Below are 113,774 nucleotides of genomic sequence, written 5' to 3'. Positions count from 1 at the left end.
TGATACCACCTGTTAAAAATCCAATTCCAGTAAACTGAATTACTTTATTAACAATACAGTCAACATATGCAGAACGATATACCGCCGCATTGCCATCTAAAGCAACTTCACTAGGATTTTGTAAGTTTTTAATTTCTTCTACTGAAACAGCTTCTTCATTCATCATTTTAACAAAAACTTTAATAGCTGGTAAACTCTCTTTACCGTATTTATCTTCTATCATTCCTTCATTTAACACATATTTACCATTTTCTTTTGTAGAAGCAGTTTCAAAAATGAATTGTAAATCATTAGCAATTGCTTGCACATCTTGCTCAAATTCTTGATTAGTAACTGTTGCTACATTTTTATTATCTACCGCCGCATAAGAAGAGAATGGTGCCGCAACTGTTGCTAAAGTTGCACATGCCAATGTAGCTGGAATTACCTTTTTTAATTTAGAATTAATTTTTAACATAATATATTCCCCCTAGATTTTTAATGAATCTTAATACAAGGATAATTTTATATTAAGATTTTTCTAAAAAAAGACTTTTAATAAAATTTCTATTAAAGTAAAATAAAGTAAAGAGGGTAATAATTAACTATATTTAGTTTTAATTTCATGTAATTCTAAAATATGTAAAAACACCCAGAGATTAATCCTGGGTGTTTTCTATATTACTATTTATTTTTATAAAACAAGATGCTAGGAAGATTAACAAAAATGCCACTAAAGACATTAAAGGAATCGTTATAAAATCGAAATACTTCTCATATACAGTTGAGCAATTACTAGTAATACTGCAAAAAGCACTTTGTTTTTGATTAAACTGAATAAAATTATGATATCCAGCAATTATAATCCCTATTAAGGATAAACCACCTAAATAATATTTAATGTTTTTATCATCTTTTATTAAAGATATTAAAATTAAGAAAGGTAATGGATACATTAATATCCTTTGATACCAACATAGATTACAAGGAATAAAACCTTTAATTTCACTAAAATACAAACTACCAATAAGGGACACTACTGAAACAATAAAAGAAAAGTAAATCATAAGTACTCCTTTAAATTTTATTTATTAAGAAATTGAATTAAATCTTGTTTTGTTTGTACTCCTAATAATCTATCTACCTCTTCACCATTTTTAAAATGTAGTAATGTTGGAGTTCTAAATATTTTATTTTTATTTAAAAATGTAACATCAATATTCTCTTCTATATCCATATTAAGAGCAAAGATATTTAATTGATTTTCTGAAATTACCTGGTCTAAAATAGGTTTCAATTCCTGACAAGCTGCACAACTTGTTTTATATACATAAACCTTAATATCTTTTTCAGAATCCAATTTCATTTGAAGTTCTTTTAAACTTATATCTTTGTACGTTTGTGGCTTAGAATCTTTAAAATTAAATATTAAGAAAAAAGAAACTAAAAGTAGCGCTAATCCGCTAATAATAAAAAAGAACCTATTCTTAATACCTTTTTGCTTTAATTCCATAAATCTAATCACCTCTACTATTTTATTAGCATCAAATCTATTTCTCCAGAATGATACCATTTATTTAAAGCAAAGAAAATATAATTATGTAATATTTTAGAAAAAAGTATTTAATAGTTTCTTTAATAATAATTTTACATTAATGTAATTAAATTAATTCTACAGTATTATTATGAGATAAATTGTACGAAAAAAATGTAATTGTATTTGTGTGGTGAACTAAGTATATAATTAAACATTATAACGTTATATTTACTTTTTTTTTTTCATGTTACTCTAAATATGTGAAAGAGATATAAAATGAAATTTTAATGTAAGCGTATTCTTATGGCTTCTTATAGAAAAGGGTGGAAATACAATGACAGAACGATTCGTACTACGTAATGTGAAACGTGTGAACGGGGAAGAGATTGACATTGTAATTGAAAATAACAAAATCGCACAGGTGACGAAAGCTGGTGCTGGTGAGGGTGGAAAGGTTCTTGATTACTCTGGTACTTACGTATCGAGTGGTTGGATTGATTTACACGTTCACGCTTTTCCAGAGTTTGATCCGTATGGCGATGAGGTGGATGAAATTGGCGTTAAGCAAGGGGTAACGACAATTGTTGATGCGGGTAGCTGCGGAGCTGATCGTATTGCAGATTTAGTAAAAAGTAGAGAACAGGCGAAAACGAATTTATTTGCCTTTTTAAATATTTCTCGCATCGGTTTGAAACGAATTGATGAATTATCCAACATGGAATGGATAGATAAAGAGAAAGTAATAGAAGCAGTAGAAAAGTATAAAGATGTAATCGTTGGGTTAAAGGCGAGAATGAGTAAAAGTGTCGTTTGTGACAGCGGAATTGAACCGCTTCATGTTGCGCGCTCTTTATCTCGTGAAACATCATTACCGATTATGGTACATATCGGTTCAGCCCCTCCTCGCATTGAGGAAGTTGTACCTCTTTTAGAAAAAGATGATGTGATTACACATTACTTAAACGGGAAAGAAAATAATTTATTTAATGAAGAAGGCAAACCACTACCTGTGTTACTAGATGCAGTGAAGCGCGGTGTTCATTTAGATGTTGGGCATGGTAATGCTAGTTTTTCTTTTAAAGTAGCAGAAGCGGCGAAGCGTCACGATATTGCCTTTCATACAATTAGTACAGATATTTACCGAAAGAATCGTATACACGGTCCAGTATATAGTATGTCTCACGTTCTTTCGAAATTCCTTTACTTAGGTTATCCGCTAGAAGAAGTAATTGATGGGGTGACGAAAAATGCGGCAGAGTGGCTGAAAAAACCAGAGCTTGGCCGTATTCAAGAAGGCGATATTGCAAACTTAACTTTATTTACGGTGAAAGATGAGAAGGTTACGTTAATTGATTCAGAAGGGGATCAGCGCATTGCTGAAAGAAGAATTGATACGGAAGGGGTTGTAATCAATGGGTCATTCATTGAATGCTAAGTACGGATTAAAAAGAGTGATTAATGCGAGTGGTAGAATGAGTATTTTAGGTGTATCCGCTCCTACAGATACAGTTATGGATGCGATGAAACATGGTGGACAAAATTATGTGGAAATTGCTGATTTAGTAGATAAAGCGGGAGACCATATTGCGAGAATTCTAGATTCAGAGGCAGCGGTTGTTGTAAATTCAGCATCGAGCGGAATTGCACTTTCTATCGCTGGTATCGTTACAGAAGGAAATCGCCGTAAAAGTGAAAGACTTCATCAAGAGGTCATCGCGAAAAACGAAGTGATTATGTTAAAAGGTCATAACGTTCAGTACGGTGCTCCTGTTGAAACGATGATTTATTTAGGCGGCGGTAAACTTGTAGAAGTTGGCTACGCAAATGAAGGGAAAGCAGAGCATATTGAAGATGCGATTGGTGAAAATACAGCGGCGATTCTTTATGTGAAATCCCATCATGCCGTGCAAAAAAATATGATTTCTGTTGAAGAAGCATGGGAAGTTGCGCAGCGAAATAACGTACCACTTATCGTCGATGCGGCGGCTGAAGAGGACATTCAAAAATACGTGAAGTATGCAGACCTTGCCATTTATAGCGGTTCAAAGGCGATTGAAGGGCCGACTTCTGGTATTGTCGGCGGGAAACGAAAATATATTGAATGGCTGAAAGTGCAATTACATTGCATCGGAAGAAGTATGAAAGTTGGGAAAGAGACGACTTTCGGTTTACTTCAAGCGCTTGATGAGTACGGAGTAAAAGAAGATAAGAGTGAGCAAGAAAAAGAGTTATTACAAGTACTTATGCCGCTGAAAGAATTAAACGGTGTAAATGTAACGATCGTGCAAGATGAAGCAGGAAGAGCAATCTTTAGAGCACGTATTCACATTAATGAGAATGAGTTAACTAAATCAGCAAAAGACGTTGTAACAGCATTACGCGAAGGCGAAATTGCCATTTACACACGTGATTACGGCGTAAGACAAGGATTCTTTGATATTGATCCACGTCCACTTCAAGGTGATGACATACATGTAATTGAAGAAAAAATGAGAGAAATTGTAGGGGGAAACTAAAATGACAAACATTCAAAAACGTTTTTATAAAGGCCGTGTAGCATTAAATGTATTAGCGAACAATACCCGAAATGCGAAAGATATTTTTGAAGCAGCAGAAGGTTATGTAGTAGTAGGAGTGTTATCAAAAGACTACCCAACAGTAGAAGAAGCAGTTACAGCGATGAAAGCATACGGAAAAGAAATTGATGACGCGGTATCGATTGGACTAGGAGCAGGAGATAATCGCCAAGCAGCAGTTGTAGCTGAAATTGCGAAGCATTATCCTGGTAGTCATATTAACCAAGTGTTCCCTTCAGTTGGAGCGACACGTGCAAATCTTGGCGGAAAAGATAGCTGGATTAATAGTTTAGTATCACCAACAGGAAAAGTAGGGTACGTAAATATTTCTACTGGTCCAATTAGTGCAGCTGGAGAAGAAAAAGCAATCGTTCCAATTAAAACAGCGATCGCACTTGTACGTGATATGGGCGGAAATTCATTGAAATACTTCCCAATGAAAGGTTTAGCTCATGAAGAAGAATATCGCGCAGTTGCGAAAGCATGTGCAGAAGAAGGATTTGCATTAGAACCAACAGGTGGAATTGATAAAGAAAACTTTGAAATAATTGTGCGTATTGCATTAGAAGCAAACGTAGAGCAAGTTATCCCGCACGTGTACTCTTCTATTATTGATAAAGAAACTGGTAATACGAAAACAGAAGATGTTCGTGAATTATTAGCGGTAGTGAAGAAGTTAGTTGATCAATATGCGTAAGAAAATTGCAGCATTCGGCGAAGTAATGATGCGCCTGCAAGTACCAGGATATGAATTGTTATCGCAAGCAAATACGTTAAAATACTCATTTTCTGGTACAGGTGTGAACGTTGCAGCAGCACTTTCTCATCTCGGGCATGAAGGTTTTCTTATTTCAACTTTACCGGAAAACTCGGTTGGGGATGCTGCGATATCACATATTCAAAAGTTAGGCATTCGGGCGCCGTTTATTTCAAGAGCTGGTAAATATGTCGGCATGTACTTTTTAGAAAATGGATTTGGTGCATGTGCAAGCCGCGTTACATATTCAAATCGATTAGAAAGTAGCTTCAATACGGCATGTGAAGAGATGTACCAGTTTGAAGAAATCGCCAAGGAAATTGATATCGTTCATTTTTGCGGGATTACACTTGCAATGAATGATACGGTGCGCCATCATATGAAATCTTTAGCGAAAGCAGTTAAAGAAAACGGAGGCACTGTCGTTTTTGATTGCAATTATCGTCCATCACTTTGGGGAGAAGATGGATATGAGCAGGCGAAGCCGCATTATGAAGAAATGCTAGCTCTTGCTGATATCGTTATGATGAATGAAAAAGATGCAATGTTCGTTCTTGGAATGCAAACAGAAGAGAGGGAGCGAGAGGCGCAACTTGTTGATCTTATTCCGAAAGTGGCTGAAACATATCATATAGCTACAATTGCTGGTACACATCGCTCTATTAATAGCGATAATACACACTCGCTTCGAGGGTTTATATGTAAAGATGGTGCGTTCACTTTTGCAAAAACACTTACGTTTTCTGTATATGATAGAATAGGTGCTGGAGATGCTTATACGAGCGGGATTATTCATGGCGAGATAGAAGAGTTTGCACCAGAGAAAGCTGTTTCATTTGCGTCAGCAGCTGGAATGCTTGCACATACAATCGTCGGTGATACGCCAATGTCATCAGAGAAGGATATACTTCGGGCAATGACGGCATCAGTAGGTGATGTAGAAAGGTAGTGGGTGTAACGGTGAACGTAACGAGAAAAAAAGGACCATTATATTTACAAATAAAAAATATTATTCGTGATCGAATATTGCATGGTGTATATGCGATTCATACGAATATTCCTTCCGAACCGCAGTTAGAAGAAGAGTTCAAAGTAAGTAAAATTACAGTGCGTAATGCGATTAAAGAACTTGCTCAAGAAGGATATTTGGAAAAGAAAAGCGGTAAAGGAACGAAAGTCATCCGTAATACTTCTGCGACAAAGTTGTCAAAGGGTAAGAAATTTACAGAAGTGTTAGTGGAAGAAGGGTATAAAGTACAAAAGAAATTGCTAAAAGCAGAAATCGTTCATAATGAAGAAGGAACAGTGCCGTTTCGATTATTCGGTAAGGAGAGTTTCCGTATCGAACGTTTATATGCTTTAAATGATGCACCGTATATTCATTATACGCACTATTTCTCAGCACACATGGCAAGTACAGATTTATCGGACTTTGACTTGCAATCGCTTTACGATTTAGTGGAAGACCGAGGTATACATTTAGAAAACTTCAGAGATGAATTCGCTGTTGGACTTGCGCCTAGCTTCGTTGCAGAAGCGTTAGGTGAAAAAGAGGGGACAGCGCTATTAAAACGTATGCGCTATTCTTACGATGAAGTTGGCGAAGTAATTGAATATAGCGAAGGCTACTACAATACAGAAATGCAGCATTATGTAGTGAATTATGACGTATAAAAAGAGGGGATTGTCCCTCTTTTTTTATAAAGTAAAACATGAATTGGATGCATCCCACACCAATCGGATGTTTACTGTCCATAAATATGAGGGAAAAGTAAGGAGAATGCGAGATGGATATATATTTATTAATCGTCACGTTACTTGCGATCGCAATTGTTATTTTAGGGGTATCATGGTGGAAATGGCATGCATTTATTAGTTTAACAGTTGCGAGTTTATTTTTAGCTATCATGTCTGGACTGAATTTAACGAAGATAGTGACGGCCTATGAAACTGGTGTTGGTAGTGTACTAGGGCATTTAGTTGGTATTTTAGCTCTCGGAACCATTTTAGGGAAAATGATGTCCGATTCAGGGGCCGGCATGCAAGTGGCAGACTTCTTTATTCGATTTTTCGGTGTGAAGAAACTACCTTGGGCTATGTTATTTGCAGGATTTGTTATAGGGATTCCGGTATTTTTCGAAGTGGGGATCGTCATTTTATTACCACTTGTTATTTCAATTCGAAAAACGACGAAGCAAAATATATTATTAATTGCGTTACCTGTTATCGCTGGATTATCTATTGTTCACGGGCTCGTGCCACCACATCCAGGGGCGATGACAGCAATCGGTATTTATAACGCGAACTTAGGAAAGGTACTTTTATATTCATTAATTATCGCGTTACCAACAGCCATTATCGCAGGACCGATATTTGCAAAGTGGGTACATAAGAGAGTTATACCTGAAAATGAACCAGAGCTCGTTCGAGTTACGACTGTATCAACTGATTTACCAAGTCGTAAGGTTTCATTCTTTATTATTTTATTACCAGTTGTATTAATGATTTTATCAGTAGTTGCACCATATATTTCATTACCGAAAAAGATAACTGAATTTTTTGTGTTTATAGGGAGTCCAGTAATTGCTTTACTTATTTCATGTTTCGCAGCGTTCTATTTACTTGGAATAAGACAAGGAATTAATAAAAAGGTGATTAAAAAGTTAACGGATGAAAGTTTATTACCGGTTGGTTCCATTATTTTAATTATCGGTGCAGGCGGTGGGTTTAAACAAATATTAATTGAAAGCGGCGTTGGAACGGCGATTGCACAAATGGCAGAACATATATCGTTATCGCCGATCGTCTTAGCTTTCATGGTAGCTGGATTAATTCGAATTGCAACAGGTTCAGCGACAGTAGCATTAACGACAGCAGCAGGAATTGTTTCACCAGTTATTCAGCATATGTCAGGTGTAAATTTAGAACTGCTCGTTATTGCAACGGGTGCAGGATCATTAATGTTTTCTCACGTAAATGATGCAGGATTCTGGCTTGTAAAAGAGTATTTAGGATTAACGGTGAAGGAAACGTTTAAGACGTGGACGGTGCTCGAGACATTGTTATCATTTATTGCATTTGGCTTTGCGCTTTTATTAAATACTTTTATTTAGAAGATACCTTAATTGGTATCTTTTTTTGATGAAGCCCATTTCCGAAAACAAGCCCGTTTTTAGGTGAGCCAAGCTTCCTATTCGCCCTGAAAACATACTATAAATGGAATCCCCTCATTTAGAGCAAGGTGAACTTGTTATGAATGATACTAAAGGAGGAATATAGTAATGAGCGAAAAGTGTGAACACAGACATGATGATTGTAACCGCAGACATGGGTGCGGCGGCGGTTTTGCGCTTCTAATCGTATTGTTTATTTTATTAATTATCATTGGTGCTAGCTGCTTCGGCGGAGGCGGAGGCGGTTGTGGTTATGGTGGTTACGGCGGTTATGCTGGCGGCTATGGTGGATATTGCTGCTAATTATTAAAAACTATTGAAAATAGCCTTGTGCATACTGCACAAGGCTATTTTATTCATACTTTAATATGCTGTGATAATTTATTAATGTACAGAGAACGGATTAAGAAGAAGAAAATGATCTCGATAATCCCGAAAAAGGTAAGTATAATCAATAACTCTTTTAGTAACGAGAAAGAAAACATGCTTTGTAAAAACTTAACCGCAAATAATGTGTGAACACCAGCAACGATATACGGGACGAAAAATAAAATCCCTAGTTGAATCGTTGCAGAACGAAACATTTCTGATTCAGTTAATCCAAGCTTTGTAATCGTAATATACTTTTGCCTTTCGGTTGTTAAGTCATTATACATACGGAAGTATAAAACACTAGCCGCACCGATAAAGAAAATAAAGCCAAGAAATGCCCAAATAAAGAAGTGAGCAATTGCATTATCTTTACTGTTAATGAGTTCATCAGTAGCAGTGTGAATATAAAATGGCTTGAAAAAATTTTCTTCATCCTTATGTGCTTCATATAAGTTATTTGCATCTTGATCTAATATGTTTAATATATTTTTTGTCGGGATAATTGCATTTTCCCAATTTTCCACGAAATAGTTATAAATAGTAATTGTTTCAATATGAGGAATCATATTTTCAATTGCATTATCTTGCATAACAATGAGATGAGGTAATGCAAAGGAGGGTTCGATTCCTTTATTAATAAATCCTTTAATATGAAATTCCTTTTTATTAGAGCCAAGTGTAATTGTATTTTGTTTAGCAAATGGGTTTGATACAAGATTTAATAGTTCTGGCGCATAGCGAGAAATAATGTAAACTTGTGTAGAATCAAGAGTAACTGCTGGTCTATTTAATTGTTTGGCAATCGCGTTATAATCACTCATTTTCATTAGCGCAATGTCTTCTTTTAATGCTGTATCTTTTAATACTGTAAATTTATATTTTTTGTAATCGAAATTGTTATTTGTAAGCTCCGTTTCAATTGTAGTAATATGCTTTTGTTCAAGGGAATTGTCACCTTCTGATGTATAAGTGAAGGGAACGGGATATCGTTCTAGTACTGATGCTTTCGTATTATTATTAGCGGCAAATAACCCGATAATAATAGTAAATGCAAGTGCAGATAGCATAGAAACAATAAAGAGTACGTTAATATTACTACGGGTACGAGCAACTAAGTCTGAAATCCATAACATATTTATTTGTTTTAAATAAAACTTTCTGCGCCTTTTTAAAATATAGATAAAAAGAAGAAATGTTTGTGAAAAGAAAAAATATGTCCCGACTACTACGAGCGGCAAAATAGATAACATAATAAAGAAGACAGATCCGTTTTGTACATTTTTTTCTGTTACGTAGCCTTGTGGATAACCGGCGATGTAATAGCATAGCCCTAAACAAATTAAAGCGAATAAAGAGATGAGTATAGATGGCCTTTTTTCAGCTTTCATTTTTTTGTTACCTTTAATGAGCTGCGCTGTTTTACGAGTACGAATGAACATTGGCGTAAACGTAGAAACGATTAAAAATAAAATGATAAACGTTACAGTTGTAACGATGATCGCTTCTGTCGGCCAATATAAATAGAGACCTTTTGCACCTGTTAATTTCGAAGTGACTAATAAGAAAAAGTTAGAAAATACAAGACCACCTTGTATCCCGATAAAAATAGATAATATCCCGATTATCATGTTTTCTGTAAATAACAGTCTTTTTAATTGTTTCTGTGAGATTCCAAGAATAGTGAGTATCCCGAATTGCTGCTTCCGTACATTTAAAAATGTTCCAACTGAATATAAGAGAAAGAAGAACGAGAACATAACGATCACAAGCTGTGCCGTACTAGCTAAGTTCATTAGCGGATCACGTTCTTGAAAGCTTTGTGTATTTTGTAAGCGCGGATGGTACGCATATACAGTAAATGAAAAGAAAACCATGATAGAAAATGCACTACTTACAAAATAAGCGAAATATGCTTTAGAATTACGCGAGACATTTTTAAATGCAAATTGCCAAAATGTCATCCACGTCTTCCTCCTAATAATGCTAAAACATCTAATATTTCTTGATAAAACTTCTCGCGATATAGCCCGCGGTGTAGTTCATTGTAAAGCTCGCCATCTTTAATGAAAATGACGCGGTTACAATAACTTGCTGCGAATGGATCGTGTGTAACCATTAAAATTGTTGCATCTTCTTCTTTATTCAATTTCGTAAATAGCTCCATTACGTCAATTGCTGCTTTTGAATCTAAGTTTCCTGTTGGTTCATCAGCAAGTAGAAGTGACGGATGATGAATAACAGCACGTGCTACTGCGGTACGCTGTGCTTGTCCTCCAGAAACTTCAAAAATACGTTTGTCCAAAATATGATCAATGCCAAGCTTTTTTGAAATGTTATCAAGCTTTTCGTCCATTTCTTTTAATGGAACATTATCTAATGTTAAAGGTAGTACAATATTTTCACCGATTGTTAGTGTGTCTAGTAGGTTAAAGTTTTGGAAAACAAATCCTAACTCTTGTCGGCGGAAAATAGCTAGTTTCTCTCTACGAAATGTGTGCGGTTTTTTGCCGTTAATCACGACATCACCAGAAGTAGGAGAATCAATTGTAGAGATAACGTTTAAAAATGTAGATTTCCCACTACCAGATGGCCCCATGATAGCTACAAATTCACCTTTATCTACATGTAAATTTATATTTTTTAAAGCGGTATGAGGGACTTTTCCTTCATACACTTTTGAGACGTTTTTTATGTGTAAAACTTCTTCCATAGTAATCACCTTTCTATTCTTTAAAACTTAATGTGTTGTGATAATTTTTGCATATAAAAGGAACGAATTAAAAGGAAAAATAAAATTTCAACTGTTCCAAAAATCATAAGTACGACTGTAATCTCAGCGAAGAACGAGAGATGTAAAACTTCTTGCAGCATCTTTGTCGCAAACATCGTATGAATCGATGCCATAATGTATGGAACAAAGAACAGAATCGCGAGTTGAATTGTAGCAGATCGTTTCATCTCAGCTTCTGTTAAACCGATTTTTGTAATCGTTACATACTTTTCTTGCTCGTTTGTTAAATCGGTATACATCCTGAAATAAAGAACACTGCCAGCACCAATAAAGAAAATAACACCTAAGAAAGTACCAATTAAGAAGAATGAAGCGACATTTTGTTTTGTTGTGTATAGAGAATCGCTTGCTTCACTTGCATGGAAAGGCTTGTGATCTGCTTGAATGTTGTTCGCATCGGTATTCATTTTGTCTATGAATGACGAGCCGATGTTATTAGCCTTTTCCCAGTCTTTAACTTTAAAGCTATATACACTCATCTGTTTTGAAATGGGTGATAATGCCTCTACATTTTCATCAGATAATACGAGTAATTGTGAGATTAACCTATTTGGGAATGGGTTATAACTTTTATATTCTTTTATGTGTAATTGCAAAGAATTTTGGTTTAGCGTAAGAGTATTTCTCGTTTTTTGATCATGAAGTGTTTCAAAAACTTGATTATCTAAATCTTTAATAAGAACATAGGATTCATTATTCTTCACGTGGAGATTTTCCCAGTTTAATGCTTTAGCAAGTATATTGTAGTCGCTTTGTTTAATTGCATAATAGAGTTGCGGGGTTTCTTCCGCCGAAGATACTTCATATATATCCGTTTTGAATTGTGTATAAGCAAATTGCTCTTCGTTAAACTTTTGTTTTAACCAATTCAAATGTTCATCTGCTAACGTATTTTCAGTATGTGATAAATATGTAAAAGGAAAAGGATTTTCCCTTACCGCATCAAACTTTGTAAATTTCCCAAAACCGTATAAGAATGTAATCATAGTAAAAGCGAGTGTTGATAGCATCGCTACAATAAAGAGCATGTTAATGTTTGTCCGAATGCGCGCTGCTAAATCAGAAATCCAAAGCATATTCGTACGCTTCATATAAAATGTTCTTCGTGTTTTTAATATCCGAATGAGTAAAAAACTAATTTGTGAAAAGAAAAAGTATGTTCCAGCTGCAACAAGTGACGGAATGAGAAATATACAGGTGGCGGCGTAAAAAAGCCCAATTACGTCGCCAAGCGATATGAAATATATCGGATTTGCTGCTAGTACGTACCCAGATATTAAACATGTCGCACCAAATAGAGAGATGAGCACGGAGGCTTTTCTTTCTTTTTGTTTTGTTCCTTCTTTTAAAAGACGTACAGCCTTTCTTGTCCGAATGAGCATCGGTGTAAAAGATGAGACGAGAATGAAGAGTCCAAGAAAGATGACCATCGTTAAAATAATGGCACCCGTTGGCCAATATAAATATAAACCAGGTACATGCGTAATTTTTGCGGTAACTAGTAAAAAGAACTGCGAGAAGACGAGTCCAAGTTGAATGCCGAAAAATATGGAAAGAACACCAATTAGCATGTTTTCTAGAAATACGAGTCTCTTTAATTGTTTTTGAGATATACCAAGTACTGTTAAAATCCCAAATTGCTTCTTTCGTACTTTTAAGAAAGTACCGATTGAATATAGTAAAAAGAAAAACGAAAAGAATACAATGACAACTTCTGAAATTGTCATTAATATGTTCAGAGCAGCATTCACGCCTGTCATATGCAATTTAGGATGAAATAAATAAACTGCAAACGAGAAAAAAATTGCAATGGAAAACGCACTACTTACAAAATAGGCGAAATAAGCTCTGGCGTTCCGGGTTACGTTTTTAAATGCAAACTGCCAAAATGTCATTCACCTGAACCTCCTAGTAGAGTGAAGATAAAAAGAGTATGAGAGATACTCTTTTTATCAAGTTTGTTTTAAGTACTTTGTTCACTCGTGTACTGTGATAATTTTTGCATATAAAGTGAACGGATGAATAAGAAAAATATGATTTCAACGAATCCAAAAATAATAAGAACGGCTGAAACTTCTTTGAACAAAGATAAACCAATTACATCTTGTAGCATTTTCGTGGCGAACATTGTATGAATGGATGCCATAATGTAAGGAACGAAAAATAAAATACTAAGCTGAATGGTTGCAGATCGTTTCATTTCTGTATCTGTCACACCGATTTTAGAAATTGTTATATACTTCTCTTGCTCGTTCGTCAAATCGGTATACATTCTAAAGTAAAGAACGCTACCAGCTCCAATGAAGAAAATAACTCCTAAAAATGTTCCGATTAGGAAGAATGCGGCACTACCAGACGTTATTTTATATAATGTTCCTGCTGATTCAAAGAATCGAATAAGAGGTCCTTCATACTGGGAATTATTTAGATCTTTTTGCACTTTGTCTATAAAATCATCAGCAATTTTATATGTTTGTTCCCAGTTTTGAATTTTGTAATTGTATGCTGATATATGCTTTACCGTGTTGGGTAAGTTATTTACGTGAATATCAGGCAAAACTACCGTTTGATATGAAAAGTCAGATGGAATTGCATTTCCAGGCGCATAGCCTTTTACTAGTAATTTTGTATTTGTACTAGAGAGTGTAATGTAACCTCTTTTGTAGCTTTGCTCAAATTCGTTGAATATAGTGACATAAGATGTCCCTGTTAACACGTATGCTTCGTTATTATCCATAAATAGTTGTTTCATTCGCAAAGAACCCGCAAGTTTGTTATAGTCACTTTGCTTAATTGCGTATACATCTTTATCTTCTTTTAGTGGTGTTTCATATATATCCGCTTTTATTTTCTCATAAGGGAAATGCTCTTTTTCTAATTGTTGCTCAAGCCAATTTAAATGCTCTGCAACAAAAGGATTCGCATCATAAGAAAAATAAGAAATTGGGAAAGGCGAAGTTCTATTAACCTCTAGCTTAATAAATTTTCCGAATCCATATAGGAACGTAATCATTGTGAAAGCAATTGTAGAGAGCATTGCTACAATAAAAAGCATATTAATATTCGTTCGAATACGGCTTGCTAAATCAGAAATCCAAAGCATATTAACCCGTTTCATATAAAACTTTCTTCTCGTTTTTAAAATGTAAATAAGTAAAAAACTAATTTGTGAAAAGAAAAAATATGTCCCGATTGTAACAAGCGTTGGGATAATGAAAATACTCGAAAGCATATATATAACGCCTATTTGCGGACTTACTGATACAAAATATTTAGGATTTCCAGCTAAAGCATAACCACCTAATAAACAAATCGCACCAAATAAGGAAACAAGTATGGACGGTTTTTTTTCTCTCTGTTTTCCGCCATTTGTTTTTAAAAGTTGTATCGTTTTTTTTGTACGGATAAGCATTGGTGTGAATGTAGATACAATGATAAAAAGACTAAGGAAAACGATGGTCGTTAAAATAAACGCGTTAATAGGCAAGTATAAATATATACCTGGCACGTGCGTAATTTTTGCTGTGACTAATAAGAAAAATTGCGAGAAGACTAGCCCAAACTGCATGCCAAAAAAGATAGATAAAATACCGATTAACATATTCTCCATAAAAACGAGACGATGTAATTGCTTTCTCGATATTCCTAAAACGGTTAAAACTCCAAATTGCTTTTTGCGCACTTTTAAGAAGGTACCAATGGAATATAGTAAAAAGAAGAAAGAGAAAAATACAATTACTACTTCTGAAAATATCATCAATCCTGAAATCTCAGCGCCCATATTGAAGTTTTGTAATTTCGGATGGAATAAGTAGACCGCAAACGAAAAGAAAACAGCAATGGAAAAAGAACTGCTTAAAAAGTAAGCAAAATAAGCTCTAGAGTTGCGCGTTACATTTTTAAAGGCAAACTGCCAAAATGTCATAATATGTGCCCCCTGTTAGTAGGCCAATATGTAGTTTTATTGCAAAAAATGTATGAGAGTGCGTTCTCATACATTTTGCTAGCATATGTTAGGGTCATGCTTCGGTCACCTGCTCCGCATGTTCTGCTTGATTATTTGCAGCGTTGTGGAAGATGATTTTAATCGTCGTTCCTTTACCAACTGCAGAGTCTAGTTTGACAGAGTGACCTAAATAATCACAAATTTTACTTACAATATATAGTCCCATACCAGTAGATTCTCCGAATGCGCGACCGTTTTTCCCAGTGTAAAACGGTTCAAATACTCTTCGAATATCTTCTTGCGGAATACCAACACCTTCATCGCGAACTTCTAAAATAATATCTTTTCCGTTTCGGTAAGCAGATAAGAATACTTTCTTTCCGCGTTCACCAGAGTAACGAACTGCATTTGTCATTAACTGATAAATGATGAATTTTAGCCATTTCGCATCAGAAGCAACTTTTAAATCGGAATGAACTTCTAAAACAGGGAAGACCCCGTTTCGAATGAATAGTTCTTTTAATCCGTTAATATTTTTTGTTACCGCATCTTTTAATGAAATCGTCTCAACATGGAAATCTTCATGGAAGTTATTCAGCCTTGCCATATATAAAGTCATATCGAGTCCTTGATTTAATCGTTCTAATTCTTTTTTGAATTTCGGAATCAAATGCTCATCTTCCATTTCGAGCACCATAAGCTGCATAACAGATACAGGTGTCTTCATTTGATGCACCCAGTGGTTAATGAATAATTGATGTTCTTGTTGTTTTACTTCATACGATTGTAGTTCTTTTTGGAACAGACGATACTGCGTGCGCACGAGTTCATTTACACCGTGAGGCATCGGAGCAGTTGCTCTTTCAATAAACGCATCTTCCATTTTCTCTGGTTGCTCACTTAATCTATGATACATTCTACGATTTCGAACGTAACGATAAGCGAGGAAACAAATGAATAAATATAAACTTAAAACGACGAAGTAAAATTTATTATTTTGAAATCCATCTACTGCATCATAAAGAACGAAGATGATACCGAAATTTAATACGTATAGTAGAAAAAATGCAAAATGATCACGTAAAAATAGCTTCATGCTTATTCACTCCAAGTTGCGTTAAAACGATACCCAAGTCCACGTACTGTTTCAATAGCATTTTCAATACCAAGCTCATTGAACTTTTTACGAAGACGCGTAATGTTTACGTTTAATGTATTTTCTTCAACGAAGCTTTCGTCGTCCCATAGGGCAGCTAATAAATCTTCACGGCTCGCTGTACGAGGGAATTTAGATAATAACATTTCTGCTAAAATTGCCTCTTTCTTCGTTAAAAGAACTTGCTCAGCTCCGAAATGAATTTCTGGACGCTCTGGGAATAATTTTAGTCCTTCTACTTCAACGATACGTTCAGAAATATTTGGCGCATAATCACCGTAAATACGGCGTAATTGGCCCTTAATTTTCGCCATTACAACGTCATAGTGGAACGGTTTTGTAATATAATCATCCGCACCGCTTTCAATCGCCATAATTTGTTCCATCTCACCAGCACGTGCTGAAATGAAAATAATTGGACAAGTAGATTCATGACGAATTTGACGGCACCAGTAGAATCCATCGAATTTCGGTAAGTTTACATCAAGTAAAACAAGGTGTGGTTTCACTGCGTTAAACGATTCCATAATATCATCGAAGTTCTCTGCAACAACAGCTTCATAGCCGTATTTTTGAATGTGAGATTGTAGTAATGATGAAATATTTGGATCGTCTTCAACGATTAAAATTTTATACATATGTATATTCCTCCTAAAAAAACAATTGTAGCTATAGTGTATCATGTGTTTCAAGTCTTTTCATTATGTTGAAAGATAAGCTAGTAAACAGTATAGGTCAAAACTGAGAAAAGTAAAAAGTATTATATTTTTTTATGAAATTTGGAACTTTATTTTGCTTACTGTCCAATATATAGTGAGAACATCGTTAAGGAGGGGGCACTACTTGGTAAGTAATGAAGATATACATATTTGGATAGAGCGTTTACTAAAAGGTGACGAGGAGGCTTTTGAATTTATATTTGATTTAACGAGTCAGAGAATCTACGAAACCGTCTTTGCTATAGTTAAAAATCGACATGATACAAATGAAATCTACTTCCAACTTTGGAAATCTATTTCAACATATGATCAATCTAGACCGTTTCTATTTTGGTTGAATGGAATTGTTTACAAGCAGATTAGTCAGTGGAGAAAGCACATATGGAAAAGGATACGCTTATTTGAAAAACAACAATTAAATGATGAGAAGTTGTAGAGGTTCCGGAAAAAATATTAGTAAGAAAAGAAACAGAAGAGCAGTTAGTAACGGTGATACAAGAACTACCATTTAAGTTTAGAGTAGTGATCGTTTATCGCTTTTATCATGATTACACGTATGAAGAAATTGCAGAACTATTACAAATTCCTATAGGTACAGTAAGATCTAGAATTCACAGAGCGTTAGAAAAAATTCGGAATCAATCTAGTATAGAAATAGATGAGGAGGAATCTAATTCAAATGTCGTTTTCAAATGAATGTAAAAAAGCAATGAAACAAGAGGTTCCAAAAGAGGTTAAAGAGCGTGCTTATCAATCCTTTAGTCAAATGTATAAAAAAGATAACAAAAAGAAAACGAAAAAGAAATTATTAATAGCAGGTTTAATAGCGGCTGTCATTATACCAACGAGTACAATGGCATTAAACAATTCCTATTTTGCAAAGCCAGAGGTAAAGTTAAATGAAATGATTGGTGAAGAAGTTAAAAAGGATGCTGCGAATGGGAAGTCCATACAGTTAAACGAAAAAGTAGTAGATAATGGTATTACGCTTCATATAAAAGAAATGTTAATTCAAGACGCTAAAATACTTGTTTACTATCGGCTTGAGCAGCAAGATGGATCGCTTGTTCCTTATAAATTTAATACAACTGGGCTTGAGATTACAAACGATGGTAAAGAAGATGGGAAACAAATAGAGAGCCCGCATTATAAAAATAAGAAATTTAATGCTGTCCAATATTTGCATTTTCTTAGTAACACTCATACGGATAATTATCAAAAAGATCGTATTGGTAATCCCGATGCATTTGAGACAAGTATATTTTATTTAACGAATCAAGCGGGAGAAGCTTTTGAAACGGTGTTCGCTTCTCACGATAAACCAGAGGGAGTAATGGTTTTTGAACCGTTAGAAGGTGAAAGATTTCCAGACTTCTTATCTGTAAACATTAATATTAACAGAGTTGGAGGAACGGAAGGAACTTGGACATCGAAAATTCCTGTGGATATGGTGCATAAAACTATCCAAAAGGAATCTACAAAGAACGAATGATAATCCATACTAGGTGTGTGAAAGCATGAGTAGTTATTGGTTAGATGAATTCGGAACGATAGTAGGTATGTCCTTTATTATAAGCTTGCTAATCTTTTCGATTTCTTCGTTTGTTAATAAAATAATAAAGTTTAAATAAAGCAGCTTTTCTTATTAGAAGAGCTGCTTTACTTTTTAACCTGCGTAATCTATAGATTTTATTCAATATAGAGTAATTGACATAGGATAAAAAATAAAAAGGGGCGTATAGATAATTGACAATTAACTAAAAACATTTTAACATTTAGATAAATATCTAAATGTCTAATTAATGAAGGGAAGAAAGACATTGAATCAAGCATTTAAAGCATTAGCAGACCCAACAAGGCGAAAAATTTTAGATTTATTAAAAGAAGGCGATTTAACCGCTGGGGAAATTGCTGAACATTTCAATATGACAAAGCCAAGTATTTCACACCACTTAAACGCACTTAAAAATGCTGAACTTATCCAAGATGAAAAAAAGGGGCAATTCGTTATGTACTCTTTAAACACAACTGTATTTCAAGATTTGTTGACTTGGGTGTTTACATTTACGAATAAGGGGGAAGAGGGGAAATGAGGAAGCATCTTTTTGCAATTTTATTAATTGTTATAACTTGTTTAGCTTGGGCGTTTGCTTGGCCACATTTACCAGATACAATTGCAACGCATTGGAGCGGTGGTAAGGTAGATGGCTATTCTTCTAAACTGTATGGAATGATCTCGATGGTTGGAATTATGATTGGGCTATATATATTTCTAAATGTATTACCAAAGATTGATCCAAAGAAAGCAAACTACGAGAAATTTTCTAAAGCTTTTATGATGATGAATAACGGGATACTGCTACTACTATTTGTAGGGAATATAGATATTATTACAAGTGGGCTTGGATATAACTTATTCATTAATCGCGTGCCTGAATTATTAGTTGGTATTTTATTTATAGTCATCGGAAACTATTTACCACAATGTAAACCAAATTACTTTGTAGGTATAAAGACACCATGGACATTAAGTAACGAAGAGGTATGGAGAAAAACACACCGTTTTAGCGGAAAAGTTTTTGTTGCATTAGGAATTATTATGATTTTAAGTGTTTTTGCACCAGTAGCATGGAAAACTTTCGTAATGGTTGGCATTATTATCGGTGCAGTAGGACTAACGATGGGATATTCTTATGTCGCCTATAAAAAAGAACTAAAAGTGTAAATAAAAGCTGCTTTTCCTTCTAAGGAAGAGCGGCTTTATTTTTTATCCCGCTTTAATGGGCAGTAAGACCCCCACCTCAAAATTCAGCGAAAGCAAAGAATTTAGGTGGGGGATCAACTGCCCATAAAAGTCCGATTGGTTCAACTAATAATCAGTGGGGGATGAAGAAATCCCCCACTGATTAAAGTTTCACTTTATTTCTTCAAAACCGGTATCCAAATTTCACTTTTAAAGTTTGGGGAGGATATATCTTTCTGTTCATTCCACAATATTTCCGGTCCTTTTGCTAGTTCATAGTTTGAGGAAGGAAACCATTCGGAATAAATGCGCCCCCATACATTTTGTAATGTTTCAGGAAATGGACCGACAGCTTCAAAGATAGCCCACGTTGAAGCTGCGACTTCAAGTTGAGCGAATTGCTCTGGACAATCTTTCGTTGTTGCTACTCCAATGTAGTGATCAAGTTCTCCTTTTTCCTCCATCCTTCCTTCAGAAAAGTTAGTAGAGGCACTAATGATTCCATTCGGTTCCATGTTTGCAAGCATCTTTAATGTTTGAATGGACTCAGGATTTAAACTTTTCCACATAGAAGCAATTTCTTCATTTACACCGTTAAATACAATTGGTACGCGTTTTGTAATACCAATAATACGAAATGCTTCTTTTTCTTCAATTCGATAGTTCATTTCATTTCCTCCTTGAATCGATAACTGGAAGGTCATTGGTGAATAAGCTTTCAAAGAATGACTACTATTTCGGGCCTCTGAAGGTGTTATGCCGTGCAAGTTTTGAAAGGCACGTGCAAACGAATCTGGTGAGTTGTATCCATATTTTATAGCGACATCAATGACTTTTGCATCGCTAACTTTTAGTTCAAAAGCAGCAAGAGTAAGACGTCTACAGCGAATATATTCTGATAGGGATATGCCAGCTAGAAAAGAAAACATTCTTTTGAAATGATATTCAGAGCAGTACGCTATTTTTGCGACTTTTTTAAAATCAATTTCATCTGTTAGGTTGTTTTCAATATACTGCATTGCTGCATTCATATTTTTAAGTGAATCCATACGATGACCTCCTTGTTAAATAGAATAGCAGGAAAAAAATAAGTCCATCCGACATTTCATGCACAACTTTGTAGGGGACATTTTTAACCTTACAAAATTGTAATGTTCCTGTAAGGAGAATGAATGGATGGCATGATATCCCAATGTTATAGTAACAAAGTACTTTCGTTCAGTAGATTAAATTTTGATTTCTCTGCTTACCGGCCTTACATAACTGTCATGTTTGTGTAAGAAACATCGATAGTGGCAAGAGTAGAGAGTGTATATAGTTGAAAATAGAGAATAGAAGAAATGAGGGATGTCGAGATGAAAACAGTGTTAGAAGCAAAAAATATTGAAAAAGTGTATGACACGGGTGGTAATAAATTCGCAGCGTTAAAAGGTATTAACTTACAAGTAAAAGAAGGTGAGTTCGTTGGAATTATGGGACCTTCTGGTTCGGGTAAGACGACTTTACTAAACGTTCTTTCTACAATTGATAATGCGACGAACGGTGAAATTTTAATTGATGGAAAAGATATTGTGAAGATGAACGATGATAAGCTAGCGTTATTCCGCCGCGATCATTTAGGGTTCATTTTCCAAGATTATAATTTATTAGATACGTTAACGGTGAAAGAAAATATTGCCTTACCTCTTGCGTTATCAAAGGTGAAAGCAAGTGAGATTGATCGCCGTGTTCTTGAAATCTCAAAGAAATTCGGTATTGATCATATTTTAAGTCAGTTCCCATATCAAGTATCTGGTGGACAGAAGCAGCGCTGCGCAGCATCGCGTGCGATCGTTACAAATCCTAGTATGATTTTCGGAGATGAGCCGACAGGAGCGCTTGATTCTAAATCAGCAACAGATTTATTAGAAAGTATGAAGTCGTTAAACGAATATGATAACTCTACAATTTTAATGGTAACGCACGATGCGTTTGCGGCGAGTTATTGTAAACGAGTTATTTTCATTAAAGATGGTGAGTTATATAAAGAGTTGCACCGCGGGGAATCAACGCGTAAGCAGTTCTTCCAAAAAGTTGTTGACGTAATGTCTTCTATTTCCGGAGGTATGGCTGATGACCTTATCTAGCATTGCCCTCCGCAACATACAGCGGAACTTTAAAGACTACTTTGTATATTTTGCATCTATGATCTTTAGTATCGTCATTTATTTTACATTTAAGGCGTTACAGTATAATTCACAAATGGAAAAAGCCGCGGAGGGTTCAAAAAAAATTAGCGGTGCGTTTCAAGTATCAAGTGTCATGCTAATTATTTTCGTGGCCGTGTTCATTATATATTCAAACGGTTTCTTTACAAGGAAGCGTAAAAAAGAAGTTGGACTCTATTCCTTATTAGGTATTCGTAAAAGACAGATTGGTAAAATGCTGTTTTATGAAAATATGTTAATGGGATTAATGTCTTTAATTATCGGTATTGCGATTGGTAGTGTCCTTTCGAAACTATTCCTTGAACTGCTAGTAAGCATGATGGGATTAAACTTAAATGTTCATTTTGAAGTACCGATGGCTGCAATTGTTGATACAGCACTTATTTTCTTTGTGATTATTTTGTATACATCACTTCAAGGATATCGTTTAATTTATCGATTTAAGCTAATTGAACTTTTCCGAGCAGAACGCGAAGGAGAGGCAATGCCAAAAGGATCAGTTATTATGGCATTAATTTCAGTTTTCTTAATCGGTTCAGGTTATTTCTTAGCATTAATGTACGTGAAGGCACTTAAGTATGCAGACTTTATGGTAGTTGCACTTTACATTTTACTTGCGACAGTATTAGGTACGTACTTACTATTTATGTTCTTTACAGTATTCGTACTAAAGCGTGCAAGAAATAATAAATCATCGTTTTATAACGGTATGAACATGGTAACGACGTCACAGTTACTATACCGTATTAAAGGAAATGCAAAATCACTTGCGACAATTTCTATTTTAAGCGCGGTAACATTAACAGCTGTTGGTACGTCAGTTACGATGTATTACAACACATTTACACAATCAAAAGCAGTTGCACCATATAGCTATTCTTATGAGAAAAAAGATGCAGAGCTTGATAAGAAAGTGAATGCGATTTTTGCAGAAGAGAAGCAAAATCATCCAATCAAAGATCAATTTGAAATTGAGACAGTTCCTGTAAAAGGGAAGTTTGAAGGAAATAAAGTTGATTTCATTCTGAATATGAACTATACGATTTCAGAGAAATATCAGTTTATGTCTCAGTCAGAATTTAATAAACTGGCGAAAAAATATGATGTAGAACCAGTGAATGTAGCTACTGGCGAAGCATTTGTATATGATAGTTCATACATTGAGGGATATGAATTCAGTCCTCAATATAAAGGAAATAAAGCGGTATTCCAAATGGGAAATGAAACGAAGTCTTTAACGATTCAAGGTGTAAATAATACAGCAATTACGAATTTAGGTGAATTAGTTGTTGTCGTTTCAGACGAAATGTATGGGCAAGCGAAACAGACATTTGGAACACGCGCTGTAAAAAATATTGATGTAAAAGATGAAAGAAATAGTAAAGTACTTACAGAAAAGTTAACGAAAGTGATGCCAGCTGGTGAATCAGAAATGATACCACCATTTAGAGACTTCTATACTGGTTTCCAGATGGGGCTTGAAGGAACAGGATTAATGATGTTCATCGGAATGTTCTTAGGTCTTGTATTCTTACTAGCAACAGGCTCTATCATTTACTTCAAGCAATTAACAGAAGCAAATGCTGACCGTGAACGTTACATTGTACTTCGTAAAGTCGGTGTAACGAAACAAGAGATGAAAAAAGCTATCGCAAAACAAGTAAGCTTTATCTTTGCGATTCCGTTAGTCATCGGAATTCTACACAGCCTATTTGCACTAAAAGGCTTAGCGAACTTACTACCATTCGAAATTATGATTCCGCTCCTAATTAGTATTGGAGTATATGGCGTCATTTATATCGGATATTACTTCCTAACAGTTCGTTCTTATTATAAGATTGTGAGCGCGAAATAATAAGTGAAGCTGTGAGAAATTAAAAAAGCCATTTACCTAATTTTTTATGAGGTGAATGGCTTTTTTTCGTTCTAAATACTACCGCGCATCGATTATGTCGATGAAACTAAAAGTATGTTTACGGTCAAAGGCATCTATGCATACTAAAGAACGTTTTAAAGGATTTAATTCAATTACAGTCATATAACTTGTAGGGAAATAACGATCTTTATAATAAGTGATCAATATTTCTTTTTCTGAAATGTAAGAGCGTAATAAAGTATCTTCAATTCTGTCTCTATCATCATATGGTGACACTTTTCGCGATTCTTTCATGTCAGTCGATTTTGATATTTTGGTACTACTCATGCTTTCTATTCTCCTAACAATATATTTTCTATATAGGAAGGTTCATCACTATGGAAGTAGCTACTACTGATTTCGTTTTATTGTGTATGATTGGAAGCCGAATTTGCTTAGTACTAAAAAATTATCAAATTCATTCACTTATTTATAGTAATTATTTGTCATTCTTGTACTTTTTTGAATGGAATTAAAACTTTATTAAGGGGAATTTCGATGAGGGAGAATAAAGTGAAACTTTAATCAGTGGGGGTCTTACTGCCCGGCAAATAGCGGGATAAATGGATTTGATGAAGGTGAGCTAGTATGACAACTATCTCACCTCCTATTCAGAAAGAGCTTCTATATCACAGTATGATTTTCACGATATTGTTTAGGCGTCATACTCGTAATTTTTTTGAAGACTCTTGTGAAGTAACTTTGATCATTAAAATTAAGCCAGGTACAAATATCTGATAATGGATAGGTCGTTAATGTTAATAATTTTTTTGCTTCTTCTACTCGTTCTCTCTGGATGTATTCAATTAAAGGAATTCCCACTTCTTTTTTAAACAGTTTTGATAAATAAGTAGGGGAAATATGTAAAAGATTAGCAAGTTCATTCAGAGATATTTCATCGTAAATATGTTTGTGAATATGATTGAGGCACGTAGTAATGGAATTAGAATATGATTGATTACTATGTTCTTTCACACGTTCTGCAAAAGTGCATAATGCATCTTCAAGTAACCTATTTACGGAATACATGTTATCTAGTTTTTCAATCGTTTGTATATATAAAGTACCGAGTGAAAAAGCAATATGTGATGGAAGATTACCGTCTATCGCATATCGAATAGCTAGCGTAATGGCGATGATACCATTATTTTTTTGGTTTCTAAGTTGATCTCCTTTAGATGAAATTGCTGCATCTTCTTGTGGATATGAATACGCATATTGTATGACCTTTTCTTTATTGCCTTCTTTAATGGCTGAAAAAAATTTACGTTCCAACGATATGTCATAATTTTGCGGATCATGCCGGCGACGTTTTGAAATATATAAATCAGGATTTACAATTTTATAAGAAACATCTTCGAGTAATTTATTCTCTTTCCAGACAATATCTCTATCTAATTTTTCATTGAAAATTACGTAATGTAACCAAATACTTATATCAATTAGCGTGATTTTTTTAATCTCGGGTAGAAATTGATAGTAGTCTACTCCTTGTTGCATTTTATTATTACAGTTGAAATATTTCATAAGTTTAATTGCCATTTCATCTGATACTTTTGGGTAGGTAGTCGGGCCGATTATAATCGTTCCTTTTATATGTTCATGATCTGTTATATGGATGCTAATGAAATTCTCAAGATACTTATTCCCTTTGAAAATTGGAAAATTACAAGGAGCGTTTTCTTGATACATTTCATTAAGATGTTCTTCTTTAGAAGAATAAAACGGACTACCAATCATATGAGAAGTAGATTCATATACAATTTTTTTATCAGTAGATAGAAATTGAACAGGAACATGAAACGTTCTATGTACAAGATCACATAAGTGCTGTAGGTCGATGGAATTATTCATTAGCTTCTCCTTTTAAATAGTTTTGGAATACCACATATTAATTAAATCTACATTTGTTTCTATAAAATATAAATTTCTTATTATTTGCATTTTTTTGCTCACATGAAAAGAATTACATATATTAGATAGGGATGAAAGGTAATTTATAGATTAATTTCCGCAGATGTTGTATGAAAATAGACGTAGCGGTGGTACCTTCCATAAAAGTTCTTTTTATATCTATTATACCGAATTAATAAATATAAAAGAGGTATTTATATAGGGAATACGGAATGTTTCATTCTTCATAAAATCTTAAGAAATCTCCTCAATTTTTGTTAAGAAACGATAGTTATACTTAGAAACAAGTTACAAACTATTGAACGAATGGGGAGAGGGTTACGTGCAACTCATAACATTCTTACATGAATTTATTAAACATCCGAAACATACTGGCGCTATTGCGCCAAGTTCAAAAATATTAGCAAGGAAAATGGTAGATGTAATTGATTTTAATAAGGCGAAGTGCATCGTAGAGTTAGGGCCTGGTACAGGGGTGTTCACGAAAGAAATTATGAAGAGAAAGAAGAAGGAAACAATATTTCTTCTTATTGAAATTAATGAAGTGTTTTGCAAAGAGTTAAAGAGAAAGTTTAAAGATGAACAGAACGTCATTGTCGTACACGGTTCAGCTGAAAATATAAAGAAGTATATGGAAGAATTCAATATAGAATGCGTTGATTACGTCTTATCGGGATTACCTTTTGCTTCTTTACCAGAAGAAGTTTCAAAGCGTATTTTAAACAATGTAATGGCAGCGATACATGAGAATGGTGAATTTATTACATTTCAATATTCACTTGTGAAAAAAGGATTTATACAGCATTTCTTTCCTGAAATTAGGCTAGAGAAAGTGTGGCTCAATTTCCCGCCAGCTTACGTCTTTAGCTGTAAAAAAGAGTTTAGCAGAGCATATGCATAATGGAATTACATGAATTATTATCTTATATTGAACAGTACGGTTATTGGGCATTATTTTTCTGTTTATGGTTGGGGATTATCGGTATGCCAATTCCAGACGAAATGATCGTAATGAGCGGTGGTTTTGTCTCTTCACTCGGGATATTAAGTGTCATTCCTGCCTTTTTATTAACCTATTTCGGCGTTGTATCTGGGCTATCTTTAGGTTATATATTAGGGAAAATATTTGGTACGAAAGTACTTGATAAGCTAATGAAAAAGAAAAAGGCGAAATATCTTTTGAAATCTCAACAAATGATAGAGAAGTATGGTCATTATGCGTTAGTTACAAGTTATTTCATACCAGTTGTAAGACATATCGTACCGTATTTAGTTGGAATGAATAACATGTCATTTAAGACATATGCTCTGTATTCTTATACGACAGGGTTTGTTTGGACACTCGTTTACTTTGTGCTCGGTTCTTTATTCGGACAACATATTGAAAGGATTGTAGCAATTGCGATAGAGTATGGCGTGTATTTTGGCGGAATTGTTTTTGTTGTTGCGAGTGGTATTTATTTGTATAAGCAAAGAAGAAGTACAGTGATGAGTAAGTAAATAGAATGAAGGTTTACGCTTATTGAACGTAGTATAAAAGGGAGAGTTATTTTGTAAAATAACTCTCCCTTTTAATGTAATAGTTCCTTATTACTTTCATTAGGTGTTGTCTGAAATACAGTTATATAAATTGTTAATATGGTTGTATTGATTAGATTAGCTAATACAGTCATAAAATCACTTGATGGAGCGATAAGAACGAAGATTGAAAGTATGGCAGAAGCAAGTGGAATAAACTTTTGTAGTGTAGTTAACTTTCCATTTTTATGAAGCTTCGAAGATTGAAAGAAGCAAAGTAAGAAAATAAAGGATGTGAATACTAATCCTAGATAGCCCCAGCCGTCTTCAATATACCAAGGTAAAAAGCTCATTCTTGATGTGAAAATAAATAGATTGAATACTAACGTGCTAATGATTAGTGTATTTAAAACCGTGATATTTGTTTGTTTTTCCATTTGAATTACACTCCGTAATTTATTTTATACTGCTATTTATGGGCAGCAAAAAATACTGATTAAAATTTCACTTTATTGAGATGCTTTTGCCATTTCCATAAATCTTTGTTCAATTTCATCCAAATCGAATGAATGGCATATTCTGCGGTCTTCTTTATCTAAAATTCGATAGTGTTGCGATAAAATATTTTGTTGTATTTGATAGCCGTTTAATTCTTTTATTTGTCGCCACCATACTTTTCCTCCTAAAGTCTTCGGGAAGTTCGTATTGTAATGTGTAAAAGCGATTGTTTTAATAATTTCATTCACATCATCCCCAAATGTCATCTGGACTGTATCGCACTGTTCGAAGAGTGTTACGACACAAACTGCACCTGACCATGTTAGCGTGCGTCTTCCTTTTTCAATTTCCACTAATGTTTTCTTTGATAAACCGATAATTTCTGACATTTTATCTTGTGATAAATTATTTTCAACACGGATGAGTTTTAGTTTTGAATTAACGAGTTCAATAAATTCTTGTTTATTCATTATGCATCTCCTTTTTCTTTATAGTGTAAAATTACACTAAATGTGTAATTTTGTCAATTTAAGCGTGAAGAGTTTTTTGAGCTTACTAATTAATATTTCACTTTTCGTTTAAGAAAATGTTAAGAAACAGTACGAGTTTTTATTAAGAAATAGGCCCTATACTTAGAAACATCTTAAAGAAAGCATAATGAAAGGCGGCATATAGATGAAAAGATTTATTTTTGGATCACTACTTGTTATCGTCGCAGGAGCAGCATATTTATTAAATGGGAGTACTGCAATTGATAGAATGAATCCATTTCTGAATTTAGAATATCGTTACGCAATTATTGATACAGATGGAAAAGAGTTAGGTGGAAATAAAGGTTTTGAATACACAGTTAAAACTTATGATGAGAAGGGAGAAGAGAAAGAAGTAACAATTGATGGAGTAGATAAATTACAAAAAGGCTCATACTGGCATGTCATTACGAAAGGTAAGTTTTTGCATGATAAAGTAGAAATTGAGGTAGATAAAATTCCTGATGGAGCAAAGATGAAGTTAGGATTATAAGTATAAAACCGATTCTCAATGTGGGAATCGGTTTTGTTATTTTATGGTAAAATGTAGAAGGGAGGAGTGAGAGTTATGCTACTCATCGTGAGCCTTATATTAATTGGAATTATGTGTAGTATGAGAATCGTATCTTTACATATGATAGAGCGAGAAAAGATAGAAGAGAGATATGTATATTGTGCAAAATGTAATGCGAAAATTAGGAGAGGGAATTCTGCTCCTTTTTGCTCGAAATGCAATGTAATATTTTAACGAAAGGAAATCCGAAATCATTTTGTATGGTTTTGGATTTTCTTTTTAAGAAAATATTAAGAAACCCCGTGACTATTTGTTAAGAAAATCTATTTATACTGAGTTCTGTTGCTTAAAGAGAACATCAAGAATCATAACAGGAGGTTTAAATAGATGAAAACAATGTTAGAAGCGAAAGGGATTTCGAAAATATATAAGACAGGCGGTAATACATTTGAAGCGTTGAAAAATATTCATTTACAGGTGACAGAGGGAGAGTTTGTCGGCATTATGGGGCCGTCTGGTTCTGGGAAAACGACGCTTTTGAATGTTCTTTCTACTATTGATACAGCATCAAAGGGTGAAATTTTAATTGATGGAAAAGACATTGTGAAGATGAATGATGATGAACTAGCGTTATTCCGTCGTAATCATTTAGGATTCATTTTCCAAGACTATAATTTATTAGATACGTTAACAGTGCGAGAAAACATTGCATTGCCACTCGCTTTATCAAAAGTGAAGGCGAAAGAGGTAGAATCTCGAGTTGAGATGATTGCAAAGAAATTTGGAATAGATCATATTTTAAATCAATATCCGTATGAAATATCAGGTGGACAAAAGCAGCGCTGCGCAGCATCAAGAGCGATTGTAACAAATCCAAGTATGATTTTTGGAGATGAGCCAACTGGTGCGCTTGATTCTAAGTCAGCGACAGATTTATTAGAAAGTATGAAATCATTAAATGAAAAAGATCGTGCAACGATTTTAATGGTAACGCACGATGCATTCGCTACGAGTTATTGTAAGCGAGTTGTATTCATTAAAGATGGAGAATTATATAAAGAGTTATATCGCGGGGAGCTTACGCGAAAACAGTTCTTCCAACAAGTTGTTGACGTAATGTCTTCTATTTCTGGAGGTGCTATAAGTGAGCTTGTATAGCATTGCTCTTCGTAATATAAAACGAAATTTTAAAGATTATTTTATTTACTTTGCTTCTATGATTTTTAGTATCGTCATTTATTTTACGTTTAAATCATTGCAGTACAATTCACAAGTTGGAGAAGCCGGCGACCGAGTTAGTAACGGATTTCAACTTGCAAGTGTCATGCTTATTATATTTGTTGCGATATTTATTATATATTCGAATGGATTTTTCACACGAAAGCGTAAGAAAGAAATAGGTCTTTACTCTTTACTAGGTATTCGAAAAAAGGAAATAGGCAAAATGCTGTTTTATGAAAATATGTTAATGGGTTTACTATCATTAGTAATTGGTATTGTAATTGGTAGTTTACTTTCAAAATCATTTCTTCAATTGTTAGTAAGCATGATGGAATTAGGCGTAAATGTTCATTTTGAAGTACCGATTGGAGCGGTTATTGATACAGCAGTTATTTTTTGTTTCATTATTCTTTATACATCTTTCAAAGGATATCGCGTTATTTATCGTTTTAAATTAATTGAATTATTCCGAGCAGACAATGAAGGCGAGAAGATGCCAAAGGGTTCAAAACTAGTAGCTATCATTTCTGTTTTATTAATGGGGATCGGCTACACTTTATCTATAACAGGACTTAAGCATGCGAATCACGATAACTTTATGCCGCTTGCTCTTTCAATTTTATTAACAACAGTACTCGGTACGTATTTATTCTTTATGTTCTTTACTGTGTTTGTATTAAAAAGAGTACGGAACAAAAAATCTAAGTTTTATAACGGAATGCAAATTGTTACGACATCTCAGTTATTATACCGTATTAAAGGAAATGCAAAATCATTAGCAACGATTGCAGTATTAAGCGCAGTAACATTAACAGCGGTTGGAACTTCTGTAACAACGTACTACAACGCATATATGCAGGCGAAGAAATATAAGCCAATTAGTTATTCGTACAAAAAAACTGACGCTCATGTAAATCGTAAAGTAGATGAGGTTTTAAAAGAGGAAAGTGCAAAGAATGAAGTCATTCATCAATATGAGCTAGAAACAGTAAAAGTAATCGGTGAATTTGGTGATGATGTTTCAAATAAAGATGCCTTAAACTCAAGAACGACTGAACTTATGGCACAATCATCATTTAATAAAATCGCAAAATATTTAAATGAAGAAACCGTGGATTTAAAGAAGACAGAAGCGTATGCATTTGACGCAATGCATGGTGAGGGGAATAAAGATACTGGTGTATACAAAGGGAAGAAAGGAATATTTCCAATTGGTGAAGTCGAACCGATACAGGTAAAAGAAGTAAAAGCACGAAATATTACAAACTTATATGAACTTGTAGTTGTCGTTCCAGATGAAGTGTACGAACAGGCAAAAACGACAGTTGGTTCTCACACTGTACAAAACATTGATGTAAAAGATGAAAGAAATAGTAAAGTACTAACAGAGAAATTAAAACAAGTAATACCAAAAGAAGATGCAGAAGGACAAGGACAGTTCAGTGACTTCTATACTATTTTCCGGGATGGTATTGAAATGTCAGGATTAATTATGTTTAGTGGTATTTTCTTAGGATTAGTATTTTTACTTGCGACAGGTTCAATCATTTACTTCAAACAATTAACAGAAGCTCATGCAGATCGTGAACGTTACATTGTTCTTCGAAAGCTTGGAGTAACGAAAAAAGAAATGAAAAAGGCAATCGCAAAGCAAATGAGATTTATCTTCTTCATTCCTTTAGTAGTAGGCATATTGCACACTTTATTTGCGCTAAAAGGATTAGCGACAGTACTTCCATATGAAATTGCAGTACCGTTATTAATTAGTATTGGTGTGTATAGTATCATTTATATTGGTTATTATTTCTTAACGGTTCGTTCTTATTTTCGGATTGTTAGTAAATAAAAAAGGCGAAAGAGAACATCGTAAAAATGATGTTCTCTTTCGTTTTTTTAGTTAAAATAGGGTGTACATAACAAGGATTAAATGGAGTGTTATATTTGGGAATTCTTATCATAGTAGGATGCCTATTAATAGGCATCCTTTTTATCGGTCTAAGTATGTATAAGTTTGTAAAAGAAATAAAAGAAAAAAGTTCAAAAAAGGATAAATGGACAGTAGTGGCACAACATATTCTAGAGCTATTTTGTGATCCGCTGCACGGAGCACCGTTCTATTTTTTAGTTGGTGGGCTCTTTTTTGTAGTGGGGCTTTTATTTCTTACTATGTGAATAGACCTGGTTTGAAATTAATTAGTTAGTGCTAGAGAATTAATTATATATTCGTAGTATGAAGAAGGAGAGAGTAGATGCCAAGTATAAGGGATATCCGATTAAGTTTTCTAAAGAGAAAAGAGAATATAAGCAGTCTAGAGATATTACAATCAACATCCTCAAGTAACTATGAGGAAGAGATCTCTTTTTTAAAAGAAACGAGCTGTATTACTTCTTTATACGAGCGACATATGCCAAAGTTACGTACAGACTATGAAAAAGGTATCTTGATTCACTGTGTGGATGATATTTCATTATTAAATCAGTGGGAGAAAAAATATCGGACTTTTCCTGAATATATGAATGTGTTTGTAGAGTATGGGAGTGTAAAGGATTTTTCATCTTTATCAGATAGAGAGAAAAAAGAATTAGCCCTTCCAATCGTTCATACTGAAATGAAGAGTTTAGCTGTGAAATGTGATTGGGATATAGAGATGTTAGAAAAAGCATATAATAAGATACTGGATTTGGATTATAAAAATGAACTTGTATATATAAAGAAGAGTAGTCCAAATAAAAAATATGTATGCAGTATAATTTGGCAACATGAAGTGGATTATGCGGATATGTACTTAGAAATAAGAGAGTATAGAACGAGACGGTTAATCAAAAAGGAAAAGCTTATGAGAGAAGAAGATATGTATCAAATGTCTAATCATGTTAGTGACGTGGCTTGGAAGTTAAACCATAAAGTGATGCTGATGAACGATAAAGGAAAAACTGTATGGATGTTAACCTTTTTAGAGAAAAAGGATCCAGATAATTTAGTTTGGAAGATTGAAAGAATAGATTGGAAATAGAATAGAAGAAATAAAGAGCGGAAAAAAATTTGAACAAGGAATTGAGTATACGAATATTATTGAAGGATATCCCATTATTATGAAGTATTTCGTAGAGATTGATAGAGAAGTTTTGAGGGTTTTATTACCTGATGAAAGAGGGATTCTTCCTACTATGCTAGAGTGTGATGAATGTTATAAGACTCAATTGGACGATATTGAGGAAAGTTGATAAAAAAAGGCTTGGAATAATTCAAGCCTTTTTTAGTGCTATTTATGTCCTAAAATATGCTCAACCTCATGCACATTTAATTTACTTGCCTTAGCAATTGTTTCAAGTGGTATACCAAGATCATGCATACTTTTAATCATTTGAATTTTCCCTTGTTGAACCCCTTCTTCCAAGCCCTTTTTCAAGCCCTTTTTCAAGCCCTTTTTCAAGCCTTTTTCCAAGCCCTTTTCCATACCTCTTTTCATACCTTCTGTCTCTGCGTGGGCGAATTTTGCTGCTTCATCCATTAAAACTTTCTCCCTCGCGTCATAGGCTTGTCGGAAAGAGGAATCTTGACTCATACGTTCCCACTTGTTTATTGCTTTTTGTAAAATAGGATCTCGGTTCATAGCAATATCCTCCAATGTTTTAGTTAAGTGTTCATCCTCATTTGCTGAAAGCAATAAGAGCCAACGAACAAATGGATTTTTCCACGGATTTACTTTTTCTTCATGCCATTGTTTTGTTAACTTTGGAATTTCTACAATGTGAATTTCTATGTCATCACTCAAGAGTTTCTGTTGTTGTGAATTCCATAATGTGCCTGTTGTATGGAATTCTTTGTGGTCTGAGAACATTATAAAGTTCAATAAATTAATGGTGATGGTTTTATGAAGCGAACTGTAAGGCATACCTTTTTGTAATTGAGGTGTGTATAATTTTCCCCAATAATATAAACTACGTTTCATCATATCGTGATTATTATTGAGCTGTATTTCTACATTTACTTTTGTTCCTGTGTTTAATGTCGCTGAAATATCTAAAATAGATAACTTATCCTCTTCATATTCCCGATGTAAATGTGGATCTTCTAGTTGTAGAGAAGCAATGGGCGAATCTAAAGACTCTTGTAACATAGCGTTTAAAAATGCAATTAGAATATCTTCACTACCATTCGTACCAAACAATTGTTTAAATGCAAAATCAATGCGTAAATTAACTAACTGTTGGTTGAACACAGTTTGTCCTCTCCCTTGCATCAGGTTGCTTCTTTCCTTCATTGTATCTAAAAAGAACTAGGGCATGCAAATAGGCCATTCTGTAATTTTTTTAGCAATATTATTAGAAAGTCACAGGCAAGAAAGTCTATGTTATACTCTAGTGAAATTGAAAAAAATTATATAGAGGTGAAGATGATATATATGCAAAAAGATATTTTAAAACTATTAGATAAAAAACAAAGTAACTATGAATTTCCAGCCTTTGATAATGAATATGTAGATATTTCGCAAGTGAAATTCTCTCTTTTCTTTAAAGATAATAAGGATTGGTTAATGGTGTTTCAAATTGTCGGTGTAGGTTCATTAGGTGTATGTAATGATATTCACGTATACGGTGATAGAATAAATCATACAATTGGTGATGATGGTATTTTGCAATTAAATGATGGAGATTATGAATTATTTGATAATGAAGGTGAATTTATACCAGATATTCATAGCGGTGGTGTGAAAATTCGCGATCATCATTTTGAATATGAATTTACAGAAGAAGAGTACGTACATAACGGAATAAAAGTACAAACGACAGAGTCTTATCCGAGAGATTTCATGCGTATGCTTGCTACTCATGACGAAGCTCGAAAATTAGTATGGTGGGATAAAGAAGAGATTTTAGAAGAATTCGGCTTAGAAGGTGATTGGGAAGTAACATATGAAACGGAAGAATGGCAACATGTTGAAGAAGAGAAAGTAAGTGAAAATGAATTTTTCCAATCAGTAGCCGCTGCAATAGAGAAGAAAGATCCAAGTATTATTGTGAGTAAGGATTCTAATACGCACTGGAAAAATTGGGTGGAGTTTGATTACGAAAATTTATATTAAAAATGTAAGAGTAAATCCAAATGCCGTGATAATAAAAAGCCGAGCCAAAGTGTTGAAACTTTAGCTCGGCTTTTTGCATTACACAACCGCAGGATTATAAATCATCGTAAAGTGCCCTTGTAATAACTCAATATGACAAGGTGTATGAAGCGAGCTTTCTCCATCTGTATCTACTTCTTTTTCTTCTTTTGTTTCAATATGAATGGATTTCGCTTTTACGTGGAAGATGTCATTTTCATTTGAGTCTTCAAATAGTTTCTTTCCGATATAATCTTTAAACGCTTGAATGCCTGTTGATTTTACAACGAAAATATCAAGTGTTCCGTCGTCGCACTTTACGTTCGGAATAAAGGACGGGATACCGCCAAGATATTCACCGTTTCCAACCATAACAAGGACAGCTTCGTCTTCATATACTTGTCCATCGTACGTAATTTTTACGGGGAATGTTTCAGCATTTTTGACAGTTCGAATGGTACTTAAATAGTAACCAATTTTCCCAAGCTTTGCTTTCTCTTCCGCATCGATATTGTTTGATACTTCAGAGACGAGTCCAATGCCCCAGAAGTTTAAGAAGTGTAGGTCATTTGCTTTTGCGACGTCAATTGGTTTTACATGTCCTTGTGTAATAAGTTTTGCTGCTTCAGCGATGTTTTGCGGAACACCTAGTGTGCGAGAGAAGTCATTGCAAGTTCCGCCTGGAATGATTGCAAGTGTAGGTCTAGTTTCAAGAGGTGCTAAGCCATTTGTGCATTCAAATACAGTGCCGTCACCACCAAAGACGATAATTAAATCTACTTTACTAGCAAACTCTTGGCAATATTTTGTTGCATCACCTTGCCTTTTCGTATGAAGGATATGTAAGTCAGGAAAGGCTGCCGCAAGAGGTGGTACGATTTTCGTTAAGTTCGTATGTAAATCACCTTGTCCTGCTTTTGGATTTACGATGAGGAGTACTTTTTCAAATTTTGTTTTTGTCATTTTTTTCTCTCCCTTTGTCTTTTACGAATCGTGATAGAAAATAAACTTCCACCAGTAATTGATGGAAGTTTATTCTATTATATTATTCCGTTACAACTGAAGCGATAAATGGTAAGTTACGATATTTTTCTGCGCAGTCAATACCGTAGCCAACGATAAATTCGTCTGGAATTTGGAAGCCAACATATTCAGCTTTTAAGTCCACTTTACGTCGCTCAGGTTTATCAAGTAACGTACAGAATTTCAATGCTTTTGGTTTATGCATAAAGAAATGATCTTTTAGGAAGTGAAGTGTTAAACCAGAATCGATAATGTCTTCTACGACAATTACGTTTTTTCCAGTAATGTTTACATCGATATCTTTTAATAGTTTTACTTTTCCAGTTGTTTCTGTTTGATTTCCGTAGCTAGATGCAGAAATAAAGTCGATTGTTACATCGTTTTTAATGTGACGAATTAAATCAGCAGCGAATACGAAAGATCCTTTTAATACAGCGATTACTACGATTTCTTCTCCTTCAAAGTCACGTTCGATTTGAAGTGCTAGTTCTTTTACTTTTTCTTGTAATTGTTTTTCAGAAATTAAAGTGTCTTTTATTTCAATATTCATTGGAGTCCTCCTACAGTGTAAAACTTGTGAACATTTCGACTGTAAAGGATAGAAAGGAAAAAGTCAAAGAAGATATAAGTTTTTTACAGAAATCCCCACAAAATAGTCAGATGATATGATATACTGATTACATCAAGAAAACGCTTCCATAAAGGGTGATTATGATGAGAAAGAAAGAGTATACAAGTGCAACATTTATAAAAGCATTGCTTTTAACAATTGTTCTTGGCAGTTTGGCTTACATAATTGATGTACCAGCGATTCGGATTTCACTAATTGGAATGACTTTAGTATTAGGCGCAATTTCCCACGGTATGATGTCACAGCTGCAAGAAGCTGGAGTGGATCATATGAAAGATCACATAGATGAGAAATGAGAAACCTTCACGTATAGAGAGTGAAGGTTTTTTGTTTCTTACAAAAATGTAAGGTAGTTGTAAGGCAAATCGATAGTTGCCTAGTAGTGTTTTGGATAAACTATAGGTGTAAGGTAAAAGGCAAGCATATTTTAGGTAAATTAAGTTTTAGGCACTCTATATGTGAAAAAGGAGTAGGAGGGCATGGAGAAACGTTGGACGACCTTTTCTTTTTTAGCAACTAGCAACACCGTAATGCTAGCTGGCGAAATGGATTTTTTGCACTTGTTTGATCGAGAAGACGATCATTCTTCTACATTTACAATGAAATGGAATAAATGGAGCGAAAGTTGTAGGTTTGAAGAAGAGGCCCCTAACGAAGAGCAAAAGATTATTTTGACAAACCCTATTAAAGCGTGGGTTGTTCAACGTCGTAAGTGTAACGTCAAAAATCACTTAAAGAAAACTGAGCCGAGACAATTAGTTATCGCTCCGGCCTATTCTACTTCTAAATCACGCGAAAGTAACATGTAAATATTGAGACACACACCCGAAAAAAACATCGTATATATTGCGATGTTTTTTTTATTTTTCTACAACGAAATCTTTAAATGAAATATATTTCATCTGCATCTTATATTTATATCTCTTGTTTATTCTAGTGATACATCCGATGCGAAGTGATGTAAAACGTATAAAAGGAGAGATATAAAATGAAAAAGAAACTATTACCAATCTGTGCAATGGCACTGTTAACAGTAGGATATTCTTCAGTAGCAAGCGCGGATACTGGAACAGTAACAAAGGAAGAAGCGGCGCAACTGCAGCAAGATAAAGCGAAAAAAGAAGCAGCGATTAAAGAACAGCAAAAAAGTGAAGAAGAGAAAAAGAGACTAGCACAAGAACAGTTGAAAAATGATAAGGAAAAAAAAGAAGCATTGATTAAGGAACAGCAAAAGAGTGAAGAAGAGAAAAAGAGACTAGCGCAAGAACAGCAAAAAAATGATATGGCCAAAAAAGAAGCGGTGATGAAGGACGGTCAAAAGAAAGAAGTAGCAAAGCCAGTTGTACAAGGTGAAAAATTGCCAAACACAGCATCTAATAATGCAGCAATGATGGCACTAAGTGCGTGCTTTGTAGGGATAGGGACATTATTTGGTTTGAAACGTCGTAATAAAGTTAAGGTGTAAATAAAATATTGTCCTATAAAGAATGGGATAATTTCATATATTAAAAATGGTAGGTTATTCCTACCATTTTTGGCATGGAGGGATGAAACATGAAGTTACTCAATTATATCGGTATCATATTGATGGCGATAGGACTATGTATGGGATCATATTACGCTATGGAATGGTATAAAGGAAAAAGCTCTGCTCAACAATTAACGAAAGAAGAACTAAAGAGCCTTGAAAATATACAACATAATCAACTTGCTTACGAAACACCTGTAGCTTCCCAAGTACCTTCATCTCAAACAGAACATAAAGAAGGAGAAAAGGTTGCACTATTAAATATACCGAAAATAAAGAAGAAGTTTTCTATATACTGGGGAGCGAATGAGGTAACGCTGAAAAAAGGAGTTGGAATGTTCGTTAGTGATTTAACGACAACGCCATCTGGAGGGGGACATACGGTACTAAGTGGGCACCGGGATACGGTATTTACAGATTTAGGAGAGTTGAAAGAAAAAGACACTCTTGTTTTAGAGTATGATAATAAAACGTACACATACGAAATTCAAAAGATATGGATTACCCATGCGGATGATCGTACTGTTATTATAAAAAAAGAAGAACCGATATTAACACTGACGACTTGCTATCCATTTGATTATATAGGTGATGCACCAGATAGATATATTATCGAGGCGAAGTTAAAGGCTAGTTATTCGAAATGAAGTTGTAGTTTTTGAAAGCGAGAGGGGGATATATGGGTTATGTCAAAAAATATTTTAATTGTGGAAGATGAAGATATTTTGCGTGAAATATTAAAGGATTATTTTTTGAGTGAGCAATATGTAGTGTTTGAAGCGAGGGATGGGAAAGAAGCTTTAGTCGTATTTGAGCAAGAAGAGGTGGATTTAGTTATTTTAGACATTATGTTGCCGGAACTTGATGGGTGGTCCGTTTGCCGAAGAATCCGTAAGACATCCGAGGTTCCTATTATTATGCTGACGGCGCGTGTAGATGAAGATGATACGTTACTTGGATTTGAACTTGGGGCGGATGACTATGTGACGAAGCCGTATAGTCCACCCATTCTATTAGCAAGAGCGAAACGATTATTAGAAAGTAGAAAAGCATTGAAGAAACCTTTAGAGAACGAAGATGATACGTTATCGATTCATGGCATCCACGTCCATTTTCCGTCACGTACTGTTACTGTTGATGAGGCAGATGTTAGTTTAACGCATACGGAGTTTGAAATATTAGTGTATTTCATGAAAAACCAAGGAATTGTACTAACAAGGGAACAATTAATTTCAAGAATTTGGGGATATGAATTTGCTGGTGATGATCGAACGGTTAATAGTCATATTCGTAATTTAAGAAATAAATTAGGAGAGAAAGCAAAGTACATTACAACTGTAGTACGAACAGGTTATAAATTTGAGGGGAATGTATGAGAAAAGGGATTGTACTAAAATTATTTACTCTCACAACAGCATTATGTATGTTAATTTTAGCGACGATATTTATTGGACAAACGATATTTTTTAAACAATATTATGCGAACCGAAAAGTAGAAGATATTAAAGTGAATTTAAATTCCTTTGAGAAGAATTATTTGAACTATGCAGGAAGTGCAGAAGGAATTCAGAAACTGGAGCAAGACTTTTTTCGGGAAAATAATACGTGGATTACGACATTAGATCAGAATGGGAATTTAAAACATGTGGATGATTTTTATTTTGAAGTAACAATAAATCGTATGCAACAAAAGAGCTTTGGACAACAAATATTCAAGATTCCCTTAGGTAATCTCGTCAATATAGAGGAGATTGATAATAAATCATCAGGGCATTTTTTAGAACAAGAAATTTATTTTTCTGGCGTGCAAAAAGATGATAGTTATATTCCATTCTCTTTCTCGTTAGGCAAGCAAAATTTAAGCGGATCTAATAAACCGTTAGAAAAAGCATTTCAGGAGAAAATGAAATTAGATGAGGAGAAAAAGAGAGCGGCTCAAGAACAACTTATTAAAGAAAAGAAACCAGCTGTCCAGGAAGAATCTGCTCAAGAATTAGATGCTTACATAAGTGGGCGTGTTACGAAAGTTCAGCTTCCTGATGTAACAGGTCCTATAAATCCAATTTATAAAAATAGCATCTTCTTAGATAACATAAAAGAATTTCAAACTAATTTATTATTAAAAGAGAGCAAGCAAATACAATATGCAATACAAACAATGGACTATGAAAAAAATGATATTAAATATAAATTATTAATCAAGCCAACAAAAGAAAAAGATGGATCAGTAACTTATATATATGCGATGGCTTCTTTACAGCCTGTAGATGAGGCTGTACAAATGGTGCAAGATTACTATATCTACATCATTGCATTTGTAGTCGTTCTCATTTTTCTCACTTCGTTCTATTACTCTAAACAAATTGCAAAGCCGTTATTAAAAATAAATGATACGACGAAGAAAATAGCACACTTAGATTTCACAGAACAAATACCGATTACTTCAAAAGATGAAATTGGTGATTTATCAAAAAATATTAATGTATTATCCAATAAGCTCCATTCGCATATTGGACAGCTAGAACAAGATATTGAAAAGGAAAGAAAGTTAGAAAATACGCGGAAAGAATTTATTTCTGGTGTGTCCCATGAATTGAAAACACCGCTCAGTATTATGAAAAGCTGTATTTCTATTTTAAAGGACGGGGTAGCTGAACATAAAAAAGAGTATTATTTTCAAGCAATGGAACGAGAAGTAGATAAAATGGATACGTTAATTTTGGATATGCTTGAGCTAGCTAAATTTGAGTCAGGTACATATAAAATGAAAAAGGATGCATTTTATATTGATACAGTAATTGAAGATATATGTGAACACCTTTCTGTGGAAATAGAGAAAAAAGAACTGCATGTGCATAAAAATATATGTTCATTTGAAGTAGTTGCAAATCAAAGTCGGATTGAACAAATCATCGTGAACTTCATTACGAATGCTATACGTTATACACCAAATAAAGAAGATATTATGATTTCTACAATAGATGAGAAGGACCGTATAAAAGTGTGTATTGAAAATAAAGGTACTCACATTGAAGAAGAGCAATTAGATAAAATTTGGGATCGTTTTTATCGCGTGGATGCAGCTCGCAAGCGTTCACAAGGTGGAACGGGGCTTGGGTTAGCTATTTCTAAAAATATTTTAGAATTACACGATGCTGAATATGGAGTAAAGAATACAGAAGACGGTGTATTATTTTACTTTTACTTACCGAAAAAAGCGTAGATGGCACATGCTACGCTTTTTTTAATTTATTTTCATATTATCTTTACCTAATCTTTATTTTTAAGCGATATAATCTGGTTAGAAAATGAGGTTATGTAAGGAGTCGATGAACCGTGCATAGCAATTGGCTAAGTATAATGGTATTTATTTTCTTTTGTGCATTTATTGTATTTTTAATTGATATTACGATATGAAAAAAAGAGCGCTTATTAAGCGCTCTTTTTCTTCGAATTCAGTTGATAAGCATTGATGCTTTTGAATAAACGTGGTGAAGTAAGAAATAAAAAGATAAGTAAAACGGTACATAGAATATAGGAACCAATCATTACACTACCGTTTACAATTAATGAATATAGGACAGCTGATTGACCTTTCGGTGCATATTGTCCCCAGAAAATAATACCGGTGATAAAGTGACAGAAATAGCGAGCAAAGCTACCAACAAATGTAGCAACAATAATGTAACCAATAACTTTCTTTCCTTCGTTTTGTTTTTGTGAAGGTTTGTCTTTACGGCTACCTAAACTGGATTGTTCTAAGCTATTTTCATTGGATGTTAAAAGGGCTTTTTGAATTGGACGGTAGAATAAACCAGCAAATCCAATGAATGCAAAAGCAACGAAGTATTCAATTAGTACTTGAATTGGTGTGACGATAATAGCATCGCCTACGACAATTTGTAATAATCCCCAAATTAAGCCTCCTAAGAAAGCCATTTTGAAGCCCCAGCGGTATGCGATAATAAAAATAGGAATCATAGCAAATGAAATGGAACCGCCTGTTGGAAGTTTGATTGATATTGGTAAAATGTCGATGACCAAGGCGAAGGCTGCAAGAATAGCAGATTCGATCATCGCTTGTAAATTGGTGTTACGCATGTTGTCTCCCCCTAAATCCAAGTTGTACAAAAAAGAATAGGTATCATAGGAGGATACGAAATACGTAAATAAAAAAGAGGTATGTGTATTTCGGACGTTTGCACAATCCCTGCGTTAGCATTAACTAACAGGTTCGAAGGGTCGGAACGAAGTGTTCCCTCTCAGCGGCATGGCTCCCCCAGTGATAACGAGATTCTTTATTTGCTATTGTTTATTGTAAGCGAAATGGATGAGAATGGCAAACGAATACAGTATGACAATAATTGAAATAGAATTGTAGCGAAATGTTAATAAATATGAAGCAAAAGGGTATAGTACAAGAGAAATAGATTGTGCTATAATTTTTCTGAAAATAATTATCATTCTCTTCTGAGGGGGAAGGTTATGAGCTTAGTAGATATTAAAATTGGTGAGAAAGTGCTAGTAAAAAGTGTTCAGTCTTTAGATCATCTATTAAAGAGAAGATTGGCTGCTTTCGGTCTTTCTGAAGGAAGCGAACTTCGCATGAAGCAAAAGGCGATGTTCAAAGGTCCTTGTACATTGGAGTGTCGTGGACAGTTAATTAGTATTCGTCATTGTGACGCGAAAATGATAAAGGTGGAATTAGCGTGAATAAGGTAGCTTTGCTAGGGAATCCGAATACAGGGAAGACATCATTATTTAATGCACTTACTGGTTCTTATGAATATGTAGGAAACTGGAGCGGTGTAACAGTAGAAAAGAAGGTTGGTAAATTAAAAGATAAGCAAGGAACCTTAATTGATTTACCAGGTGTTTATGATTTAAATCCAGTTTCGCGTGATGAAGGTGTCGTTACGAATTTTCTACTAACAGATGAATTCCATCATATGTTAAATATAGTGGATTCTTCACAATTCGAGCGAAACATGCATTTAACGTTGCAATTACTTGAATTTGGAAAGCCAGTTTCAATTGGATTAAATATGGTTGATGTGGCAAAGCAAAGAGGCATTGTAATTGATGTAAAACGATTATCAGAACGATTAGGTGTAACAGTCGTTCCTGTCGTTGCAAGAAGCGGAAAAGGCTGTGAAGAACTACTTGCGACTCTTAAAGAAAATGACAAAAAAGAGAAAAAGCCATTCGTTATTTCATATGGTGTACAAATGGATGAAGGTATTGGAGAGGTAATAGCTCTTTTAGAGACAGCGAATTATAAGCATCCAAGATGGTTAGCTCTTCAATTTTTAAGCAATAACGAAGTAGTAGAAAAAGAAATGAAAGCATTACCAATTTATAAGGAACTTGTAGCCATTCGATCTCGCTTAGAAGGAAAACTTGATTGTACGTTGGAAGAGCATATTTACAAAACTCGTGAAGCGTATATTGAAAAGTTAAAAACAAATGTTATGCAGCATGAGAAAGAAGGAAAAATTCCTTTTTCGGAAAAAATTGATAGATTAATTACACATAAAATTTTAGGACTTCCAATCTTTTTAGCAGTTATGTTTTTTATTTTTCAGGTTACGTTTACGTGGATTGGTACACCTTTATCGGATATATTAGATGGCTTTTTTGGTGGACAGCTTACGGATTGGGTGACAGCTGGGCTCTCAAGTGTTGGAGCTTCTGATTTTATTCAAGCACTCGTTACAGAAGGTATTATTGCTGGTGTTGGTGCGGTATTAGTATTCGTTCCACAAATCTTTGCACTTTTCTTTTTCATTTCATTATTAGAAGACTCAGGATATATGGCACGAATTGCAGTTGTTATGGATAGAATTATGGAGTTCTTCGGTTTAAACGGAAAAGCGTTCATTCCGATGATTATCGGTTTTGGATGTAACGTTCCAGGTATTATGGCAGCGAGAACGATTGAACAAGAAAAAGAACGTTTACTTACAGTTCTTGTAACACCGTTTATGTCTTGTTCCGCACGTTTACCTGTATATGCATTATTTGCGGGAGTATTCTTCCCTAATAGTCAGGCAACTGTTGTATTTTCTTTATATGTTGCAGGTATTGTTCTTGCATTACTCTTTACAAAAATTATGTCTCTTACCATTTTAAAAGCGGAAAAGTCTATTTTCGTCATTGAACTACCGCCGTACCGCGTGCCACAAGCGAAAACGTTATGGCTAAGCACGTGGGAGAAAGGGAAAGGGTTTGTTCGTAAAGCAGGTACATTCATCTTCGGTGGTTCTGTTGTCATTTGGTTATTAAACTATGCAGGTCCATCAGGATTTGGTGTTGATATGGGAGACAGTTACTTAGCGATAATTGGTGGATTTATCGCACCGCTATTTGCACCGCTTGGATTTGGAACGTGGCAAGCTGCTGCATCCCTTTTAACAGGATTTTTAGCGAAAGAAGTTGTCGTTTCTACAATGGCAATTATTTATGCGGTGAAAGAAGATGTGTTAGGAAATGTAATGGGGGCACATTATACGGCGCTATCAGCATATGCATTTATGTTCTTTATTTTATTATATGTTCCGTGTTTAGCGACAGTAGCCGTTATTAAACGTGAAACAGGATCAGCGAAGTGGACGATTTTCTCTGTCGTGTATCCACTTGTTGTTGCTTATATATTAACGCTCATTATATACCAAGTTGGATCCTTACTCGGATTCTAGAAGGAGATGTATTGTGATGATGGTCAATATTATAATTGGAGCTATCATTTTTGGTTATGCAGCATACACGTTAGTTAATTTTGTAAAGAGAAGTAAAAAGGGAAAATGCGCAGCATGTTCTTTAAATAAGTCATGTCAGTCGCAAACTTGTAGTCCGGATATGGAGCAAGTTGCTCATAAATAGCAAAAAAGCTTTGCGAATTTCGCAAAGCTTTTTTTGTTTTACTTTTTAATTTTTACAAGTTGAGAAGCTTCTACTCCATTTGCTCCAGGTAGCTCTTTGCTTGGGTCTTTATCAAATTTCAAAATACCTACAGATTTTTCTTCACCTTTTACATTTACATATGTTGCATCATCAACGATAGCAAACATATCTGCATAAGAACGGCCATCACCGATAATTGTGTTGCCTTCATATTTTAATTTTGCTCCATCAAGCGTAGCGTTTTCTACCTTCTCTTTTGCGAATAGCACGCCTTCGTCTGCTGTTACAGCTGGCAATTTATCGATTGCCTTTGTATCATCATTTTTACCGACTTTTTTAAGTAGTTCTTTCTTAACGAGTTCATCACCAGTTTTCTTATCCATTACAAGTACTTTTTTACCCTCTAATGTTGCCATTTTCATTTTATAGAAGTCTTTTTCTTTTACTTCTTTCTTATTTTGATCTGTAATTTTTTGAACTTGTTCTTCTGATCCGTATAATACTAAGCCGTTCGCTTTCTCTCCTAATAAAGAACAACCTGATAATGCTCCAAGTGAAATTGCTGCTGCTAATCCGATACCTACTAATTTTTTCATGATGATTTCTCCTTTTACATGTTTTATTGTAAATACAGTTTTTGTATTAGTTCTGAAATGATGAGAAGCTTGTTTGTTGCTTCTGGTATTAGTGTATAAGAAATATCGGAATGCAACTATCGAGTTAGCTTACAGTAACATTACAATAATGTAATTTAGTGAAAGTGCATAAAAATAGGTCAATTCTAAAGAGAATGAATGAGAATATATTAGGAATACAATGTTTTATATGGAATGTCATATTATATTGGCTGTATTTTGGAAATAACATGTAAGGACATCTTAGTTTTGTTATAATAAACACATAGGTTGTAAAAATGAATATTCTTTACTGTAAAGGGAGATTTTTCAGTTTTCCAAGTAGTGAATTTGAAATATGAGGTATATCATAGGAGGAATTTGGATGTCTGTATTTAAACGATTAAGAGATTTAACTATGTCGAATGTGTATTCATTAATTGAAAAAGCGGAAGATCCAGTTAAGATGACGGATCAATATTTACGCGATATGCAAGCTGATGTACAAGAAGCTGAGAAAAGTGTAGCAGCTCAAATCGCACTTGAGAAGAAATTCAAAATATTATTTGAAGAGCAAGAAGCACTTGTGAAAAAACGTGAAGAGCAAGCTCATATGGCTGTGCAAGCAAGCAATCTTGACCTTGCGCGTCGTGCTCTTGAAGAAAAACAAAACGCAGAGCAAAAGATGAATGAATATAAAGCAAGCTATGAGCAAAATAAAGCTGCTGCTGATAATCTTCGCCTGAAGCTAGAAGAAATGCGTAAGCAATTAACAGAGCTGAAAAATAAACGTGAAACACTTGTAGCACGTGTAAATGCAGCGAAAGCACAAAAGAATATTAATCAAGCGATGTCTGGATTTGATTCAAATTCAGCAAAAGCTGGTTTAAGCCGTATGGAAGAAAAGGCTCTTCAATTAGAGGCTGAAGCAGAAGCAAGCGGCGAAGTGTACAAAAAAGAAAAGTCATTAGATGATGAATTTGCAAGCTTAAACAAAAATTCTGCTGTTGACGATGAATTAGCTCGTATTATGAAGCAGTATGAGAAATAATATAGAATAGACAAAGAAACCGACATGTCTGAAGAGAATTCATGTCGGTTTTCTATTATTTTTTAGAGGAGGTTTTGCAATGACATGGACAAATGTATTAGCCATGCTTGTATGGACTGGAGCAAGTGCAGTACTTTTATTTGCAATTATGTGGGTTGATTCAATTTTTACTAAGTACAATGATTTAAAAGAAATAAAGAGTGGGAATACAGCTGTAACAACGCGTTTCGTTATGAAATTGTTCGCGCAAGGGTACATTTTATCTCAATCCATAACGAAAGCAAATGACTTATGGCAAGCGCTACTTGCATCAGCAGTTTCTTTTGTTATTTTATTAGTGGTAGAAATGTTTATCGAATTTGTGCTAAAGAAAATGGCTGGCTTAGATTTAGAAGAAGGTACGAAAGAAGGCAGTGTTGCGCATGCGATGTTGGCCGGATCATTACATATCGTTGGTGCACTTATTTTAGGTGCTTGTTTATAAAGAGAGAAGGAGGGGTAAATCATGAGTTTATTTAAACGAATTAAAAATATAATGAAGAGCCCAGAGCCACCGAAACCAGAAAAAAGTTTGTTAACGTTAGCTCCTGGCGATATGATTGAAGTTTCATTAGTTATGTACGAATTAACTGGGAAAACGAGTATGCATTCTCGTAAAGAAATTGTTTTAACGCTGCAAGACGGGAAAGATATTCGTTATTTAAAAATTGAAGACCGTGAAAATACGTATTACAAATTATATACACCCATTGATGGTCGCTTAGATTCGATTGATGAAATTCCGACGACAATTGAAATGGATGATACAGAGTACCATATGGAAGAGCAATATAACGGACGTGTTGTTGGGATGGGGAAAACACCATTCTCTGCTTCAGAGGAACAGCATGTATGGGAATTCCAATCCGATAACCGAAAATTATTGCGTATTGAATGGCAAAATGGTCGCACAATGATGTATGAGGGAGAAGCAATTATTCCTGCTGATGTACAAATTATAAGAGCAACGTAAGGGGGCGTAATCATGTCAAACCGATTGTTTACCATGATTAAATCGTTCGTGATCCCTATACTTGCTATCGTTACATTACTTGTTGTTGCTGGATATGCCTTATCAGGTTGTCAAGGCGGGCAGACAAAGTCGATTCAAGATCGTTATCCACTTGAGTCTGTTGCAAAAGAAGGTAAACAAGAATCTTACGTGTATAGGGCCGCCAATCGGTCAGTTCCTGAAGTCGCGAAGGAACTTATAGCCGAAAGGAAACCGAAGCAAGCATCTAAAGAAGACGAAAATCAAATGTTCCTCGTTTATTCTGATAAAATGTATAATTTGCAAAAGGATAAAGAGAAACCATCTGATACGTTAATTGAAGTAAGCAATGAAGAATTTGTCCGTCAAAATTACCAACCATCCTTCCTGCAAGGATATATTATGGGAAGTATTTTAAATGATATATTCGGTTCACGAAAATCATCATACGGTGATTACCGAGGATATAATGACAGACAAAATCATAAGCCAGTTGTTCCAGAAAGACCGCCTACGAAAGAAGAAAAGAAAACACCTCCTCCAATTACGAAGGAAGGGAAAGGATCTATCATTAAGCGAGGCGATAATGTAGATTCGAAATCTTCTGTAGGAGATACAGGAAGTATTACGAAAAAAGGAAGTAGTACCCCTCCGCCGTCTACTGGAAGCAAAGGGACAATCACAAAAACACCAGGTGGCTCGAGCGGATCAGATGTGAAGCCGAAATCATCTATTAAAACGCCGCCAAAAAATACATCTCCCCCAAAAACGAGGGTTGGTGGTTCAGGAAAGATTACGAAAAGAAGGTAGTTATAAAGACCGGAAAGTAGAATTTGCTTTTCGGTCTTTTTTTTGTTATGGAAATTAATTCCTTGTAGCTGGTACAATTAAGTTATAAGGAGGAGGTTATTATGACTCTATATAAAAGGTTTAGTTTGATTATGTTCCTCGTCTTATTTCTCAGTTTGTTTATTAGCACAACGATGAAATTTCATTTTGTAGTTGGTGTTCTATGGATATTATGTACATGTACTCTTTTTCTATATGTTCCGCTTCGTTTTCAACAAGAAGTGCCCGCCTTTCAAAAATATGTAGTATGGATTAAGAGAGGGGGAAGGTGGGGAGAGTAAAAATATATTAGCGATTATTAGAATATATTGATCGCAACTTAATAATAAGAAGAGGGTGTGCCAAATTGTTGGCACACCCTCTTTATCCATAATGATTAATGAATATCACGTTTCTTAAAGTTACCGCCTTTTACTTCTGCTACGTCATAAACTGTAATAAAGGCATTTGGATCGATTTCATTAATCAAGTCTTTCATTTTACTTTCTTCTAAACGGTTAATTACACAAGAAATTTCTTTAAATTTCTCTCTTGAATAACCGCCATAAACTTCATTGTACGTTGCGCTTCGGCCTAAGCGATCACGAATTGTTTCTACCATTAATTCAGGCTCTTTTGTAATGATTTTAAATGCTTTTGAACCACTTAAACCAACTTCAACGATATGAATCACTTTCGAAGCGATAAAGTAAGCAATTGCCGAAAGGATAGCTCCTTGAAGACCGAATACTGTTGATACGAAAATAAATACGAACATGTTTAAGAATAAAATAAGGTCACTCGTTCCAAATGGTAACTTACGAGAAAGTAATACAGCTAGCATATCGATTCCATCTAACGCGCCGCCGTTACGTAATGCTAGTCCCATACCGAAACCGATAATAATACCACCAACAACTGTAACAAGTAATGTATCACCTTCAATAATAGCTGGTATTCCGTGCATGACAACGGTACCGATTGCTAATGAAGCGATCCCGATAATAGAATAAATTGCAAAACTTTTACCGATTTGTTTATATCCTAACCAAACGAAAGGAATGTTAATAACTGCGATTAGAGCTCCTAATGGCAATCCAAATAATCTTGAACTAACGATACTTAAACCAGTTACACCACCGTCGGATACGTTATTTGGAATTAATACCGCTTCTAATCCGTATGCTGTGATAAATGCCCCAATAATAATCATCAAAGCTTTTGAAGCGATTTTTAGCTTATTGGGCTTGTTTTTGATAATTTTCTCCATGTAATTTCCTCGTTTCAAACTAGTTTCTTATTTGTTACGTAATTCACACCTAACTTCCATTTTAACATTTAATTTGAAAAAATTCTCCTTTAATGGATGTATGCAGGAAACATTATTATTAAAATGTTATGGAAATAAGTATAAGAAATCCCATCCTTTCAAAGGATGGGAGGTTATTAAGAAATGATAAAACTAAGTACAGATAGGAGTAAAAAGAATCCTAAAATAGCTCCGCAAACTTTCATATGACGTTTACGTCCCATCACAACAATTGCGACATACTCACGAATCATTGCATTAGGCCAGTAATAAAATGCAGTTTTTGATCCTATTCCTTGGCTATTAAGCCCCGCTTGTCGTGCATATATACCAGCGCGGAAAAGGTGGAAATTATTCGTTGTAAAAATACTTCTATACTTACCTTCAGGCTTTAAAGAATCCATAATTTGTTTAGAGAATGACATATTTTGATACGTGTTTACAGAGCGATTTTCTTGCACTGTATGTTCAAGCGGAATTCCTTTTTCAATCGCATAATTTTGCATCGCTTCTGCCTCTGGGAGGCCTTCATCTGGACCTTGTCCACCAGAGAAAATGATTGTTGGTGGTGTATTTACAGCGACTTGTTTCCAGTAAAAGTCGATTGCCTTATTAATACGACTTGCAAGTAAAGGCGGTACTTTATCATTAATTAAGCCACTACCAAGAACGATGATGAAATCTTGATTACGCCTTGGCCTGTTGAATTGATATAGAAAATAAGCGCTTAAGAAATTAGATAAGTGTATAAAGAAATATACAGTTATAAGAGAAATTCCAACAAAGATAGGTTGGAAATGCGGTGAGAACAAACTTGCTGGATTTAGGATAGGGATTAACATCATGAATAAAATCCCTAAAGCAGCAAGAAGTGTTAAACAGTTAGTAAAACGTCTGCCTTCTCGTTGCATTAAAATTCTCGCATTAAGAAATAACCCAAACATTAAAGCAACAACACCGAAAGGAATCAGAACGATAAGTGCTAAGGTAGGTAAAAATATAATGTAGCGTAGAATATCACTATCCGAGTAATAGGATGCAATCATGCAAAAAACAAGGAAAAAACAGAAAAAGGCATTAAATAAAAAACCATTTATTATTTTCCGTGGATCTTTTAAATAAGAGGTAAGAAAAATAATAAACAATATAAGAGGAATAATTCCAAAATACATAAATAGTGTACACCTCAATTTGTATAATAATTTGACATACCCTTTATATTACATGATTTTATAATTGAAAATGAAAGGAAAGATGATTTTGAATTTTCTCAATAAAATATAAAGATATATATGTTAAAATATATGTAAGGCGATATATTAAAAGTAAAATGGTTGTAGAGACACTCTATGGAGTGTCTTTTTTTTGGTATGTAATTGTGCATATTGTATTTATTTTCAGAGGAATAGGATTAAAATGTAAGTGGTAGACAGGCTTTATAAAGCAGAATTTCGTACAAACATTTCCCTCTACTTTTTGTATCTAACAATCGTATAACAATAAAAAATTCTGTTTTATAGTGTTTGTTTATGAAAGGTGTCTTCTTTGAAGGCACCTTTATGTTGTTTCATGTAGATACTTTTCACTGTTTATATAGTGGAAAGTATCTATACTAAACATTAGCAATCTTCCGTATAAATATTATCAATTTACTATATATTCCAGTGGTGTTAACCTACATATGAAAGGCTTTCTTTTTCAAAATATTACCCCTAATAAATTTTTGAAGAAGTCAACTGTCTCCAAAATTGTCATTCATGCTTAGCGAAAAAGAATCCTTCTGGATTCTTTTTTGTGTTCGACATAATGTGACAAAATACATTTGAATAATTTGTTATATTGTTAAATGGTTATTATAGGAAAGAGAAGGAGACTCAATTATGGGATTAAAAAAATTAATTTTAACAGGTGCAATTGTTGCAACTACAGCATTTACTTCAATTGGAACAGCGCAGGCAAGTGTAGATTTTAAAGATGTTCCAAACAATCATTGGTCTTATAAAGCAATTATGGATTTAGCAAATAAAAACGTTGTTGCTGGATACGGAAATGGGATTTTTGGATTTGGTGATGATGTAACACGTGAGCAAGTTGCAGCTCTTATGTTCCGTCATTTAAAACCGACAGTAAAAGAACAGTATAACAATCCGTATAAAGATGTTACGGATCGTTCAACTATGTTTAAAAAAGAGATTCTTGCTTTAACAGAGATGGGTGTATTCGTTGGAGATAACACAGGGAAATTTAGACCGAAAGATTCGTTAACTCGTGAAGAAATGGCGCAAATTTTGACAAGGGGATTCCAATTGCAAATAAGAGGAGATCATAATTTCCCTGATGTAGATAGAAATGGATGGGCGAATCCTGCGATTACTGCAATTAAATCAAATTATATTACGGCTGGAACTGGTGATGGTAAATTCGCACCTAAAATGCATGTAAGTCGTGAACAATACGTTCAGTTCTTATATAATGCAACGTTACCATTTGAAGAAAGACCAGGAGCAAAACAACCACAACCAGAAGTGAAGCCAGAAGTAAAACCTGATCCGAAACGTTTTGCTAACTGTAAAGAAGCAAACGATGCTGGATATTATGATATTACAAGAGACAGCCCGTATTATGGTAAGCATTTAGATCGTGATGGCGATGGAATTGCTTGTGAAAGAAATAAAAAAGGTAAATAAGAAAAAGCACTCAATCTGAGTGCTTTTTCTTATTGAAACATGCTATTTTTTTAGGCGCCTTTCATAAAATAAAAGTAACGAAATGAAAGTAGGTGACAAAATGCCGTCAGTTGTGGAAGGTGTTATTATTGAAAATTGTAACGGAACAATTAACTTAGGTGATAAATATAACGTGCAGCCAATTGAAAAAACGAAAGCTTATAATGGATCAGGATCATCCAATACTGGAAAAACAGTACAAACATTTAGTGGTATTAGTACAGCAGATGTAAGGGATAGCGATGCGAATGATCAGGGAATACAATTTACTTTATAGATAAATATGTAAAATTGCATAAAATGATGAACTTGTCCTGTGCTACAATTTAGCTGTGAGCTGTTAATGATTCTTCTGTATTATAGTTGTTAGATTAGAAATATAACATCTTATCGAAAATCATACGTACAAAAAAAGACACTTCAAGTGAAGTGCCTTTTTTTATTTTAGTGATACCCTTTAGCAGAGTCTTTATGAATTTTATTTTTAAAGATACTGTAGCTCCAAAGTTGATATCCAATAACAATTGGTACCATAACCATTGCAACGAAGAACATAATTTTTAAGTTTAACTGACTACCTGCCGCGTTGTATAACGTTGTGCTGTATGCGTCGTTAATACGTGACGGTAACATTCTTGGGAACATGCCCGCAAAACCAGTCGTCATAAACATCGCAATTGTTAAGCAAACGAATGTGAAGGCAAGACCGATTTTATGTTTGTACACCATAATAAGTGCGAGTACACTCATTAACATAGCAAGTACTGGAAGAATGAATAGTACCGGATACTCTGTGAAGTTTTGGAATAAGTTTGTACGATTGGCAGTTGCTACATAGAAAATAGCTAAAATGATAGCAGCTGCCATTGAAAATGGTCTTGCAATTTTATAAGCACGATCAGATACTTCACCAGTCGTTTTGATCATAACCCAAAGGGCACCAGATACGACGAATATAGCAGTGAAGAATAGGCCACCTAAAATACCGTAATGATTTAGTAAGCTAAGTAAATTTCCTTCATAACCATTTTTTCCGATTTGTAGTCCGTAATAAAGGTTAGCGAACGTAACTCCGAATAAGAATGCGATTAGGAAACTACCAATTGTAAATGCCCATTTGCAAGTTTTTTGCCAAATTGGTGAATCGTCTTTATGCATAAATTCAAGCCCGGCAGCACGAGCAAACAGTGCGAGTAATACTAAAAATAGTGGTGTATATAGGTAACTAAACATATTTGCATACGTGATTGGGAAGGCAGCAAATGTTGCACCACCAGCTGTAATTAACCATACTTCATTACCACCCCAGAATGGGCCGATTGCTTCTTGTAATTGATTTCGTTCTTGTCGGTCTTTCGCAACGAAAGGAAAAATCATTCCGTTACCAAGTGCATACCCATCAAGAATGAAGTAAACTGTCCAAATTACGCCCCATAAACCGAACCAGATGATCGCAAGCATATCATGAGACATGAGCTGTACCTCCTTCAGTAGCAGGCTCTTCTAATGCAGCAGGTCCTTTTTTCGCGAACTTTAGCATTAAATATACGTCTGCAATTAAGAGTAGAGTATAGAACAATATTAAACTAATTAATGAGAACCAAATCTGCGGAACAGATATAGGTGATACAGATTCTGCTGTACGCATTAGTTTATAAACTGTCCATGGTTGACGACCTACTTCGGCAACAATCCAACCAGCGTTAATTGCGATATATGGTAGTAAAACAGAACATATTGTGATTTTTAAATAACGTTTTGAGTTTTCTAGTTTTCCTTTTCGGTTTAAATAGAAGCCATACCAAGTTAATGCCATAAAGAACATACCAAGTGCAACCATTAAGCGAAAGCTATAGTACACGAGGTTAACGTTTGGACGATCTTCTTTCGGAATATCTTTTAAACCAACAATTTCTCCATCAAATGAGTTTGTGTAGAAGAAACTTCCTAGTTTCGGAATCGTAAGGAATTCAAAGTTTTTTTCGTTTTTTACATCAGGAATTTGAACAATCGAGAAGCCTTGTCCTTTTCCAGTTTCCCAAACTGCTTCCATCGCAGCTCCTTTTGCTGGTTGATATTTAGCTGCGGATACACCAGATTGATGTCCCATAAACGGTGTAACAGTTGCGGCGAATAAGCCTAACAGTAAACCAAATTTGAATGATTTTTTGAAGAATTCCACTTCGTTTTTACGTAATAAATGATAGGCACTAATTGCCATAACGAAGAAAGCACCAACGATATAACAACCAATTACAGTATGGAAGAACATGTTCCAAGCATATGGATTTGTAACAAGTGCCCAGAAGTCATTTAATTCAGCGCGGCCATTACGTACGACGTAGCCAACTGGATTTTGCATAAAGCCGTTTGCTGTAATAATCCAAAGTGCGGAAATATTTGTTCCAAGTGCAACCATCCACATACAGAAGGCACGGAACTTTGGTGAGATTTTGTCTTTACCGAATAACCATATTCCCATGAAAGTAGATTCTAAGAAGAAGGCAACGAGTGCTTCGATTGCGAGAGGTGACCCGAAAATATCTCCCATATATTTGGAGTATTCAGACCAGTTTGTTCCAAATTGGAACTCCATCGTAATCCCGGTTATAATCCCCATGACGAAGTTAATTGTAAATAATTTACCCCAGAAATTTGCCATTTTGCGGTATGTTGGATTCAATGTGCGGGCGTATTGCGTTTCCATACATGCTACTAAAATAACAAGTCCGATTGTCAAAGGTACAAATAAAAAGTGATAAAAAATAGTAATTGCAAATTGAAAACGACTCAGTAACAGAACGTCGGACATAATAAATATTCACTCCTTTTTTACATTATCTACAATTAGTTTATAGTGAAAATAGGAGTATAGTATGTGAGACTTGTTACAAAGCTGTGTGTATATTTTGAAAGAATTATGTCGGTTATCTGAAAATATATTGCTTTTATAATAATACAATATGCTTTTTGTGTTTTTCATATTTTGGTACACTGTTTATGTAGTGTAAATGAGAGAAAAGAGGGTTCCTTACTATGAAGTCATTAGAAGAGATTATGCAGTACAATGAAAAATTCGTTGAAGAGAAAAAATATGAAGAGTTTGTAGCAGGGAAATTTCCAAACAAAAAGATGGTTATTATCTCTTGTATGGATACACGTCTTGTTGAACTATTACCGAAAGCAATGAATATGCGTAACGGTGATGTGAAAATTATTAAAGTAGCAGGCGCTGTTATTTCACATCCTTTCGGAAGTATTATGCGTAGTATTTTAGTTGCTGTATACGAGCTTGGTGCTGATGAAGTATGTGTAGTTGGTCACCACGATTGCGGTATGGCTAAAATTCAAGCGAGCAGCACAATTGAGAAGATGAAAGAACGCGGTGTAACAGAAGAAAAATTAGATACACTTCGTTATTCTGGAATCGATTTAGAACAATTCTTACGCGGTTTCTCTAGTGTAGAGGAAAGTGTAGAACATAGCGTATCAGTACTTCGTAACCATCCATTACTTCCTGAAGAAGTACCTGTTCATGGTCTTGTTATTCACCCTGACACAGGAAAATTAGATTTAGTTGTGAATGGCTACGACAATTAAGAATTTACTTTGTCATCCTTTTTATCTGGGACAGGATCAAATCCTCCCGGGTGGAAAGGGTGACATTTTAATATACGCTTACAAGTTAGCCAAAATCCTTTCAGGGCACCATGCTTTTGAAATGCTTCTAATCCATAATGAGAGCAAGTTGGGTGAAAGCGGCACGTTGGTGGTGTCATTGGAGAAATGAATTTTTGATAAAAGCGTATAATCCCAATAAAAATCTGTTTCATAATGGTCTCCTTTTCAGCATAGTCTTAAAGTATTATAGCACGACTGTACATAATACTTTACTAATGTTGATTTACGTTATATCATATTGGATATAACGGAATTAAATTGAAAGCGGGAGAGATGTTGTATGCCATCAGTAGAAAGCTTTGAATTAGATCATACGATTGTAAAGGCGCCTTATGTAAGACATTGCGGGGTTCACAACGTAGGTAGTGACGGTATTGTAAATAAATTTGATATTCGTTTTTGCCAACCGAATAAACAAGCAATGAAACCAGATGTTATTCATACGTTAGAACATTTATTAGCATTTAATTTACGTAAATATATTGATCGTTATCCGCATTTTGATATTATCGATATTTCACCAATGGGCTGCCAAACAGGATATTATCTTGTAGTAAGCGGGACACCAACAGTTCGAGAAATCATTGATTTATTAGAACTAACATTAAAAGATGCGGTTCAAATTACAGAAATTCCAGCTGCAAATGAAACACAATGTGGCCAAGCGAAGCTTCATGATTTAGAAGGAGCACAACGCTTAATGAACTTCTGGTTAAGCCAAGATAAAGATGAACTTGAGAAAGTATTTGGATAAAGTGAAACTGCCTGTGAAAGGGCAGTTTTTTTATTTGTAGAAATGTATGTATGAAGAGTATTGACTTTAACGTATACATCAAAGTTTATAGTAGAGATAAATAAAGTAAAGGGAGGAAATGATGGATAAGTATAGCATTGGCGAAATTTCAAAAGAAACGAATGTAACGACGAGAACACTTAGATATTATGAGGAAATTGGGTTGTTAAAACCATCGTACGTTGCCGATTCAGGATATCGTTACTATTCAAAAGATGATGTAATTACATTGCAGCAAATCACAACTTTTAAAAAGCTTGGTTTTAAGCTTTCAGAAATAAAAGAAGTATTAAAAGAAGAAAAGGGGATTTTAGAAGAAGAAAGATGGAAGAATGCGATTCAAAATGAAATTCAAACGATACAAGGGGAAGTAAAAAGATTACAGGATTTAGAAAAGCTACTATATACAACATTTCATTCTATTGAATTAACAGGGGAGCTTAGAACAGAAGATTTAATGTTATTTATAAAATCCGTACAGGGAATTGATCAGAGGGAGAAATTTTGGAAAAGGTATTTTAATGAGGAAGAGCAGCAGATTATTCAGGGCTTACCAACATTTGAAGAAAATGATAAAAGAACGAAAGAGTGGTTGCAAGTATTAAGAGAAATTCGCGAGTGTATAAATGAACCAGTAGATTCACCGGAAGTTCAACAATTGGCGGAAAAAGTAGTGGGTTTTTCTATGCATGTATTTCAAGAAGATGAACAATTAATAAATAAGTATTGGGAATTAATTAGACCTGAAGAGGGAGAGATTGCAAAAGTATATGGACTTGATTCAGAAACAATGAAGTATATAGATGAAATGGTAGAGTGTTATTTGAAAAAGGAGGAAGATAAATGACAGCTATGCAAAAAGAGAAGCTATATGGAAAGGAGCATGCACGATTAGAACGGCAATACTTTTATAAACATGTGGGCATTTTCATTCTTGCACAGCTTTTATTTATTTTTGTAATAGGGCTTGTACCAGCTCAAGAGTTACCAAGTGGATCTTATATTCTTCATATGAAAGAATGGATTTTGAATAAACGAATCGGCTTTTATCAAAATGAAACTATTAATACCATTGTCAGTGTTTGGACATCGGTACTTATGATTCATTTTATATGGGCGATGTCTTACATTCTTTTTCCAAAAAAGAAACGTAGCTCTTCAAAACAAGAAATACGACAAGAGGTAAAAGAAGAAGTGCAAAAGAAAAAGGAGATTAGTACAAATAGGGCGTGGCTGTATTTAGTATTTGGCGGCTTAATCGAAATATATTGGGCAACAGGATTAAAAACAAATTCGATGAGTATTTTGACACTTATTGCAATTTTAGCTAGCTTTCATCTATTAATTGAAGCAACGAAAAGAATCCCAATTGGAACCGCATATGCAGTATTTACTGGAATTGGGACAGTTGGAACGATAGTAGTAGATATTGTGTATTTTAAAGAGCCATTTTCGTTTATTAAAATTTTCCTTGTTTGTTTATTAGCACTATTTATTATCGGATTGAAATTTAGTGGCGACAAGGAAGAGGTGAAATAAAATGGCGTGGATGTATTTAATTATAGCTGGGCTTTTTGAAATTGTCGGTGTAATTGGGATAAAGAAAGTAGCAAAAGATAATAATTGGACGAATAATATTATTTTAATAGGTGGATTTATTATTAGCTTTCAATTTTTAACGATGGCGCTTCAAGAAATACAGTTATCAATTGCATATGCAGTTTGGACTGGAATTGGGACGCTTGGTGCAGCAGTTGTCGGTATTTTATTCTTTCAAGAGCCGAAAAATGCTTTTCGGATTATTTGTATCATTGGAATTATGGGGACGATTATTGGATTGAAAATGGTGAGTTAAAGAAGAGCTGAAATGCTCTTCTTTTTTTATGAAAGTATACTAGACACCCCAACATATAAAATAAAGGCAGAACCGAGAAAATAAACAAATGCTTTTGCTTGTTGCCGCTCTTTTATTTCATCGATTCCAAAAAGGATAAACATAATACTCAAAAGGATAAAAACGTATGGTAACAGCATAGAGAGGTTTGCGAAGAAGCTAAATAGGGCGAGAATAAGTGCGATAGTGGCGATTATAATTCGAATGTTTTTTAACATATAATCCTCCTTTAAAAGAACATGATAAATGGAATAACAAAAACAATCGTAAAAAGACTTAAACCGATGCTAATAGCTCCAATTTGTTTTTGCTGTTTTTGAATCGTCTCAATTCCTACTAAAATGCCATATAAACTAAAGAGGAGCAAAATGATAGGTGAAAAGATTTGAAAGTTCATTGTAAATGTGCTGTATAAACATAAGATCAACGTAATAAAAACGATGGTTAGCTGTAATTTTCTTATATGCATTTGAACCTCCTAGTAGAAAAATAATTACCGAGAGACAAAAATTATAATAGCAACGATTAAAGTGAATACGCCAGAAAAGAAGGAGAGTGTACTGTGTACTTTCTTTTGTTTCTGTTTTTCTTCTGCACTCATGATGAAAGTCATAATAGATAAGGCGAGGAGCATATAAGGCATTGTAACAAGTGCGTTTGTCAACATTCCGGATAGAGCGAGAGCGATGACAATAAGAGCGGATATAATGCGAAAGATTTTTAGCATATAAATCTCCACCTTTTAAATAGACTACTTACCGGAATAGTTCTGAGAAACTAAGAAATAAAGCACCAGCTCCAGCCATGAAAGCGAGTATACCGCTAGATTTTCTGTCTTGTTTTATTTCTCCTAGCCCTACAGTGAAAGCCATTAATCCTAAGAAAATGAACATATAAGGCATGATTTCTCTATTGCCAGTAAAAAATCCATAGATTGCTATACATAAAGCGATAAGTGCAAAAGTAATCTGTACCCCTTTTAGCATATATACCTCCAGTTATTTTATATAGTTGATAATGAGAATAATAATAATGAATCCTTTTTCCTTATTTGTTTAATGGTAATAACAAACAGTAAAGCACTTAATAGAAATTGTGAAAGTGATAGAAAGTTATGCTGACCTGCCAGTAAACGAATACTGTATATGACGTTTGCTAAATAAGTAGTATACGAAGCGTATTATGAATTCTTCTTGCTGTTTTTTGTATAAGGGTTATCTTCTGGCTTATCAACAGAATGTTTATAAGCGTAGCCTTTATTAATCGTCATGACGGAGAGTACTAGTATGACTAGGACGATTATAATACCGATAATTAATATTTTGAGCATAAAATCCCTCCTTCTCTTTATTTTACATAATTTTGTAATTGATGAAAACAATAGAAATTAAAAGGATGAAAGAAGGGTGTTACATGGAGACGAAAAAAACATATTATATATCAATAGGAAACGGTCAAATTTCACAAGTGAAGACGGCGGATACGTATAATTTTGAGATTTCCGCAAGTGATGAGGAAATTACGGAGTTAAGAGAGTACTTCGATCAAGCATATGTAGAGGATTTAGGTTCATTTGTACGTTCTCACGTTCCGTTTGTTGAGTATCATCACGATTCAAATAATGACCGATATGATGAACAACTACAAAAAGCATATAAAATGATTTACGATTTAGGAAATCATGAGACGAAAGAATTAGTCGCGCAAATGGGAATAATCAATGGATTGTAATTGGATAATATTATGCAGAAAAGCGAGAATATGCTACAATTTGTGGTAGGAAAAACTTGTAACCATCAATAGGGGAGTAATGGCATGTACAAATTTAAAGATTATTACCACAACACTGTACAATTATCGTTTGAACGTTATCCATTTTCTCCTGAGCCAAAGCATGTTTGGGTTGTATGCCGGTACGGGGATCAATGGTTATTAACGCATCATTTACGTCGCGGTCTTGAATTTCCAGGTGGTAAAGTGGAACTCGGGGAAACACCGGAAGAAGCGGCAGTTCGAGAGGTTCATGAAGAAACCGGCGGCATAGTTTCTGATTTAACTTACTTAGGACAATATAAAGTATCTGGAAAAGACAAAATAATCATTAAAAACATTTATTTTGCAACAATTAGTGCGGTAGAAGAACATACGCATTACGAAGAAACGAAAGGATCTGTTTTATTAACAGACATTCCTGACAACATTAAAACGGATAGAAAATTTAGCTTTATAATGCGTGACGATGTATTGGCACGTACGATGAAACATATAGAAGAAATCGGCTGTTTTACGAAGTAAAGTAGCCGTTTTCTTTTTTTTTGTGTGTAAGAATAAATGTAAATATATCTTTATATTATTTTGGATATATTATACAATTTTGTAAAGATATATTTACATTTTAGGAGGGGAAAGATGGAGAAAAGAAAAGAAACGACTGTTACTGTTTCGATGGGGAAATTAAATTTCTATTCATGTTGTATAGCATTCGCTCTGGCGATAGGAGTTAGTTTTTTACATTCACTTCTTTCAGGTGGGTTTCAAATTGAAATTACGTTACCAACCCTGTTTCTTTTTATTATCGCAATGATTGTTCTTGTTTGTATTCATGAAGCGATACATTTAATAGGATTTCGCTATATCGGTGGTGTGCCGTGGAGTGAACTGAAATGGGGTGTAAATTGGAAATTAGGTGTTGCATATGCGCATTCTAAACAGGAGATTACAGTAAAGCAAATGAAAAAAGTGTTAATGCTGCCATTTTTACCAACTGGCATTTTGCCAATTGTAATCGGGTTAGCTACGAATATGCAATCCATCTCATTTTTAGGGATTTTACTAACAGTGGGTTGTATCGGCGACATTGCCCTATATAGAAAAGTTTCAAAGTTTCCAGATGATGCGCAAGTGAAAGATCATCCGAGTAAACCGCAGTTTACAGTATATGAATCATAAAGGAAGAGGAGGCGCTAGAGTAGCGATCTCCTCTTGTTATTTTCACTTTTTGTCGGTAAGTCGATATATTGCAAAAAATCGCCGATATAATTTGAGTTGTGGTCGATATATTCGAAAAAACGCTCATATAATTTTCTAGAGGCTGGCGCCAATTTAAGTCGAAGAAGACTGCTCGAATCACGGAAAATCTCTTTGCAGTTTGTATAATTAAGTATCGCATAGTCGTTAGAAATTGATTATGATATTTTTGTAGAATGGAACGACGGAGGTTTATATGAAGAGACTGTATGGCAAGTTAGTAGGGTTTGTCGTTGCAATTGGTTTAACAACAGGATGCGATAGTTCTATGAAGAGTGTGAAGGAAAAAGAAGTTTGTAAGGCAGAAGAAGAATGCGTGAAAATAGGAGATAAGAAACTTCAAAAAGTATATGAAAAAATAGATGGATTATCTGAGCTTGAAGCAGTAGAAGATTATGATATAGAAGAGCATAAAAGTGCGGATATGAAAGAGGTAGCGCAGAAAAAAGAGGATGACGAAAATTATTTCTTTTTAGCATCGTATTATATCGATGGTGATGAAATTGTAGATCCTTATTTTGAAAAAATAGAACGGAAACGTTTAAATAAAGTATTTGCTGAAGATAAAGAAGCGAAAGAAGAGGTGCTACAACAACGGCAAGATAGAGGTTATCATGAAGATTTATGGGATATGTACCGCACTCTGATCCCAGCTAAATATCGCGGGAATATAACAGAATTCGATTTAATAACGGACGGTTATGACGGCGTTGTTGCCCACGTTATGCCTAGTATGGAGAATCCGAAAGATTGGACTCTAAGCTTAGATATACTGGATTCTGCTGTAAATATCGATGAAGTGATGAAAACATTAATTCATGAGACGGCTCATGTGTTGACGCTTGGGCATAAGCAAATACCAGTAGATGAAAAGTATTTGAAGGATTTTGACGAAGATAAAGATATTTCAAATTACAGAAGTAACTGTGAAATGCTGTTCTTACAAGAGGGGTGTGCGAGGGGGAAATCTTATATTAATCAATTTTATAACTCTTTCTGGAAGGATATTGAGCAGGAGTGGACAGAAAAGAAAGTGGAAGAAAGTGAAGAAGCTCAAATTGAATTTTTTAAGGAAAAGCATGAGGAATTTGTATCGCAGTATGGAACGACAAATGTAGCGGAAGATATTGCAGATACGTTTACAGCGTTTATTTTGCAAGATTCCAAAAAGGTGAAAGAAGGATCGGAGTTAAAGTATAAAAAAATTGCGTTCTTCTATCAGTTCCCTGAGCTTGTAAAAATGAGAGCGGAAGTGTTGACGGGATTATATGATGTTTCGAAAACGTTAGAACAACAAAGTGGACACTAATGCGAGTTATATATGTAAGCCAAGAAAACGTAAAGAATTTTAGTTCTTTGCGTTTTTTCACATTGATAAAATTGAAAATTCTGTCTCTTTTATAAAAAAGAAGAAGGAACTGAAGCTTTAAAAGAGAATTAGTATAAAAATGTCACAAATTAGACACAATTATAATGCGCATATTGTAGGGACTATAAGTTTACTCTCAAGGAGGTAATGAAACGTATGAAAACGATTCTTGCGGTTGCTGGTCTCATTTGGGTAATGTCTCACGGTTTTCCGATTTTTGAAGGAGAGCAAATTCGTAGTGCATTAAATAAAAAGTATGATGATTATCATGTAATAGATCGAAAAGAAAATGTCGTTACAGTACGTGTGAAAGATTGTTTCCATACAGTTACAGTCGCGGATGGCAACGTTACAAATGAAACAAAGATGTGTGATAAAAGGTAAAGAAAGAAGCTGACTATAGTCTATCGCTCTAAGTCAGCTTCTTTTTCGTTTCCCAATTAGAAGTTTTTCAAATGCCTCAACAAACACATACATAAGTGTTGCGAGGACACAGGTGAGTAGTACGCTCAGTAAGACGAGCGTGAAATTAAATACTTGGAATCCGTAGCTAATTAAGTAGCCAAGACCTTGTTTAGAGACGAGAAGTTCACCGAATATAACACCGACCCACGATAAACCAACGTTCACTTTTAACGTTGAAATAATTGCTGGGAAGGATGCAGGGAGAACTACTTGTTTATAACATTGCCATTTATTTGCGCCAAATGTGTCCATCACTTTTATATAGTTAGAATCGACTTCTTGAAATGCACTGTAAATAACGAGAATGGTAATGATGATGGAAATAATTACGCCCATTGCAATCGACGAAGAAATATTTGGACCGAAGATTACAATGATAATAGGTCCAAGTGCCACTTTTGGCATGGCGTTTAGGACGACGAGATAGGGATCGAGTACGCGGGCGAGAAGCGGCATCCACCAAAGAAAAGTAGCGATAATAGCGCCGAGCACTGTTCCAAGAATGAAGCCTACTCCTGTTTCAAGTAATGTCGTCCATATGTGAACCCAAAGCGAACCGTCAATCCATTTACTAAGGAAGAGATCCCAAATGCTTGAAGGAGAGCTAAAGAGTAAAGGATCAATCCACTCTTTTTTGCTAGCTATTTCCCATAGTACAAAGAAAAGAATGAGCAGTAAAAGCTGTAAAGACCGTGCTAACCATGCGCGCTTGCGTTCTTTCTTCCGAAACTGTTCATGTAGTTGTTTTATATTATCCAAGTCGCTCCAGCTCCTTCCATATATCTTGGAAGAGGGATGGGAAATCATGGTGGTGGCGTGATTCTAACGGTGATAAGGAACGGATGCTTTCTGGGACGATAAATGTTTTCGCAATTTTTCCAGGGTTTGCTTGCAGTAAATAAATACGATCACTCATCGCAATGGCTTCTTCAATATCGTGTGTTACAAGTAGTGATGTTTTTTTATAGTTACGTAATAATGTGAAGACGAGATCTTCTAGTTTCAACTTCGTTTGATAATCGAGAGCCGAAAAAGGTTCATCTAGCAATAAAATTTTCGGATCGGTCGCTAACGTTCGAACGAGAGCGGCACGTTGACGCATACCACCGGACAGTTCACGAGGGTATTGCTCTTCTACATCATGTAGACCGACTTGTTTTAAAAGTTGTAAAGTGTGTTCTTTCGTCTGTTCATTGTAAATTTTTCGGGTGTGAAGTCCAAGCATAATATTCTCTTCAATTGTTTTCCAAGGGAACAAGTAATCTTGCTGCAACATATACCCCATAGATGAAGTTTTCGTTGTAATGGGCTCACCATCTAAAAAGACGATGCCCTCAATTGGATCAAGCAGCCCAGCAATAATGGAGAGGAGTGTTGTTTTGCCGCAACCACTTGGGCCGAGTATAGAAATAAATTCTCCTTTTTCCACTTGTAAACTCATGTCTTCGAGAATCAACTTAGCATTCTCTTTTGCGAAAAAGCAGTGAGAAACGTTACGTATTTGTAAAAAACTCATACACTTCGCCTCTATTTCTTAATAACGCTTTCGGCAATTTTTGTATTGACGAGCGCTTCATGTGGAACTTCTTTTTGTAATTCGCCAGCTTCTTTCATAATCGTTTGGAGTTGTTTCCATTCTTCAGCATCTAATAGCGGATTTGTCGCATAAGAATGTTGCTTTTTATACCGTTCAATTACTTTTACTGTAATGTCTTTTGAAGTGTCTTTAAATAACGGAGACAGGGCATCAGCAATCTCTTCTGGACTATGTGTATCAACCCATTGTTGTGCTTTATAGAGCGCACGTGTGAATTTCTCAGCAGCATCTTTATCTTTCTTTAAGAAACTTTCTTTTGCCATGAACGTTGTATACGGAACAGTTCCAGATTCATTTCCGAACGAAGCGACGATGTAACCTTTACCTTCTTTTTCTAATATACTTGCAGTCGGTTCAAAGAGCTGTACAAATTCTCCAGTGCCAGATGCAAAGGCATTTGCAATGTTAGCAAATTCGATGTTTTGAACTAAGTTTGTATCTTTGTGAGGATCAATACCATTTTTCTTTAAAACGTATTCTCCAACCATTTGCGGCATGCCGCCTTTACGCTGTCCTAAAAAAGTAACACCTTTTACGTCATTCCAATTAAATGAGTCTAATTTTTTACGCGAAACTAAAAATGTTCCATCTGTTTGTGTAAGTTGTGCGAAGTTAATGACAGGGTCTTTTGCACCTTGTTGATGAACGTAAATGGAAGTTTCAGAACCGACGAGAGCAATATCAATTCCGCCAGATAATAGGGCGGTCATCGTTTTATCTCCGCCAGCTGTTGTTTGGAGGTCAATATTTAATCCTTCATCTTTAAAAAATCCTTTTTCAATCCCGACATATAACGGGGCGTAGAAGAGAGAATGGGTAACTTCACCAACGCGAATGTTTTGCGTTGCTTCTTTCGTACCTTCTTTTTTACTACTGCAAGCAGCAAATGTGAAAACAGCTAGTAACATGATGCAAAAAACAGCTATAAATTTTTTCACTATATGACACCTCCTAGAAGTCACTCTACAAGCATGATATGTAGGTAAGTGCCCATATGTGAGTGTGGATAGCAGGAATTTTTTGGGTGATAAAGAAGTACAAATATAAGGGGTGATAAAATGGAGTACGAATATGATGATAGCGTACATTTACATCTTGATTATTTCGGAACAGAATGTGATATGGAATCGATTGCTTATAAGCGGAAGAATGAAGACGTGTGGGATGTGTATTTTAATTTTGGGGCATATGGTCTTCAGAAAGATGAGATTGAGACAGGTAGATTTATGGACGAATATGCTGGTCATTACGTTTTTTCTGTACATGCTCGGGATCTTAGTTGGGAATTTGGAAGTGCTCAATTTGAAGAGTGGGTTTTGAGAAATCAAATAGTAGAAAAATCGCTGCAAAAATAGGGAGGAATTTTGTGGTCGATTTTCTCATTTTCTTATTCATTTTCGTAGTCGGATTTTTTATTATGCAAGTACTCATTTATCGATTTGCAAAGAAACACATTCAAAAATATACAAAAATAAAATGGGTTCATATGTGGCTCGAGATGAATATGAAAAAGGGCCCGAGATTAGATCTTTTTGATTTTGTAGTTATCGTACTTGTATGTATTATATGGAAAGTATGGATGTATTCTCTTATATAATACATATGTTCATGTCTGTTAGAATGAAGGAGAACCTGTCAGTGCTGGTAGGTTCTTTTCTTATTGGTAATAATTTTGTGAAGCATAGTTCATTTATCCCGCTTTAATGGGCAGTAAGACCCCCACCTCAAAATGCAGCGAAAGCAAAGAAGTTAGGTGGGGGATTAACTGCCCATAAAAGTCCGATTGGTTCAACTAATAATCAGTGGGGGATGAAGAACCCCCCCACTGATTAAAGTTTCACTTTATGCTGCTAGAATATAGAGCGAAGAAGGTTTATCCCATTCAACCTTGAATGGGGCGGACTCATTACAGTTTCATTGTATTTTTAAGGGGAAATTAAGGATACATGTGTATATTATAAGCACATAGGGAGACTAGCTGTATACAAATATGGTATTTTGTATAGGACAATATGTTTGTTGATGCGAGACGAAGGGGTAAAGGAAAGAGGGAATCAATTGCGTTTTAATGTTTTTACACAGCGACGAAGAAGAGATGAATTTCATTTTAGTTTTTCGGCTCAACAACCGAGAAAGAATCTATTAATTTCTATCATTCTTAGCGGAATGTGGGCGATCTGTTTAGAAACGCTATTCTTTGTTATGTTAAGGTCTTTCGAATTTGAGAGAACTAAAGAATTTTTCAATGGAACAATACAGATAAGTATACTCATTATCGTTTTGTGGAGTGTACTACTGTACATCATTCATTTAAATAAAGGCATCAGTCATAAGCTTAGGCCGGCTATTCGAGTTTATGTCGTATTATTTTTAATTGCTCATACAATGAATTGGATGTATATCGTAGTGCAGGAGGATATGAACCTTATAGTAGTAAATACATGGGTGTATTTACAATATGGACAGTATATATTAAGCCTGTTATTTATTTATATGGTATACGTTTTTGCATATAATTTGCTTGGAAGAGTTTTCTTAAGTACAACGATAACTAGCATAGTCTTACTTATTTTTGTGATGGTGAACCATTTTAAACTCATTTTTAGAGGAGAACCATTCTACCCATCTGATTTTACACAGATTGGTCATATGAATTCCGTTATACCGATGGTCATGGATTATTTCAGTGTTTGGAATATGTTTCTGGCAATAGTGGGCATTGTTTTGATTATATTTGTAATTATGTATATACGAAAGTATATTCCAGTTATAAAATCACATATTATTATGAGGATTATTTTAATATGCGGCTCTGCGTTTATGTTGTATGGATATAGTAACTATCCTACTACCTTTATGAATAATATATTTATAAAAAGTGGAGTAGACATCCGCGCGTGGAATCAAGCCGCAAATTATAAGGTGAATGGCTTTGTTATAGGCTTTTTAAGCAACTTAGATACGACAGTCATTAAAGAGCCGAAAGAATATTCAAAAGAAAATATGCAGCAAATTGCAAAGGATATAGAGAAGCAATATGGTGGTAAAGTAAAAGCGCAAAAAAAGGCAGAGAAGCCGAATATTATATTTATTATGAGTGAAGCATTCTGGGATCCGACAAAATTAACGAATCTGTCATTTAGCGAAGATCCAGTGCCGAATTTACATCATTATACAGAGAGTTTCCCAGGGGGACAAACGATAGCTCCTACATTTGGAGGGAATACAGCGAATACAGAATTTGAAGCATTAACGAGTTACTCGATGAGTCTTTTAATGCCTGGTTCTATACCATATCAACAAGCTATCCCAAGTCAGAAAGAAGTTCCATCTATTGCAAGTGAATTGAAAAAACAAGGGTATTATGCAAGTGCAATTCATACTTATAATCGATCGTTTTATAAAAGGGATGATGTTTATAAAACATTGGGATTTGATAATTTTAATGCAGAAGACACGATGAAAAATACAGAAGTAGTTGGAGATAATATTGGTGATTTATCTATGAGTAAAGAAATCATAGATGAATTAAAGAAGAGAAAACAACCTACGTTTATTCATGCGGTGACGATGCAAAATCATTTTCCGTATACGCCAAATATGTTTGGAGAAAATAAAGTAGAAATTAGTGGATTAACAGAAGAGGAATCGAAGGCAGAATTAGAGGCATATACAGAAGGGGTAAGATTGTCTGATGAAGCGTTGCAATATTTAATCGAGCAGCTTGATGATTTAGACAGACCTACGTTATTAGTCTTCTTTGGAGACCATTTACCTATGTTAGGAACTAATAAATCTATTTATAAAGAAGCAGGATATATAGAAGATGAAGAGACGGTAAGAGAAAGATTAATTATGTCAGAAACACCATTGTTAATGTATGCAAACTTTGATTTGCCAAATGACAATTTAGGTTTAGTAAGCCCAATTTATTTTTCTAGTCTTGTTTTTGATTATGCAGGACTAAATCAATCACCGTTTTATCAATTTTTATCGGAAATGCATAAAGAAATACCAGTTCTTAGAGATGAGTTAAAGGTTAATAAAGATGGAGAAGAGATAACAGATTTAACAAAGGAACAACAAGAAATGTTAGAGCAATATAAAATGATTCAATATGATTTACTTGCTGGAAAGCAGTATAGTAAAAGTATACTTTTTAAATAGAAAAACAAAAAGAACTTGTATAACGATACAAGTTCTTTTTTTATAGTATTTAACGGGGTAACCAGACAAGCTGGGTTTAGGGAGTATTACCTGTACATTTAGTATAAATGTACAGGTAATCGTTTTATTAATTGATTTGTGAGAAATATGTGAATTTTATTCTTTTCAAAAACGGCATTCCTATCAAAACGATTTGGCATAGATTTTTATGAATGCAAAAACTTTATAAGTTCTTCATTTAATTCATCCGCTTGATCGATTGGAGAGCCGTGACCGCTATTTGTAAGAGGATATAACTGAGAATTTTTGATCCGCTTTTGCGTGAGTTCAGCACTTTTGTAAGGGATAAGTTGATCGTGAACACCGTGGAATATTTTTGTTGGGACGTTAATTTTACTTAAATCTTTCGTTACATCTTCATTTGCGGCTGCTTGCAAGATTTTGATGAGAGCGTAGGAGGCAGACTGCATACCGAGATAAGAAAACCATTCTAACGTAGCAGAACCTAAGTTTCTATTAAAAAATGATAAAGATACATCATTTAAAAATTTGGGCATATTGACATACATTTGATTAATGAGGGTATCTGCTTGTTCTTTTGGGACACCATAGGGTGATTCTTGATTTTTAACGAAAGAGGGGGAAACTGCATCGACTAATACAAGTTTAGAAATGCGATGGCCATTATGGCGGGACATGTACCGAATAGAAAGAGCACCACCTACTGAGAAACCGACTAATGTAGCATTTTCCACTTGAAGTGCTTCTAGAACAATGGCGATATCGTCTGCTAAACGATCGTATGTGTAACCGGTCCACGGTTTATCAGATTGCCCGTTCCCACGTATATCCATAGCGATGCAGCGGAACCCGTGCTGTGGTAACACATTGAGTTGATATTGATACATTTGATGATTTAAAGGCCAGCCATGGACGAAGAACACAGTTTTACTACCGGGTCCGGGATTTACGTCTTGCACAAAAATATGCACATCTTTCTCGACCGTAACAAACATAAATTATCCCCCTAACCTATTCATATGCTCTATCCCAAAAGCGTTGTTTCGTCATAGCTTTAATAAATGCATTCGCCAGGAGCGTAGGGTTCTGTTCTACTAAGACACCAGGCTTTCCGTTAATATTTAAAGATTGAATAACAGTAGATCCATTTTGGAAGGCACCAATGGGCTTAAAGTGATTATAGGATTCTACGACAAATGAAGTCGCTTTATTAAGAAACTTTTCATCAAGGTTTCCTCCAATAAGAAGTAGCCCGTCATAAAGAAGTGAGGATCCTGTTAAAAAAGTATCATTCACGTCCCAGCGTACATTTTGTGTTCCTTGCACAATACCTAACCGCTCGGAAACAATCACCGGCTGCAACCCAACTTGTTTGAATTGATTTAGTATATATTGCGCGTTTTGTCCGTCATATCCATTTGCAACAATGACACCTACTCGTAATGTATTAGGACTAAATGTCGTATTTGCCATACTGAGTGCTGGCGATGATTTCGTAACGCTCGATTCTTGAATATTTGGGACTTTTGCTCCGACCGCTTCAGCGACTAACGTAGCTAATTCAGTACTAATATGACCAATCATATTTACGACTTGTTGACGGACGGATTTACTTTTTACTTTTCCTAATTCAAAGGAGAAGGCTTGCATAATATGAACCTTCTCGACGTTACTCATACTATTCCAAAATAAACGTGCTTGAGAGAAATGATCTTTGAAACTGGCGGCTGTTTCTCTCGTTTTATGCCCTGATACAGTGGAAGGATATGTAACGAACCCACCCTTTGTACCGGGGACCGTGTAAGGCGTGTTATTTGCTAAGGAATTATTATGGTAAGCGACTTTTCCTTTATCAATTATATATTTAGAGGCACCATCTCTTTGGTTGTTATGAAATGGGCATACCGGACGGTTAATCGGTAATTCTTGATAATTGGTACCGACGCGTGCTAATTGAGTGTCAGTATAAGAAAAGAGCCTACCTTGTAAGAGTGGATCATTGGTGAAATCAATACCGCGGACGATACTTCCGGGATGAAGTGCGACTTGTTCCGTTTCAGCGAATACATTATCGACGTTGCGATTTAATGTCATTTTTCCGATGAGTTTAACAGGGAAATCTTCTTCAGGCCAAATTTTCGTCGCATCTAATATATCGAAATCGTATTTAAATTCATCCTCTTCTTCTAAAATTTGAATGCCAAGTTCGTACTCCGGATAGTTTCCAGCATTAATATTTTCCCATAAATCACGGCGATGGTAATCTGGATCAGCGCCGCCTAATTTTTGAGCTTCATCCCAAATTAATGAATGAATGCCGAGCTTCGGCTTCCAGTGAAATTTTACGAATCGCGACTTTCCATTTTTATTCACTAAGCGGAATGTATGAACACCAAATCCTTGCATCATTCGAAAGCTTCTTGGAATGGCACGATCAGACATAATCCACATCATCATCGCAGCAGATTCTTGGTTATTGGCGATGAAGTCCCAAAATGTATCATGTGCCGTTTGTCCCTGGGGAATCTCATTATGCGGCTCAGGTTTAAGGGCGTGAATAAGATCAGGAAATTTAATGCCATCTTGGATGAAGAAAATCGGGATATTGTTTCCTACTAAATCAAAATTTCCTTCTTCTGTATAAAATTTAACGGCGAACCCTCGTACATCTCGATTTGTTTCATTCGCCCCTTTTGATCCAGCCACTTCAGAGAAGCGAACGAAAAGGGGTGTTTTTTTTGAAGGGTCTTGTAAAAAATCGGCCATTGTTAGCTCTTCTAAAGATTCATATAGTTCGAATATACCATGTGCGCCATATCCACGTGCGTGAACGACTCTTTCAGGAATTCGTTCACGGTCAAAATGAGCAAGCTTTTCTCGCATTAGGAAATCTTCTAGAAGAGTAGGGCCACGATCACCAACGGTTAAAGAGTTTTCATCATTTGAAATTGTAACACCTGTATTTGTCGTCATTTTCTTGCCTTCATTCTCGCGGGTGAAGGCTTCCAATTGTTCTGTTTTTTTATTTTTTTTGCCGTCCATATAAAACACCTCCCATAATATACGTATTATTGTTTATAGCTTTTATGCTTATATATAGCCTGAAGATACTTTGCTTTATTGGGATGATTTTCCTCAAATGTTCGATTTATCTTTGTTTGTCTATGAAAATCATTTATTATAATAAATGGTATTCTTCGAGATATTATTTTGAAGGGGTGTTGAAGTGAAAGGAAGTTTTCTATCATATAAAGAAGAAGAAAGGAATGCCAAAATCTTTTTGTGGGTGCTGTATGTCATTGTTGTTTTATACCAAATTTTCTATGTAATCTTATTAGAAAATAAATCACTCATGGATAAGGGGCATAGCATAATATGGCAAGTTATTTGCGGAACAGCAATACTGGGTGCAAATATCTATTTAATAAAAAAAGAGAAAGCACCTCTTGTCAAATATGCATGTATATTTGCATACATAGGGATAGAAATGGCTAATATACTTTCGTATATGCTTTATAATAAAGCGGTATTTGATGCGGTAAATATAATAGAAATTATTCTCATTTTCTTTGTACCTATATTCTTAAATAAAAAGTATTTTGTGTTTGTACTTTCGACTATTGTGGGGAAATATGTAATTTATTTATTTGTATTAGAGGAAGTAAAAGCGTTTATGTTCCTCATTATGTATACACTCGTATTAATAGCGGCATACATCATTTTAAATCGATTTATACAATACCTTTCAGCGGTAAAGAAAAGTATTAAGATTGCTAGTGAATCACAAAAATTAGCAGTAGTCGGAAAAATGGCAGCGACAGTAGGACATGAAATTAAAAATCCACTTGCTTCATTAAAAGGATTTACGCAATTACAACGAGAGAAGCATGGAGAGGATCCTGTTTACAAACAGATGATTTTTGAAATAGAAAATATGAATAGTATGATAAGTGAGTTGATGGAAGTTGCTACATGTAAACCTTCTATTTATAAGAAACATAATATAGGAGAAATTGCATTACAAGCAGTAACGATTGTTCGCGAAAAAATGAATGAATCTAGCGTTCAGCTTATTTCTAGTGTAGAAGAAAAGGCGATAGAAGTTGAATGTGATGAGCGGAAAATAAGAGGAGTCGTGCTATATGTCATAAAAAATGCTCTGGAGGCAATGGAGCAAGGTGGCACTTTAGATTTAAGATTAGACAATGAAGGACAAGATTATGTAGTCCTAAGTGTAATTGATAATGGTTACGGTATTAAGAAGGAAAATTTGGCGCGTGTTAAAGAGGCCTTTTATACAACGAAACAAGATAAAATTGGCCTGGGACTTACTGTAGCAGATCGTATTGTCAACGAACACCTTGGTGAATTACATATTTCAAGTGAAAGAAATAAGGGAACGAGAATAGATATTATTCTTCCAAAAAAGTGTGGAAATAATGAAATCCAAGTGGGAGAAAAGCTAGGAGTTACCATATGAATAAAGATGATATATTTAAAAATGAAGAAATCAAGGCGCTGAAAATATATTTAAGTTTGTTTTTTATTATATTTTTTGTATACGATCTTGCCTACGAATTTATTGTACCTCTAATAGGAGGGGAGCAAGAAGGAGTAGGGAAATTCGAAGATGGTTTAGGGTTATGGCTCTATTTTCTGATGGTGATCTTATTTTGCACTGGAATATACTTTATGAAATGGAGAAATCCATTTGCAGTAAAATATATTATTCTAATTGGATATAATCTATTAGATTTTATCCATAATTTTATGATTTATTACGGTAGTGACGCTGAGTTTGATGGTGGGAACATAGTAGAAGGATTTTTTATTTTATTTGCACCAATCTTTGTGAACAAAAGGTATTTTTGGTTAGTTACGGGGATACTTGTTGGAAAGTATGCTCTTATAGGAATCATGATTCAATCGTCACTCGTTATAATCCCAATGGCATTATATAGCGTATTTACTATCATATGTTGGATTATGTTTTTGAGATTTCAGTCTTACATCCGTACGCTTGAGATGATGGATAAAGAAATAGAACAAACAGAAAAACTAGCAACGGTTGGGAAAATGGCAACAGTTATTGGCTACAAAATTAGAGGACCTTTAGCGAATCTAGATAAATTTGTGAATAAGCAAGCAAATAAATATCCTGAGGATAAAATATATAGTGATATTATGAAACAAGAAGTAGAACGCATTCATACAATCGCTACAGAACTTAGTGGATTTGAGAAATCTAAATCACCAGAATCAGAAATTCATAATATAGAAGAAATTATCGCTTATGTTATTCGAGTTATGGGAAAGCCTGCTTTAAAGCAAGGAGTGCACATACAAGGTATTTATAGTAAAGACATACCATCGATTATATGCGATGAAAAACGATTAAAACAAGTATTTTTTAATTTAATTAAAAATGCAATTGAAGCAATGTCAGTTGGTGGAACGATTACGATTAAAGTGACTGTAGAAGATGCAATCATTGTCCAAGTTAAGGATGAGGGTTGCGGCATTCCAAAAGACAAAATTCCGAAGCTAAATGAAGCTTTTTACACAACGAAAGAAACAGGAACAGGTTTAGGGTTAGTAGTCACAGAAAAAATTATTAAAGACCACAACGGTAAAATGAGTTTTGAAAGTGAAGTTGGGGTTGGAACGACGGTGAAGGTTATGTTGCCGATGTAATAAAAAATATTTTAAAAAGGGAGATCACTTATTTGAGCGTGATCTCCCTTTTTTATCGTGGATGAGAGGAAGACATGTTGATAAAGGTAGGAAAGTTAGTTGCATTAACATAGTGTATATAATTTAAAAATCCAAAATATGGATATATTTACAATGATAGTATATAATGAACTTGTCTGTTATTTGTTTTAATTCATTTATGTTTCTATTTGTTGGCCCCGATTATTGGGGTCTTTTTTGTTAAATAAATCACTTTTAAGAGGGGGCTAAATATTAGTGATTAGAAAAATTGAGTATACAGCACTGGCAGTAATTCCAGGGTTAATATAAAGGGAGATAGCATCTCCTCTCGAAATGGGATTTCCAGTTGTAACGCTAGTCCAAGTTACAGTAGCGGGACCTACCGCTGGAGTGGGGTTAAACACTTGAATTTGTCCTGATCCAGTATCTGTCGGTTTAATTGAAAATACTATAGTTCCGGTAATTTTGTCAGTAGTAGTTAAGGTAATGGTAGATAGGATGTAACTAGCAGTAGGGGCAGTGAGGTTTGTAGGGACATTCCTGCAAATATCAATCGTATAAACAGCAGCAGGTAAGTTATTTACATTTATAGACGCAGCAAATCCAACTATACTACCGGCTCCGGCAGTGACATATGGAATAACATTGGAGTCAATTCCAGGAGAGCCCGCTATACGTTGAAAACCAGCATTTGTTCCTTGAAAAACAATACTTTTTGCTGATGTACTACCGGCAGTTCCCGTAGGTCCAGTGATGCCGGAAGGTCCAGTGCTACCAGAAGGCCCAGTACTACCAGAAGGTCCAGTGCTACCAGAAGGTCCAGTGCTACCAGAAGGCCCAGTGCTACCAGAAGGTCCAGTGCTACCAGAAGGCCCAGCGATGCCAGTAGAGCCAGTGCTACCGGAAGGTCCAGTATTCCCCGTAGGCCCAGTGCTACCAGAAGGTCCAGTGCTACCGGAAGGTCCAGTGCTACCAGAAGGTCCAGTGCTACCAGTAGAGCCAGTGCTACCAGAAGGTCCAGTATTCCCAGAAGGTCCAGTGATACCCGTAGGTCCACTTTCTACTAATACGATATAATCTGGAGATATATTCGGAAACCCTTGAGGGGCATCTTTTTTTACAACATAGCCGCTGCTCGTATAAGTGACAACTTGTCCTGTTTTATAGGTGGAAGCGGCTGCTAGACTAAAGGCGGTAGTACTTTGTAAGCCAGCTCCGGAAGGTCCAGTGCTTCCGGTAGCGCCGGTGCTACCAGTGGGACCGGTACTGCCTGTAGGCCCAGTGTTTCCGTTAGAACCACTGTTACGTCTGCCGTCGCAACTAAAACAATTACGTGGGTACATGTACGTTCTCCTTTCTATATTTTGAAAATCTATTTTAAAAATAGAACTACTATATATATATTATGGATTCTATAGTTTTGTGTGGTCGATCGTATTGTATGTCTAGATTTCAAAAATAGGGGAGAATGAGATTGTGCTAGATCTAACGATGAGTGACATATTTGTTTCTCCTGTTTAAAAGAATTCCTGCCTTGTTAGTTTTTCGTATTTTTTATAGCAAAATAGGAAGCGGATAGGAAACAAATAAAGCCTGAAATCCAGCCAATAGAAGGAGAATAGGGAAGTATATGTTGTAATACCATTCCGCTAGAAGTAAAAAAGCTACCGAGTAGACCTAAGAAGATGGGGTATCGCAGTAATTTGAACATAAGTGATAATACAACCTCCTTTATGACATACATTGTATATTAGTCTTAATTTTCTGTATACAATGTTTTAGAAAAATAGTGGTACAATATATGAATGATACGAGAGAGGATGAACATTAACATATGTACGTTACTGTAACAGAAGCAGCATATAAAAAGATTATGGATACGATTCCAAATGAAGCGAAATATATAAAGTTATTTTATGATAATGAAGGTTGCGGTTGTGTTATGAGTGGAATTATCGATTTAGTAGCTGTAGCAGAAAAAGATGAGCGCGATGTGGATATCGAATCTAGCGTAATGAATTTTATTGCAGATCGCACAAAGCTTGTATTTATGGATGATAAGTTAACGGTTGATTGGCATGAAGGTGGAGGAACTTTTCAACTGAAGAGTCCGAGTCAATTTTATAATCCAAATATGAAGTTACACGTTCGAGTGTAGTAAAGGAAAGGTAGTTCCAAAATATGTTTTGGAACTACCTTTTTTATTGTATAAGTCGATATATTTAAAAAATCGCCGATATAATTTGAGTTGCGCTGATATATTCGAAAAATCGCTAATATAATTGCATGTGTCAAACAAAGCAAACCTCTCCATACGATAGGAAGATTTTTTCACATAATGAAATGTACATATGATTGAATTTTCTGTATAATCTTATGTGCGGAGGGGATACACATGAGAAGATGGGGGATTGAGTTTTTAATTTTAACAGTCGTTACTATTTGGGGGATAAATTTTACGATTGCGAAATATGGACTTTTAGAATTTACAGCAATTGAGTTTACTGCACTTCGGATGATATCGGCGGCACCGCTTATGTTACTCCTTACATTTTTTATTGAAAAGTCGGTTTATATGGAGCGAAAGGATATACCTAGGTTAATCATCGTTAGCGTTGTAGGTATTGTACTGTATCAAACATTGTTTATGGAAACTGTCAAATATACGTCCGCTACAAATGCCTCATTACTCATTTCTATTTCACCTATTTTTACAACTGTATTTGCTATTTTTTTGAAACAAGAAAAGTTTTCTTCTCGAAAGCTCATTGGTTCTATCATTGCCTTTGGCGGTGCAGCATTAGTTTTAGTAGCAGGACATTCACTTGCTAGTTCTTTTTATGGTAACGGAATTGGACTTATAACATCAATATGTTGGGGACTTTATCCTGTTTTAGCAGGTCCACTAATTACAAAATATTCAGCACTACGTGTTACCGCATGGTCAGCATTAGTTGGCGCGATTCCGCTTTTATTGTTAAGTGGACCACATGTATTTATAATGCCATTTCAAATTACACACGAAATGACACTATTCGCTTTACTATATTCCATTTTCTTTGTAACAGTATTTGGTTTAGTAATGTGGTATGTTGGTATTCAAAAAATTGGCGCGTCACATACGATGGTATATATGTATATAACGCCGCTTGTAGCTGTTTTATTTGCAGCTGTATGGGCAAATGAATATGTATCGTTTCAACAAATAATCGGTGGCATTATTATTTTCTTCGGTCTATGGTTTGTGAAATCGGAGAAAGTAAAAGTTCATTCTATTGCGGGGAAACCTATATCAAAATAGGAAAACAGATCACCTATGATCTGCTTTCCTATTTTTTTATTTTTGGTAAGAAGACGAGAAATAAGATAGCAGTAATAAGAGGAATTAAGTTTAAAAATGGAATACGGAAGAGTGTGATAAGAATAATACCTGGAAGAAGAACACCGAGGACAGCGTAAAAAATACTGTGATTTTTCGTGTACCAATACAATGAAAGTCCAATAAGTGCAGGGATAATGAGGTGAATGAGAGCCATTAAAAAATAAATCATTAGACGCCCCCTTTATTTGTGTGCTTATTACATCATATCCGTATGTTCATAGATTGATATCACTTTTTTCATAAATGGACGAAAAATGTTTGGAAAAACGTCACAAATTATGAGAATATGATGTTTGAAATCTTGTATAATATTATTTCCTGAAAACATTAAAAACAACATAAACAAACTGTTTATGTTGTTTTTAATTTGAGTGAAATGAATTTTAAGTAGTATGAACTCGAAAGAACTGAGTTATACAGCTTTTGTTGGATAGATAAAGTGAAACTTTAATCAGTGGGGGGGTTGTTCATCCCCCACTGATTATTAGTTGAACTAATCGGGCTTTTACGGGCAGTTGAGCCCCCACTTAACTTCTTTGCCTCCACTGAATTTTGAGGTGAGGGTCGTACTGCCCGTTAATGCGGGGTAAAAATTACCGAAGAGGAGAACAGCATGATTAGTATGTCATTAAGATCGTTTAAAATTCAATCGTATTATTTACTAGGTTTTCTTTTACTAGGCTGGATGTTAACGCCGTTTTCAGCTCATTTTCTAGGTGCAGGAATTGGACTGATTGTAAGTATGTATTGCGTTTGGCTTTTAGGGAGACGAATTGAGAAGCTTGGAGATAGTATCGTAAAGAAAACGAAAGCACCGACGCTCGGTATGTTTAATCGTTTTGCAGCTGCTATTTTAGGTGCTATTATTATGTACGAAATTGAGCACCACATGGTTATGTGGGCATTTGCAGTAGGGATTCTGGGCGGTTATTTCTTAATCGTTGTGAATTTAGGCTACTATAGTATGAAAGATGAGGAAGAATTAACGAAGAGCTAAAAAGATAAAAAGATAAAAGCCTCTTTTAGATGGAATAGAGGATCCGGCGAAGGATAGAAGAGGTCAGGGCCTTTTTTAGCCCCATGCGATGTGAAACCAGAGAGATGTAGTGAGTAGGGATATAATTTATATGTTCGAAGCTGTGAATTGTCTGTGTGGAAATGGGCTTACTCTGGGATAAGTGATTCAGTGATGGATAGTACAACAGGAAGCGTAACTTTTTATAAAATACAGGTTGCTGCTTCCAATAAGTTAACATGAAATCACGTATTTGTATGATTCTCGGGTTCTTTAAAAAGGTTGGATATAATACAACAAGTTATTCCGGTAATTAGAATAATATATTTTCTCGTTTCACTTGTATGCTCAAATAAATTAACGTTAAGCATCACAAGTCCCCAAAACATTTGAATCGCTCCGTAACTGAATAAAATTTTTCCTGTACGAGAAAATTTTTTCATAGGACTCACCCTTTCCTGTATATGTAAATTTTATCATAAAAAATGAAAAGTGAATGGTTATAAAATGAATTTTCTGTAATTTTTCCGAACTACATCACGGATGAAGAGAGAAGATATAGAAAGAAGCTTACGTAAAAACGTAAGCTTCTTTTTTATGTAAGTGTGTATAACCGTTAAGCCGCATTGGGTTTTGTCGGTGAGTACGCGGAACTTTACGGTTACACGACACTTATTCATATGAGTAAAAGGGTTATTCCAACAGAAAGTTTGTACTTAAGCGATTGGACCGCCTAAGTTAATAATATTTTCAGAAACGCTGTCGAACTTTTTGAAGTTCTCTTTGAATTCGCTCGCAAGCTCGATTGCTTTTGCTTTGTAAGCAGCTTTATCAGCCCAAGTTTGTTCAGGCATTAACACTTCGTCAGGTACACCTGGTACGTGAAGTGGAACTTCAAGACCGAAGATGTCATGTTTAGCTGTTTCTGTTTTCGCAAGTTCGCCGCTTAATGCTGCTTGAATCATTGCACGAGTGTAACCTAAGTTCATACGTTTACCAACGCCGTATTCGCCACCAGTCCAGCCAGTGTTTACTAAGAATACTTTCGCATCGTGTTTCTCGATTTTTTCACCAAGCATTTCAGCATAGCGAGATGCATCAAGTGGTAAGAATGGTGAACCGAAGCAAGTTGAGAATGTTGCTTGCGGAGATGTAACGCCGCGCTCTGTTCCTGCTAGTTTACTAGTGTAACCACTTAAGAAATGATACATAGCTTGTTCTTTTGATAACTTACTGATTGGAGGCAATACGCCAGATGCATCAGCAGTTAAGAAAATGATTGTATTTGGGTGTCCAGCAACACTTGGCAGTACGATATTGTCGATCGCATGCATAGGGTATGCAGCACGAGTATTTTCTGTTAAAGTAGTATCGTTGTAGTCTGCGATACGCGTTTGGTTATTAATGATAACGTTTTCTAAAACAGATCCAAATTTGATTGCATCGAAAATTTGTGGTTCTTTCTCGTGAGAAAGGTTTACACATTTTGCGTAGCAACCGCCTTCAATATTGAATACACCGTTATCAGACCAACCATGTTCATCATCACCGATTAATTTACGGTTTGGATCAGCAGATAATGTTGTTTTACCTGTTCCAGATAAACCGAAGAATAGTGCTACGTCTCCTTCTTCACCTACGTTTGCAGAGCAATGCATAGAAAGAATATCTTGTTCAGGTAGTAAGAAGTTCATAATAGAGAAGATTGATTTTTTCATTTCTCCAGCGTATTCTGTACCACCAATTAGTACGATACGTTTTTCGAATGAAACCATAATGAATGCTTCAGAGTTTGTACCGTCAACAGCTGGATCAGCTTTGAAATTCGGTGCAGAAACAATTGTGAACTCTGATTCATGAGTTGTTAATTCTTCTTCAGTTGGACGAATAAATAATTGATGTACAAATAAATTGTGCCATGCATATTCGTTAATAACTTGAATTGGTAGGCGGTAATTGCGGTCAGCGCCTGCAAATCCATTGAAGACGAATAACTCTTCTTTTTCTTTTAAGTATTCTAAAACTTTAGTATATAATTTATTAAAATGTTCTTCAGAAATCGGTTGATTCACTGCTCCCCAAGCAATTTTGTCAGCAACCGATGCTTCTTTCACAATAAATTTATCTTTAGGAGAACGTCCTGTATATTTTCCTGTTGAAGCAGAAACGGCACCAGTAGAAGTTAATTTCCCTTCATTTCGCATTAATACTTTTTCCACTAATTGCGGAACACTTAGTTGAATCTGTGCATTGCTTCCGTTCAATAATTCGTGTAAACCAATTTGGACATTCACAGTACTCATATTTATATACCATCCTTTTCATTTAATGAAATATTTCTCGTAATCCCCAACAAGAGTATAACACAATTATATAAATAATGTATACTATTTATTTCTTTTTGTTTGTGTGAATGCATTATTTCCTTATTAATATTTCATTTCAGGCGTATTGAGAAAAACTTTCAGGAAAATGTGAATATTAATTGACAAATGAATATCATTTCTTTAGTATAGGTTGGGACGGATACTCTCTTATCCCGAGCTGGCGGAGGGACAGGCCCGATGAAGCCCAGCAACCTCACTTGTAGTGGTAAATACAGGTGAATAGGTGCTAAAACCTGTGCGAGGCTAACGGTCTCGAACGATAAGAGCAAAGGGCAAAAAGCAGTATGCAAGTAGCAAATTAAACCTTTCCTCTATGTAAAGTAGGAAAGGTTTTTCTGTATGCTTGTGTGGGAGAATAAATGTATGTCGCAGTTTGTGGCAAATTAAGGATGAGTTCCGTACAATATATACAATTACTGTAGGGAGGTTTACCACATGACAAAAAAACGTCATCTGTTCACATCTGAGTCTGTAACTGAAGGACATCCAGATAAAATTTGTGACCAAATTTCTGATTCAATTTTAGATGCGATCTTATCAAAGGACGCTAATGCACGTGTAGCTTGTGAAACAACTGTAACAACTGGTTTAGTATTGGTAGCGGGGGAAATTACGACTTCTACTTACGTAGATATTCCAAAAATCGTTCGTGAAACAATTCAAGGCATTGGTTACACACGCGCAAAATACGGATTCGATGCAGAAACTTGTGCAGTTTTAACATCTATCGATGAGCAATCTGCTGACATCGCTATGGGTGTTGACCAAGCGCTAGAAGCACGCGAAGGTCTAATGACTGACGCTGAGATTGAGGCAATTGGTGCAGGAGACCAAGGTTTAATGTTTGGCTTCGCATGTAATGAAACACAAGAATTAATGCCACTTCCAATCTCGCTTGCTCACAAATTAGCTCGCCGTTTAACTGAAGTACGTAAAGATGACACATTATCATACTTACGTCCGGATGGAAAAACGCAAGTTACAGTTGAGTATGATGAAAATGGTAAACCTGTACGTGTAGATACAATCGTAATTTCTACACAGCATCATCCAGATGTTACATGGGAAGAAATCGATCGCGATTTAAAAGAGCATGTAATTAAAGCTGTAGTTCCAGCAGAATTAATGGATGGAGAAACGAAATTCTTCATTAACCCAACTGGTCGCTTCGTAATTGGTGGACCACAAGGTGATGCTGGTTTAACAGGACGTAAAATCATCGTTGATACTTACGGTGGATACGCTCGCCACGGTGGCGGTGCATTCTCTGGTAAAGATGCAACGAAAGTTGACCGTTCAGCAGCATATGCAGCTCGTTATGTTGCGAAAAACATCGTAGCAGCTGGTCTTGCTGACAAAGCAGAAGTACAACTTGCATACGCAATCGGTGTAGCACAACCAGTATCAATTTCAGTTGATACATTCGGCACTGGTAAAGTATCTGAAGACGTACTAGTAGAACTAGTTCGTAACAACTTCGATCTTCGCCCAGCTGGTATTATTAAAATGCTAGACTTACGTCGCCCAATTTACAAACAAACAGCAGCTTACGGCCACTTCGGACGTACTGATGTAGATCTAACATGGGAACGTACAGACAAAGCTGCAGCTTTAAAAGAGCAGGCTGGTCTATAATATATGAAAAAAAGCTTTGCGCGGTGAGCGCAAAGCTTTTTTTATTTTGTTTTACTTACAATTTGAATGCATGAGCTACAATACACTTCACCGTCTAGCTCAATATATTTTTTCATATTCGTCATGCCACTTGCCGGAAAGGGCATATGAATCCATGCTTTTTCATACGTTTGGATTTCTTTTTCACATGATTTACAAAGGATTGGTTTCTTCTGGAACATATGTAATCAACCTTTCATTTGACGTGCTTTACCCGCGCAAAAGGCACTGCTTAGTAAAAATAGTGTTGCGAATATAATGCTTACTAATGTAGCGTATGGAATTGCGTCTTTTAGAGAAAAGCCAACAGTAATGGAAGCGACGAATAAGAGGATGAATGTTGTTGTTAGTTTTTTGTAAAGTTCCATAATATGTAGACCTCCTTATTTAGAGATAGAACGTTTAAATATATAATCTACTCTATAGGCAAGTACGAGAGGAATTAATGTGCTAGTCAAATAGTAACGAATACCACCATCAGGCATAAGCACATACAATTTTAAAAAGTTAATATCAAACCCGTAAGCGATACATTGAAAAAGGGATAATATAATTAGGAATGGTATAATGGGTACGTATCGTTTCATATTTTGAATCATATAAAGCTCCTTTATATGGATAAATATGCTTATATTGTATCATATTGAATTCTTTAATTTATACATAATTTTACAAAGTTAAATGAAAGGAAAGATGAAAAATGAGTGTAACTGAACATAAAAAACAAGCGCCAAAAGAAGTGCGCTGCAAGATCGTGACGATTTCTGATACACGTACAGAAGAGACGGACAAGAGCGGACAACTATTACATGAATTGTTAAAAGAAGCAGGGCATACAGTGACCTCTTATGAAATTGTAAAAGATGATAAAGAAAGTATTCAGCAAGCGGTGTTAGCTGGTTATCATAGGGAAGATGTTGATGTCGTGTTAACAAATGGCGGTACTGGCATTACGAAACGTGATGTGACGATTGAAGCAGTATCAGCGTTATTAGATAAAGAAATTGTCGGGTTTGGTGAGTTGTTCCGCATGATTAGTTATTTAGAAGATATCGGAAGCAGCGCAATGTTAAGTAGAGCGATTGGCGGTACAATTGGCCGCAAAGTTGTCTTTTCCATGCCAGGGTCTAGCGGAGCAGTTCGTCTTGCGATGAATAAATTAATTTTACCGGAATTAGGTCATATTACATTTGAGCTGCATCGCCAATGAGTAAGTATGCTGGAATTGTATTGGCAGGCGGTATGTCGAGTCGATTCGGTGAGCCGAAAGCGTTAGCGAGCTGGCAAGGTAGTACTTTTATAGAGCATATTTTGAAAGTGATGACGACTGCGTTGCAAGAAGTTGTGGTCATTAGTAACTCCGATATAAAAGAGCGAGTAGAGCAACTCGTACAAGTTCCTGTTATAGAAGATATTCCGCATTATAAAGGAAATGGACCACTTGCTGGAATTGTATCAGGAATGGAATATATAGAAGCAGATTGGTATGCTATTATGCCTTGCGATGCGCCAAATGTTTCGCAAGAGTGGTTTACCATTTTACTAGAGCGAACGAGTAATGAATATGATGCAGTTGTCCCTATTATTAATGGAAGGAAACAACCATTACTTGCAGCGTATCATAACCGTGTGAAAGAAAAGATTTATGCTTTGCTTCAGGAGGAAAAAAGAAGTATGGGCCAACTTTTATCACAATGTAATGTGAAGTATGTTTCTGGAGAAGATGTACAAGCGAATGCAGATTGGTTTATAAATGTGAATACGAAAGAAGAATATGTGCAGGCTCAAAAAGACCTTTCAAATGAATGAAAGGTTTTTTGATATACAGAAATTGGGGAACAATTACTGTATAAAGGTATGTGAGTAAGTTGATTTTAAGGGGAATCACTTAAAATCACCATACAGTAAAAATACTGTATAACCATATATTAATTTTTATGGGTTTTTATTACAAGTCTATTTAGTTATATGTCTTTTTGTTATAATGAATATAGAAATAAATAGATATTACACCTAATGTATCATTTAGTAAACTAAAATTTACAACTGTGTAATAAACTCCCTTCGTTTTTTCGAAGGGAGTTTTTCTGTTTAGGCGAGTAATTCTGATGTGGTGTGCTGAAGGACTGTTTCATATTGGTCAAGTAAGCCACGAAAGATCTCATCCCAGCTTTTTGATTGGGCATAAGACGAAGCCGCTAGCCCCATTTGCATTAGTTTCTGTTCATTTTGCAATAAAGAATAAATGGATGATAGAAATGCGTCCTCATTTTTGGGGGGACAAAGAACTCCCGTTTTGCCATCCGTAATAATATTTTTAACTCCGCCACTATTTGCACCAATGACAGGTGTACCACATGCAAGTGATTCGAGTACGACATTTCCGAACGTTTCAGTAGCAGATGGAAATACCATGATGGTAGAACAAGCATATGCTTCAGCTAAATCCTTCCCTTGTAAATATCCAGTAAAAGTAATATTTGCATGCGGAACAGCTTCACGCAAATTTGTTGCTAGCGGACCGTCTCCCGCGATGAGCCAATGAATGTCGTTTCGAGTATGTGCTGTTTTCACGATAAGGTGTTGCAACGTATCAATATCTTTTTCAGGGGCAATCCGTCCAACATAGGAAAGGACATACTTCGCTGTAATATTATATTTTTTTCGGAATAGGTCTGTATTGTAAGATGGATGAAAGAGTGTGCAATCTACACCACGTCCCCATATGGAGAGGGCCTGAAAACCTTTATTTTTTAGTTGGTGTAACGTTTCAAAGGAAGGAACGAAATTTTTTTGCATATGACTATGAAACCATTTTAAATAGTTCCAAAGCATATTAGAGAGAAATTCGATTTTGTAATAGCGTAAATAAGCATCGAAATCAGTATGATAAGAACCGACAACTGGGATGTTTAATTTTTTTGCATAATACAATCCACAAAGGCCCATGTTGAAAGGTGTAGCAATGTGAATAATGTCAGGTTTAAAGGAAAGAAGTTCACGTTTAATGCGCGGAGTAGGAAAAGAAAAGCGGCATTCTGGATATAATATTGTTAACGGAATACTTCTCATCTTATTCACGTTAGCTACGAAATCATCTTCAGCTGTATGCTGAGGGGCGAAAACAGAATAGGCGATCTTTTCTTTCTGAAAGTAATGTGTTAATCGTTCTAATGTTTTCGCAACCCCGTTGACTTGTGGTGTAAAAGTATCGGTAAAAATGGCGACTCTCATCATATCACTCCTTTATGTGAAAAGTGGGATGAATTGATAAAAAGAGATGATGCCAGAGCAAGTGCCGAGGCACATACCGACGAATACATCAGACGGATAGTGAAGCCCTAAATAAATACGAGAAATACCGACGCATAATGCTAAAGGTAATAGAAAAACAAGTAAGTTTGGATTATAGCAAATAAATGGAATGAAGACAGAGAAAACGGCTGTTGTATGACCAGACGGGAAAGAGTGGTCTTTTAATGGATGGACTGGATATTTCGCATCCTGAATTGTTAAATAAGGACGTTTTCGCGGGTACCATCTTTTTAATATTTGTACAGGAATATGGCTAATTGCTAAAGAAATAGCAGTTGCGATTGCAGCTTGATGCAAAGTCCCTTTTGCAAAAATTAAAAAGAAAAGTGTGAGTGCGATTGAGAAAGTAGCACCACCGATATGAGTAATATTGCTGAAAAAGATATTTAATGTTTTTTGATCAAAGTATCGGTTAATTCCTTTGAAAATGTAACATTCTATTTTATACAGTCCACTGACCTTCATGGAAATTCTCCTCCCTCGTTTACATATATATGGAGATATTAGCTTTTATTTTAATAAGATTTTATTGAGGGAGTAATAATGTTTTGTAAAGAAAAAGTTAGTTTTTATATAAAAAGCTGCCACTTTAATGGCAGCTGGAAAAGTTACTTCTGTAATGACTTATAATACTGGCCTTTTTCAACATATTGTGTGCGAATGCGCTCCATGTCTTTACGGTCTTCCTCTGTTAACTCACGGACGACTTTAGCTGGGCGACCGAAAGCTAACGTGTTAGGTGGAATTTTCTTTCCTTGTGAAACGAGGCTTCCAGCACCGATAAAGGCTCCTTCGCCAATTTCAGCACCATCTAATACAATAGATCCCATTCCAATTAAAGCATCTTTTTTAATATGACAGCTATGTAAAATAACTTGATGCCCAATGGTCACGTCGTCTTCTAAAATAAGAGGATACTGTGGGCTTTGGTGAAGTGTACATTGATCTTGTACATTTACTCGGTCTCCAATGATTGTTGGTGACACATCACCGCGTATGACTGTATTAAACCAAATACTTGATTTTTCGCCAATGGAAACATCGCCTGTAATGGTAACATAATCAGCGATAAAAGCACTACTCGCAATTTTCGGGTTTTTTTCTTTGTAAGGGTATATCATGTAAAGCCTTCCTTTCCTAGAGACTAGTTTCAGTGTATCAAATTATAAGAAAGAGTGAAATGGAGGAGAGCCGTATGTGGAATTATGAAGCAGAGGAAGCGAAAGCTGTCGTTGTTATCGTGCACGGCGCAATGGAATATCACGGACGTTACGAAGCAGTTGCGGAAATGTGGAATCATATCGGCTACCACGTCGTGATGGGGGACCTTCCGTCACATGGAACGACTTCAAGAAATAGAGGACATATTGATTCGTTTGATGAATACATAGAGGAAGTTAAATTATGGGTGAAAGAGGCAAGAAAGTATCGATTACCTATTTTTATATTCGGTCATAGTATGGGTGGTCTTATTGTTATTCGTATGATGCAAGAAACGAAGAGAGAAGATGTAGACGGTATTGTTTTAAGTTCGCCATGTTTAGGCGTAGTAGCTGGACCTTCTGCTCCGCTTCGAGTCGCCTCAAAAATATTAAATGTTATTGCTCCCAAATTGCAATTTGCAACGAATCTTACAGTAGAAATGTCAACTCGTAATCATGAAGTTCGAGACGCAATGGAGAATGATTCATTGTTCTTGCGCAAAGTATCAGTACGTTGGTATAGTGAATTGATTAAGTCTATCGAAATTGCTCATAAGAAAATAGATGATTTTCCAGATGTTCCGCTCTTGCTAATGCAAGCTTGTGAGGATAAACTTGTAGATAAAATACGTGTCCGCACTTGGTTTGATAATGTTAAAATGAGTGATAAGGCTTTTAAAGAATGGCCGAATTGTTATCACGAGTTATTAAACGAGTATGAGCGTGATGAAATTTTGAATTATATTCAGTCATTTACTGAAATACGCATCAATAGCATAATAGAAACAAATAAGTAAATTATTTGTACATTGAATAGAGGAGATGAAGGAAGAAGTGAACGTACCGAGTAATCCCATAACGCTCATGGCCAAAGTATACCGTGATGTGTTTCCGGTTGTACACCATGAGCTAGCGATGTGGAAAGAGCGTGCCTACCATATTCCGAATGATGAGCTTCATAGTCAGGCAATCGCAAGTATTGAGCATAAAACGTTTCATTGCGAAGGCGGAGGCATTTTAGCGCTATTAGCAGATGAACACCGAGAGGAATGTATTCGTTTTATCGTAGCGTATCAAACGATCAGCGACTATTTAGATAATTTATGTGATCGCAGTACATCACTTGATCCAAATGATTTTGCCGCACTGCATGAATCGATGTTAATGGCATTATCACCTGAAGTAGAAGGTGGCGGTAATTATTATCGCTATCGTGATGATCAAGACGATGGTGGTTATTTAGATGAACTTGTTGAAACATGCCAAGATGTTTTAAAGAAAACGAAGCACTATGACAAAATTGCTCCTGTTCTTCATGAACTTGCTTGTTATTATTGTGATTTGCAAATTCATAAACACGTGAAGTTAGAAGAAAGAGAACCACGCTTACAAAAATGGTTTGAAGCACATAAAGAAAACTTACCAGAGATGAGTTGGTTTGAATTTTCAGCATGTGCAGGTTCTACGCTTGGAATCTTTTGTCTTGTCGCATATGCATTTCATGATGAGCTACATGATGAAGATATTGCGAAAATTAGACAAGGGTATTTCCCTTACGTACAAGGACTTCACATTTTACTTGATTATTTCATCGATCAAGAAGAAGACCGTATGGGCGGGGATTTGAATTTCTGTAGTTATTATGAAAACGAGCAAGCGATATTAGATCGTATGAAACACTTTGTAGAAGAAGCAGAGAAGAGCATTGGTGATTTGCCTCATGCGAAGTTTCATCGTCTCATAAGCCGAGGGTTACTTGGTATTTATTTATCAGACCAAAAAGTATCAGCACAAAAGAATATGCACAAAATGGCACGGCGCATTGTAAAGTACGGAGGCCTCACTTCACGATTCTTCTATTGGAACGGGAAGATGTACCGAAAGAAAATGGCGCAGTGATGAAGAAAACCACTCATGTAGAGTGGTTTTTTGTTATAATATGGTAAAGGTGGTGGCGGAAGTGAAGCGATTGTTTCAAAAGCTATATGACAATATTGAAGTAACATTACTCGTGCTACTTTCCATTTCATTTGTAACTGGAATGTATGTGATGATGAATAAAGCTGGTGGTCCTACAACGATGGATTATGTAGCCCAAGTTATTATTGCATTGATTATTATAGTAGATATTGTCTTTTTAATAAGTGGTAGAAAAAAGGAAAATAGTAAATAAAAAGCATTTGTACAAGAGAGTACAAATGCTTTTTATTTATGATCGTATTTTTGCAAATACATATATGAGAAGTTCAATCGCAAAAATAACTAAAACAGATAGTCCAAATAAAGGCATGACAGCGCCTAGTATAACCGTCATGATAAAGAAAACGAATATGCTTTTCTTATCTCTTTGCTTTGGCGGTGCTGCTAATTTTCCTTTTGGTTTTCTTGCTAACCACATTTTTATTCCGTAATAAATGAGAAGTAATAAAGATAATGTCGTTAGTAAGCATAATATTTTATTTGGCCATCCGAATAAATGTCCTTCGTGAAGCGGGATACCGTAAGTGAACCATTGTGCAAATAACCCATAATCACGATAGTCCGTTTTTGAAATGAGTTCTCCGCTATATTGATCAAAGTAAGCTGTTATTTCTTCATTTGGTGCCACATCCATGCCCGTAATACCGGAACCACTTGATTTCGAAACGGTGAATACACCTTTCGGATCAGCTGGTAGTGAGATAACATATGGCTTCTTTATTTCAATTCCTTTTTGTAATTCATCGACAGAAATTGCTTTTGGTTCATTTGAATTCGATTCAGGCGGAGCTTCTTTTCTTGTTGCCCATGGCAATTCTTTTACCTTTGATTCAGGCGGTGCCATATACAACTTTGGATATCCAATCGTTTCATTCGACGATGCAATTTTATAAATTTGGTTACCCATAAATCCTGACCAAGGCAATCCAGATGCGATTAGCAGAACGAGTGGAATTGTAAATATAATACCGATAATAGAATGACGTCGTTTTGCTTTTTCTCGCTTATTGGATGCTGGTGTGTTTTTGAATCGGCGTATACTCATATACAATCCAGTCACAATTAAAAAGATTGTCCAGCATGCCGCAAGTTCTACAGTATAGTTGACGACAGTGCCACCAACTATACTGTAGAACTATGTAATTCCCTCATGATATTGGCAAACGTTTCACTGGCATTTTGATCCCCAACAATTTGATTATTGCTATCTAAATACACAAATTTTTGTTGCCCAGTATACTCATTTGCAATCGTAAGTCTCGTATTATAATCCCCATTAAACTCACTAATTTTCGCCACGCTATAATGTGGATATTTTTTCTCTGTTAATGAAATCGAATCAGATATCGAAATAGATTCTGTTTGGGCGCTCTTCCCAAAATATAAATCTTTATAGATGAAATCCTCAACTTCCTCCCGAAATAAATACCCAATTCCGCTCAGTGACAACGTAATAAGAAGCGGCGTAATAAAAAGCCCGGCATAAAAATGCCAACGCCAAAAAATGTAATGAAGCGAACGATTTACTTTCATACTTTCAGTTCCCCTAACCTTCCCTATATGAATAGATTCCTCATTTTAATATAGCGAGATTAAGTGTGGATACTTTGAAGGAATTGTGAAAAATGTTAAAAGTTTTGGGGATTTCCATCAAACATAAACCACATTTCAGAAAGGATGTTTTCTATTTTACGAAGATTTCTTTATATTTGATACATACATCCTAACAACCGCCTCAGCAAGACATTGAGCAGAATCAACAAAATCCTCATTCGCTACAACATTCAAATCAGTACATGCGATAATGGCGGTATCTACTTCATCTTTTAACTGTAAAACGAACGCATTCCATAATTCTCGAGCTGCTTCAACTTCTCCAGATTTAATATAGGTAATAATTTGATTAATTGTTGTCTGCCATTTTTCATGATGAATGTACTCTATATTACGTTTTGCAATCCCGTCTTGATAAATACCAGCTTGAATTGTCGCTTCTGTTGCGAGAAGAGCGACTCTTTTTGTATTTTCAGGAATTGCTTGTAACGTCTCATCAACGATATTTAAAATCGGAATGGACAGAGAATGCTGTAATTCTTCAAAATAAAGATGCGCAGTATTGCACGGCATAGCGATAAATTCTACGCCAGTACTTTCAAGTTTTTGTGCCCCTTCAATAATGGCTTTTTTCATTGCTTCGTGATCAATAGGGCGATCCATGTAAAACGGTGTTGGGCAAGAATAAATCATCATATGAGGAAAGTCCGTATCATGCTTTGCTCCGTATATTGTTTGACACTTTGCTACAACTGTATCGACGAATGGTCCAGTTGATTTTGGCCCCATTCCTGCTAGTATTCCGATCATGGTTTTGTCTCCTTTAATATGTAATTAAAAACGTTTTTTGTGAACGACAAAAAGAAATAAAGTAAGTAATAAAAATGAATATACGATAGCCCAAGCTGTGAGCCATAGCGTGTGAGTAAGTATATTATATTTGTATTGTCCAAGCATTAGAAAGCTTTCGACGGGTGGTAAAAACCATAGTAACTCTTTTTTAAACCGGATTGAGGCGATCGTTATAAGTAATATAAATGTCAGGCTAAGCCAAGCGGTGCTTGCTTTTTGAATAATATTTCTAGTAAATAAAGTTGCGATTGAAATTCCTAGTATAGAGAAAGACATGTGAGCGAGAAATCCGACTAAAAATAAAGAAACTGTCATTTCTTCATTAAACATTTGCAAAATAATTGGGTAGATTACGGATATAAAAGATAAAACAGTACAAATGAGAAGAGCCGTAATATATTTGCCAACATATAGTGCGGAAATATTATTTGTGTGAGAAATAGTAATTTGTTCTTGTACAGGGTCTTCCGTATGGAAAATTGTGACCGTAATCCAGGCAGATAATAAATAAAGTGCGAGTGCCGTTTCTAAGTATGTCGGCACAATAGGAGTCGGTTTATATGTATATACAAAAAGTAAGCTCACAAAGTACATCGCAATAGGAGGGACATACTTATATGATTTTGTATAGTCGAGAAAATGGTAACGAATAAGAGCAAACATTAATAAACCTTCTTTCGATTTAAAAGTTAGGTTGTAGCAGTGTGATAGATGCTTTTTTATGTAATAAAAACTGAAGCATTTCGTTTGTATATTCTTTTTCGATTTGTAATTGAATAAGGTTTTGATTTGAATTGTGTGTAACGTGTATAAATCCTAATTGCTTGCGTAGTTCTATCGCTGAAAATGTTTCATGAACGATTGCTTCAATATAGACTTGTTCTGCTGATTTTTGCACAGAGATATCTTCCGTGATTGTATGATTTGCTAACGACACAATTCTATCGGCGAAGTTTTCTAGTAGTTGTTTTTCATGACATGTGAAGAGTATAGATATGCCGTGTTGTTTTAATGAGAGTAAAATATGTTCTAATTCTTGCTGTGAGTTAGGATCAAGTCCAGAAAGAGGTTCATCTAAAATTAATAAATGGACGTCTGTAAGCAATGCTTGCATAATGCCTGTTTTTTGTTTCATGCCTTTTGAAAAGTTTCGTACAACGGAATGTCTTGCATGATGTAAGTGAAAAGATTCAAGAAGCATCGGAATTTTATCTTTTAAATATTTTGTTGATAAGCCGTGAATGTGCCCGAGATGATATAAATAATCCTCTAATGTAAAACGAATCCCTTCAGGAAAATGTTCAGGTACATAACCGATTTGTATATGTTCTTTTCTTTGAAGTGTCCCTGTTGTAGGTGAAATAAATCCTGCAATTATTTTGAGTAGAGTACTTTTTCCAGTGCCGTTCCCGCCAATAATAGCGAGTGCCTCTCCTTCTGGAATGGATAAATCGATGTTATCTAGTATCAGTGATTTGCCATACTTCTTTTGAATTCCCCTTAGTTCTACTAGCAAAGTTCTATCCTTCTTTCTTCAAATATTGTATACATCCATTATATAGGAGAATAAGAAAAAGACGTGCAATGAGTGCACGTCTTTTTTTGTTATGTTTTGTCGAATCGTCGATATATTATCGCTTTTCAATCGCCACAATAAATGGCGGGTTATTTTGCTGGTTAATGAAGCCATATCGCAGTACGTGAGCTTGTTTTTGGTCTAGTTCTTCTGCAAATATGAGAACAGCGTCGCGTTCTACTTGTCCCTCTGGATGTCCGTGGTAAATGACAAGGACGATGATTCCTTCAGGTGCCATTACTTCTAGTAATTGTTCTATAGCCGAAATTGTTGAGTTCGGTTTTGTAACGATATGCTTGTCACCGCCAGGAAGGTAACCTAAGTTGAAGATAGCACCTGTTACTTTTCCTTTTGCATCTTCTGGTAGTACGGATAAAAGCGTATCGTGACTATCGTGAACTAAAAAAGTACGTTCGAAAAGCTCTTTTTCTTTTAACCGGATAGTGGAGCTTTCAATTGCTTCTTTTTGAATATCAAATCCAAATACTTTTCCGCTATCTCCAACGATTTCAGCTAGGAGGCAAGTGTCATGTCCATTTCCCAGTGTTGCATCTACAGCGTAATCGCCTTCTTTTACTGCCGTTTGCAGCAGTGTGCGAGCAAACGGTAATACACGTTCTAATTTCATTTTTGTTTCTCCTCATTTGCATATTTTCCTTGCCAGCTTCCGCGGCGTACAAATTCTGCATCGATGGAATTTAATACTTCCCATTTATTTAAGCTCCACATTGGACCAATCATTAAATCAGGTGGGCCGTCACCTGTGATGCGGTGCACAATTACGTCTTCTGGAATTATTTCAAGTTGGTCAACAACGAGACTTACGTAATCTTCAAGAGAAAGGAACTCGAGTTGTCCTTTTTCATATTGCTTCACCATTGGCGTTCCTTTTAATAAATGAAGTAAATGAATTTTAATTCCTTGTACATCAAGCTTCGCTACTTCACGAGCTGTTTCCATCATCATGTCATAATCTTCAAGGGGAAGACCGTTAATAATATGAGAGCAAACTCTAATGCCATGCTTACGTAATTTATTTACACCTTCCACATAAGACGGATAATCATGAGCGCGATTAATAAGGTTTGCAGTTCGCTCATGAACAGTTTGTAAACCGAGTTCAACCCAAAGGTAGGTGCGTTTATTTAAGTCCGCTAAATATTCAACAACATCGTCTGGTAAACAATCTGGACGAGTTGCGATAGAAAGACCGACAACGTCTTTTTCTGCTAGAAGCGGTTCGAATTTTTCTTTTAACACTTCAAGTGGTGCATGTGTATTTGTGTACGCTTGGAAATAAGCGATACATTTTCCATCTTTCCACTTTGAGCGCATTTTTTCTTTCATTTCATGATATTGCGTTATAACATCATCGCGGCGATCACCAGCGAAGTCGCCAGATCCAGCAGCACTGCAAAATGTACAACCACCGTAAGCAACTGTACCGTCATGGTTCGGGCAATCGAAGCCAGCATCTAATGAAACTTTAAAGATTTTTTCACCAAATTCATTTCGTAAATGGTAATTCCATGTATGATAACGTTTATTGTCGTTTGTATATGGAAAAGGGTTTTGAACCTTCATTACTTTCCCTCCTAAGCCGAGTCAAAATGAAACAAAATCCATTATAACATACTCATAAGGTAGAGATGGAAGGGACACACTAAAGGGGAATTGAAGCAAGGAGGGACAATTATGGCAGAGCGTCAATCACTTGAATCGTATATTACGCAAGCGGAGCAAGCTGTGGAATATGCGAAAGAACAATTAGATCTTGGTATGAGACAAGAGCATTATAATACGTTGGAGTATGGAGATGCGCAGTTACAATTAGAACAAGCATATAACGATTTACAAACGATGCAACAACATGCGAATGATGAGCAACGTGAGCAGTTAAATAGAGCACGCATGGCAATTCGCCAACTGCAACATCAAATGATTATTACACCGCACTAATAAGGAGTGAATGTAATGGCGAAACGTTCAGATCAAAATAATCCAGAGCAAAAAACGCAAAATGGACATAACGCTGAGTTTTCGAATGAACTTGATCCGGTTGTGCAAGTGAAACAGCGTAATAGTAAAAAAGGACAACCGCAAAGATCAAAGCAATCAGAGTAAACCAGGTCGCAATATGACCTGGTTTTATTTTGTTATATGACAATAATGTAAGATTACTGTAAGGTTTGCCGATAGTTGTAAGATAACATTTCCAGTAGAGTAAGGGAGGATTAAATTTTGGACAAGGAGTTGCTTTATGGGGAACAATATTACAAACAAACGAATTGATGAGTTAGATTACATTCGTGGCTTCGCATTACTGGGGATTATTTTAGTAAATATTCTTGCACTACTTAATATTAAAATTCCAGATCCTAATACAGTAGATGCTAGCTACCAACGGTTTCTATACCTATTTGTAGAAGGTCGTTTCTTCTCTATTTTCTCATTCTTATTTGGAGTAGGATTCTACATCTTCATTACAAGAGCAATTGCGAAAGGGAAGAATGGATACGTTCTATTTCTACGCCGTGTAGTTGCACTATTTATTTTTGGTTTGATTCACCAAATGTTTCAGCCTGGAGAAGCACTAGCGTTATACGCAATTTGTGGATTAGTCGTTTTACCGTTTTATAAAGCGAAAAAAGAAGTGAATGTAGTAATCGGTTTTATTCTTACGATAGCTTTTAGTATTATGGCAGCTAAGGAATTATTACCATTAGGTTTAATTTTATTAGGTCTTGCTGCGGGGCAGTATAAAGTGTTTGAAAATCTTTCAGCAAAAATCAAGCAAGTCGCTATTTTTACAGGTATTATGTTTGTTTTAAGTGTTGTAGCGTTATGGTATCAATATGGACACGTTCCTGCTGAGCCATTCGTAAATATGATGCTCATGAATGAGGATGGAACAATGGATGCTGCAGGTCAATTCTTAAAAATTGGCGTTACAGTTGGACCTATTATTTCAGCTTTTTATGTAGGAGCACTAATTTTATTACTTCAGTTAAAACCAGTTCAAACATTGTTAGCACCACTGAAATACTACGGTCGTATGGCGTTAACAAATTATATCGGACAAACTGCAATGATTTTAATTGCTGGTAGCGTATTTAACTTTGCAGAAAACTTAACATACATGCAGACGCTATATGTGTGTATCACAATTTATGTAATTCAAATTGTGTTTAGTGTAATTTGGATGAAAATCTTTAAAATGGGTCCACTAGAATGGATTTGGCGTGTTATTACGTATTGGACGGTAACACCTTTAAAGAAATAAAGTGAAACTTTAATCAGTGGGGGTCTTACTGCCCATTAAAGCGGGATAAAGAGAGAAGCGGGCTGTTCCTTTTGTGGAACAGCCCATTTTTATTGTTATCTTTCGTCGGTAAGTCGATATATTTTGAAAATCGCTGATAAAAATTTATTTATGCACGAACCTTACACGCGCCCATTTTTTATATTACAAAAGTGTAAGGTAAATGTAATGTTAACAAATAGCAGTTCCCTTCCAAAAAGCGCAAAATAGGTAATGGAAAAACAAGCGTAGGAGGATATATATGACGAAACCAGTTGTAGACGTGAAAAACGTTCAAAAAGTGTACGGTAAAAAAGGTGAGAACCAATCACACGCGTTAAAAGGTGTTTCATTCTCAATTCAAGAGGGTGAGTTTGTTGGGATTATGGGACCATCTGGTTCTGGTAAAACGACATTATTAAATGTAATTTCAACGCTTGATAAAGCAACGGGCGGCGTTGTTGAAATTGCGGGTACGGATATTACGAAAATGAAACAAGGTGAGCTTTCTGATTTCCGTTCACAAAAATTAGGATTCATCTTCCAAGACTTTAATTTATTAGAGAACTTATCTATTTATGAAAACATTGCACTTCCGCTTTCTCTTCAAGGTGTTCCATCACGTAATATTGGACCGAAAGTAGAAAAAGTAGCGGATATGTTAGGGATTACAGAAATTCTTCAAAAGTATCCATCTGAAGTATCGGGTGGACAAAAGCAGCGTTCAGCAGCAGCGCGTGCGTTAGTGCATGAGCCGGCAATTATTTTAGGGGACGAGCCAACAGGAGCTCTTGATTCTAAAAATGCAACGAGTTTACTTGATGCAATGACAAACTTAAATAAAGATCAGGGCGTATCGATTATGATGGTTACGCATGATCCTTACAGTGCAAGTTACTGTCAGCGTATTTTATTCATTCAAGATGGTGAGTTATATAAAGAAATTCATCGCGGTGGTACGCGTGAAGAGTTCTACAAAGAAATTTTAGATGTACTTGCAGATTTAGGTACACAAAAAGCGTAAGGAAGGAGGTTTCAGTATGTTATTTAAACTTTCCATGTCGGGGCTGAAAAGTAAGCTAAAAGATTATATCGTCTTACTTGTCGGTCTTGTCATGTCGATTTCAATTTTTTATATGTTTCAAACGTTAGCGCTTAATAAAGCGTTCCTTGAATCTAACTCAATGATTAAATCTATTGGATTCGTATTCCAAGCGGGATCATTTTTACTAGCAATTATAACGTTCTTCTACATTTTATATGCAAACTCATTCTTATTATCTCTTCGTCAAAAAGAGTTTGGAATGTATATGATGTTAGGAGCAAAAAAGCATAAAGTTACATTACTTATGTTTATTGAAACAATCGTATTAGGCGCTGCGTCTCTTGCGATTGGTATTACAGTTGGTGTAGGACTTGCAGAAGGTATTGGACAGTTATTAATGAAACAGCTTGAATTTTCTGGTGAAGGATATAAAGCATTTTACCTTCCATCTATGACTGTTACTTGCATCTTTTTCTTTGCACTATTTGTATTATCAGCAATTATGAACAGTATTAAGTTATCACGTATTTCAGTATTGCAGCTAGTACATGCAGATGCACAAACAGAGCGTGTTGCGGTAAAAGGAAAAATGACAGGTTTAGTTGCATTCCTTGCGGTTATTTTATTAGGAATTGGCTATGCATCAATGATTTACATGGAAAAACTAAGAGAGATGGGAATCCTTATTGCATTAGTTACAACAACAGCTGGTACTTACATGCTATTTGGATCACTTCTTCCGGTTATTATTAAAAAGTTAAAAAGTAATAAGAAGCGTAGTGAAAAAGGACTTAACGCTTTTACATTTGCACAGTTAAATTTCCGTATTAATAGTTTAACGAAAGTACTTGCGACAGTAGCGATGTTAGTAGCGCTTGGAGCTGGTGCAATTTCAGGTGGTATGGCGTTTAAAAATAATGTTATAAAAATGGTTGATGGTTTAGTAATCTATGATTCAGTGGTTCATAATCCAACAGCTGAAGAAAAGAAAATATTAGACGGTATTACATTTAAAGAGAAAAGTGAATATCGTTACAAAGTAGATGATAAATATGTTTACTATGTAAAAGAAGATTTAGAGAAAAATCGTCCTATAGTAAGAGATATGGCAAATATGGAGTCAATGAAAGATTTAGTGAATACGAAGAACGTTTCAGAGGAACTACAAGTAGGTGCAGTTTCTAGAGAAATGAATGAAAAAGATGCGAACGCTAAAGAACTTTCAGCAGAATGGGTTGATGCTTTTAGTACAATCCATCCATATTATTTATACGAAAATCATGCAATTAAAATTGTAGATCAAAAAATGTACGATGGGATAAATGGTAAAGAAGGTATAGCATTTATCGGAAAAACAAATGACTTCTTAACATATACAAAAGAGTGGAAAAAACTTGACGAGTTGCAGCTAGTTAAATATAAAAATGTAAAAGCTGAAAGAATGGATAGTAAATATCAAACTTACAATGGGTTCTACGGCGTTGCAAGCGGAACAGTGTTTATGGGATTCTTCCTTGGAATTGCGTTCTTAGCAATGATGGCAAGTTGTTTAATGTTTAAAATTCTTTCTGGTGCATCAAAAGATATTACGCGTTATCAAATGCTTCGTAAAATCGGTGTGCGTCGTGAATTATTAACGAAATCGATTTATAAAGAGTTATTCTTAGTATTCTTATTCCCAGCAATTTTAGGCATTGCTCACGTATTAGTTGGTATGAATATTTTCGGATTTATTTTAGTTGATCCGTACTTCCGTATTTGGGTACCAATCGTAATTTTCGTAGTTATTTATGCGATTTATTATTTCATTACAGTTCAATTGTATAAAGGAATTGTTCTTCCAAAAGAAGATTAATACGTAAAAAGTCGAGTGAAAGTGCTCGGCTTTTTGTATTTTCAGAAAAAAACACTTTAATGTTACTGAAATGTATAATATAATGTAAATAAGTAACATAATATGTGAGTATCAGCAACTGAAAAGTGAAAGGAGGAATCCGATCTATAGAAAGAAGCTGAACTTGTATCCCCCTATTTTTTCTACCCACACCGTATTTGTACAATCATAAATTTCCAAATGAAAAATTGTCGTAAGAGTATATTGTGAAAATAATGGATAATACATGGAAATCTCATAGCATGATAAGGTAAAATGGACAGGATAATGAGAAAATTACCGTTCATAAGATGAGGAGATACATGTATGGAAGTTGTAGAGGCATTAAAAGATATAAGCCAGATTGAGGCTATGAAAAAGTATTTAAAAGAGCACTCGCTGCGAGATTATCTTTTATTTGTTATTGGAATTAACACTGGATTAAAAATTACTGAACTACTTAGTATGAAATTTGAAGAGGTATTAAATGAAGATAAGACTGTTAAAGAGTTTTATTCCCTTCCTGTGAAAGATGAAAAATTTAAACAAGATATTTATTTAAATACAAAAGTAAAAGAAGCTCTCTTAGAGTACGTACAAACTATTGATGCTCAAAGAGAAAGCTACGTATTTCAATCTAATAAAACGACAAATTCAATCTCACGCCAACAAGCGTATCGCGTTATTCATAACGCAGCTGAAGCGGTTGGAATTATTGGAAAGATTGGAACGAACTCAATGCGAAAAACATTTGGATTTCACGCGTACAAAAGAGGAATAGCAATTGCGCTATTGCAAAAGCATTTTCATCACGCAACTCCATCAGAAACACTCAAGTATTTAGGAATCTCAAAAGATGAAAAGTTTAAAACAGAGATTGATGTTGATTTGTAAAAGCCGTAACTAAAAACTTTAGGAGGCGGAAAATATGAATATTAGAGAAAGTGAATTACCGGGCATTGGATGTAAATTTGAAGTGATAACAAAAGGTAATGAAAAAATGGTTATTGTGATTCATGATGATGGCCGAAGAGAAATGTATCATTTTGATGCGGATCATGATGAGAGTATTTCAAGCATTTCTCTTCGTGATTCTGAAGCGAGGCAAATTGCGGCTATATTAGGCGGAATGGTATATAGACCGCAAGCGCTAGACACAATTGAGATGGCTTTTGAAGGATTATCAATTGAATGGTTTAAGGTGGAGAATAACGCACCGGTAGTACAACAAACAATTGGCAGCTTACATGTCAGAAAAACATATAACGTAACGATTATTGCTATTTTGAAAAAGAATATGAAGAAATTCTTTAATCCAGGTCCAGACTCTATTATTGAAGCTGGCGATATGCTCGTATTGTCAGGCGAAAGACATGAAGTGAAAAGAATTATTAATGAATTGCTTTCAGCAGGAGGTGATTCCTAATCGATGGATACTTTAATCTTTGAAGTTGGAACTGCTTTAGTATTAGTAGCTTTTGCAGCTATCCTCGCTGCGAAGTTAAAGTTCTCGATTATTCCGTTTCTCATTATACTCGGTATGTTAGTGGGGCCTCATGCCCCAGATTTAGGACTTATCGATTTAAGGTTTATTGAAAGCGGAGAAGTTATTTCCTTCCTCGGCCGCGTTGGCGTCATATTCCTCCTATTCTATTTAGGCTTAGAATTCTCAATAAAAAAATTAATTAAATCAGGAAAATCGATTGCTTTCGGGGGGACTGTCCACATATCGCTTAATTTCATATTAGGTTTGCTTTATGGATATGTGATGGGCTTCCCTTTATTAGAAACATTAATTATTGCTGGAATCATTACAATTTCATCGAGTGCAATTGTTGCAAAAGTAATTGTTGATTTAAGAAGATCCGGTAATAAAGAGACTGAATTAATATTAGGAATCATTATGTTTGATGATATTTTTTTAGCTGTATATTTATCAGTCGTTTCAGGGTTAGTACTTGGGGGCGCAACATCATTTGTAGGTGCTCTTACATCGGTATTAATCGCAGTAGGATATATGCTACTATTCTTTGTAGTCGCTAGAAAAGCTACGCCGTTCTTAAATAAAATATTAGATATTTCGTCAAATGAAATTTTTATTATCGTAATATTCGCTATTTTATTCTTTGTAGCAGGATTTTCAGAAACGATTCATGTTGCTGAGGCGATTGGAGCATTATTGTTAGGGCTCGTTTTTTCTGAAACAGAGCATAGCGATCGGATTGAGCATCTCGTCGTTCCGTTTCGTGACTTCTTTGGAGCTATATTCTTTTTCAGCTTCGGTTTAAGTATAGATCCGTTTTCACTTGGAGGAGCAGTGTGGTTGGCGTTAGGAGCAGTTCTTATTACACTCATCGGTAATTTTACAGCTGGAATGATGGCGGGACGTAAAGCCGGGTTATCGCATAAGGCTTCTACGAATATTGGTTTAACACTCGTATCACGCGGGGAATTCTCTATTATTGTAGCCAATATCGGCATTGCGGGTGGCTTAATGGCAGCGATTAAACCATTCTCTGCACTTTACGTTTTAATATTAGCATCGTTAGGTCCGTTATTAACGAAAGAGTCCGGGAGAATATACTCTCTATTAGATAAGATATTTAAATGGAGTGCGAAAGAACGTGCGAAGCGAGAAAAAGAAGTTGGATAGTATAAAAAAGGGGAGACTGCATGAACTTCATGTAGCCTCCCCTTTTTTGTCGGTAAGTCGATATATTTTTAAGTGGCAATCAATATAATTTCATTTACCTACATACCGTTATCTGAATTTCATCAACTATTAATCAGTTGCCTTCCTATTTAAAAACGACTACAATTTTACTGTTATAGATGAACGAAAAAATAGAATAGGAGGGGAGACTATGCCAAGGAAAGTATGGCTATTAGTAGCTGGGATGATTATTAATGTCACGGGTGCTTCTTTTTTATGGCCTTTTAATACAATTTATTTGCATGATCACCTAGGGAAATCTTTATCTGTGGCCGGAATGGTATTAATGATCAACTCGCTTACTGGTGTAATCGGAAACTTGCTCGGCGGTGTTTTATTTGATAAATGGGGCGGTTATAAATCAACTTTAGTAGGGATTGTCATTACACTCGTATCGATTTTAGGTCTTGTGTTCTTCCACGGTTGGCCGTTATATGTTGTGTGGTTAGCGTTAATCGGTTTTGGTTCTGGAATGGTCTTCCCATCGATGTATGCGATGGTTGGTACGGTTTGGCCAGAGGGCGGAAGACGAGCATTTAATGCAATGTATGTTGGACAAAACGTTGGTATTGCAATCGGAACAGCGTGTGGTGGATTAGTTGCATCGTATCGTTTTGATTATATTTTCTTAGCGAACTTTATTTTGTACTTTGTTTTCTTCTTAATTGCTTTTATTGGATTCCGTGGTATGGAAGACAAGAAAGAGCCAGGCGTACAAAAAGAAGTCGAAACGAAAAAAGGTTGGTCGCTTACACCAGGATTCAAAGCACTTCTTATCGTATGTGTAGCATATGCTTTATGCTGGGTTACATATGTACAGTGGCAAGGGGCAATTGCGACTCATATGCGGGAATTAAATATTAGCCTCCGCCATTATAGTTTATTATGGACGATAAACGGAGCGATGATCGTTTGCGCGCAGCCGCTTGTTAGTATGTTAATTCGTTGGATGAAGCGTTCTTTAAAACAACAAATTATGATTGGAATCGTCATTTTTGCGGCGTCATTCATTGTGTTGAGTCAAGCGCAGCAATTTACGATGTTCCTCGTTGCGATGATAACATTAACAATTGGTGAGTTATTTGTATGGCCAGCAGTTCCGACCATTGCAAATATACTTGCGCCAAAAGATAAACTTGGGTTTTATCAAGGCGTTGTAAATAGCGCAGCGACTGTAGGGAAAATGTTCGGGCCGGTCGTTGGCGGAGCGATTGTTGATTTATACAATATGGAAGTATTGTTTATAGCAATCATGGTAATGCTTGTAGTAGCGCTTATTGCAACGAGCATGTATGATAAACGAGTAAAAGTAGAAGAAACAGTTGAAGAAAAAATTGCAGTTTAGTTTGACGGAACATGTAACATGTTTTAGAATATATTTAAATAAAACAACCTTTAGAACAAGGGAGATAGCTCGGCTGTCGTAAGACGAATTCGTTAGTGATTAAAAGTAACGATTAACCGAGAAGCCTTCACTTTAAGTAAGCTTTTTAGAGATACGAAGTGGTGGGTAGTTCACATTAACTCATATTTGTAATAACAGTGAGAAGGAGTAGTAGTAATAGAAGCTGGTTTAGAGAGTTGACGGTCGGTGCAAGTCAATCCACGTTTCGTTATGAACTCGCCTTTGAGTTGCAGTTGTGAAACTAACAGTAGCAATTGCCGTTAATCCACGTTACGGATCTAAGCGAATGTATATTTGTACATTAATTTAGGGTGGTACCGCGGGAATCTATAACCTCTCGTCCCTTTCTAGGGATGAGAGGTTTTTTGTATTTTGGGCGGTGAAAATAAATAGAATTTCAAGGAGGGTATCTCATGAGCTTTAATCATCAAGATATTGAGAAGAAGTGGCAAGGGTACTGGGAAGAGAATAAAACATTCGGTACGCCAGATGAGACAGAAAAACCAAAATTTTATGCACTAGATATGTTCCCATATCCATCAGGTGCAGGCCTACACGTAGGACATCCAGAAGGTTATACAGCGACAGATATTTTATCTCGTATGAAGCGTATGCAAGGATATAACGTTCTTCATCCAATGGGATGGGATGCATTCGGTCTTCCAGCAGAGCAATATGCACTTGATACTGGAAACAGCCCGGCAGAATTTACAGAGATTAATATTAATACGTTCCGTAATCAAATTAAAGCATTAGGTTTCTCTTACGATTGGGATCGTGAAGTAAATACAACAGATCCAAACTACTATAAGTGGACACAATGGATCTTCCTAAAACTATTTGAAAAAGGTTTAGCTTACGTTGATGAAGTACCTGTAAACTGGTGCCCAGCACTTGGTACAGTACTTGCAAACGAAGAAATCATTGACGGTAAGAGTGAGCGCGGCGGACATCCAGTTGAGCGTCGTCCGATGAGACAGTGGATGTTAAAAATTACAGCTTACGGAGATCGTCTATTAGAAGATCTAGATGAGCTTGATTGGCCAGAAAGCTTAAAAGATATGCAACGTAACTGGATCGGTCGTTCTGAAGGTGCAGAAGTACATTTCAATATCGACGGTACAGACGAGAAATTCACAGTTTTCACAACGCGTCCTGATACACTATTTGGTGCAACATACTGTGTACTTGCTCCGGAACATGCACTTGTTGCTGAAATTACAACAGCAGATCAAAAAGAAGCAGTAGAAGCTTACATTAACTCTGTAAAAATGAAGAGTGATCTAGAGCGTACAGAACTTGCGAAAGAGAAAACTGGTGTATTCACTGGTGCTTACGCAGTTAACCCAGTAAACGGTGAGAAATTACCAATCTGGATCGCTGATTACGTTCTTGCAACTTACGGAACAGGTGCTGTAATGGCAGTTCCAGCTCACGATGAGCGTGACTATGAATTCGCATCAGTATTCAATCTTCCAATGAAGGAAGTTGTAAAAGGCGGAGACATTACGAAAGAAGTGTACACAGGTGATGGTGCACATGTAAACTCAGCATTCCTTGATGGTTTAAATAAAGAAGAAGCAATCGTAAAAATGATTGAATGGCTTGAAGTAACGAGCGCAGGAAATCAAAAGGTAACGTACCGTCTACGTGACTGGTTATTCAGCCGTCAACGTTACTGGGGTGAGCCAATTCCAGTAATTCACTGGGAAGATGGCACAATGACAGCTGTGAAAGAAGAAGAATTACCATTAGTTCTTCCGAAAACAGAAAATATCCGTCCTTCAGGTACAGGTGAATCACCACTTGCGAACATTGACGAGTGGGTAAATGTTGTTGATCCTGAAACTGGTAAAAAAGGTCGTCGTGAAACGAACACAATGCCACAATGGGCTGGTAGCTGCTGGTATTACCTACGTTACATCGATCCAAACAATAGTGAAGCACTTGTAGATCCTGAAAAAGTAAAACAATGGCTTCCAGTTGATATTTATATCGGCGGAGCAGAGCACGCTGTACTTCACTTACTATATGCTCGTTTCTGGCATAAAGTATTATACGATATCGGTGTAGTTCCAACGAAAGAGCCGTTCCAGCAATTATTCAACCAAGGTATGATTCTAGGTGAAAACAACGAGAAAATGAGTAAATCAAAAGGTAACGTTGTAAACCCTGATGATATCGTAGCAAGCCATGGTGCAGATACACTTCGTCTATACGAAATGTTCATGGGACCGTTAGATGCTTCGATCGCTTGGTCTGAAAATGGTCTTGACGGAGCTCGTCGCTTCCTAGACCGCGTATGGCGCCTATTCATTCAAGATAACGGTGAATTAAGTGAGAAAATTACTGATGCACCAAACAAAAATCTTGAAAAAGCTTACCATCAAACAGTGAAGAAAGTAACAGAAGACTATGCAGAGCTTCGCTTCAACACAGCGGTTTCTCAAATGATGGTATTCATCAACGATGCATATAAAGCTGAAACACTTCCAAAAGAATATGTAGAAGGTTTCGTAAAAATGATTGCACCAGTTGCACCTCATATCGGGGAAGAACTATGGAGCAAACTTGGATACAATGAAACAATCACATATGCAAGCTGGCCAACATTCGATGAGTCTAAACTTGTAGAAGATGAAGTTGAAATCGTTGTTCAAATTATGGGCAAAGTTCGCGCAAAACTAACAATGAGTAAAGACGCATCAAAAGAAGAAATGGAACAACTTGCACTTGAAGCAATTCAAGACCAAATTGAAGGGAAAACAGTTCGTAAAGTAATTGTTGTTCCTGGAAAACTTGTTAACGTTGTTGCAAACTAATGAATGAAAAGCTCAGAGCATTTATGCTCTGAGCTTTTTTGTGTGGAACATAATCTCAAGATTACCTTCATCTAAGTGTTCAATTATTCCACTACGTACAAATAAAAGAGCGGAATTCCAATACAGACAAACACCTATTTTTCTATAGGAAATATGATAAAAAAGGTAGGCTAAATTGAGTAGAAGAGGTGAAAGGAATGAAAGGGATGGACAATAATGCACCACATGGCTTCTTCGGAGGTGGATCGGGTAGTTATGAACAAATGATGTTAATGGGAGGAGCTGGCCAACAAGGGTACGGTGGAATTCCGAGCTGGATGGGTGGAGCAGCGGGAGGATTTCCAACATCGGTAGCTGGCATGCAAACGGGAATGCCTACATCAATGGGAGGATTTTCGACATCAGGGGCTGGAATGCCTACAGTAACAGGAGGATTTCCGACGTCAGTAGCTGGCGTACAGACAGGAATTCCAGTAGGGGTACCAACTACATTTCCTTCTTTCGTTGGAGGAGTGCAGACAGGATTTCCAGTACCAGGAGTAGGTGTTGTAGCAGGCGGAGTAGGTGGTTATCCGCAAGGTGTTCACGGTCACCATGTACATCACCATCACCAAGGCCAACATGGCCACCATGTACACCATCATCACCAAGGCCACCAAGGCCACCACGGCCATCATGGACATCATCATCAAGGCCAACACGGTCACCATGGACACCATCATCACCAAGGCCACCACGGCCATCAACAACAAGTACATCACCACGGTCAACACCATATTCATCCACAAGCTGTTCTTTATCAAACGCATCAAGGCCAGCATGGTCACCATGGTCATTATCACCACCAAGGCCACCAAGGTCACCATGGTCACCAAGGCCACCAAGGTCACCATGGTCACCATGGTCACCACCACCAAGGCCAGCACGGTCACCATGGTCATCACCACCACCAAGGCCAACAAGGTCATCATGGTCATCAACATCAAGGCCACCAAGGCCACCAAGGCCACCAAGGCCACCAAGGCCACCAAGGCCACCAAGGTCAACAGGGCCATCAAGGTCAGCATGGTCAACAACATCAACAATATCAGCAATATCAACAACAGCAACAATCTTCTCCTTGGACAGGTGGAATTGGAGCAGGAGGAGCAGGGGCAGCAGCAGGAGCGGCTAGTATTGGTGGAGCAGCAGGACACGCGGGACACGTGGGTCATTAATGAACTAAATGAAAAAAGACATAATAAAAAAACTGCTAGGATTTCCTAGCAGTTTTTTTAGCTTCTTGGCGCTGACGTTCGATTTCAGCACGAAGTTGTGGTTCTGGTGCTTGCCAGCCTTCTGGTTTTAGAATTTTGCCGTCGCCTTCACGGAATCGAGGTTTTCCATCAGGGAATAGTTTTGCCATGTTTGCGTTATTTACAATTTCGAATCCTTTATCAGGACGTACGCCCATTTCGGCAAACGTTCCGAATGCGAAGTAAATAAGGTCAATCAGTGCATCATATTGATCTTCAACAGTCGTTGCTTCTAGAAATTCTTCTAGCTCTTCTTGCATAAAACTTGCACGGATTTTTGCACGCTCTTCTGTTAGTTTTGTTGGAGTATTTGTCACAGGGTGTCCGAACTCTTCATGCATTTTTGCAACAAGTTCGTATCCTTTATCTAAACCTTTTTCGTTTGTCATGTTGTTTCATCCTTTCTCGCTTTGTGCCGAATCCCATTGTAACATAAGGTGATTATGAAATGAAAAGGGACTGTCCAAAAGTTTCATCTTTTAGTTTAGATAGGGAAAGACCATATCGACTAAACGACAAAACATAACCCATTAATAAAAGAAAGCCATCCCGGAATATTTTTGGGACGGCCCTGCTCGTTATTTTTCTTCTTTTATTAAAATAGATAAAATAAGGTCGATGCCAAACATACCAACGAGCAACATTGGTATAACGACAAGTAAATAACGTGTGAAGGAAACATTTTTTAAGTATGTATGAGCAAATAAAAAGACGCCGAGAAATAAAATACCATTTAAAATAGGCTTTACTAATTTTTTAGACATAAGCTCCCCCATAAATATCTTCTCTCTCTATCTAAAATAAAAACTCCTCTTTCCGTTGTATCATGCCGGAGAGAGGAGTTCAATCATTTCTCATTCGATTACACCAGAATTTGTAATATTTACGGTGTATTTTATAGTGACGGGGACATCTTTGTACATCTGTCTCCATTTTTCTAATTTGAATGGACGATAATGCTGCTTATATTTAGCCCCTAGTCCGAGAGGATCGACGCCTAAAGATTTAAACTGCTTAACTAATTTAGCAGCTTGTATATCTAATTGTTTTTGTACATCTTTTTCAATATTTTTTGAGTTCTTGTTATTTTCTAAGTTAATTTGTTTCGATAGTTCTTGAATGCGCGCCTCAAGATGAACGTGAATGAAGAAAGAAGGCTTTCCGTTTTTAATCTTAATATCGTAAGTTGGAACAGAACGAATATTATTAATCATTACGTACGCAGAATCGGTTTTAAATTCATGTGAATCTAATTTATGCTTTTCTAATAGTCCTTTAAATATGAACATATCCTTTTCCGCAATTTTACCAATATATTTATCCTTTTTAAAAAGACCAATTCCATTGATTTTTATTTTATCACCATGTTTTTTTAAAATTGGAATATAGTAGTCTTGCCCTTCTTGATAATAACGGAATGCTCCTACATGCAGATTATCCGTTGGTAAAGGACCAGTTTCCATGTTATGCTCTAACAATTTTTTTATATAAATTGCAACATTGTATGAAGTCGAATATTTCCCTTTCAAAAGTTCAGTACCATTACCTTCAAGTAAAGCAACATATAAAGCGTTCCCTATATTCACATCTCGAAGTAATGTATCGAATGAAGTAGACATTCCTTTTTTTGCAAGTGGTATAGTATATAGAGCAACACGCATTTGTCCACTAGCAAATGGTTGAGAAGATTCTAAAGATGTGTCTGCTTTTACTTGTTTTACCGCATTTGCGCTGCCTTCAAAAACTTGAACTTTATTTCCTTTTTTCTGAATGGGACAAACGAATGTTACTTTTACTTTATGATCCTTTGCTGTATCAAAAACGGTTCCTTGAATAAGTTGTACATCATCGATAATATTTTTTTGTAAACATCCAGTTAAACTGAAAAGTGCTATACAAGAAATAAGTATTAATTTGCTTTTGATTTTTTCCATTTTCTTTTCACCCACACAATAATAAATAGGATTGGGATGTATACATAAATGAGCCAAAAACTAACTTTTGATGCATTACTAATAAAGTTATTAATATCGTGTCTGTTCGTTAAAAGTTGTGAAACAATGAGAGTGATAATGATAAAAGCGATTAAAACACCTCTTTGTTTTACACGGAATATTTCGTGAGTTGCTCTTATTGACGCCCATAAAGGGAGGATAAAACTTGAAATAATAACGAGTGCATAGCCTGATATTGCGATATATTCTAGTCTTTCTATGAAGGGTAATTGAATGACTTGAGTCATGGAAAGTTGCGACCATATCGTTTTTAACAATTGTTTCTCACTAAAAAATGCAAAGGCTAAAAGGGTACTAAATAAATATAGAAGATTTGAAAATAGTGCCCCGAGTTGAGCATACTTATGAGATTGCATAGGCTTTTTCACGAATGGATACACCATGAGGTAAATCTCAAATCCTGTCATACTGTGGATTGACAGTTGAGCGGATTTTAAAATGTCTGAAAGAGAATGTGTGAATATAGGTAGTAAATTCTCCCAATGTGAATATTTCAAAACGAATAAGCTTAGAAATAAATATCCTAGTGTACCACCAACAGAGATGACGCAAATACCAGTAATGACACGGAAGCCAGAAGAAATAATGTAATAACTAACTAAGCATAAAAAGAGTGTTAACATAAAGGTGGAAGCAGTTGGGAACATCCATACTTGAATAATTTCAACATACGTTCGAATGACGGAAATACTGACGATTAAAAAATATGCTGCAAAGATGATATTAAAGAGGTTCCCTATCCACTTTCCAAATGTTTGTCGTTGTAAATCAATTAAATTCCCGTTTGTTTCTTTTAATAAAAAATACATCATCCATATAAGAATGTGGATACATATTCCTGTGATTAGAACCCCTATCCAGCCGTCGTATCCAGCAGCTTTCGCAATAATTCGAGCGAAGCCGAGAACGCCAGCTCCAAACTGTGCACCGTGAATTAAGAAGAAAACAAAGACAGGAGATATTTGATATTTTTCTTGAACTTTACTCATCAATGCACCTCATTCCTTAATCATCAAAATCCGATCTATGTTTTGTTGAAATCCCTTTTGCTGCTTTCTTTACATGTTGTGGTCTTGCTTGTACATCCCTTGTATCAATCATTGTTAAGGGAAAACGAATCCAAGAATCTTTAACAGATTGTTGTCTTGTCGGGTAAAACAAAGCGTACGGCTTACGCAAGGAAGTAAGTCTAAAAAGATGAGTAAATAAAAAGATAAATCCAAGAGAGATACCGAAGAGCCCCCCTATTTCTGCGAATGCTAGAAACGGGAAACGTAGTAATCGAACAGCATTACCCATTTTATAAATAGGTGTAATAAAGGAAGCGAGTGCTGATAAGGCAACGATAATTAATAAAATGTTACTCGTTAAACCAGCTTGTACAGATGCTTGTCCGATTACGATACCGCCTACAATACCGAGCGTTTGACCAACTTTCATCGGTAACCTTGCGCCAGCCTCTCTCAATAAGTCGATTGCAAGTTCTAAAAATAGTGCTTCAATTAAAGGTGGGAACGGTACTTGAGCTCTTGATAAAATCAAAGTTTCAAGTAAATCGCTCGGAATAAGTTCATAATGATAATTTAAAACTGCAACGTATAACGGTGTAGCACAGATTGAAAATAGAACGGCGATTAATCTTAAAATCCTTGAAAATGTAGCATATAGCCAAGAGACGTTATAGTCTTCTGGCGAAATGAAAAAATCGAAATAGGATACAGGCGTTAGTAGAACGCTTGGAGAACCATCCACAAAAATAGCAATTTTTCCATCAATAAGTGCTTTTGTAACTCTATCAGTACGCTCTGTATTGATATAGAGGGGGAAAATTGACTTTTCTCCCATTAGTTCTTGTATATAAGCACTATCATTAATTTGATCATATTCAAGAGCGCGTAATGACTCCTCGAGAAAATCTACATTATCTTTTTCAGCGAGGTTGTCTAAATACATCATGACAACTTTTGTTTTTGAAAACTCACCGACAATCATTTCTTTTGTTTGTAAATCTAAAACAGGAAGCCGTTTTCGAACTAAATTAATATTTGTATCAATATCTTCTACGAAACCTTCTTGAGGACCGATAACAGTCGATTCGTTTAAAGGAGGAGTTGGTGCACGATAATTATCAATCGCGATGTTTGCAAGCATACATTTTTGATCTTGCTGGTTCAATTGAATAATCGCATGTCCCTTTAACACCATATCCTCAATTTTTTGTAAATCGTTCGTAATTGTAATGCCGCTCATCGGAATATGTTCTTTCAGCTCTTCTAGTGAAGCACTAGGTCGTTCTAAAAGAGTAGGCATTAAATATTTTTGCAATTTCTCTCCATCAAGCGAAGGTCGATAGTAAGAAATCCAATAAGGCATCGTTTCATCATCAGATGTATGGTAATTAACAAAATCACTAGACTTTTTGAGCTTTTCTATTAAATCTTGTAGAGAATGAATACGGTCTTTTCCTGGTTTCGTAAAATCATAAATACTATTATTTCCAGCGTTTTGCTGCTGATTTTGATCCGAGTTACCTTGTTTAGAGCTTTGTTGTTTATCCTGATTCGAGTCGTCTTGTTTAGAGCTTTGTTGTTTATCTTGATTCGAGTCATCTTGTTTAGAATGTTGTTGTTCATCTTGATTCGAGTCGCTTTGCTTAGAATGTTGCTGTTTATTCTGATCCGAGTCGTCTTGTTTAGAATGCTGTTGTTGATTGTGATTCGAGTCATCTTGTTTAGAGCTTTGTTGTTTATCTTGATTCGAGTCGCTTTGCTTAGAATGTTGCTGTTTATTCTGATCCGAGTCGTCTTGTTTAGAATGCTGTTGTT

The 113,774-nt window shown here is 35.6% G+C and carries 128 protein-coding genes, 2 pseudogenes, 2 riboswitches and 1 other annotated feature (1 of these 133 running past the window's edge); of the genes and pseudogenes, 74 read left to right on the top strand and 56 right to left on the bottom strand.

From position 1 onward, the window contains the following. The 3 genes from PDL00_RS23790 to PDL00_RS23780 all read right to left on the bottom strand — a co-directional run. Positions 1-457: the 5' portion of a hypothetical protein gene (locus tag PDL00_RS23790; RefSeq protein WP_270731482.1), read on the bottom strand. The gene continues 134 nt to the left of window position 1, outside the view; the window shows 457 of its 591 coding nt (coding positions 1-457); the start codon lies at positions 455-457; its stop codon lies beyond the left edge, outside the window. Positions 458-638: 181 nt separating this feature from the next. Next, positions 639-1,046, bottom strand: a complete 408-nt coding sequence (locus tag PDL00_RS23785; protein WP_000639070.1) for a disulfide bond formation protein B — start codon at positions 1,044-1,046, stop codon at positions 639-641. A gap of 17 nt (positions 1,047-1,063) precedes the next feature. Then, on the bottom strand, positions 1,064-1,492 hold the full coding sequence (locus tag PDL00_RS23780; RefSeq protein ID WP_270731480.1) for a thioredoxin family protein: 429 nt from the start codon (positions 1,490-1,492) through the stop codon (positions 1,064-1,066). A gap of 358 nt (positions 1,493-1,850) precedes the next feature. On the opposite strand from PDL00_RS23780, the gene PDL00_RS23775 reads away from it, so the two are divergent. The 7 genes from PDL00_RS23775 to PDL00_RS23745 all read left to right on the top strand — a co-directional run bounded on the left by PDL00_RS23775 (position 1,851) and on the right by PDL00_RS23745 (position 8,325). After that, positions 1,851-2,951, top strand: coding sequence for an amidohydrolase/deacetylase family metallohydrolase (locus tag PDL00_RS23775; RefSeq protein WP_270731478.1), 1,101 nt, complete (start codon positions 1,851-1,853; stop codon positions 2,949-2,951). Further along, positions 2,929-4,032 (top strand): DgaE family pyridoxal phosphate-dependent ammonia lyase, encoded by a 1,104-nt coding sequence (locus PDL00_RS23770; protein ID WP_270731477.1) that lies wholly within the window; start codon positions 2,929-2,931, stop codon positions 4,030-4,032. The genes PDL00_RS23775 and PDL00_RS23770 overlap by 23 nt, the downstream gene beginning before the upstream one ends. 1 nt (position 4,033) lies before the next feature. Then, positions 4,034-4,789 carry a 2-dehydro-3-deoxy-phosphogluconate aldolase gene (gene dagF / locus PDL00_RS23765; RefSeq protein WP_270731475.1) on the top strand — a complete coding sequence of 252 codons (756 nt, stop codon included), beginning with the start codon at positions 4,034-4,036 and terminating at the stop codon, positions 4,787-4,789. Then, on the top strand, positions 4,782-5,798 hold the full coding sequence (locus tag PDL00_RS23760) for a sugar kinase (protein ID WP_270731472.1): 1,017 nt from the start codon (positions 4,782-4,784) through the stop codon (positions 5,796-5,798). Before dagF ends, PDL00_RS23760 begins: the two co-directional genes overlap by 8 nt. Then, a complete protein-coding gene (locus tag PDL00_RS23755) occupies positions 5,798-6,523 on the top strand; it encodes a GntR family transcriptional regulator (RefSeq protein WP_242255692.1) in 726 nt (241 codons plus the stop codon). Before PDL00_RS23760 ends, PDL00_RS23755 begins: the two co-directional genes overlap by 1 nt. A gap of 113 nt (positions 6,524-6,636) precedes the next feature. Further along, on the top strand, positions 6,637-7,962 hold the full coding sequence (gene gntP / locus PDL00_RS23750) for a gluconate permease GntP (protein ID WP_063259501.1): 1,326 nt from the start codon (positions 6,637-6,639) through the stop codon (positions 7,960-7,962). Between the two features lie 168 nt (positions 7,963-8,130). After that, positions 8,131-8,325: a YjcZ family sporulation protein gene (locus PDL00_RS23745; RefSeq protein WP_242255691.1), complete on the top strand. Its 195-nt coding sequence runs from the start codon at positions 8,131-8,133 to the stop codon at positions 8,323-8,325. A gap of 53 nt (positions 8,326-8,378) precedes the next feature. On the opposite strand, the gene PDL00_RS23740 is transcribed toward PDL00_RS23745, so the two are convergent. The 6 genes from PDL00_RS23740 to PDL00_RS23715 form a co-directional block, all read right to left on the bottom strand. After that, the gene (locus PDL00_RS23740) at positions 8,379-10,355 is read right to left on the bottom strand and encodes an FtsX-like permease family protein (RefSeq protein ID WP_270731465.1); all 1,977 of its coding nucleotides are present in this window, start codon (positions 10,353-10,355) and stop codon (positions 8,379-8,381) included. Further along, entirely contained in the window at positions 10,352-11,104 is a 753-nt protein-coding gene (locus PDL00_RS23735; protein WP_000393250.1) for an ABC transporter ATP-binding protein, read from the bottom strand. Before PDL00_RS23735 ends, PDL00_RS23740 begins: the two co-directional genes overlap by 4 nt. Before the next feature lie 20 nt (positions 11,105-11,124). After that, complete coding sequence (locus tag PDL00_RS23730; RefSeq protein ID WP_270731461.1) at positions 11,125-13,080, bottom strand: ABC transporter permease; 1,956 nt, start codon at positions 13,078-13,080, stop codon at positions 11,125-11,127. 68 nt (positions 13,081-13,148) lie between these two features. Next, positions 13,149-15,110, bottom strand: coding sequence for an FtsX-like permease family protein (locus tag PDL00_RS23725; RefSeq protein ID WP_242257017.1), 1,962 nt, complete (start codon positions 15,108-15,110; stop codon positions 13,149-13,151). 94 nt (positions 15,111-15,204) lie between these two features. After that, on the bottom strand, positions 15,205-16,227 hold the full coding sequence (locus PDL00_RS23720; protein ID WP_270731458.1) for a sensor histidine kinase: 1,023 nt from the start codon (positions 16,225-16,227) through the stop codon (positions 15,205-15,207). Between the two features lie 2 nt (positions 16,228-16,229). Then, the gene (locus PDL00_RS23715) at positions 16,230-16,925 is read right to left on the bottom strand and encodes a response regulator transcription factor (protein ID WP_000276736.1); all 696 of its coding nucleotides are present in this window, start codon (positions 16,923-16,925) and stop codon (positions 16,230-16,232) included. Positions 16,926-17,130: 205 nt separating this feature from the next. Between PDL00_RS23715 and PDL00_RS23710 the strand changes: the two are divergent. The 4 genes and pseudogenes from PDL00_RS23710 (at position 17,131) to PDL00_RS23695 (ending at position 19,731) form a co-directional block, all read left to right on the top strand. Further along, positions 17,131-17,702 (top strand): annotated as a pseudogene (locus PDL00_RS23710) (sigma-70 family RNA polymerase sigma factor). Next, positions 17,686-18,498 (top strand): DUF4179 domain-containing protein, encoded by an 813-nt coding sequence (locus tag PDL00_RS23705; RefSeq protein ID WP_270731455.1) that lies wholly within the window; start codon positions 17,686-17,688, stop codon positions 18,496-18,498. The pseudogene PDL00_RS23710 and the gene PDL00_RS23705 overlap by 17 nt, the downstream one beginning before the upstream one ends. A gap of 328 nt (positions 18,499-18,826) precedes the next feature. Continuing rightward, positions 18,827-19,099: an autorepressor SdpR family transcription factor gene (locus PDL00_RS23700; protein WP_001070523.1), complete on the top strand. Its 273-nt coding sequence runs from the start codon at positions 18,827-18,829 to the stop codon at positions 19,097-19,099. Further along, positions 19,096-19,731: an SdpI family protein gene (locus tag PDL00_RS23695; RefSeq protein ID WP_242257013.1), complete on the top strand. Its 636-nt coding sequence runs from the start codon at positions 19,096-19,098 to the stop codon at positions 19,729-19,731. Before PDL00_RS23700 ends, PDL00_RS23695 begins: the two co-directional genes overlap by 4 nt. 194 nt (positions 19,732-19,925) lie before the next feature. Here the strand turns inward: PDL00_RS23695 and PDL00_RS23690 are convergent, their stop codons facing one another. Further along, entirely contained in the window at positions 19,926-20,798 is an 873-nt protein-coding gene (locus PDL00_RS23690; RefSeq protein WP_270731453.1) for an AraC family transcriptional regulator, read from the bottom strand. A 306-nt stretch (positions 20,799-21,104) separates the two neighbouring features. Here PDL00_RS23690 and PDL00_RS23685 point away from each other — a divergent pair, with 306 nt between their 5' ends. Then, positions 21,105-21,875: an ABC transporter ATP-binding protein gene (locus PDL00_RS23685; protein ID WP_000859656.1), complete on the top strand. Its 771-nt coding sequence runs from the start codon at positions 21,105-21,107 to the stop codon at positions 21,873-21,875. Next, positions 21,862-23,811 (top strand): ABC transporter permease, encoded by a 1,950-nt coding sequence (locus tag PDL00_RS23680; protein WP_242257011.1) that lies wholly within the window; start codon positions 21,862-21,864, stop codon positions 23,809-23,811. The genes PDL00_RS23685 and PDL00_RS23680 overlap by 14 nt, the downstream gene beginning before the upstream one ends. 78 nt (positions 23,812-23,889) lie before the next feature. On the opposite strand, the gene PDL00_RS23675 is transcribed toward PDL00_RS23680, so the two are convergent. Beyond that, a complete protein-coding gene (locus tag PDL00_RS23675) occupies positions 23,890-24,159 on the bottom strand; it encodes a YolD-like family protein (protein ID WP_270731449.1) in 270 nt (89 codons plus the stop codon). Between the two features lie 336 nt (positions 24,160-24,495). Further along, positions 24,496-25,725, bottom strand: a complete 1,230-nt coding sequence (locus tag PDL00_RS23670; RefSeq protein WP_270731447.1) for a helix-turn-helix domain-containing protein — start codon at positions 25,723-25,725, stop codon at positions 24,496-24,498. A 382-nt stretch (positions 25,726-26,107) separates the two neighbouring features. Here PDL00_RS23670 and PDL00_RS23665 point away from each other — a divergent pair, with 382 nt between their 5' ends. Further along, positions 26,108-26,686, top strand: coding sequence for a class I SAM-dependent methyltransferase (locus tag PDL00_RS23665; RefSeq protein WP_270731446.1), 579 nt, complete (start codon positions 26,108-26,110; stop codon positions 26,684-26,686). Beyond that, positions 26,686-27,285, top strand: a complete 600-nt coding sequence (locus PDL00_RS23660) for a DedA family protein (RefSeq protein WP_270731444.1) — start codon at positions 26,686-26,688, stop codon at positions 27,283-27,285. Before PDL00_RS23665 ends, PDL00_RS23660 begins: the two co-directional genes overlap by 1 nt. Positions 27,286-27,356: 71 nt before the next feature. Here PDL00_RS23660 and PDL00_RS23655 read toward each other — a convergent pair whose 3' ends face one another. Then, positions 27,357-27,740 (bottom strand): hypothetical protein, encoded by a 384-nt coding sequence (locus PDL00_RS23655; RefSeq protein ID WP_270731441.1) that lies wholly within the window; start codon positions 27,738-27,740, stop codon positions 27,357-27,359. A gap of 72 nt (positions 27,741-27,812) precedes the next feature. Next, the gene (locus PDL00_RS23650; protein ID WP_270731438.1) at positions 27,813-28,271 is read right to left on the bottom strand and encodes a helix-turn-helix transcriptional regulator; all 459 of its coding nucleotides are present in this window, start codon (positions 28,269-28,271) and stop codon (positions 27,813-27,815) included. A 205-nt stretch (positions 28,272-28,476) separates the two neighbouring features. On the opposite strand from PDL00_RS23650, the gene PDL00_RS23645 reads away from it, so the two are divergent. The 7 genes from PDL00_RS23645 (at position 28,477) to PDL00_RS34765 (ending at position 33,291) form a co-directional block, all read left to right on the top strand. After that, the gene (locus tag PDL00_RS23645; protein ID WP_132135429.1) at positions 28,477-28,824 is read left to right on the top strand and encodes a YxeA family protein; all 348 of its coding nucleotides are present in this window, start codon (positions 28,477-28,479) and stop codon (positions 28,822-28,824) included. 75 nt (positions 28,825-28,899) lie between these two features. Next, positions 28,900-29,079, top strand: coding sequence for a hypothetical protein (locus PDL00_RS23640; protein ID WP_270731436.1), 180 nt, complete (start codon positions 28,900-28,902; stop codon positions 29,077-29,079). 153 nt (positions 29,080-29,232) lie between these two features. Next, positions 29,233-30,003 (top strand): ABC transporter ATP-binding protein, encoded by a 771-nt coding sequence (locus PDL00_RS23635; protein ID WP_270731433.1) that lies wholly within the window; start codon positions 29,233-29,235, stop codon positions 30,001-30,003. Beyond that, positions 29,990-31,912, top strand: coding sequence for an FtsX-like permease family protein (locus PDL00_RS23630; protein ID WP_270731430.1), 1,923 nt, complete (start codon positions 29,990-29,992; stop codon positions 31,910-31,912). The genes PDL00_RS23635 and PDL00_RS23630 overlap by 14 nt, the downstream gene beginning before the upstream one ends. A gap of 95 nt (positions 31,913-32,007) precedes the next feature. Next, positions 32,008-32,238, top strand: a complete 231-nt coding sequence (locus PDL00_RS23625) for a hypothetical protein (protein WP_270731427.1) — start codon at positions 32,008-32,010, stop codon at positions 32,236-32,238. 77 nt (positions 32,239-32,315) lie between these two features. Continuing rightward, positions 32,316-33,080, top strand: a complete 765-nt coding sequence (locus tag PDL00_RS23620; RefSeq protein ID WP_270731426.1) for a hypothetical protein — start codon at positions 32,316-32,318, stop codon at positions 33,078-33,080. Next, positions 33,070-33,291: a hypothetical protein gene (locus PDL00_RS34765; RefSeq protein ID WP_442868347.1), complete on the top strand. Its 222-nt coding sequence runs from the start codon at positions 33,070-33,072 to the stop codon at positions 33,289-33,291. The genes PDL00_RS23620 and PDL00_RS34765 overlap by 11 nt, the downstream gene beginning before the upstream one ends. A gap of 38 nt (positions 33,292-33,329) precedes the next feature. Here PDL00_RS34765 and PDL00_RS23615 read toward each other — a convergent pair whose 3' ends face one another. Further along, positions 33,330-34,289: an Rpn family recombination-promoting nuclease/putative transposase gene (locus tag PDL00_RS23615; protein ID WP_270731424.1), complete on the bottom strand. Its 960-nt coding sequence runs from the start codon at positions 34,287-34,289 to the stop codon at positions 33,330-33,332. 183 nt (positions 34,290-34,472) lie between these two features. On the opposite strand from PDL00_RS23615, the gene PDL00_RS23610 reads away from it, so the two are divergent. Continuing rightward, a complete protein-coding gene (locus PDL00_RS23610; protein ID WP_270731421.1) occupies positions 34,473-35,153 on the top strand; it encodes a DUF7003 family protein in 681 nt (226 codons plus the stop codon). A 78-nt stretch (positions 35,154-35,231) separates the two neighbouring features. Here the strand turns inward: PDL00_RS23610 and PDL00_RS23605 are convergent, their stop codons facing one another. Next, entirely contained in the window at positions 35,232-36,134 is a 903-nt protein-coding gene (locus PDL00_RS23605; protein ID WP_270731420.1) for a diacylglycerol/lipid kinase family protein, read from the bottom strand. A gap of 82 nt (positions 36,135-36,216) precedes the next feature. Next, positions 36,217-36,744 carry a hypoxanthine phosphoribosyltransferase gene (gene hpt / locus PDL00_RS23600; RefSeq protein ID WP_070807039.1) on the bottom strand — a complete coding sequence of 176 codons (528 nt, stop codon included), beginning with the start codon at positions 36,742-36,744 and terminating at the stop codon, positions 36,217-36,219. Between the two features lie 161 nt (positions 36,745-36,905). Between hpt and PDL00_RS23595 the strand changes: the two genes are divergently transcribed. From PDL00_RS23595 to PDL00_RS23570, 6 genes are all read left to right on the top strand, one after another. After that, positions 36,906-37,121: a hypothetical protein gene (locus PDL00_RS23595; RefSeq protein ID WP_061677576.1), complete on the top strand. Its 216-nt coding sequence runs from the start codon at positions 36,906-36,908 to the stop codon at positions 37,119-37,121. Between the two features lie 183 nt (positions 37,122-37,304). Beyond that, positions 37,305-37,634: a hypothetical protein gene (locus tag PDL00_RS23590; RefSeq protein ID WP_270731417.1), complete on the top strand. Its 330-nt coding sequence runs from the start codon at positions 37,305-37,307 to the stop codon at positions 37,632-37,634. Positions 37,635-37,813: 179 nt separating this feature from the next. Then, positions 37,814-38,290: an LPXTG cell wall anchor domain-containing protein gene (locus tag PDL00_RS23585; protein ID WP_270731416.1), complete on the top strand. Its 477-nt coding sequence runs from the start codon at positions 37,814-37,816 to the stop codon at positions 38,288-38,290. 89 nt (positions 38,291-38,379) lie between these two features. Next, positions 38,380-39,000: a class D sortase gene (locus PDL00_RS23580; protein ID WP_270731413.1), complete on the top strand. Its 621-nt coding sequence runs from the start codon at positions 38,380-38,382 to the stop codon at positions 38,998-39,000. A gap of 39 nt (positions 39,001-39,039) precedes the next feature. Beyond that, the gene (locus PDL00_RS23575) at positions 39,040-39,729 is read left to right on the top strand and encodes a response regulator transcription factor (RefSeq protein WP_242256935.1); all 690 of its coding nucleotides are present in this window, start codon (positions 39,040-39,042) and stop codon (positions 39,727-39,729) included. Beyond that, a complete protein-coding gene (locus PDL00_RS23570; RefSeq protein WP_242256934.1) occupies positions 39,726-41,576 on the top strand; it encodes a sensor histidine kinase in 1,851 nt (616 codons plus the stop codon). Before PDL00_RS23575 ends, PDL00_RS23570 begins: the two co-directional genes overlap by 4 nt. 209 nt (positions 41,577-41,785) lie before the next feature. Here the strand turns inward: PDL00_RS23570 and thiT are convergent, their stop codons facing one another. After that, entirely contained in the window at positions 41,786-42,454 is a 669-nt protein-coding gene (gene thiT, locus PDL00_RS23565) for an energy-coupled thiamine transporter ThiT (RefSeq protein ID WP_270731409.1), read from the bottom strand. An 88-nt stretch (positions 42,455-42,542) separates the two neighbouring features. Further along, positions 42,543-42,644: riboswitch (TPP riboswitch) on the bottom strand. A gap of 194 nt (positions 42,645-42,838) precedes the next feature. On the opposite strand from thiT, the gene PDL00_RS23560 reads away from it, so the two are divergent. From PDL00_RS23560 to PDL00_RS23550, 3 genes are read left to right on the top strand one after another with little or no spacing between them, the layout of a single operon-like run. Beyond that, positions 42,839-43,066 (top strand): FeoA family protein, encoded by a 228-nt coding sequence (locus tag PDL00_RS23560; RefSeq protein WP_000060518.1) that lies wholly within the window; start codon positions 42,839-42,841, stop codon positions 43,064-43,066. Further along, a complete protein-coding gene (feoB, locus tag PDL00_RS23555) occupies positions 43,063-45,051 on the top strand; it encodes a ferrous iron transport protein B (protein WP_270731406.1) in 1,989 nt (662 codons plus the stop codon). The genes PDL00_RS23560 and feoB overlap by 4 nt, the downstream gene beginning before the upstream one ends. A gap of 16 nt (positions 45,052-45,067) precedes the next feature. After that, on the top strand, positions 45,068-45,235 hold the full coding sequence (locus PDL00_RS23550) for a FeoB-associated Cys-rich membrane protein (protein ID WP_000989599.1): 168 nt from the start codon (positions 45,068-45,070) through the stop codon (positions 45,233-45,235). Between the two features lie 38 nt (positions 45,236-45,273). Here the strand turns inward: PDL00_RS23550 and PDL00_RS23545 are convergent, their stop codons facing one another. Next, on the bottom strand, positions 45,274-45,852 hold the full coding sequence (locus PDL00_RS23545; RefSeq protein WP_242256931.1) for a lipoprotein BA_5634 family protein: 579 nt from the start codon (positions 45,850-45,852) through the stop codon (positions 45,274-45,276). Positions 45,853-46,255: 403 nt separating this feature from the next. On the opposite strand from PDL00_RS23545, the gene PDL00_RS23540 reads away from it, so the two are divergent. The 5 genes from PDL00_RS23540 (at position 46,256) to PDL00_RS23520 (ending at position 49,081) form a co-directional block, all read left to right on the top strand. Further along, positions 46,256-46,921 (top strand): PspA/IM30 family protein, encoded by a 666-nt coding sequence (locus PDL00_RS23540; protein ID WP_000110287.1) that lies wholly within the window; start codon positions 46,256-46,258, stop codon positions 46,919-46,921. Positions 46,922-47,000: 79 nt separating this feature from the next. Continuing rightward, positions 47,001-47,405, top strand: a complete 405-nt coding sequence (locus tag PDL00_RS23535) for a DUF350 domain-containing protein (protein WP_061677558.1) — start codon at positions 47,001-47,003, stop codon at positions 47,403-47,405. A 21-nt stretch (positions 47,406-47,426) separates the two neighbouring features. Beyond that, positions 47,427-47,933, top strand: coding sequence for a DUF4178 domain-containing protein (locus PDL00_RS23530; protein ID WP_270731402.1), 507 nt, complete (start codon positions 47,427-47,429; stop codon positions 47,931-47,933). Positions 47,934-47,945: 12 nt separating this feature from the next. Continuing rightward, entirely contained in the window at positions 47,946-48,761 is an 816-nt protein-coding gene (locus PDL00_RS23525) for a DUF4247 domain-containing protein (RefSeq protein WP_242256930.1), read from the top strand. A 101-nt stretch (positions 48,762-48,862) separates the two neighbouring features. Then, positions 48,863-49,081, top strand: a complete 219-nt coding sequence (locus PDL00_RS23520) for a hypothetical protein (protein ID WP_242256929.1) — start codon at positions 48,863-48,865, stop codon at positions 49,079-49,081. A gap of 95 nt (positions 49,082-49,176) precedes the next feature. On the opposite strand, the gene PDL00_RS23515 is transcribed toward PDL00_RS23520, so the two are convergent. Both PDL00_RS23515 and PDL00_RS23510 read right to left on the bottom strand, forming a co-directional pair. Continuing rightward, positions 49,177-50,049: a YitT family protein gene (locus PDL00_RS23515; protein ID WP_097816536.1), complete on the bottom strand. Its 873-nt coding sequence runs from the start codon at positions 50,047-50,049 to the stop codon at positions 49,177-49,179. Positions 50,050-50,225: 176 nt separating this feature from the next. After that, entirely contained in the window at positions 50,226-51,260 is a 1,035-nt protein-coding gene (locus PDL00_RS23510) for a YdcF family protein (RefSeq protein WP_270731398.1), read from the bottom strand. Positions 51,261-51,968: 708 nt separating this feature from the next. Between PDL00_RS23510 and PDL00_RS23505 the strand changes: the two genes are divergently transcribed. Together PDL00_RS23505 and PDL00_RS23500 are read left to right on the top strand one after the other, a co-directional pair. Continuing rightward, entirely contained in the window at positions 51,969-52,775 is an 807-nt protein-coding gene (locus PDL00_RS23505) for an S-layer homology domain-containing protein (RefSeq protein WP_242256927.1), read from the top strand. Positions 52,776-52,857: 82 nt separating this feature from the next. Continuing rightward, positions 52,858-53,091 (top strand): spore germination protein, encoded by a 234-nt coding sequence (locus PDL00_RS23500; protein WP_270731395.1) that lies wholly within the window; start codon positions 52,858-52,860, stop codon positions 53,089-53,091. 167 nt (positions 53,092-53,258) lie between these two features. On the opposite strand, the gene cydB is transcribed toward PDL00_RS23500, so the two are convergent. After that, the gene (gene cydB / locus PDL00_RS23495; RefSeq protein WP_061677536.1) at positions 53,259-54,287 is read right to left on the bottom strand and encodes a cytochrome d ubiquinol oxidase subunit II; all 1,029 of its coding nucleotides are present in this window, start codon (positions 54,285-54,287) and stop codon (positions 53,259-53,261) included. Beyond that, positions 54,277-55,626 carry a cytochrome ubiquinol oxidase subunit I gene (cydA, locus tag PDL00_RS23490; RefSeq protein WP_270731392.1) on the bottom strand — a complete coding sequence of 450 codons (1,350 nt, stop codon included), beginning with the start codon at positions 55,624-55,626 and terminating at the stop codon, positions 54,277-54,279. The genes cydB and cydA overlap by 11 nt, the downstream gene beginning before the upstream one ends. A gap of 224 nt (positions 55,627-55,850) precedes the next feature. Between cydA and PDL00_RS23485 the strand changes: the two genes are divergently transcribed. Beyond that, entirely contained in the window at positions 55,851-56,414 is a 564-nt protein-coding gene (locus PDL00_RS23485) for a beta-class carbonic anhydrase (protein WP_061677533.1), read from the top strand. On the opposite strand, the gene yidD is transcribed toward PDL00_RS23485, so the two are convergent. Continuing rightward, entirely contained in the window at positions 56,411-56,647 is a 237-nt protein-coding gene (gene yidD, locus PDL00_RS23480) for a membrane protein insertion efficiency factor YidD (protein ID WP_000809328.1), read from the bottom strand. The genes PDL00_RS23485 and yidD overlap by 4 nt on opposite strands. Before the next feature lie 128 nt (positions 56,648-56,775). Here yidD and luxS point away from each other — a divergent pair, with 128 nt between their 5' ends. The 4 genes from luxS to PDL00_RS23460 all read left to right on the top strand — a co-directional run bounded on the left by luxS (position 56,776) and on the right by PDL00_RS23460 (position 59,143). After that, the gene (luxS, locus tag PDL00_RS23475) at positions 56,776-57,249 is read left to right on the top strand and encodes an S-ribosylhomocysteine lyase LuxS (protein ID WP_001141371.1); all 474 of its coding nucleotides are present in this window, start codon (positions 56,776-56,778) and stop codon (positions 57,247-57,249) included. 121 nt (positions 57,250-57,370) lie between these two features. Next, positions 57,371-58,135, top strand: a complete 765-nt coding sequence (locus tag PDL00_RS23470; protein ID WP_270731388.1) for a MerR family transcriptional regulator — start codon at positions 57,371-57,373, stop codon at positions 58,133-58,135. Then, complete coding sequence (locus tag PDL00_RS34760; RefSeq protein WP_333563534.1) at positions 58,132-58,827, top strand: DMT family transporter; 696 nt, start codon at positions 58,132-58,134, stop codon at positions 58,825-58,827. The genes PDL00_RS23470 and PDL00_RS34760 overlap by 4 nt, the downstream gene beginning before the upstream one ends. A gap of 1 nt (position 58,828) precedes the next feature. Beyond that, positions 58,829-59,143, top strand: coding sequence for a DMT family transporter (locus tag PDL00_RS23460; RefSeq protein WP_270731385.1), 315 nt, complete (start codon positions 58,829-58,831; stop codon positions 59,141-59,143). A 26-nt stretch (positions 59,144-59,169) separates the two neighbouring features. Here PDL00_RS23460 and PDL00_RS23455 read toward each other — a convergent pair whose 3' ends face one another. From PDL00_RS23455 to ytzI, 5 genes are all read right to left on the bottom strand, one after another. Further along, positions 59,170-59,400: a YczI family protein gene (locus PDL00_RS23455; protein WP_270731383.1), complete on the bottom strand. Its 231-nt coding sequence runs from the start codon at positions 59,398-59,400 to the stop codon at positions 59,170-59,172. Positions 59,401-59,411: 11 nt separating this feature from the next. Beyond that, entirely contained in the window at positions 59,412-59,651 is a 240-nt protein-coding gene (locus PDL00_RS23450) for a hypothetical protein (protein ID WP_242241124.1), read from the bottom strand. A gap of 24 nt (positions 59,652-59,675) precedes the next feature. Further along, positions 59,676-59,909: a DUF3953 domain-containing protein gene (locus PDL00_RS23445; protein ID WP_242257050.1), complete on the bottom strand. Its 234-nt coding sequence runs from the start codon at positions 59,907-59,909 to the stop codon at positions 59,676-59,678. Positions 59,910-59,937: 28 nt separating this feature from the next. Continuing rightward, a complete protein-coding gene (locus PDL00_RS23440) occupies positions 59,938-60,168 on the bottom strand; it encodes a YczI family protein (RefSeq protein ID WP_242257049.1) in 231 nt (76 codons plus the stop codon). A gap of 194 nt (positions 60,169-60,362) precedes the next feature. Next, complete coding sequence (ytzI, locus tag PDL00_RS23435; RefSeq protein ID WP_000912935.1) at positions 60,363-60,512, bottom strand: YtzI protein; 150 nt, start codon at positions 60,510-60,512, stop codon at positions 60,363-60,365. Positions 60,513-60,595: 83 nt separating this feature from the next. Here ytzI and PDL00_RS23430 point away from each other — a divergent pair, with 83 nt between their 5' ends. The 5 genes from PDL00_RS23430 to PDL00_RS23410 all read left to right on the top strand — a co-directional run bounded on the left by PDL00_RS23430 (position 60,596) and on the right by PDL00_RS23410 (position 63,962). Next, positions 60,596-60,913 carry a hypothetical protein gene (locus tag PDL00_RS23430; RefSeq protein ID WP_000448410.1) on the top strand — a complete coding sequence of 106 codons (318 nt, stop codon included), beginning with the start codon at positions 60,596-60,598 and terminating at the stop codon, positions 60,911-60,913. Positions 60,914-60,997: 84 nt separating this feature from the next. Next, on the top strand, positions 60,998-61,477 hold the full coding sequence (gene mutTA / locus PDL00_RS23425) for an antimutator 8-oxo-(dGTP/GTP)ase (RefSeq protein ID WP_000276386.1): 480 nt from the start codon (positions 60,998-61,000) through the stop codon (positions 61,475-61,477). Positions 61,478-61,591: 114 nt separating this feature from the next. Beyond that, positions 61,592-62,131 carry a DUF3267 domain-containing protein gene (locus tag PDL00_RS23420; RefSeq protein WP_270731378.1) on the top strand — a complete coding sequence of 180 codons (540 nt, stop codon included), beginning with the start codon at positions 61,592-61,594 and terminating at the stop codon, positions 62,129-62,131. Positions 62,132-62,405: 274 nt separating this feature from the next. Then, the gene (locus PDL00_RS23415) at positions 62,406-63,518 is read left to right on the top strand and encodes a recombinase family protein (RefSeq protein WP_270731375.1); all 1,113 of its coding nucleotides are present in this window, start codon (positions 62,406-62,408) and stop codon (positions 63,516-63,518) included. Between the two features lie 216 nt (positions 63,519-63,734). Then, positions 63,735-63,962 carry a hypothetical protein gene (locus PDL00_RS23410; RefSeq protein ID WP_000849118.1) on the top strand — a complete coding sequence of 76 codons (228 nt, stop codon included), beginning with the start codon at positions 63,735-63,737 and terminating at the stop codon, positions 63,960-63,962. A gap of 33 nt (positions 63,963-63,995) precedes the next feature. Here the strand turns inward: PDL00_RS23410 and PDL00_RS23405 are convergent, their stop codons facing one another. Genes PDL00_RS23405 through PDL00_RS23395 form a run of 3 tightly spaced genes read right to left on the bottom strand, consistent with a single transcriptional unit; the run spans position 63,996 to position 66,578 of the window. Further along, a complete protein-coding gene (locus tag PDL00_RS23405) occupies positions 63,996-64,802 on the bottom strand; it encodes an ABC transporter permease (RefSeq protein WP_270731369.1) in 807 nt (268 codons plus the stop codon). After that, the gene (locus PDL00_RS23400) at positions 64,795-65,559 is read right to left on the bottom strand and encodes an ABC transporter ATP-binding protein (RefSeq protein ID WP_242257045.1); all 765 of its coding nucleotides are present in this window, start codon (positions 65,557-65,559) and stop codon (positions 64,795-64,797) included. Before PDL00_RS23400 ends, PDL00_RS23405 begins: the two co-directional genes overlap by 8 nt. Before the next feature lie 11 nt (positions 65,560-65,570). Then, positions 65,571-66,578, bottom strand: a complete 1,008-nt coding sequence (locus tag PDL00_RS23395) for an ABC transporter substrate-binding protein (RefSeq protein WP_242257044.1) — start codon at positions 66,576-66,578, stop codon at positions 65,571-65,573. Between the two features lie 120 nt (positions 66,579-66,698). On the opposite strand from PDL00_RS23395, the gene PDL00_RS23390 reads away from it, so the two are divergent. The 3 genes from PDL00_RS23390 to PDL00_RS23380 all read left to right on the top strand — a co-directional run bounded on the left by PDL00_RS23390 (position 66,699) and on the right by PDL00_RS23380 (position 69,807). Next, the gene (locus PDL00_RS23390) at positions 66,699-66,995 is read left to right on the top strand and encodes a DUF3986 family protein (protein ID WP_000455571.1); all 297 of its coding nucleotides are present in this window, start codon (positions 66,699-66,701) and stop codon (positions 66,993-66,995) included. An 11-nt stretch (positions 66,996-67,006) separates the two neighbouring features. After that, on the top strand, positions 67,007-67,237 hold the full coding sequence (locus tag PDL00_RS23385; protein WP_242257043.1) for a hypothetical protein: 231 nt from the start codon (positions 67,007-67,009) through the stop codon (positions 67,235-67,237). 425 nt (positions 67,238-67,662) lie between these two features. Next, positions 67,663-69,807, top strand: coding sequence for an LTA synthase family protein (locus PDL00_RS23380; protein ID WP_270731528.1), 2,145 nt, complete (start codon positions 67,663-67,665; stop codon positions 69,805-69,807). Positions 69,808-70,013: 206 nt separating this feature from the next. Here the strand turns inward: PDL00_RS23380 and PDL00_RS23375 are convergent, their stop codons facing one another. Both PDL00_RS23375 and PDL00_RS23370 read right to left on the bottom strand, forming a co-directional pair. Beyond that, positions 70,014-70,823, bottom strand: coding sequence for an alpha/beta fold hydrolase (locus PDL00_RS23375; RefSeq protein ID WP_270731364.1), 810 nt, complete (start codon positions 70,821-70,823; stop codon positions 70,014-70,016). A gap of 16 nt (positions 70,824-70,839) precedes the next feature. Further along, positions 70,840-72,870, bottom strand: coding sequence for a catalase (locus PDL00_RS23370; protein WP_270731362.1), 2,031 nt, complete (start codon positions 72,868-72,870; stop codon positions 70,840-70,842). A 184-nt stretch (positions 72,871-73,054) separates the two neighbouring features. On the opposite strand from PDL00_RS23370, the gene PDL00_RS23365 reads away from it, so the two are divergent. Further along, positions 73,055-74,308 (top strand): ATP-binding protein, encoded by a 1,254-nt coding sequence (locus PDL00_RS23365; protein ID WP_270731360.1) that lies wholly within the window; start codon positions 73,055-73,057, stop codon positions 74,306-74,308. Continuing rightward, entirely contained in the window at positions 74,305-75,522 is a 1,218-nt protein-coding gene (locus PDL00_RS23360) for an ATP-binding protein (RefSeq protein ID WP_242257039.1), read from the top strand. Before PDL00_RS23365 ends, PDL00_RS23360 begins: the two co-directional genes overlap by 4 nt. 266 nt (positions 75,523-75,788) lie before the next feature. On the opposite strand, the gene PDL00_RS23355 is transcribed toward PDL00_RS23360, so the two are convergent. Both PDL00_RS23355 and PDL00_RS23350 read right to left on the bottom strand, forming a co-directional pair. Further along, complete coding sequence (locus tag PDL00_RS23355) at positions 75,789-76,886, bottom strand: collagen-like protein (protein WP_270731356.1); 1,098 nt, start codon at positions 76,884-76,886, stop codon at positions 75,789-75,791. Between the two features lie 194 nt (positions 76,887-77,080). After that, on the bottom strand, positions 77,081-77,287 hold the full coding sequence (locus PDL00_RS23350) for a hypothetical protein (protein WP_270731352.1): 207 nt from the start codon (positions 77,285-77,287) through the stop codon (positions 77,081-77,083). A gap of 90 nt (positions 77,288-77,377) precedes the next feature. Between PDL00_RS23350 and PDL00_RS23345 the strand changes: the two genes are divergently transcribed. Together PDL00_RS23345 and PDL00_RS23340 are read left to right on the top strand one after the other, a co-directional pair. Next, positions 77,378-77,701: an iron-sulfur cluster biosynthesis family protein gene (locus PDL00_RS23345; protein ID WP_166703432.1), complete on the top strand. Its 324-nt coding sequence runs from the start codon at positions 77,378-77,380 to the stop codon at positions 77,699-77,701. 237 nt (positions 77,702-77,938) lie between these two features. Beyond that, on the top strand, positions 77,939-78,844 hold the full coding sequence (locus PDL00_RS23340) for a DMT family transporter (RefSeq protein WP_270731346.1): 906 nt from the start codon (positions 77,939-77,941) through the stop codon (positions 78,842-78,844). Positions 78,845-78,872: 28 nt separating this feature from the next. On the opposite strand, the gene PDL00_RS23335 is transcribed toward PDL00_RS23340, so the two are convergent. After that, positions 78,873-79,094 carry a hypothetical protein gene (locus tag PDL00_RS23335; protein ID WP_000639043.1) on the bottom strand — a complete coding sequence of 74 codons (222 nt, stop codon included), beginning with the start codon at positions 79,092-79,094 and terminating at the stop codon, positions 78,873-78,875. A gap of 444 nt (positions 79,095-79,538) precedes the next feature. Here PDL00_RS23335 and PDL00_RS23330 point away from each other — a divergent pair, with 444 nt between their 5' ends. Continuing rightward, the gene (locus tag PDL00_RS23330) at positions 79,539-79,922 is read left to right on the top strand and encodes an ATP synthase subunit I (RefSeq protein ID WP_000624932.1); all 384 of its coding nucleotides are present in this window, start codon (positions 79,539-79,541) and stop codon (positions 79,920-79,922) included. 263 nt (positions 79,923-80,185) lie between these two features. On the opposite strand, the gene PDL00_RS23325 is transcribed toward PDL00_RS23330, so the two are convergent. Together PDL00_RS23325 and pckA are read right to left on the bottom strand one after the other, a co-directional pair. Further along, entirely contained in the window at positions 80,186-80,383 is a 198-nt protein-coding gene (locus PDL00_RS23325) for a hypothetical protein (RefSeq protein WP_242257357.1), read from the bottom strand. A 273-nt stretch (positions 80,384-80,656) separates the two neighbouring features. Next, positions 80,657-82,243, bottom strand: coding sequence for a phosphoenolpyruvate carboxykinase (ATP) (pckA, locus tag PDL00_RS23320; protein ID WP_242257356.1), 1,587 nt, complete (start codon positions 82,241-82,243; stop codon positions 80,657-80,659). 228 nt (positions 82,244-82,471) lie between these two features. Then, positions 82,472-82,593, top strand: a riboswitch (SAM riboswitch). Positions 82,594-82,762: 169 nt separating this feature from the next. On the opposite strand from pckA, the gene metK reads away from it, so the two are divergent. Next, complete coding sequence (metK, locus tag PDL00_RS23315) at positions 82,763-83,962, top strand: methionine adenosyltransferase (protein WP_000163113.1); 1,200 nt, start codon at positions 82,763-82,765, stop codon at positions 83,960-83,962. A gap of 41 nt (positions 83,963-84,003) precedes the next feature. Here the strand turns inward: metK and PDL00_RS23310 are convergent, their stop codons facing one another. The 3 genes from PDL00_RS23310 to PDL00_RS23300 are packed head-to-tail and all read right to left on the bottom strand — an operon-like array spanning position 84,004 to position 84,600. Next, positions 84,004-84,183 (bottom strand): hypothetical protein, encoded by a 180-nt coding sequence (locus tag PDL00_RS23310; protein WP_240589073.1) that lies wholly within the window; start codon positions 84,181-84,183, stop codon positions 84,004-84,006. A 6-nt stretch (positions 84,184-84,189) separates the two neighbouring features. Continuing rightward, positions 84,190-84,369 (bottom strand): hypothetical protein, encoded by a 180-nt coding sequence (locus tag PDL00_RS23305; protein ID WP_088123578.1) that lies wholly within the window; start codon positions 84,367-84,369, stop codon positions 84,190-84,192. A gap of 15 nt (positions 84,370-84,384) precedes the next feature. Next, positions 84,385-84,600 (bottom strand): hypothetical protein, encoded by a 216-nt coding sequence (locus PDL00_RS23300; RefSeq protein WP_270731340.1) that lies wholly within the window; start codon positions 84,598-84,600, stop codon positions 84,385-84,387. A gap of 101 nt (positions 84,601-84,701) precedes the next feature. Here PDL00_RS23300 and PDL00_RS23295 point away from each other — a divergent pair, with 101 nt between their 5' ends. Continuing rightward, entirely contained in the window at positions 84,702-85,211 is a 510-nt protein-coding gene (locus PDL00_RS23295; RefSeq protein ID WP_000117133.1) for a MogA/MoaB family molybdenum cofactor biosynthesis protein, read from the top strand. Continuing rightward, a complete protein-coding gene (locus PDL00_RS23290) occupies positions 85,208-85,810 on the top strand; it encodes a molybdenum cofactor guanylyltransferase (protein WP_270731338.1) in 603 nt (200 codons plus the stop codon). Before PDL00_RS23295 ends, PDL00_RS23290 begins: the two co-directional genes overlap by 4 nt. Positions 85,811-86,092: 282 nt before the next feature. Here PDL00_RS23290 and PDL00_RS23285 read toward each other — a convergent pair whose 3' ends face one another. From PDL00_RS23285 to PDL00_RS23275, 3 genes are all read right to left on the bottom strand, one after another. Continuing rightward, complete coding sequence (locus PDL00_RS23285) at positions 86,093-87,235, bottom strand: glycosyltransferase family 4 protein (RefSeq protein WP_242256921.1); 1,143 nt, start codon at positions 87,233-87,235, stop codon at positions 86,093-86,095. Positions 87,236-87,247: 12 nt separating this feature from the next. Continuing rightward, complete coding sequence (locus PDL00_RS23280) at positions 87,248-87,781, bottom strand: phosphatase PAP2 family protein (protein ID WP_061676773.1); 534 nt, start codon at positions 87,779-87,781, stop codon at positions 87,248-87,250. 143 nt (positions 87,782-87,924) lie between these two features. After that, positions 87,925-88,437, bottom strand: coding sequence for a gamma carbonic anhydrase (locus PDL00_RS23275; protein WP_270731336.1), 513 nt, complete (start codon positions 88,435-88,437; stop codon positions 87,925-87,927). A 74-nt stretch (positions 88,438-88,511) separates the two neighbouring features. Between PDL00_RS23275 and PDL00_RS23270 the strand changes: the two genes are divergently transcribed. From PDL00_RS23270 to PDL00_RS23260, 3 genes are read left to right on the top strand one after another with little or no spacing between them, the layout of a single operon-like run. Continuing rightward, complete coding sequence (locus PDL00_RS23270) at positions 88,512-89,315, top strand: alpha/beta hydrolase (RefSeq protein WP_270731334.1); 804 nt, start codon at positions 88,512-88,514, stop codon at positions 89,313-89,315. A gap of 37 nt (positions 89,316-89,352) precedes the next feature. After that, positions 89,353-90,417: a tetraprenyl-beta-curcumene synthase family protein gene (locus PDL00_RS23265; RefSeq protein ID WP_061676775.1), complete on the top strand. Its 1,065-nt coding sequence runs from the start codon at positions 89,353-89,355 to the stop codon at positions 90,415-90,417. A gap of 40 nt (positions 90,418-90,457) precedes the next feature. Then, positions 90,458-90,691 (top strand): hypothetical protein, encoded by a 234-nt coding sequence (locus PDL00_RS23260; protein WP_270731332.1) that lies wholly within the window; start codon positions 90,458-90,460, stop codon positions 90,689-90,691. Positions 90,692-90,727: 36 nt separating this feature from the next. Here the strand turns inward: PDL00_RS23260 and PDL00_RS23255 are convergent. The 6 genes and pseudogenes from PDL00_RS23255 to PDL00_RS23230 form a co-directional block, all read right to left on the bottom strand. After that, positions 90,728-92,031, bottom strand: a pseudogene (locus tag PDL00_RS23255) (PepSY-associated TM helix domain-containing protein). 156 nt (positions 92,032-92,187) lie between these two features. Beyond that, on the bottom strand, positions 92,188-92,862 hold the full coding sequence (locus tag PDL00_RS23250; protein WP_270731331.1) for an aspartate/glutamate racemase family protein: 675 nt from the start codon (positions 92,860-92,862) through the stop codon (positions 92,188-92,190). A 24-nt stretch (positions 92,863-92,886) separates the two neighbouring features. Beyond that, a complete protein-coding gene (locus tag PDL00_RS23245) occupies positions 92,887-93,567 on the bottom strand; it encodes an ABC transporter permease (protein WP_270731329.1) in 681 nt (226 codons plus the stop codon). A gap of 19 nt (positions 93,568-93,586) precedes the next feature. After that, complete coding sequence (locus PDL00_RS23240; RefSeq protein ID WP_270731327.1) at positions 93,587-94,420, bottom strand: ABC transporter ATP-binding protein; 834 nt, start codon at positions 94,418-94,420, stop codon at positions 93,587-93,589. 115 nt (positions 94,421-94,535) lie between these two features. Further along, positions 94,536-95,108, bottom strand: coding sequence for a class I SAM-dependent methyltransferase (locus PDL00_RS23235; protein ID WP_270731326.1), 573 nt, complete (start codon positions 95,106-95,108; stop codon positions 94,536-94,538). Further along, positions 95,105-96,064, bottom strand: a complete 960-nt coding sequence (locus PDL00_RS23230) for a TIGR01212 family radical SAM protein (protein WP_270731324.1) — start codon at positions 96,062-96,064, stop codon at positions 95,105-95,107. Before PDL00_RS23230 ends, PDL00_RS23235 begins: the two co-directional genes overlap by 4 nt. A gap of 111 nt (positions 96,065-96,175) precedes the next feature. Here PDL00_RS23230 and PDL00_RS23225 point away from each other — a divergent pair, with 111 nt between their 5' ends. From PDL00_RS23225 to PDL00_RS23175, 11 genes are all read left to right on the top strand, one after another. Then, positions 96,176-96,439 (top strand): YtzC family protein, encoded by a 264-nt coding sequence (locus PDL00_RS23225; protein ID WP_061676783.1) that lies wholly within the window; start codon positions 96,176-96,178, stop codon positions 96,437-96,439. A 15-nt stretch (positions 96,440-96,454) separates the two neighbouring features. After that, positions 96,455-96,604 (top strand): hypothetical protein, encoded by a 150-nt coding sequence (locus tag PDL00_RS23220; protein WP_001129345.1) that lies wholly within the window; start codon positions 96,455-96,457, stop codon positions 96,602-96,604. 136 nt (positions 96,605-96,740) lie between these two features. Beyond that, entirely contained in the window at positions 96,741-97,763 is a 1,023-nt protein-coding gene (locus PDL00_RS23215) for a DUF418 domain-containing protein (RefSeq protein WP_242256911.1), read from the top strand. A 280-nt stretch (positions 97,764-98,043) separates the two neighbouring features. Beyond that, a complete protein-coding gene (locus PDL00_RS23210) occupies positions 98,044-98,805 on the top strand; it encodes an ABC transporter ATP-binding protein (RefSeq protein WP_000165844.1) in 762 nt (253 codons plus the stop codon). 16 nt (positions 98,806-98,821) lie between these two features. Next, the gene (locus PDL00_RS23205; protein ID WP_242256909.1) at positions 98,822-100,681 is read left to right on the top strand and encodes an FtsX-like permease family protein; all 1,860 of its coding nucleotides are present in this window, start codon (positions 98,822-98,824) and stop codon (positions 100,679-100,681) included. 345 nt (positions 100,682-101,026) lie between these two features. Then, positions 101,027-101,593, top strand: coding sequence for a tyrosine-type recombinase/integrase (locus PDL00_RS23200; protein WP_242256908.1), 567 nt, complete (start codon positions 101,027-101,029; stop codon positions 101,591-101,593). A gap of 34 nt (positions 101,594-101,627) precedes the next feature. Beyond that, positions 101,628-102,125, top strand: coding sequence for a cation:proton antiporter regulatory subunit (locus PDL00_RS23195; protein ID WP_001026048.1), 498 nt, complete (start codon positions 101,628-101,630; stop codon positions 102,123-102,125). A 3-nt stretch (positions 102,126-102,128) separates the two neighbouring features. Beyond that, positions 102,129-103,352 (top strand): cation:proton antiporter, encoded by a 1,224-nt coding sequence (locus tag PDL00_RS23190; RefSeq protein ID WP_000380190.1) that lies wholly within the window; start codon positions 102,129-102,131, stop codon positions 103,350-103,352. 211 nt (positions 103,353-103,563) lie between these two features. Then, positions 103,564-104,757 (top strand): MDR family MFS transporter, encoded by a 1,194-nt coding sequence (locus PDL00_RS23185; protein WP_242256905.1) that lies wholly within the window; start codon positions 103,564-103,566, stop codon positions 104,755-104,757. A gap of 188 nt (positions 104,758-104,945) precedes the next feature. Further along, positions 104,946-105,165, top strand: a binding site (T-box leader). Between the two features lie 65 nt (positions 105,166-105,230). Further along, a complete protein-coding gene (gene leuS, locus PDL00_RS23180; protein ID WP_270731315.1) occupies positions 105,231-107,639 on the top strand; it encodes a leucine--tRNA ligase in 2,409 nt (802 codons plus the stop codon). A 197-nt stretch (positions 107,640-107,836) separates the two neighbouring features. Next, positions 107,837-108,856: a hypothetical protein gene (locus tag PDL00_RS23175; protein ID WP_270731313.1), complete on the top strand. Its 1,020-nt coding sequence runs from the start codon at positions 107,837-107,839 to the stop codon at positions 108,854-108,856. A 35-nt stretch (positions 108,857-108,891) separates the two neighbouring features. Here the strand turns inward: PDL00_RS23175 and PDL00_RS23170 are convergent, their stop codons facing one another. The 5 genes from PDL00_RS23170 to PDL00_RS23150 form a co-directional block, all read right to left on the bottom strand. Then, positions 108,892-109,323 (bottom strand): HAD family hydrolase, encoded by a 432-nt coding sequence (locus tag PDL00_RS23170; RefSeq protein WP_270731311.1) that lies wholly within the window; start codon positions 109,321-109,323, stop codon positions 108,892-108,894. 189 nt (positions 109,324-109,512) lie between these two features. After that, positions 109,513-109,698 (bottom strand): hypothetical protein, encoded by a 186-nt coding sequence (locus PDL00_RS23165; RefSeq protein WP_000038782.1) that lies wholly within the window; start codon positions 109,696-109,698, stop codon positions 109,513-109,515. Positions 109,699-109,788: 90 nt separating this feature from the next. Then, on the bottom strand, positions 109,789-110,868 hold the full coding sequence (gene gerHC / locus PDL00_RS23160; RefSeq protein WP_242257429.1) for a spore germination protein GerHC: 1,080 nt from the start codon (positions 110,866-110,868) through the stop codon (positions 109,789-109,791). Beyond that, the gene (locus PDL00_RS23155) at positions 110,844-111,938 is read right to left on the bottom strand and encodes a spore germination protein (RefSeq protein ID WP_270731309.1); all 1,095 of its coding nucleotides are present in this window, start codon (positions 111,936-111,938) and stop codon (positions 110,844-110,846) included. Before PDL00_RS23155 ends, gerHC begins: the two co-directional genes overlap by 25 nt. Positions 111,939-111,954: 16 nt before the next feature. Beyond that, positions 111,955-113,774, bottom strand: a 1,820-nt coding sequence (locus tag PDL00_RS23150; RefSeq protein WP_270731307.1) for a spore germination protein, incomplete at its 5' end; no start/stop codon positions are given.

Source organism: Bacillus cereus group sp. TH152-1LC (genome assembly GCF_027710505.1).
Taxonomy (GTDB): domain Bacteria; phylum Bacillota; class Bacilli; order Bacillales; family Bacillaceae_G; genus Bacillus_A; species Bacillus_A mobilis.
This window is presented reverse-complemented; position numbering and strand designations above follow the sequence as displayed.

Coding starts and splice junctions, on each gene's coding strand:
- gntP (WP_063259501.1), top strand. CDS start 6,637: ATGGATATATATTTATTAATCGTCACGTTACTTGCGATCGCAATTGTT.
- PDL00_RS23735 (WP_000393250.1), bottom strand. CDS start 11,104: ATGGAAGAAGTTTTACACATAAAAAACGTCTCAAAAGTGTATGAAGGA.
- PDL00_RS23220 (WP_001129345.1), top strand. CDS start 96,455: ATGGCGAAACGTTCAGATCAAAATAATCCAGAGCAAAAAACGCAAAAT.
- PDL00_RS23515 (WP_097816536.1), bottom strand. CDS start 50,049: ATGGAGAAAATTATCAAAAACAAGCCCAATAAGCTAAAAATCGCTTCA.
- cydA (WP_270731392.1), bottom strand. CDS start 55,626: ATGTCCGACGTTCTGTTACTGAGTCGTTTTCAATTTGCAATTACTATT.
- PDL00_RS23380 (WP_270731528.1), top strand. CDS start 67,663: ATGCGAGACGAAGGGGTAAAGGAAAGAGGGAATCAATTGCGTTTTAAT.
- PDL00_RS23245 (WP_270731329.1), bottom strand. CDS start 93,567: ATGTTTGCTCTTATTCGTTACCATTTTCTCGACTATACAAAATCATAT.
- PDL00_RS23375 (WP_270731364.1), bottom strand. CDS start 70,823: ATGTTTGTTACGGTCGAGAAAGATGTGCATATTTTTGTGCAAGACGTA.
- PDL00_RS23410 (WP_000849118.1), top strand. CDS start 63,735: ATGAAAACGATTCTTGCGGTTGCTGGTCTCATTTGGGTAATGTCTCAC.
- PDL00_RS23400 (WP_242257045.1), bottom strand. CDS start 65,559: ATGAGTTTTTTACAAATACGTAACGTTTCTCACTGCTTTTTCGCAAAA.
- PDL00_RS23605 (WP_270731420.1), bottom strand. CDS start 36,134: ATGACAAAAACAAAATTTGAAAAAGTACTCCTCATCGTAAATCCAAAA.
- PDL00_RS23185 (WP_242256905.1), top strand. CDS start 103,564: ATGCCAAGGAAAGTATGGCTATTAGTAGCTGGGATGATTATTAATGTC.
- cydB (WP_061677536.1), bottom strand. CDS start 54,287: ATGTCTCATGATATGCTTGCGATCATCTGGTTCGGTTTATGGGGCGTA.
- PDL00_RS23545 (WP_242256931.1), bottom strand. CDS start 45,852: ATGAAAAAATTAGTAGGTATCGGATTAGCAGCAGCAATTTCACTTGGA.
- pckA (WP_242257356.1), bottom strand. CDS start 82,243: ATGAGTACTGTGAATGTCCAAATTGGTTTACACGAATTATTGAACGGA.
- PDL00_RS23300 (WP_270731340.1), bottom strand. CDS start 84,600: ATGATTCAAAATATGAAACGATACGTACCCATTATACCATTCCTAATT.
- PDL00_RS23275 (WP_270731336.1), bottom strand. CDS start 88,437: ATGATATACCCTTACAAAGAAAAAAACCCGAAAATTGCGAGTAGTGCT.
- PDL00_RS23415 (WP_270731375.1), top strand. CDS start 62,406: ATGAAGAGACTGTATGGCAAGTTAGTAGGGTTTGTCGTTGCAATTGGT.
- PDL00_RS23525 (WP_242256930.1), top strand. CDS start 47,946: ATGTCAAACCGATTGTTTACCATGATTAAATCGTTCGTGATCCCTATA.
- PDL00_RS23730 (WP_270731461.1), bottom strand. CDS start 13,080: ATGACATTTTGGCAGTTTGCATTTAAAAACGTAACCCGGAACGCCAGA.
- PDL00_RS23200 (WP_242256908.1), top strand. CDS start 101,027: ATGGAAGTTGTAGAGGCATTAAAAGATATAAGCCAGATTGAGGCTATG.
- PDL00_RS23660 (WP_270731444.1), top strand. CDS start 26,686: ATGGAATTACATGAATTATTATCTTATATTGAACAGTACGGTTATTGG.
- PDL00_RS23280 (WP_061676773.1), bottom strand. CDS start 87,781: ATGAAGGTCAGTGGACTGTATAAAATAGAATGTTACATTTTCAAAGGA.
- PDL00_RS23575 (WP_242256935.1), top strand. CDS start 39,040: ATGTCAAAAAATATTTTAATTGTGGAAGATGAAGATATTTTGCGTGAA.
- PDL00_RS23360 (WP_242257039.1), top strand. CDS start 74,305: ATGAATAAAGATGATATATTTAAAAATGAAGAAATCAAGGCGCTGAAA.
- PDL00_RS23695 (WP_242257013.1), top strand. CDS start 19,096: ATGAGGAAGCATCTTTTTGCAATTTTATTAATTGTTATAACTTGTTTA.
- PDL00_RS23635 (WP_270731433.1), top strand. CDS start 29,233: ATGAAAACAATGTTAGAAGCGAAAGGGATTTCGAAAATATATAAGACA.
- PDL00_RS23725 (WP_242257017.1), bottom strand. CDS start 15,110: ATGACATTTTGGCAGTTTGCCTTTAAAAATGTAACGCGCAACTCTAGA.
- PDL00_RS23505 (WP_242256927.1), top strand. CDS start 51,969: ATGGGATTAAAAAAATTAATTTTAACAGGTGCAATTGTTGCAACTACA.
- PDL00_RS23350 (WP_270731352.1), bottom strand. CDS start 77,287: ATGTATGTCATAAAGGAGGTTGTATTATCACTTATGTTCAAATTACTG.
- gerHC (WP_242257429.1), bottom strand. CDS start 110,868: ATGGAAAAAATCAAAAGCAAATTAATACTTATTTCTTGTATAGCACTT.
- PDL00_RS23270 (WP_270731334.1), top strand. CDS start 88,512: ATGTGGAATTATGAAGCAGAGGAAGCGAAAGCTGTCGTTGTTATCGTG.
- PDL00_RS23485 (WP_061677533.1), top strand. CDS start 55,851: ATGAAGTCATTAGAAGAGATTATGCAGTACAATGAAAAATTCGTTGAA.
- PDL00_RS23650 (WP_270731438.1), bottom strand. CDS start 28,271: ATGAATAAACAAGAATTTATTGAACTCGTTAATTCAAAACTAAAACTC.
- PDL00_RS23310 (WP_240589073.1), bottom strand. CDS start 84,183: ATGTTCCAGAAGAAACCAATCCTTTGTAAATCATGTGAAAAAGAAATC.
- PDL00_RS23230 (WP_270731324.1), bottom strand. CDS start 96,064: ATGAAGGTTCAAAACCCTTTTCCATATACAAACGACAATAAACGTTAT.
- PDL00_RS23460 (WP_270731385.1), top strand. CDS start 58,829: ATGGCGTGGATGTATTTAATTATAGCTGGGCTTTTTGAAATTGTCGGT.
- PDL00_RS23450 (WP_242241124.1), bottom strand. CDS start 59,651: ATGCATATAAGAAAATTACAGCTAACCATCGTTTTTATTACGTTGATC.
- PDL00_RS23470 (WP_270731388.1), top strand. CDS start 57,371: ATGGATAAGTATAGCATTGGCGAAATTTCAAAAGAAACGAATGTAACG.
- PDL00_RS23235 (WP_270731326.1), bottom strand. CDS start 95,108: ATGAAATTAGAACGTGTATTACCGTTTGCTCGCACACTGCTGCAAACG.
- PDL00_RS23520 (WP_242256929.1), top strand. CDS start 48,863: ATGACTCTATATAAAAGGTTTAGTTTGATTATGTTCCTCGTCTTATTT.
- PDL00_RS23175 (WP_270731313.1), top strand. CDS start 107,837: ATGAAAGGGATGGACAATAATGCACCACATGGCTTCTTCGGAGGTGGA.
- PDL00_RS23775 (WP_270731478.1), top strand. CDS start 1,851: ATGACAGAACGATTCGTACTACGTAATGTGAAACGTGTGAACGGGGAA.
- PDL00_RS23560 (WP_000060518.1), top strand. CDS start 42,839: ATGAGCTTAGTAGATATTAAAATTGGTGAGAAAGTGCTAGTAAAAAGT.
- PDL00_RS23335 (WP_000639043.1), bottom strand. CDS start 79,094: ATGATTTATTTTTTAATGGCTCTCATTCACCTCATTATCCCTGCACTT.
- PDL00_RS23640 (WP_270731436.1), top strand. CDS start 28,900: ATGCTACTCATCGTGAGCCTTATATTAATTGGAATTATGTGTAGTATG.
- PDL00_RS23740 (WP_270731465.1), bottom strand. CDS start 10,355: ATGACATTTTGGCAATTTGCATTTAAAAATGTCTCGCGTAATTCTAAA.
- dagF (WP_270731475.1), top strand. CDS start 4,034: ATGACAAACATTCAAAAACGTTTTTATAAAGGCCGTGTAGCATTAAAT.
- PDL00_RS23205 (WP_242256909.1), top strand. CDS start 98,822: ATGTTATTTAAACTTTCCATGTCGGGGCTGAAAAGTAAGCTAAAAGAT.
- PDL00_RS23210 (WP_000165844.1), top strand. CDS start 98,044: ATGACGAAACCAGTTGTAGACGTGAAAAACGTTCAAAAAGTGTACGGT.
- PDL00_RS23745 (WP_242255691.1), top strand. CDS start 8,131: ATGAGCGAAAAGTGTGAACACAGACATGATGATTGTAACCGCAGACAT.
- PDL00_RS23370 (WP_270731362.1), bottom strand. CDS start 72,870: ATGGACGGCAAAAAAAATAAAAAAACAGAACAATTGGAAGCCTTCACC.
- PDL00_RS23670 (WP_270731447.1), bottom strand. CDS start 25,725: ATGAATAATTCCATCGACCTACAGCACTTATGTGATCTTGTACATAGA.
- PDL00_RS23540 (WP_000110287.1), top strand. CDS start 46,256: ATGTCTGTATTTAAACGATTAAGAGATTTAACTATGTCGAATGTGTAT.
- PDL00_RS23680 (WP_242257011.1), top strand. CDS start 21,862: ATGACCTTATCTAGCATTGCCCTCCGCAACATACAGCGGAACTTTAAA.
- PDL00_RS23535 (WP_061677558.1), top strand. CDS start 47,001: ATGACATGGACAAATGTATTAGCCATGCTTGTATGGACTGGAGCAAGT.
- PDL00_RS23170 (WP_270731311.1), bottom strand. CDS start 109,323: ATGACAAACGAAAAAGGTTTAGATAAAGGATACGAACTTGTTGCAAAA.
- PDL00_RS23785 (WP_000639070.1), bottom strand. CDS start 1,046: ATGATTTACTTTTCTTTTATTGTTTCAGTAGTGTCCCTTATTGGTAGT.
- PDL00_RS23295 (WP_000117133.1), top strand. CDS start 84,702: ATGAGTGTAACTGAACATAAAAAACAAGCGCCAAAAGAAGTGCGCTGC.
- PDL00_RS23720 (WP_270731458.1), bottom strand. CDS start 16,227: ATGAAGCTATTTTTACGTGATCATTTTGCATTTTTTCTACTATACGTA.
- PDL00_RS23685 (WP_000859656.1), top strand. CDS start 21,105: ATGAAAACAGTGTTAGAAGCAAAAAATATTGAAAAAGTGTATGACACG.
- PDL00_RS23620 (WP_270731426.1), top strand. CDS start 32,316: ATGCCAAGTATAAGGGATATCCGATTAAGTTTTCTAAAGAGAAAAGAG.
- PDL00_RS23355 (WP_270731356.1), bottom strand. CDS start 76,886: ATGTACCCACGTAATTGTTTTAGTTGCGACGGCAGACGTAACAGTGGT.
- PDL00_RS23305 (WP_088123578.1), bottom strand. CDS start 84,369: ATGGAACTTTACAAAAAACTAACAACAACATTCATCCTCTTATTCGTC.
- PDL00_RS23780 (WP_270731480.1), bottom strand. CDS start 1,492: ATGGAATTAAAGCAAAAAGGTATTAAGAATAGGTTCTTTTTTATTATT.
- PDL00_RS23690 (WP_270731453.1), bottom strand. CDS start 20,798: ATGGATTCACTTAAAAATATGAATGCAGCAATGCAGTATATTGAAAAC.
- PDL00_RS23530 (WP_270731402.1), top strand. CDS start 47,427: ATGAGTTTATTTAAACGAATTAAAAATATAATGAAGAGCCCAGAGCCA.
- PDL00_RS23610 (WP_270731421.1), top strand. CDS start 34,473: ATGCAAAAAGATATTTTAAAACTATTAGATAAAAAACAAAGTAACTAT.
- PDL00_RS23500 (WP_270731395.1), top strand. CDS start 52,858: ATGAAAGTAGGTGACAAAATGCCGTCAGTTGTGGAAGGTGTTATTATT.
- PDL00_RS23190 (WP_000380190.1), top strand. CDS start 102,129: ATGGATACTTTAATCTTTGAAGTTGGAACTGCTTTAGTATTAGTAGCT.
- PDL00_RS23655 (WP_270731441.1), bottom strand. CDS start 27,740: ATGGAAAAACAAACAAATATCACGGTTTTAAATACACTAATCATTAGC.
- PDL00_RS23705 (WP_270731455.1), top strand. CDS start 17,686: ATGTCGTTTTCAAATGAATGTAAAAAAGCAATGAAACAAGAGGTTCCA.
- PDL00_RS23215 (WP_242256911.1), top strand. CDS start 96,741: ATGGGGAACAATATTACAAACAAACGAATTGATGAGTTAGATTACATT.
- mutTA (WP_000276386.1), top strand. CDS start 60,998: ATGTACAAATTTAAAGATTATTACCACAACACTGTACAATTATCGTTT.
- PDL00_RS23325 (WP_242257357.1), bottom strand. CDS start 80,383: ATGAAAAAATTTTCTCGTACAGGAAAAATTTTATTCAGTTACGGAGCG.
- metK (WP_000163113.1), top strand. CDS start 82,763: ATGACAAAAAAACGTCATCTGTTCACATCTGAGTCTGTAACTGAAGGA.
- PDL00_RS23420 (WP_270731378.1), top strand. CDS start 61,592: ATGGAGAAAAGAAAAGAAACGACTGTTACTGTTTCGATGGGGAAATTA.
- PDL00_RS23225 (WP_061676783.1), top strand. CDS start 96,176: ATGGCAGAGCGTCAATCACTTGAATCGTATATTACGCAAGCGGAGCAA.
- PDL00_RS23595 (WP_061677576.1), top strand. CDS start 36,906: ATGATGAGAAAGAAAGAGTATACAAGTGCAACATTTATAAAAGCATTG.
- PDL00_RS23715 (WP_000276736.1), bottom strand. CDS start 16,925: ATGTATAAAATTTTAATCGTTGAAGACGATCCAAATATTTCATCATTA.
- ytzI (WP_000912935.1), bottom strand. CDS start 60,512: ATGCTCAAAATATTAATTATCGGTATTATAATCGTCCTAGTCATACTA.
- hpt (WP_070807039.1), bottom strand. CDS start 36,744: ATGAATATTGAAATAAAAGACACTTTAATTTCTGAAAAACAATTACAA.
- PDL00_RS23155 (WP_270731309.1), bottom strand. CDS start 111,938: ATGAGTAAAGTTCAAGAAAAATATCAAATATCTCCTGTCTTTGTTTTC.
- PDL00_RS23580 (WP_270731413.1), top strand. CDS start 38,380: ATGAAGTTACTCAATTATATCGGTATCATATTGATGGCGATAGGACTA.
- PDL00_RS23330 (WP_000624932.1), top strand. CDS start 79,539: ATGATTAGTATGTCATTAAGATCGTTTAAAATTCAATCGTATTATTTA.
- PDL00_RS23260 (WP_270731332.1), top strand. CDS start 90,458: ATGGTAAAGGTGGTGGCGGAAGTGAAGCGATTGTTTCAAAAGCTATAT.
- PDL00_RS23445 (WP_242257050.1), bottom strand. CDS start 59,909: ATGCTAAAAATCTTTCGCATTATATCCGCTCTTATTGTCATCGCTCTC.
- PDL00_RS23570 (WP_242256934.1), top strand. CDS start 39,726: ATGAGAAAAGGGATTGTACTAAAATTATTTACTCTCACAACAGCATTA.
- PDL00_RS23590 (WP_270731417.1), top strand. CDS start 37,305: ATGGAGAAACGTTGGACGACCTTTTCTTTTTTAGCAACTAGCAACACC.
- PDL00_RS23340 (WP_270731346.1), top strand. CDS start 77,939: ATGAGAAGATGGGGGATTGAGTTTTTAATTTTAACAGTCGTTACTATT.
- PDL00_RS23285 (WP_242256921.1), bottom strand. CDS start 87,235: ATGAGAGTCGCCATTTTTACCGATACTTTTACACCACAAGTCAACGGG.
- PDL00_RS23345 (WP_166703432.1), top strand. CDS start 77,378: ATGTACGTTACTGTAACAGAAGCAGCATATAAAAAGATTATGGATACG.
- PDL00_RS23250 (WP_270731331.1), bottom strand. CDS start 92,862: ATGATCGGAATACTAGCAGGAATGGGGCCAAAATCAACTGGACCATTC.
- leuS (WP_270731315.1), top strand. CDS start 105,231: ATGAGCTTTAATCATCAAGATATTGAGAAGAAGTGGCAAGGGTACTGG.
- yidD (WP_000809328.1), bottom strand. CDS start 56,647: ATGAAACAGATTTTTATTGGGATTATACGCTTTTATCAAAAATTCATT.
- PDL00_RS23290 (WP_270731338.1), top strand. CDS start 85,208: ATGAGTAAGTATGCTGGAATTGTATTGGCAGGCGGTATGTCGAGTCGA.
- PDL00_RS23585 (WP_270731416.1), top strand. CDS start 37,814: ATGAAAAAGAAACTATTACCAATCTGTGCAATGGCACTGTTAACAGTA.
- PDL00_RS23770 (WP_270731477.1), top strand. CDS start 2,929: ATGGGTCATTCATTGAATGCTAAGTACGGATTAAAAAGAGTGATTAAT.
- PDL00_RS23440 (WP_242257049.1), bottom strand. CDS start 60,168: ATGCTAAAAGGGGTACAGATTACTTTTGCACTTATCGCTTTATGTATA.
- PDL00_RS23195 (WP_001026048.1), top strand. CDS start 101,628: ATGAATATTAGAGAAAGTGAATTACCGGGCATTGGATGTAAATTTGAA.
- PDL00_RS23390 (WP_000455571.1), top strand. CDS start 66,699: ATGGAGTACGAATATGATGATAGCGTACATTTACATCTTGATTATTTC.
- PDL00_RS23550 (WP_000989599.1), top strand. CDS start 45,068: ATGATGGTCAATATTATAATTGGAGCTATCATTTTTGGTTATGCAGCA.
- luxS (WP_001141371.1), top strand. CDS start 56,776: ATGCCATCAGTAGAAAGCTTTGAATTAGATCATACGATTGTAAAGGCG.
- PDL00_RS23455 (WP_270731383.1), bottom strand. CDS start 59,400: ATGTTAAAAAACATTCGAATTATAATCGCCACTATCGCACTTATTCTC.
- PDL00_RS23760 (WP_270731472.1), top strand. CDS start 4,782: ATGCGTAAGAAAATTGCAGCATTCGGCGAAGTAATGATGCGCCTGCAA.
- thiT (WP_270731409.1), bottom strand. CDS start 42,454: ATGCGTAACACCAATTTACAAGCGATGATCGAATCTGCTATTCTTGCA.
- PDL00_RS23645 (WP_132135429.1), top strand. CDS start 28,477: ATGAAAAGATTTATTTTTGGATCACTACTTGTTATCGTCGCAGGAGCA.
- PDL00_RS23510 (WP_270731398.1), bottom strand. CDS start 51,260: ATGTATTTTGGAATTATTCCTCTTATATTGTTTATTATTTTTCTTACC.
- PDL00_RS23675 (WP_270731449.1), bottom strand. CDS start 24,159: ATGAGTAGTACCAAAATATCAAAATCGACTGACATGAAAGAATCGCGA.
- PDL00_RS34760 (WP_333563534.1), top strand. CDS start 58,132: ATGACAGCTATGCAAAAAGAGAAGCTATATGGAAAGGAGCATGCACGA.
- PDL00_RS23165 (WP_000038782.1), bottom strand. CDS start 109,698: ATGTCTAAAAAATTAGTAAAGCCTATTTTAAATGGTATTTTATTTCTC.
- PDL00_RS23430 (WP_000448410.1), top strand. CDS start 60,596: ATGGAGACGAAAAAAACATATTATATATCAATAGGAAACGGTCAAATT.